The sequence below is a fragment of the Ectorhizobium quercum genome (genome assembly GCF_026552795.1).
Lineage (GTDB): Bacteria > Pseudomonadota > Alphaproteobacteria > Rhizobiales > Rhizobiaceae > Ectorhizobium > Ectorhizobium quercum.
Map to the genome: position 1 here is coordinate 287,766 of NZ_JANFPI010000003.1, position 113,052 is coordinate 400,817.

Here is a 113,052-nt window from a genome sequence, read left to right on the forward strand (position 1 = left end):
CCTGCTGCTCGGTGCTTTCGGTGCGCTCGCCCTGGCCGTCTGGGCGCAGGGGAACGATCCTTCGCCCATCCTGCTTTCGGGCGCGATTAGCTGCGCGATCCTGTTCCTCGCGGCCGATCCCGTCTGCTCGGCCTCGACCGATGCAGGCCGCTGGGCACAGGGCATTCTGACCGGCCTGCTCATCGGCCTGTTCTCGCAGGCGGGATCGGTGTTCGGCGCGGCAATCTTCGCCATCCTGATGAGCAGCATCTTCGCGCCGCTGATCGATTATCTGGTCGTCGCCGTTCATGTGAAGCGGAGGGCAAGGCGTTATGGCTAACACCCGCTTTTCCGGCCTCTGGCGGCGCTTTCTCGACCGGCCGAACACCGACCGGGTGAAGACGATCGGCATGTCGCTGCTGGTCGCGGTCGGCTGCGGCCTCACCGTCTCCATCGCCACAGTGGTGCTGCGCCCGGTCCAGCAGGCCAACATCGCGGCCCAGCAGCAGGGCCGCATGACGCAGATGCTGGAGAACCTTCCGGGCATCGGCGAGATCTTGCAGGAGGCCGGGGCGAGCGCGGTGGAGACGCTCGTCATCGACCTCGACACCGGTCTGGTGGCGGCGGATGTCGACCCGGCGACCTTCGATCAGCGCGCCGCGGCGGCTGATCCCGAGAGAAGCACGGCCCTGCCGCGGGCCGACGATTTCGCCGGCCTCGGCCGCCGGGAAAACCAGGCGCTGGTCTACCTCCTGCGGCGCGGCGAGGACCTTGCGCTGGTCGTGCTGCCGGTCCGCGGCGCGGGCTATCAGTCGACGATCCGCGCCTATCTGGCGCTCGAGGCCGATCTCGACACCGTTGCCGCCTTCACGGTCTACGAGCAGGGCGAAACGCCCGGCCTCGGGGCCAATATCGCGGAGGAAAGCTGGCAGGCGCAATGGGCCGGCAAGCGGATCTTCGACGACGGCGACTTCGCCATTTCCGTGGTGCGCGGCAATGCGAGCGGCCCCCACGAGGTCGACGGCATATCCGGCGCCAGCGTCACCGGCTACGCGATTTCGGACATGCTTGAATTCTGGATGGGCGAACGCGGTTTCGGGCCCTTCCTCGAAAGGCTGAAGGAAGGAGAGATCAGATGACAGTCCCGTTCCGCAACCTGACGGACCCTCTGGTCGACAAGAACCCGGTGACGGTCCACATCCTCGGCATCTGCTCGGCGCTGGCGGTCACGACCTCCATGTCCACCGCGCTGACCATGTCGATCGCGCTGACGGTGGTGCTCGGGCTTTCGGCCGGCATCATCAGCGCCATCCGCCGCCATATCCCGTCTTCCGTCCGCATCATCCTGCAAATCACCATCATCGCCTCGCTGGTGATCGTCGCCGACCAGATGCTCCAGGCCTTCGCCTACGAGATGAGCCAACGGCTGACGGTGTTCGTCTCGCTGATCGCGACGAACTGCATTGTGCTCGGGCGCACCGAAGCCTATGCGCTGCACAATCCGGTGGTGCCGAGCATGGTGGACGGCGTCGGCAACGGCCTCGGCTACAGCCTCGTCCTGCTGGCCGTCGCCGCGATCCGCGAGCTGTTCGGCTCCGGCAGCCTGTTCGGCGTCAACCTGCTGCCGCTGGCAGCCGACGGCGGCTGGTACCAGCCGCTGCGCCTGATGCTGCTCGCGCCGAGCGCCTTCATCATCCTCGGCCTTCTCGTCTGGGCGGTTCGCAGCCTTCGCCCGGCCCAGGTGGAGGCGCCCGAATTCGAACTGCGCCAGCAGGAAAGGACGGTCGAGACATGATCGAGCTGTTCCAGCGCTCCATCTTCGAGGAAAACCTGGCGCTGTCCTTCTTCCTCGGCATGTGTACCTTCCTCGCCGTTTCCAAGCGGGTGGAAACGGCCTTCGGGGTCGGCGTGGCGCTGATCGTCATCCAGTCGCTCAGCGTTCCGCTGAACTATCTGCTGCACGCCTATATCCTCAGCGCCGGCGCGCTTGCATGGGCGGGGCTGCCCGATGTCGACCTCGGCTTCATGCGGCTCATCACCTTCATCGGCATCGTCGCCGCGATGGTTCAGATCATCGAAATGCTGCTCGACCGCTTCGTGCCTGCGCTCTACCGCGCGCTCGGCATCTACCTGCCACTGCTCGCCATCAACTGCGCCATTATCGGCGGCAGCCTGTTCATGGTGGAGCGGCAGTACGATTTCGCAGAAAGCACCGTCTACGGCGTCGGCACCGGCATCGGCTGGGCGCTCGCCATCGTCGCGCTGGCGGCGATCCGCGAGCGGCTGCGCTACGCCGATATTCCCAAGGGCCTGCAAGGCCTCGGCATCGCATTCATCGTCACCGGGCTCCTGTCGATGGCTTTCTCCGCTTTCGTGGGGGTGCGCGTGCTATGACGGAAATCCTGCTCGGCATCGTTTTCATCTCCCTGCTGCTCGTCGTACTGGCGGCGCTCGTCCACACGGTGCGGGACTATCTCCTGCCGTCGCGGCCGGTCACGATCACCGTCAACGGCGAGCGGAAGATCGCCGGCTCGGCCAATTTCAAGCTGCTCGACATATTGAACGGCAACGGCATCGCCGTGCCCTCCGGCTGCGCCGGTGCCGGCACCTGCGGCCTGTGCCGGGTCAGCGGCGTCACGGGGACCGGAGCGCCGTTGCCAACAGAACGGGCGCGCCTTTCCCCCGTCGACGTCCGGGCAGGCGTGCGCCTTGCCTGCCAGGTCGTGGTGCGCAACGATCTTGCCGTCACCGTGCCGGACGAGGTCCTCGGCATCACCACCATGCGCTGCCGCGTGGCGTCGTCGCGCAGCGTCACGCCGCTGATCAAGGAGATCGTGCTGGCCTTGCCCGAGGACGCGACATTCGACTTCCGCGCCGGCAACTTCGTGCAGATCACCGCACCGGCCTACAGGCTTGCCTTTTCCGACATCGCGCTCGAACCGCAGCATGCCGCCGAATGGAAGAAGCTCGGGATCGACAGGCTGTCGTCGCAGAGTTCCGAGCCGGTGTCGCGGGCCTATTCAGTGGCAAGCCGACCCCTGGATGCCGGCCTGATCGTGCTGAACATCCGCCTCGCCACCCCGCCGCCGGCCGTCCCCGACGCGCCGCCGGGCATCGTCTCGTCATGGCTGTTCGGGCTGCGCGAGGGCGACGAGGTCGAGGTCGCCGGCCCCTACGGGCATTTCGGGGCGCAGGACAGCGACCGCGAGATGGTGTTCATCGGCGGCGGCGTCGGCATGGCGCCCTTGCGCGCCATCATCACCGACATGCTCGAACGTCAGGCCAGCCCGCGCAGGATCAGCTTCTGGTACGGCGCGCGCAGCCGCAGCGAGCTGTTCTATGCCGAGGAATTCGACGAGCTTGCCCACCGCTACGAGAATTTCCGCTGGGTGCCGGCCCTTTCCGAGCCCGCCCGTACCGAAGCATGGGAGGGTGAGACAGGCTTCGTCCACGACGTCGTCTTCCGCGCCTATCTCCGGGATCACCCGGCACCGGAAGACTGCGAATACTACCTGTGCGGCCCGCCGCTGATGATCGAGGCCGTCTACGCAATGCTCGACGAATGCGGTGTCGAGACCGACAGCATCTTCAACGACGATTTCGGGATTTAGGATCATGGCGACAAGGCGCGAGATACTGGTTGGACTGGGCGGCCTGGCGGGACTGGCGGCCCTGCCGTCGATCGCCCGGTCGGGCGAAGCCGATCTCGTCCGGATCTCCGGGCGCGCTTTCGGCACGCGCTGGCAGGTCACTCTGCCGCGAGACGCCGATGCCCGCGCCCTCGGCGCCGATCTCCGTCATATCCTGACCGGCATCTACCGCTCGATGAGCCCGTTTCGGGCGGATTCTGAGCTTTCGCGTTTCAATCGCCATCGAGGCACGACCTCTTTTCCGGTATCGCAGGAATTTCACACCGTCGCCGCCAGGGCCCTCGACATGGCGAGGCTGACGGATGGCGCGTTCGATCCGGGCGTCGGGCCTGCGGTTCACCGCTACGGCTTCGGGCCGATCGATTCCGGGCATGCCGGTCCCTACACGGCGTTCGCCGCCGGGACCGAAGGGCTTTCGAAGGCCGATCCGGCGCTGTCGCTGGACCTGTGCGGCATCGCCAAGGGCCATGCGGTGGACCGGCTCGCCGGGCATATGGGCGCTCAAGGCGTGCCGTGCTTCCTGATCGAGGTGGGCGGCGAGGTCTATGCCCGCGGCATGCGGCCGAACGGCGTTCCCTGGCGCGTCGGCATTGCCGATCCGGCAGGCTCGGGCATCCACTCCGCGCTCGCCCTCAGGGACATGGCGATGGCGACCTCGGGCGATGCGATCAACGCCTATGAGATCGCCGGCCGCCGCTACAGCCACACGATCGACCCCGCCACCGGCGAGCCCGTCTACAACCGTGTCGCCTCCGTGTCCGTGCTGGCCCCCACCGCTCTCAAGGCCGACGCCTTCGCCACGGCGCTGATGGTGATGGGGCCGGAACGCGGCCTTGCCTACGCCTCCGCCAACGGCCTGCCGGTGCTCTATCTCCTGCGTGAGGCGGGCGGTCTGAGGGCCGAGGCCAATGCACTTTTCATCGAACACGGGTGGAGCTGAGCCATGCAGACCGTTCTCGCCGCCATCCTCCTGACAGGTTTCGCCATGCTGGCGCTGGCCGCCGGCCTGCTTGCCGGCCGCGCGCCGCTGAAAGGCTCATGCGGCGGCGCGGCCTGCGGCGGCCGCTGCCAAGCCTGCGACAGACATCCCGGAGGGAGGAAACCATGAAGCTCGATACGGTCGCGGATCACATGCGCACGGATCTGATCACCCTGACGCCGGATATGGAGATCGTGCGCGCCGTGTCCATTCTGATGGAGAACGGCGTGTCGGGCGCCTGCGTGCTCGATCCGGCGGGCGATCTCGTCGGCGTGCTGTCGAAGCGCGATTGCCTCAAGGCGGCGCTCAACGCTTCCTACTACAAGCAATGGGGCGGCAGCGTCGCCGACTACATGAGTACCGAGCTGGAGACGCTCGATGCCGGGCTCGACATCGTCGAAGCCTGCGAACGCTTCGTCGCCAGCTCGTTCCGGCGGTTTCCCGTCACCCGTCACGGCCGGTTCGTCGGCCAGATCAGTCGCACGGATGTGCTCAATGCCCTCTCGCGGCAATGGACATGACCGGACGGCATCCATGAAAAGGAAAGGACTGATACCATGACACAGCAGTTTTCAAGACGAGTATTCCTGGCCGGTTCCGGCGTCGCGGCCTCCGCCGGCATCGTCGGCGTGGCCAATGCGCAGCCGGCTCCCGGCGGTGCGGAGACCGTTTCGGTGAAAGAGGCCCTGATGCTGCGCCGCTCGACCAAGCGGTTCGGGCGCGGCGACGTTTCGCGCGAAAAGGTGCTGGAGATCCTGTGGGCGGCCAACGGGGTGAACCGCCCCGATAGCGACGGCCGCACCGCGCCCGCCTGGCACGGCGCGAAGAACATCGACATCTATGCCGCGCTGGAGGACGGCGTCAGCCTCTACGACCCGGTCGCCAACACGCTCGAGAAGGTGTCCGACACCGATATCCGCGCCGACGTCAGCCCCACCGCCTTCGTCCGCCGGGCGCCGGCGGTGCTGATCTACGTCTCGGACAGGCAGAGGCTCGAGGAAGCGGCCGGCGACATCGCCACCTCCGCGCCGGAGGAACTGGAGATCGCCGCCCGCGTCAATTCGGCGATCATGGCACAGAACGTCTATCTGTTCTGCGCGGCCGAAGGGATCGGCACGTGCCTGCTCGGCACGGTGGACAGGGAGGCGATACACACCGCCCTGGAATTCCCCGACCACCTCTCGGTGACCTATATCCAGCCGGTGGGTGAAATCGGCTGATTTCGACGTGGTTTTGCGTCGTCATAGAGGCTTTCGCCATCGGCCGTGCCCGAAAAGGTGCGGCCGATGACGGCTGCGGTCATCTGGTGCGCGCTGGGGCTGGCCGCTCTGGTCGCCGGTGCCGAAATGCTGGTGCGTGGCGGCTCGACCCTTGCACGCCAGCTTGGCATCTCGCCGCTGACGATCGGGCTGACGGTTGTCGCCATCGGCACGAGCACGCCCGAACTGGCGGTCGGCATCGAGGCGGCGTTCGACGGTGAAGGCGGCCTCGTCGTCGGGAATATCGCCGGCACCAATACCTTCAACCTGCTCTTCATTCTCGGTCTCACCGCGCTCTTCAGACCGCTGACCCTGGAGCCGGCTTCCCTCAGGCTGGACCTGCCGGCGATGGTCCTTGCCGCGCTGGCGTTCTGGATATCGGCAGCCGACGGCTTTCTGTCCCGGGTCGAAGGTGCCCTCCTCCTGACGTGCGGTCTTGCCTATACGGTTCTGGTGGTGCGCGGGGCGCGGACGAGAACCGTTGCCGTCGAGACCGCCCTGCCGGTCTTGCCAAGGCGCGTGCAGACCATCCGGCGTGCCGGTCTTGTGAACGTAATCGCCATGATCGCCGGCATCGCCATCATCATCGCCGGCGCCGACTGGCTGGTGGACGGCGCCACCGATCTTGCGCGCAGGCTGAATGTTTCGGAAGCGCTGATCGGCCTGACGATCGTTGCCATCGGAACGTCGAGCCCGGAACTCGTCACCACGATCGTCTCGACGCTGCGCAACGAGCGCGATATCGCCGTCGGCAATCTTCTCGGCAGCGGCGTCTACAACATCCTCATCATCCTCGGTCTGACCATGCTGGTGCCAGGCAGCCCCATTCCCGTCGAGGAAACGCTGATCCGCGTCGACATTCCGGTCATGGCTGTTGCCACCTTGCTGTGCGTGCCCGTCTTCCTCAGCGGCCGACGCATCTCCCGGATCGAGGGCGGCGCGTTCCTGACCTGCTATGCGGCCTACTTCGCCTATTTGTTACTCGTCCGTAACGGCGCGCCGTTCGTCCAATAGGCCGGAGCACCTCCAGGGAGAGTGTGAAGCCTTTTCCGTTTGCAATTGCAAAAAACAAATATTTGGCGCGTGCCATCGTCCGGAGAGAACACGGTCGCTCGCCCGGCGGTGCGCCTTCGACGGGACGAGAGGAAGAATTGTCCCGACCCCGGGCTTGGCAGCCGAAGCGGGTTGGTATACATCATGTATAATATGTTTTCCCGAAATGCCGAGCTTCCCATGTCCGACTTGAAACGCCCCGAGATAGAACAGGCCGTCACCTGGCTTTACACCGAGGATTTCGACAAGCTTGTCCCGTTTTATCGTGACGTTCTCGAACTCGAGCTGGTTCTGGAACAGCCGCGTACGCGGGTTTTCCGCACGGCCCCCGGCGCTTTCCTCGGTGTCTGCTGCATGGCCGAACGTCCGCTCGGCACCAAGGGCGTGATGTATACGTTCCTCTGCGCCGATGTCATGGCGATGTACGAATATCTTCTGGCAAAGGGCGTCGAGTTCGAGCATCCGCCCCGCCCGCTCGGCGACGGCACCCTGATCGCCACGTTCTTCCGCGACCCGCAGGGCTACCACCTGCAAATCCAGGAGTTTCGCGATCCTCGCTGGGTTTACCCGCCGCGGGACAAGGGCTGAACATTCTCAGCCCTTTTCGTCGCGGTATTGCTTCAACGCCGCAATCAGCCGGTCCATCTCGCCGTCCGAACCGATGGTGATGCGCAGGAAATCCCCCAGGCCGTAATCCTCGATCGGCCGCACCACGATGCCCTGCCCGAGCAGGAAGGCGTGAACGGCCGCAGCATCGGGAAACCGGGTACACAGGAAATTGCCCTGGCTCGGCAGCGAGGGAAAGCCCAGTTCCTCGAGGGCTTCGGCGCATCGTCTCCTCGATGCGGACGTGGTGCGGACGACATCGTTCACGAATGCCAGATCGCCGAGGGCGGCGATGGCTGCCGTCTGCGCAAGCCGGTTCACATTGCCGATCTGCTTCATGCGCCCGAGCACCCTGATCATCGACAGCGGCCCGTGCGCCCAGCCGACCCGGAGCCCGGCAAGGCCGAACGCCTTGGAGAAGGTGCGGGTGACGATGACATTCTCGGTTCCCGCGACCAGTTCATGGCCCGCCGTGAAATCCTCGCTCTCGGCATATTCCGCATAGGCCGCATCCAGAACAAGGACGATATCCGGCCGCAGATTGTCGCGAAGACGGCGAACTTCCGAGCGCGGCAGCCATGTGCCAGTCGGATTGTTGGGATTGGCCAGCAGCACGATCTTCGTTTTTGCGGTCACGGCGGCCAGCAGCGCGTCGATGTCCGGCGTGTAGTCGCGCTCGTCGACAAGCACCGCCGTCGCCCCCACCCGTTCAGCGAAAATCCGGAACTGGATGAAGGAATAACGGCTGAAGACCACCTCGTCGCCCGGCCGCGCATAGCAACGGTAGATGGTCTCGATCACGGCTTCGGAGCCGTTTCCGCAGATGATCTGCTCGGCGGGGAGATCGTAACGCGCGGCGATGGCGTTTCTGAGGTCCGAGGAGGAGGGCTCGGGGTAGCGGTGGATTTCGCCGATGGCGCGCCGCACGGCCTCCATCGCGGCGGGACTTGCGGCGAAGCTCGATTCATTGGATGCCAGTTGAATCCAGCTTTCGGGCGGCCCCGAGGGCTTGCCGTGCCGCGTGACGCTGAAGCCGGCCTCGGCGATATAGGGAATGGGGGCGGTTTTCATGGCGATGGATCATTCCTCGGAAAAGACTTGCCGGCGCCGCCGCACGACCGACGGCAGGCTTGCGACGATAATCAGGACGAGCGCAAGGCCGAGCAGCACGGCGCTGATCGGCCGCTCGACGAAAATCATGAAGTCGCCGCGGGACTGGATCAGCGACCGTCTGAGATATTCCTCCAGCATCGGGCCGAGAATGAAGCCGAGAATGAAGGGGGCGAGTTCGCAGCCGAACCGGACGAAGAGGTATCCCATGCCGCCGAAGAAGGCCATCACGGCGAGATCGGCGACGCTGTTCTGCGTGCCGTAGACACCGAAAACGGCAAAGACGACGATGGCGGGAAAGAGCAGGTGATAGGGGATCGTCAGCAGCCGGACCCACAGGCCAATCAGCGGAAGGTTGAGGATCACCAGAATGATGTTTCCGACCCACATCGACGCGATGAGACCCCAGAAGAGTTCTGGCTGCGCGTTGAGGACGTTCGGCCCCGGCACGATGCCCTGGAGGATCAGCGCCGCGATGAAAAGAGCCATCAGCGGATTGGATGGAATGCCGAGCGTCAGCATGGGCAGAAACGACATCTGCGCACCGGCGTTGTTGGCGGATTCCGGCGCCGCCACGCCCTCGACGGCGCCTTTGCCGAACTCGTGGCTTCGCCGGGAAAGGCGCTTTTCCGTGACATAGGCCGCAAAGGAGGCCAGTGCCGCGCCGCCGCCCGGCAGGATGCCCAGAACCGTGCCGATACCGGTCCCGCGGATGACGGGCCCGACGGAACGGCGCATTTCCTCGCGTGTCGGCATCAGGCTTCCGACCCGCTTCAGCGAGGTGGTTCCTTCGCCGGTCTCGTTCTCGGTGTTGCGGATGATCTCCGACAGGCCGAAGACGCCGGCGGCGATGGCGACGACGCTGAGGCCGTCCGCGAGGCTGAACAGGCCGAAATTCAGCCGGACGGAGCCGGTATAGATGTCGGTCCCGATCAGTCCGGCCAGCATGCCGACGACGCTCATGCCGAGGGCCTTGACCAGCGAGCCGCTCGCCAGCGCGATGCAGGCCAGCATGCCCAGCACCATCAGCGCGAAATAGTCCGGGGCCGAGAAGCTGAGCGCCAGCCGGCTCAGCGGCACGGAGAACAGGGCCAGCACGAATGTCGACACGGTTCCGGCGAAGAGAGAACCGATGGCGGCTATCGCCAGGGCGGCGCCGGCCCGGCCCTTGCGGGCCATCTGGTAGCCGTCGATGGCGGTGACGACCGAGGACGTTTCCCCGGGCAGATTGATCATGATCGCCGTGGTCGACCCGCCGTACTGGGCGCCGTAATAAATGCCCGCCAGCATGATGATCGACGTCGCGGGCGACAGCGAATAGGTGATCGGCAACAGGATGGCGATCGTGGCCGCGGGACCGACGCCCGGCAACACGCCGATCAACGTTCCGAGCAGGGCACCGACGAAACAGAAGAAGATGTTTGACGGCTGCAAGGCAACATTCATGCCGAGGACAAGATGGTCGAGCAGTTCCATGAACTCAATCGTCCCTTCAGGATCAAGGCGTCACGAGCAGGGGGCCGAAAAGCGGGATGGGAATGCCGAGCCCGAACGTGAAGACGACAGTGCAGAACGCCGTCATGACGACCGATATCGTCAGGGCGGACAAGGGCGACGTCTTGCGGCTGGCGCCGGCGGCGACGATCGCCAGAACCAGAATGCTGGGCACCAGACCGAAAGGAGCGATCATGATCCCGAAGATCAGCGGGCCGGCCAGGATCGCCGCGATTGCCCGCCACGGCAGGTCGAAAACCGCCTCGCGCCCGCCCTGCCGGATGCCGGAGACCGCAACCGACAGGCCGATGACAATGGCCACGCCCGAAAGAAAGGCCGGGAAAAAGCCCGGCCCCATGTTTCTGAGCGTGCCCAGTTGCAGGTGAAACAATGCCTGATAGCCAAACAGGACGCCGATCAGGATGAAAAGTACGCCGCAGCAAATGTCCCGATTGATCATTCCGATGACTTTCATCTCTCCGGGCGGAATTCCAGAGACGTCCGGATGCGCCGCCGCATCCGGGGCCGGCCTCTTATCGCTTGACTTCCTCGATGCCGGCTGCGGCGATCATCGCCCGCCAGACCTTGCTCTGCTCGTCGATGAACGCCGAATAATCGGCCGGCTCAAGGCGGAAGGGAATGGCGCCGATGCGGTCGAGCTTCGCTTCGCCCTCATCCTTGTCCGAGATGAATTTCTCGACGGCCGCATCGATCTTCGCGAGGATCTCCGGATCGGTTCCGGTTCTGGCGAAGAGGCCATAGAAGCTCAGGACATTGAAATCGGGAAAGCCGGCTTCCGCCATCGTCGGTACGTCCGGCAGCGTCGGCCAGCGCTTCTCCGACGTCACCGCCAGCGCCTTCAACTGGCCGTTGACTACGAAGGAATAGGATGTCGGGAGATTGTCGACGGCAAAATCGGTCGTACCCGCTATGATGTCGGTGGCCATTTCGGCGCCGGATTTGAACGGCACATGCACGACATCGATATCGGCCTTGAGGCGGAAATACTCTCCGGAGAGATGAACCGATCCGCCATTGCCGGCGGAACCGAAATTCAGCTCACCGGGCTTGCTCTTCGCGAGAGCGACGAGATCGGCCACCGAATTCACCGGCAACTGGGGGTTGACGACCAGAAGGTTCGTGCTCTGCCCGAACATGCCGGCGAGAACGGTATCGCGGTTCGGGTCGAAGGTGCTGTCGGCCAGAAGCATGGAGTTATAGATCTGCGTGGCGGTATTGCCCAGAAGCAGCGTGTAGCCGTCGGCCGGCTGGGCGACGACATATTCGCTGGCGCGGGCACCGGAAGCACCGGGACGGTTTTCCACCACGAAGGGCTGTTCCAGTTCCCGGGAAAGGTAATCGGCGATCAGGCGGGCGGCGACGTCGTTGCCGCCGCCGGGGCCGGCACCGACCACGATGGTGACGGGCCGTGCGGGATAAGTCGACTGGGCGACGGCCTCGCCCGATGCAGCCGAAAGCCCGAGGGCAGCAACCGTCGCGACAGTCATTCTGCCGGCAAGTCTCTGGAGAACTGAAATAACGCTCATCTGACTCTCGCTGTTGACGCGATCACACGACGCCTCGCCGTATGCCGTTGGGTGGATGTTCGATATTATTATGTTCGTATACAAGTTGAATAATGTCAAACACGGCATTGCCATCAAATCTTGAAAAACGAATTCTTATTCTTCCATATCCGCCCTTCGGAGAGGATTTTTCCGTCGTGTGCTTATATTTTGGCGGAAATGCCTGAAATTTGTTCTCAAGATGATGAAGTTTATAACTTTCCCGAGGTCCGCAGGAATTGCCCGAAACCGGGCGGCACGTGCGTGGCGCCGTCGCGCACGACCGGCGTTCCGCGCACCAGCACCGTTTCGGGCCAGCCCTGGATGGTCCTGCCCGCGAACGGCGTGTAGCCGGTGCCGTCATGGATCATCGCGTCGGCAAGCGTGACGCGGGTCTCGGGATTCCAGAGAACCAGATCCGCATCGGCCCCGACGGCGATCGTGCCCTTGCGCGGATGCAGGTTGTAGGTCTTGGCCGGCGTCGTCGCCGTCAGGTCGACCATCCGGTTGAGGCTGATGCGGCCTTGCAGGGCCTGGTCGAACATCAGCATCATCCGGGTTTCGAGCCCCGGCATGCCGTTGGCGATCTGCTTGAAGCTCGCCGTCGGCCCCGCCCTCAGCTTGCCGGTGGCGTCGTGGCGGAAGGGCGCGTGATCGGAAGAGACGATCGTCAGGTCTCCGGCTGCAAGCCCCTGCCACAGCGCCTCCTGGTCGGATGTCCGGCGAAGCGGCGGCGAGCACATCCACTTCGCGCCCTCCATGCCCGGCTTGTCCATGTCGTCGGCGGTCAGCAGCAGATAGTGGGGACACGTCTCGGCGAAAATGCGGACGCCCCGCCGACGCGCCGCTGCAATGAGCGCCAGCCCCTCGGAGGTCGAAACATGAAACACGGTGACGGGCTGGTCCATATATTCGCACAGCGCGATGAGCCGCCCGATCGCCTCGGCCTCGGCCTCGCGCGGATGGGCAAGCGCCTGATATTTCGGCGCGGTGCAGCCCGCCTCGATCAGGCGCGCGGACGCCCAGGCGATCATGCTGTGGTTTTCGGCGTGGACGCAGATCATCGCGCCTTCTGCCTTCGCCAGTTGCATGAGCGAAAGGATCGCCGCATCGTCGACGATCAGGGGATCGTAGGTCATGAACAGCTTGATGGAGCCGTGGCCGTCGCGCACCAGCCGGGGAAGCTGCGCAAGGTTGCGCTCCCCCGCATCGGTCACGATCATGTGGAAGGCGTAGTCGATCATCGCGCCGGCCTCGGCCCGGCGGTGATAATCCGCGACGACCTCGGCCAGATCCATGCCGCGGTGCTGGGCCGCGAAGGAGATGATGGTCGTCGTGCCCCCGAAGGCCGCCGAGCGCGTGGCGCTTTCGAACGTGTCGGCATTCATGATGCCCGCCGCCGTCATCTGCTCGACATGGCAATGGGTGTCGACGCCGCCCGGGAGAACGTATCGTCCCTCCGCGTCGATCGTTTCCCGTCCCGCAAGACCGCGGCCGATGGCGGCGATGGCCCCGTCCCGCACGCCGATATCCGCCCTTGCGGTGTCGGAAGCCGTGACGACCGTGCCGTTTCGGATGACCAGATCGAAAACAGAGGTTTCCATGCGCGATTACTCCTGAGCCTGCCGGAACGGCGAGAGCGGCCTGCGAAGGCCGAGATGTTCCCGCAACGTGGTGCCGACATAGGCGTCGTGCATCAAGCCCCGTTCCTTCAGGATCGGCACGACGAGATCGACGAAATCCTCCAGATCCCGGCTCATGACGGGAGCCATGACATTGAAGCCGTCGGCCGCACCCTCTTCGAACCAGCGCTGCATCTCGTCGGCCACCATTTCCGGCGTGCCGACGATGGACAGGAAGCCGCGCGCCGCGGTGGTCTTCTGGTAAAGCTGCCGGATGGAGAGATTCTCGCAGCGCGCCATGTCGATCAGGATCTGCCGCCGGGTCTTGCCGCCTTCGGTTTCCGGGATGTCCGGTAACGGCCCGTCGAGGGGATAGCCAGACAGGTCGAAGCCGCCGAACAGGTCGCGGAGCTGGGCGAGACCGACGGCGGGGGGAACGAGTTCCTGCAATTCCTGTTGCCGTGCCTCGGCCTCCGCAAGGGTCCGCCCGATCGTCGGCACGATGCCGGGCAGGATGCGCAGTTCGTCGGGCGCCCGACCATGCGCAGCCATGCGCCCCTTCAGGTCGGCATAGAACGCCTGGGCGGCCTCGATGGTCGGCTGGGCCGTGAAGACCAGGTCGGCGGTCTTGCTGGCAAGCTCGCGCCCGGCTTCCGACGAGCCGGCCTGCACCATGACCGGATGCCCCTGCGGCGAACGCGGAACGTTGAGCGGCCCCTGGACGGAGAAATACTTGCCCTTGTGGTTGAGGCGCCTCACCCTGTCCGGATCGAAATAAAGCGCCGTCTCCTTGTCGCGCGGAAAGGCGTCGTCGTCCCAGCTATCCCAGAGGCCGCGGACCACTTCGGCGAATTCGTCGGCCCGGGCATAGCGCTCCGAATGCGGAATCTGTGCCGCGAGGCTGAAATTCCGGGCCTCCGATTCCGTTGTCGACGTCACGAGATTCCAGCCGGCGCGCCCGCCGCTGATATGGTCGATGGAGGCGAAAAGCCTGGCCACCGTATAGGGTTCGTAATAGGTCGTGGAGGCCGTGGCGACCAGCCCGATCCGCGAGGTGCTCACGGCAAGGGCGGTCAGAAGCGTCAGCGGCTCGAGTATGGCCGAGCGCGACATATGCTTCATGGTGTCGACTTCCCAGTCGCGCCATCCCGCGGCGTCGGCCAGAAAGACGAGATCGAACGTACCGCGCTCGGCGATGGTGGCCAGTTTCACGTAGTGCCGCAGCGAAAACTCCGAATCCGGATCGGTCGAAGGATGACGCCAACCCGCCTGATGATGGCCGAACCCGTGTAGGAACGCTCCGAGTGCCAGCTTTCTTGCCATATCCGCTCACCCCGTATTTGGAAGGAAGTTTCTCTTGCGGCCGCTTGCGCGCGACGATATTATACAATTGATATACAAACGGCATAATATGCAATAGTTTTTGAGCGTCGGCGTCCGGCGGCAAGGGAGAAGTCAGATGGAAAGCGCCAAACAGCGCCTGCGGAACTGCTCTGTGGCAACGATCGTGGCGGTTCTCTTCAAAAAGGGGCTGGCCACGCGCTTCATGTCCGGCCTGAAGCCGCTCACCGGTGCGGAGGGACGTATCGTCGGCGAGGCGTTCACGGTGCGCACCATCCCTGTGCGGGAAGACATGCGCGCGGCGGTGGCCCGCGGCGAGACGCCCAATCTCCACCGGAAGGCGCTTGCCGAAGTCGCCGATGGACAATGCGTCGTCTTCGACGGCGGCGGCATTGCCGATGCGTCTCCGCTCGGCGACATCATCGCGCTTTCCCTGAAGATGCGCGGCATTGCGGCTTTCATCACCGACAGCGGCGTCAACGACCTGGCGGGCATCGCCGCCGCCGGATTGCCCGTTTACGGCCTTGGCCCGGCGGGCGTGCCGGGAAGCTCGCGCTTCCAGGTCGTGGACTGGAACGTGCCTGTCGGCTGCGCGGGGGTCGCGGTCTATCCGGGGGACATCATCGTGGCCGACGAGATGGGCGCGGTCTGCATTCCCCGCGACCTTGCGGAGACGGTCGCCGAGGAAGCCGGGGAGCAGGAACGGCTGGAAGCCTTCCTCGTCGAGAGAATTGCGGCGGGTGCCCCGCTCGAAACGACATATCCGCCCGATGCGGAAACGCGCCGCGCCTATGCGGAATGGTGCAAGACCCGACAGCCCTGAATATCAACGAGCATGCCCGGTCCGGCCGTTGGTGCAGCCATGCCCGGCGCCGGACAGAAAGCGGAGTGAATGTCTGCCCACAGGATCAACGAGAAGACCCGCGGTGTTTATGTCATTTCCGTCACGCCCTTTCGCGATGACGGCAGGCTGGATCTGCAAAGCGTCGAAAGTCTGATGCAGTTCTATCTCGATGCCGGCGTGGACGGCATCGTCATCCTCGGCATGATGGGCGAGGCCGGCAAGCTCGGGGACGAGGAAAGCAGGATCTTCGCCAGAACGGTCTTCGAGGTGGTGGACGGCCGCGTGCCCGTCGCTGTCGGAGTGAGCAATGCCGGCCTTGGCAATCTCGTTGGTCTGGCGCATGACGTCATGGAGATGGGTGCGGCCGGCGTGATGGTCGCTCCCCTCAATTCCCTGCGCACAGACGCCCAGATCGCCGCCTATTTCACGGCGGTCTGCGCCGGCCTCGGCGAAGACGTCCCGGTGATCCTCCAGGACTTTCCGCTGGCGACCACGGTGCAGATGTCGCCTCCCCTCATCGACCGGCTTGTGGAAGACCTTCCGCAGATCGCCATGCTCAAGCACGAGGACTGGCCCGGCCTCAACAAGCTGACGGCGCTGCGCGAGACGGAGGCATCCGGCCGCCGCCGCCGCATCAGCATTCTGACGGGCAATGGCGGCCTGCACCTGCCGCAGGAACTCGACCGGGGCGCCGACGGCGCGATGACCGGCTTCTGCTTCCCCGAGATGCTGGTAGAGGTTTGCGCGGCACATGCCGCAGGCGACAGGGACCGGGCCGAGGATATCTTCGACGCCTATCTGCCCCTGGTCCGCCACGAAGCGCAACCGGGCCTGGGCCTTGCCTTCCGCAAGGAAGCGCTGCATCGCCGCGGGGCGATCGCCAGTCCCTTCGTGCGCCAGCCCGGCCCCAAATTGACGCGGTCGGACATGAAAGATATGGACAGACTTATCGATCGCGTCCACAGGCGCCTGGAAAAGCTCGAAGGCTGATCGACAGGCAAATCCGGCATGAGGAGGCAGAGGGTGAAATCGGCGGGCGAACGGGTGACAGAGGCGAAGGACGATAGCGGCGCGCATTCCGGCTCGCTTGTGCAACTCGCCTATAGCACCGTGCTGGCGAAGATCCTCGACGGCAGCCTGGCCGGGAACCAGCTGATCTCCGAGGGGAAGCTGGCGTCCGATCTAGGCCTGTCGCGCACGCCGATGCGCGAGGCGATCGGGCGGCTGGAAGGCGAAGGCCTCGTCGTCCGCAACGGACGCTCGCTGGCCGTTCAGACATTGACGCTGAGCGACTACCTCGAAATTCACCACATGCGCCGCCTGCTGGAGACCGAGGCGGTAGCTCTTGCCGTCGAGCATCTTGCCCCGGAGGCTTTGCAGGATCTTCGCCAGGCCGTTCTGGGTATGGAAGAAACCGTGAGCCCTGTCGACCACTGGACCCTGGACGATCGCATTCACAATATGATTGCCGAGGCAAGCGGCAGCAGGCTGCTCGCCCGTACGATCGCGGATTTGCGGCGGCGTACGCGCCTGTTCGATCGCAGCCGGATTCCAAGCCGCTTCCATCCCGGGCGCCAGGAACACCTCAGGATGATCGATACGCTCCTGGCCAAAGACAAGGCCGGCGCCGTGGAAGCCATGCGGATTCATCTCGATGGCGCGAAGAACGCCATTTTGAACGAATTCAACAAATTCGGCTGAGGCTCAGGCCGGTCTGCCGGCGACTATGCCGCCCACGCCACCAGGGCATTTCCCGAAAAATACGCAGCTGTTCTGCGCCCGGAAATGCTGCGGCCGTGCCGAGCCTCACGCGCGGCCGGCCTCGCTCTCGTCGAGCCGGCCCCGGATCCAGGCATGCGCGGCCGCCAGCGTCTTGGCGGCCATGCCCGTTCGGAAGCGGATGAAGCCGTGGGGCGCATCCGGCACAACATGCAGTTCGACCTTCGACGTCTCTCGCCATCTTTCGGCCAGCCGCAACGTATCGTCGAGCAAGGGATCGCGCTCTCCGACGAGCATCAATGCCGGGGGAAAGCCGCCGAGGTCGCCATAAAGGGGCGATAGCGGCGGTTGCCGGCGCCCGGCGTCGCTCATCCCCGGTGTCAGCTTCCGCAGGTCGGCCACCATGCCCGGTCCGTCGAGAAGGAGCGTGTCGGGCCCGGCCCGCCGGACACTGTCCGTCCCGGCCAGATCGTAAACGCCATAATAGAGAACCGCGCCCGCCACATTGCGGAGCAGGCCGGGCCACCGCTTCAGTTGCAGGAGCGTGGCGGCCGCGAGATGGCCGCCGGCGGATTCGCCCACGACGATGACGGGAAGGTCTCGATATTCGGGCATGCCGCCGGCCAACAGCCACCGCGCTGCCGTCAGGCAGTCCTCCATGATCTCCCCGATCGGCGCGCGCCAGGCGAGACGGTAATCCACCGAAACCACGGCGACGTCGCAGGCCCGGATCATCGCCACGTTCAGCGCATCGTTCATCCGCGCATTCCCGATCACCCAGCCGCCGCCATGAATGTCCAGCACCACGCCCCGCACGCGGCCTTGGGGACGAAGCACGCGCACGCCCACCTCCTTGTCGCCAGCCCCGACGCGGCGTTGCTCGACCGACAGGCCGGCCTTCCTCGCCGCGTGATCGCTTCCAAGCTGCGAAACCCGCAGGAGCGACTGGACCAGCATCGGAACGAACCGGTGGCGGACGCTGAAACGAGGAGCAAAGGCCAGTTTTCGATTGAACCGCCTCATTTCGGCAAGGTCGTTTTCGTCGATATGAAGCATAGGCAACGGTCGAGGTCCAAAGAGAGCGGGCAAGGATTGGCAAAACGGCCGCACGCAAAAACAGTTTCACACTTTTGCCGGAAATGCTCTCATTTTGAAGCGGGCCGGTCGACCTGAACCCGTAGCACCTCCGTCCGCCGCAACCCTGATCGGGCGAAGCCGGAACCGGCCGCCCGATCAGGGTTGCGGCAGGGCCTGCGGTGCAACCCGAGCCTGTCCGCCACCGCGTCCTCGCTACCTGTCCCATTCATTTATTTCATAATAAGAAATATAAAACAGAACAACGATAAGGACAGCCGTTCCCGTTACGGTTTTTCTGGAAAATTCCATAGAATATCCCTGTAGTTTCCTCCGTGGATTATGATATACTGAAGACATACATAAAATATTCAACATTATGAAAAAAGGGGAACCAATGAAAACCTTAGCCAAAGCATTCTCCCTCGCCGCCTTCCTTGCAGCGTCGGGCTCTGCCGCCCAGGCCGGGAAAGCCGACGATACGCTGGTGTGGGTGACCAATATCGAAGCCAGCATCCCGCTCGTCTGGTGGGAAAACCTCGTCGATATCGCGGCGATGATGCAGCATACGATGGACACGCTCGTCTATCGCAATCCGGAGACGATGGAGTACGAGCCGCTTCTGGCCACGGAATGGACGCGGATCGACGACCGGACGCTCGAATTCAGGCTCCGCCCCGGCGTCACCTTCCATGACGGCAGCGCCTTCGATGCCGAGGATGTCGTCGTGAGCTATTCGAAGCTCATCGATCCGGCCACCAAGGTGATGAATGCGAGCCTGGTTAACTGGATGGAGCAGATCGAGAAGGTCGACGACATGACCGTCCGCATCGTCTCGAAAGCGCCCTTCCCGGCAGCCCTAGAATTCCTGGCAAGCACCCGGATGGGCATCATGCCCTCGGAAGTCTGGCTCAACCCGCCGAAAACCGCCGACGGCCAGCCGGATTACGCGCATATGCCGGTGATCGGCACCGGCCCCTACCGGATGACGAGCTTCACGCCCGGCGGCGACATGGTGCTGGAGCGCAACGAAGCCTATTTCGACGGACCGAAGGGCCAGCCGGCCATCGGCCGGGTCGTGATGAAGACCATTCTCGACACGGAAACGGCGCTTGCCGAACTCATGGTCGGCTCGGTGAACTGGGTCACAGGCATGCAGCAGGATTCGGCCGACCAGATGCGCGAAATGCCGGGCGTCACCGTCATCGACGGGCCTGACATGCGAATAAGCTATCTCATGCTCGATGCCACCGGCAGGAGCGGCGACACGCCGGTCAAGGACATCCGCGTCCGTCAGGCCATCGCCCATGCCATCGACAAGGAAGGGATTGCCAAAAGCCTTGTCGGCCCGGCCAGCCAGGTCCTGAACGCCGGCTGTTATCCGACCCAGGTCGGCTGCACGCAGGACGTCATAAGCTATGCATACGATCCCGAGAAGGCCAAGGCCCTGCTGGCCGAGGCCGGCTATCCCAACGGGATCGAGATCGAGATCGACGCCTACCGCGACCGCTACCTGCTGGAAGCCATCGTCGGCAATCTGCGCGATGTCGGCATCCGGTCGAGCATCACCATGCTGCAATGGGCCGGCCTGCGGGCGGAGATGGACAATTCGAAGATCGAGGTCGTGCAGACCAGCTGGTCCTCCTCCGGCCTGAACGACGTTTCGGGCATCGCGAGCGTGCTTTTGAAGATGACTTCCGACGATTATTGCCAGAGCCCGGAGGTCAAGGCGCTGCTCGACAAGGGTGACACCACCATCGATCCGCAGGAGCGCAATGCGGCCTACAAGGCAGCACTGCAAAAGGTTCAGGAAGAGCTGTGCTGGGTTCCGCTTTACGCCCATTCCAAGCCCTATGCGTTCAGCGAGGAGCTGAACTTCGTACCGACCGCAGACGGCTTCCCCCTCTTCTTCCTGTCCAGCTGGAAGTGAGCGTTCGAGTGATCATCCCGGCGGCGGGCGGCCCCCAGCCTGCCGCCGCCACCCGACTTTCGAGGAAATCCCATGACGAAACTGCTCATTACCGGCGCTCAGGTCATCACGATGGACGAGACGGCCGGCATCCTTCCCCGCGCCGACGTCCTGATCGAAAACGACAGCATCGTCGCCATAGGTCCGGATATCGCTGACGGGAATGCCGAGCGCATAGACGCCGCCGGCGCCATCGTGATGCCGGGGCTCGTCAACGCCCACCAGCACACCTGGCAGGGCTCGATCAGGGCCATCGGCGCGGACTGGCAGAGCGGCGATTATTTCCGCAAGGTCCATATGGGCCTTTCGCCCTGCTATTCGCCCGAGGACACCTATATCGGCACGCTCGTCGGCGCGCTGGCGCAGATCGAGGGCGGCACCACCACGCTTTTCGACTGGTGCCACAACAATGCCACGCCCGCCCACACCGATGCGGCCATCGACGCGCTCGCGGAATCCGGTCTTCGCGCCGTCTTCGGCCACGGAACGGTCAAGCCGAAGCCGAAGCCCGGCGAGCCGCATTTTTCCACCATCCCGCATCCGCGCGGCGAAATCGAACGGCTGCGCAAGGGGCGTCTTTCCTCCGATGACGCGCTGGTCACGCTGGCGGCATGCATCCTCGGGCCGGACTATTCCGGCATCGAGGTGTGCCGCCAGGATTTCCGCATGGCGCGCGATTTCGGTCTGCTGTCCTCGGCCCATATCTGGGGCCTCCCCAACCGGCTCGTTCCCGACGGCTATCTCGCCATCGCCCGGGAGGGGCTGCTCGGCCCCGATCACAACATCGTCCATGCGAACTATATCGGCGACGAGGAATTGAAGGTCATCCTCGATTCCGGCGCCTCCCTGACCTCCACGCCGGGCGTGGAGCTTGGCAGCCACCCCGTCGAGCCGCTGGTCGGCCGTATCCTGCGCATGGGCGGGCGGCCTTCGATCGGTCCGGATACCGAGGTCGATTGCCCCGGCGGGATGCTCGAAGCCCTGCGCGTCTCTCTGCTCGGCGCCCGGCTCTGGAACACGCTGGAAGCCGACAAGCGGCTTGCGGAAACCGGCGGCGATACACAGGAGCGGGAGGTGGCGCTGCCGAGTTCGCGCGTCACCGGCAAGCCGGTCGCCTCTCTCGACGCCCTGCGCTGGGCGACCATCGACAATGCCCGCGCCCTCAGGCTCGACCACAGGATCGGCTCGCTGGTGCCGGGCAAGCAGGCCGACCTGATCGTCATCCGCCGCGACAGCCTCGCCATGATGGGCACGGTCGATCCGGTGCAGGCCGTGGTGCATTTCGCCACCGCGGCGGATGTCTCGGACGTGATCGTCGCCGGGCGGCTTTTGAAGCACCGGGGCGAACTGCCGGGCATCGACCGCGCCACGCTCGCGGCGAAACAGGCGGCCTCGGCCGAACGGCTCTTCGCCGCCTTTCCGGAGGCGCTTACCTGATATGAAAACGGCGGCCGGAAAACCACCGGCCGCCGTTCCCCGGCCTCAATCCTTCCAGCGCGCCGTATAGAAGAGCGGAAAGCCATCCTGCGTCGGATGGAAATCGAGCTTGTCGGAATAGGCGTAGAGCTTGGCATAGGTGTAGAGCGGCACCCAGCAGACCTCGTCGGCGATCATCCTGAACGCCTCGGCATAGGCGGCCTTGCGGGCATCGGGATCGACGGTGGTGTCTCCCTTTTCCAGCGCCGCGGCGATTTCGGGGCTCTGGCACAGGTCGTCGGGCTGCATCTTCAAAAGCACGCTCGCCGAACCGATCACGTCGTTCAGACCGGAGGAGGCCCAGGTGCGCAACGCCGCCGGCAGCCGGTTGTTGACGATCTCCTCGCGCAGGCCGACCCATTGCATGTAGCGGAGGTTGACCGGAATGCCGACCGACCGCAGATAGCCGATCACCGCCTCGGCCTGCGGCCGTTCGCGATAGGCGCCGAGCGGCAGGGTGAAGCCGTCCGCATACCCGGCTTCGGCCAGCAGCGCCTTGGCTTTTTCGGGGTCGTATTCGTAGCGCGCCACGTCGTCGGTGCAGCCGACCTGCGTCGGGAAGCAGGCGGCGTCGATCACCTTCGCGCCCGGCCCGACCAGCGCGGACGCGATGGCCTGACGATCGATGGCGTGGGCGATGGCGCGCCGCACGCGCACGTCCTTCAAGGGCTCGAGCCCCGCCCGCGCGGTCCGGTCGAGGGCGATATAGGCGAACCGCAGGTCCGGGCCCTCGACCACTTCGAGTTCCGGCATGGCGGAAAGCTGCTCGGCCATGTCCGGCGGCACGTCCATCAGCCAGTCGACATTTCCGACCATCAGTTCGGCAAGCCGTGTCTCCTGGTCGGGAATGGTCCGGAAGACAATGGTCCCGATGGCGGGCTTGCCCTTCGGGCCGTCGAAATAGGCTTCGTTGCGCGTCAGCGTGAAGCTCTCGCCGGGACGGAACTCCGTCATCCGGTAAGGGCCGGTGCCGACGGGCAGCAGCTTCGTATAATCGCGTGTCCCGTCCGCGGCCGTGGGCAATCCCGCCCAGGCCTCGGACGGCAGGATCACGTCCCGCGAGCCGGCGAGGAATTCGAGCGCCGCCGGATAGGGCTTGGCCATGTGGATGCGGATGCGGTATTCGTCCAGCTTCTCGACGCTTTCCACCCAGTTGACCAAGCTCGCATTCAACACCTTGGCGGCGGGATCGGTCAGATGGGCGAAGGTGTCCACCACATCGTCGGCGCCGAAGGGCGTGCCGTCATGGAAGGTGACGCCCTCCCGCAGCACGAACTCCAGCGTCCGATCGTCGACCCAGCTCCAGCTCGTGGCCAGCAGCGGCTCATATTCCAGCGTTTCCGGATTGCGATAGACCAGCGTATCGAAGACATGATGCATGGTGGTGGCGATCTCGGATGTCGTGTCCCACCAGACGAAGGGCAGGTTCACCTCCCTGTCGGTCGACCAGACCAGCGAATTATCCGCCGGCCCGGCCAGCGCGGTGCCGGAAAGCAGGGTCAGCGCCACGGCGGCCGCGCGAAGCGGCTTGAAGGTTCGGGAGATCATGTCAGTTTCCCCTGTCGATGATTGTTCCGGGTTCCAGAAACCGCACGTCCGGCAGGCCCTTTTCAGGCTCCGGGGTGAGGATCGAGGCAAGGAGCAGGCGCGTGTAGTCGGTGCGGGGACGGGCGAAAAGCTCCGATGCCGGGGCGCGTTCCAGCACGTCGCCGCGATACATCACCATGACTTCCGAGGCCATGTGCTCCACCACCGCGAGATTGTGGCTGATGAGCACGTAGGTCAGCTTCAGTTCGGTGCGCAGCTCTTGCAGCAGGTTGAGGATCTGTGCCTGGATCGAGACGTCCAGCGCCGAGGTCGGCTCGTCGCAGATCAGAAGCTGCGGGCTGGAGATGAGCGCACGCGCAATCGCCACGCGCTGGCGCTGCCCGCCCGAAAGCTGGGAGGGATAGGCCGTCGCCAGCCGTTGCGGCAGGCCGGTCAGGTCCATCATCCGCCGCACCTCGGCAGCGATCTGCGCCGCGCCCAGCCGCCGGCGGATGCGCAGGGGCAGGCTGATGATCGTTTCGATCGATTTGCGCGGGTTGAGCGAGAGATAGGGGTCCTGGAAGACGGGCTGGACGAAATCCGCCAGTTCCGGACGGTCGATATCCTGCAAATCGCGCCCGTCCAGCTTGACGGTGCCGGAGGACGGCCGGTCGAGGCCGGCGATGATGCGGGCGAGGGTGGACTTGCCGCAGCCGGATTCACCGACGATGCCGAGAACGCCGCCGCGCGGCACATCGAGGCTGACGCCCTTGACCGCATGCATTTCCGTCGTCGGCCGGCCGAAACCCTGGCGCATGCGGAAGATCCGGTGAACATCGCGTGCGACGAGAAGCATGTCTTCCTTCATGCGCCGATCTCCTCAGGCGTCCGCAGGCATTCGTATCTGTGGCTGGGGCTTTCATGCCGTTCAACGGTGCGCGTGACGCATTCGGGCGCGGTGAAGCGACAGCGATCGCGGAAGCTGCAACCGGTCTGCGGCCCGATGAGCGAGGGCACGACGCCGGGGATCGCGCCGAGCGGCGTGCCGGGCGCAGTGCGGCCCGGAACCGGGATACAGTCGAGCAGCGCCCGCGTATAGGGATGGCTCGGACGGCGGAACACCTCGGTCACGGGGCCGCTTTCGACGATGCGGCCCGCATACATCACCGCCACCTTGTCCGCGAAGCGGGCGACGAGGCCGAGATCGTGGGTGACGAAAACGAGGCCCATGCCGATGTCACGCTTGAGGTCCTGAAGCAGCCGGAGGATCTGCATCTGGATGTTTACGTCCAGCGCGGTCGTCGGCTCGTCGGCGACCAACAGATCCGGGTCGCACATCAGCGCCATCGCGATCATCACCCGCTGGCGCAGGCCGCCCGAAAGCTGGTGCGGATATTGCCGCAGGCGCTCGGCGGCATTGGTTATGCCGACCTTCTCCAGCATCTCCACCGCTCTCGCCCGCGCGGCCCTGCGGCCGGCGGGGCGGTGGCGCATGAAGACCTCCTCCAGCAGGCTGCCGATGGTGAAGCTCGGGTTGAGGCTCGTCATCGGATCCTGGAAGATCATCGAGATCCGGTCTCCCCTCAGCCGCTGCCAGCCTTTTTCCGAAAGGCGGGTGATGTCCTCACCGTCGAAACGCATCGCCTCGCTGGAAACGCTCGCCTTTCTGGGAGAGAGGCCGAGCAGGGCCTGCGAGGTGAGCGACTTGCCGCAGCCGGATTCGCCGACGATGCAGAGCGTCTCGCCCTTCTCGACCGTGAAGCTCACACCGCGCACGGCATGCAGCATTCCGGCGGGCTGCGGGATGTCGATGCGCAGGTTCGCGATTTCGAGCAGGCTCATGACCGTCCCTCCGGCGCGTTGACGTCGCGAACGCCGTCTCCGAGCAGGTTGACCGCCAGCACGAGGATGAAGAGCGCCGCGCCGGGAATGGCGATGATCCAGGGGCGGAAGAACATATGCGTCTTGCCCTCGGCGATCATCAGCCCCCAGGACGGGGTCGGCGGCTGCACGCCGAGGCCGAGGAAGGAGAGCGCCGCCTCGAACAGGATCGCCTGGGCGATTTCCAGCGTCGCCACGACGATGAGCGGCCCCATGACGTTCGGCATCACCTCCGTCAGCAGGATACGCTGCGCCGAACAGCCGGCGGCCCGCGCCGCGGCGAGATAATCGAGGCCGCGGATCTGCTGGGTCGCCGCACGCATGACCACCGCGAAGCGGTCCCATATGAGAAGGCCCAGGGTCCAGATGACGACGGTGAGCGACCCGCCGACCAGCGCCACCACCACCAGCGCCACCAGCATGGCGGGAAGCGCCAGCCGCACATTGACGAGGAAGGTGACGACGAAATCCACCCGGCCACCGTAATAGCCGGCCAGAACCCCCATAGTCGTGCCGATCAGGGCGGCGACGGCGGTGGCGCCGAAACCGATCAGCAGCGAGATGCGCGCGCCGTAGAGCAGCCGGGCGAAATAGTCGCGGCCAAGCGCGTCGGTCCCCAGCGGATGGCTCCACGAACCGTCGGCGTGCCAGACCGGCGGCACCAGCCGGCGTGCCAGGTCCTGAAAATAGGGATCGTGCTGGGCGATGAGCGGCGCCAGCAGGGCCAGAACGCAGATGATCGCCAGCGTCGTGCCGCCGATCAACAGGCCCGCATGGCCGAAGATGCGCCGCCGCAGAATGGCGCCGGCGGTCGGCATGGTCGGCTGGATGACGGAAGAAGGAATGGTGTCGGAAGGAAGTGCAACCATGTCAGCTCACCCGGATTCGCGGGTCGAGCCACGCGTTCAACACATCGGCCAGAAAGGTCAGCGCCAGATAGCTCACCGAGACGATCAGAACGAGCGCCTGCATCATCTCCAGATCGGTCCTCTGGATCGATTGCCAACCGAGCCTTCCCAGCCCGTTCATGGAAAAGACGCTCTCGACGATGATCGAGCCGGAGAGCATGAAGCCGAGCTGGACCGCCGTCAGCGAGACGACGGGGATCAGCGCGTTGCGCAGCGCATGGCGGAAGATCACCCGGCGCGTGCCGAGCCCCATCGCCCGGGCGGTGCGGATGTAGTCGCTATCCAGCACCTCGATCATGCCCGCCCGCGTCAGGCGCATGATCGCCGGCGTCGAGGCGTATCCGAGCGCTATGGCGGGCAGGACGTAATGCTGCCAGGTGGCGTCGCCCGAGATCGGCAGCCAGCGCAGGTACACCCCGAACACGAGGATCATGAGCAACGAGAAGAAGAAGTTGGGCAACGCCTGCCCGACCACCGCGAAGGACAGCGCCAGCCGGTCCACCGACGAATTGCGCCGGATCGCCGCGAGGATGCCGAGCGGAATCGCCAGCACGAGCGCGATCGCCAGCGCCGCCAGCGCCAGCCGGAGCGTGACCGGCAGCCGCTCGGCGACGACGTCGACGACCGGCCGCTGCAATATGTTGGAGAAGCCGAGATCACCCTGGGCGACGTCCTTCAGCCAGCCTGCATATTGCAAGACGAGCGGACGGTCGAAGCCGTAGTCGGCCCGAACCCTGGCGATCTCTTCGGCGGAAGCCTCTGCCCCCGCAATGGCGACGGCGGGATCGCCGGCGAGGCGCATGAGCGCGAAGGTGATGATCGAAACGGTCACGAGCACGAGCAACGTCAGACCGAGACGTCTGGATGTGTATGTCAGCATACGTTTTCCGTATTGTGAAATTATTTCCCTCTGGTGTAGGAAGGTTCCGGGAGATTATGGTCTATGTCAACAATTTTTCGCCCAAAAAAGCAAAATTTCCCTTGCATGTCCCAAAATGTCGGGCAGTCTTCAAGAACAGACCAAGAGAGTGGCTTATATAATTTCATAAGGTGAAATAATTAGATGGCAAAAATCCTGATCCACTCCGCCGCGATCGTGTCCGTCGATCCGGACATCGGAAACCTCTCCCGCGGCGACATCCTGATCGAGAACGACCGCATTCGCGCCGTGGGCGCCGATCTCGGCGTCGAGGATGCCGAAACGATCGACGGCAGCGGCATGATCGCCATCCCCGGCCTGGTGAACGCGCATAATCATCTCTGGCAGACGGTGATACGCGGCATCGGATCGAACTTCACCGGATCGGACTATTACGATTATCTCCACGCCGGCGCCGCGCCGCGCTTCACGCCTGACGACCTTCGGGCCTCGGAACTGGCGGGCGGGCTTGCCCAGATCGATATGGGCACGACCACGGTTTTCGACTGGTGTCACAACAACCCGACGCCGGATCATACCGATGCTGCCATCGACGGGCTTGCGGCCTCGGGCGTCCGGGCGCTGTTCGGCCACGGCTCGGTGAAGCCCAAGCCTCAGCCGGGCCAGCCTCATTTCTCACAGATTCCGCATTCGCGCGCCGAAATCGAACGGCTGCGCAAGGGACGGCTTGCCTCCGACGATGCGCTCGTCACGCTCGCCATGTGCATTCTGGGACCGGATTATTCGACGATCGATGTCTGCCGTGAGGATTTCGCCCTCGCCAGGGAGATGGGGCTCGTTTCCAGTTCGCATGTCTGGGGCCGGCGCAACCGGCTGAACCCCGGCGGCTATCTCGATCTCCGGCGCGAAGGGCTTCTGCCCGAGGGGCACAACGCCGTGCATGCGAACTACATTCCCGACGAGGAGATCAGGGCGCTGGTCGACGCGGGCTGCACCATCACCGCAACGCCGATCGTCGAGATCCGCGGGCACGGTCGCCCGCCGCTCGTCGGGCGGGTCGCCGCCCAGGGGGGACGTCCCTCGATCGCCAACGACAGCGAGGTGGGCGTCACCGGCTCCATGTTCGAAAGCCTGCGCATCGCCTTGCAGGTGCAGCGCCTCTTCGACAACGTGCAGACGCAACGCGAACTCGACGAAGGCACCAACCCGGAAGCCGCCGCCTACGAGGAACGGAACCTCAAGACCATCGGGACCGGCGGCGGCGTCATGCAGCGCGACCACATTTCCACCGGCGAGGGACTGAAATGGGCGACGATCAACAATGCCCGCGTCCTGGGCATGGAAGACCGCATCGGCTCGCTGACCCCGGGCAAGCAGGCGGACATCGTTCTCCTGCGCAGGACGGACTGGAACATGGCCCCCGCGCTCGATCCGGAAAATGCGGTGGTGATGTTCGCCCATCCGGGCAATGTCGACACGGTGCTGATCAACGGCGTGGTGAAGAAGCGGGCGGGGCGGCTGGTGGATACGGCGACCGAGGCAAAGGCCCGGGCGGAAATCCTTCAGCGCGGGGCGCGACTGATGGCGGACGCCGGCTATCCCCATCTCGCATGGTGACGCCGCAATGACCGACGCAACCGCGACACGGCGGACGATCCGGCTGATGGCGTTGACCGCCGGAGCGGTGGTCGCCAACAACTATTATAATCAGCCGCTTCTCGGAGAACTCGCAAGCACCTTCGCGATTTCGCAGCGCCAGGCGGCGATGATCGCCAGCTGGACGCAACTCGGCTATGCGACGGGATTGCTTCTGCTGCTGCCGCTCGGCGATCTCCTTGAGCGGCGCAAGGCCATATCGGTGCTGATGCTGCTGTCCTGCGCCATGCTGATATGCTTTGCCGTCGCGCCGGGGTTCCCGGCGGTCGTGATCCTGGGGGCGCTGCTCGGCTTCGTCAGCGTGGTGCCGCAATTCCTGCCGCCGATGGCCGCCCAGCTCGCGCCGCCGGGCCAGGCGGGCCGGGCGATCGGCACGGTGATGTCGGGATTGCTGCTCGGCATCATCCTGTCGCGCTTCGTCGGCGGTGCTGTCGGCGGGCTTTTCGGATGGCAGTCCGTCTACCTGATCGCCGCCGGACTGATGCTCGTCCTGCTGGTGGCGTTGCGCCGCTCGCTTCCCGTGATGCCGCCGGCCTATACGGGAAGCTACGCAAGCCTGATGCGGACGCTCGCGGGGCTGGTGTCGCGCCACGGCACGTTGCGGCGGATCGCACTGGTCGCCGCCTTGCAGTTCGGCGGCTTCAGCCTGTTCTGGACGACGGTGATCTTCCAGCTCGGGCCCGAATGGGGAGGAAGGGCGCCCGCGATGGCCGGATTCCTCGCCCTCGCCGGCGCGATGGGCGTCCTTGCCGCCCCCTATGCGGGCAGGCTCGCCGAAAGCATGCCGTCGCGCAGCGTGATCACGGTCAGCGGCTCGCTGATGTCCCTCGCCTTCCTGACGATGGCGCTGGGGGACGGATTCTTCTGGCTCATTCCGGCGGTCATTCTCCTCGACCTGGGCATGCAGGTCAGCCATGTGAGCAGCATGGCGGAGGTGCTGGCGCTCGAGCCGGCCGCCGCCAGCCGGCTCAACACCGTCTACATGGTGGTCCGCTTCCTCGGAGGAGCCCTGGGAACCCTTGCGGGAAGCCAGGCCTGGCATTACCAAGGGTGGATCGGCGTCTGCGCGCTTGGTCTCGCTGTCACGCTGTGCGCCCTGCTCGTCAATCATCTCGGCCGGGGCGACAAGGTGAAGGTCAAGCCTGCCGAATAACGCACCGGAACGGTTTGCCGCCGGGCAAAACCAGCAGGAGAAGGCAAGGGTTGCCGAACGTGTCGCTTGAAAACAAATCCGAAACGGTTTCCGCCCGCAGGCTGGAGCCGGCCGACGTGACGCCAGACCGCACCAGCGTGTCGATCGACGATGCGCCGCCGAAGATCGCACCCGCCCGCTCCTCTTCCGCCACCCCGCGCGAGGAAGAGGACGGCACGCTGATACAATCGGTCGACCGTGCGCTGACCCTGCTGGAACTGCTTGCGGACGCGCCGCAGGAACTGCGGCTTCAGGATCTGGCCCGCATGGCGAATCTGAAAACGCCGACCTGCCACCATATCCTGAACACGCTCGTTGCCCGCGGCTATGCGAGCAAGCTCGCCCAGCCCCGCAGCTATTATCTCGGCCCGAGGGTCGCCGAGCTCGCCGCCATGCGCGGCACCCGGTTCGACATCGTGCGCGAGGCGAGGCCGATCCTCCAGCGGCTGCACGCCGAAGCCCATGCCCGCGTCCGGCTTGCCGGCTTTTCCGGCACGGCGCTGACCGTGCTCTGCCAGTTCGGCGAGGACGGCGAACCGACCGAGGATCTGTCGTCCGCTGCCCATGCGACCGCGCTCGGCAAAGCCATCCTCGCCTGGCTGCCGGAGACGGAAATCGCCCGCGTGGTGGCCGACCGGGGCCTGGTGGCCTTCACAGCCAACACGATCGACAATCTCGGCGATCTGGTCGAAAGTCTCCGACAGGTGCGCCGACATGGCTTTGCGGTCGAGGATCGCGAGTTCCGGTCCGAAACCGTCGCCATCGGCTGCGCGATCCGCGACAGGTCGGGCGCCGTCGTCGGCTCGATCAGCGGAGATTTGCAGCCGGCCCCGCCCGATCACGAGCGGCTGCGGATATTGCAGACCCTTATCAGCCGTTCGGCCAGGGAGCTTTCCGCCCTCGTGCCCTAGATAACCGAACCGACGTCCGGCACGCAGCGCAGGCTCGCTCAGGCACAAAGCTTTATGATTGAAATGATGGCGGCTGGTGGAAAGCGGCGGGCGTGTCCCACCGGAATGGCAATCGCGCCATGACGCGACCGGTTTCGACGGCGCTCATATCCGGGAAATCAATTCCTTCGTCGCGACGATCTCGAACTGCTCCTCGCCGACCTTTTCCACCTTGCGGCCATCGGAGAGGGCAAATTCAACCTCGTCTTTCCCGCCCGGGAGGCTGCGCATCTGGACGACCGTATAAACGACGCCGGTGTCGCCCCGCGCCCGGAATGTTGTGCTGCGCATGGTATCACGCATGGGAAGGCCTCGTATCGTTCATCCGGTTCGGTTACTGCGCCTTGATGGCAATCGGCCCGATGGGCGCGACGTTGGGAAGCACGAGCATGATATCGGCCGCATCCGCGGGAGGAGCGGCAAACGCTGCCTTCCAGTCGCCGACGCGCGGATTCTTTTCCGGAGCGTAGTTAAACTTGAGCCTGAGTTCGCCGGGTGCGGCCACTTTGCCGTTTTCGCGGCGCAGGAGAAAGCGCTCGCCGCCGGATGACAGGTAGATGGCACCGTCGATCGCATCGTCCGGCAGCTTCTCGTAGACGATTTCGCCGGAATAGCCGGCATAGTCGGTTTCGAAGCGCAGTTCGATCCTCACGGTATCGCCCTGCCTGACGGCCTTGCGAACGGTGGCCCAGGCTTTTCCGCTTCCGGTCAGGGCACGGGCATCGTCGCCGGCATGGGCGAGAGCGCAGGAGATCAGGGAGATCAGAACGGTGGCCAGCAGGCCGCGAAAGGGTGACATGGCGCGTCTCCAGCAGAATGGGGCTGGAAAGGGCCGCGTCCCGGCCCTTTCCGATGGGCGGACCTGCCTGTGGCGCCCGCCGCAGGCAGGTCCGGTTGCGTCAGAGACCTTCGCCGTCCTTGATGCCGAAGGCGTTCAGGGCCGCGCGGAACACGTCGGTGTTGTCGACATAGACCTGGTTTTCTTCCGGCACGTCATAGGTGGCGAGGCCGGCATCCTTCTTGGCATTCGTCACAAAATAATCGGCACCGGCACCGTGGGCGTAGAGCGGCACCAGCTCACGCGTATGGGTATCGCTGTTCCAGCGCACCAGAGGCAGGGCACCCGCGCCCTGATTGATGACGGGGCTATAGGCGTTGACGTTGGAATCCGGCCCCTGCAACAGGCCGTTGCCGTGGTCGGTGGTGACGATCACCAGCGTTTCATCCCAGGAGCTTTCCTTCTCGACCCATTCGACGACAGCCTCCACGGCCTCGTTGAAGTCGATCTGCTCCTCGATCAGGCGCGGCAGGTTGTTGGCATGGGCGGCCCAGTCGACGGCGCCGCCCTCGACCATCAGGAAGAAGCCCTTGTCGTTCTTTTCGAGGACGTTGATCGCGCCCCTGGTCAGGGTGGCGAGGTCCGGCGTGTTGGTGAGCAGGTTGCCGGCGGTCACGCCCGGACGATTGAACTGAAGCGTCTCGATGTTCTGCACCGTGCCGATCACCTTCGACTTGTCACCGAGGTTGAGCTTGCCGGCGGCCAGCGCCTCGAAATCGGCCTTCGTCTCGATATGGGCGTATTCGGTCTGGCCGCTCGTCAGGCGTTCCCAGGTTTCCTTCCCTCCGACGAAGCGGAATGCCTTGTCGTCCGGGTTGGAAATCTGCGTGCCGTCGCCCTTGTAGTAGGGATGGCCCGTGCCCATGACGACGGTTGCCAGACCGCTGTCGACGACTTCCTTGCCGAGGCCTTCATAGTCGTTGCGGCTGACATTGTGGCCGAGGAAACCGGCGGGCGTGGCATGCGTCCATTCGACCGAGGTGACGACGCCGAGCGACCGGCCCGATTCGACCGCGTATTCGCCGATATGCTTCAGCTTCTCCCCGGTGTTCGACCAGTTGATGGCGTTATTGTAGGTCTTCGTGCCGGACGCGAGCGCGGTGGCGGCGGCGGCGCTGTCGGTGTAGTCGGCGCGGCTGTAGTCGTAGCCGGCGAAGAAGCCCTGATAGTTGCCGAGATTGCCCTCGAACACCGTGTCGACCCCGGTCTTGTCCCAGAGCTTGGACGGGTCGAACGTCACGGCCCCGTCATTGGTGTTGGTCGGCTCGTTGGACGTGTTCAGCGGATGGGTGGAGGCGAAAACCTTGACGTCGAAATCGTCATAGGCCTCGTGACCGAGCGCACCGTGACGGAAGTAGCTGGCCGCCCTCCAGGTTTCCATGCCGGCGCCGTCCGTGATCAGCACGATGACGTTCTTGGCCTGCGGGCTCTGCGCCAAAGCCGGCGACACCAATGCGGAGGCAAGGCAAAGGCCGAGTGCAATCTTCTTGAGAATGGTCATGATCTCTCTCCAGAAACGTGGGAATTCGCTACTGGAAGGGATGTATTGTAACGACATTACACAAACATGACAGCAGGCCCGGCACTCTCGAATGATGACGGCAACGCTCGCCGGGCTCCGGCCCGTCTCGCCGTGCCCGGGAGTTCCAGGTGGTGGCGAGCCGATGGGCCGCTATCTGTCCGCTGCAACCCCCGGGTGACACCGGTCATCGGGCCGGTTCACCGCCCCACGACATCCGGGCCGGGCGGCGCGGCACGGTCAACCGCAAACGGCAAAACGGCTTTCGATCTCCTCGATCGTTCCGGGTTTCGCCACCGGCGGATGCGGCCCGGCGGCATGGTCCCGGAACAATATGCCGGTGCTTGCCTCGTCTCCGGCAAGAACGGCGGCGAAAGCCGCGGCCCGGTCGTCCTCGACGGTCTTCGCCGCCGGCGCCGAACTCGCCTTCCAGCTGAATTTCTCGGGACGAAAGGCCACGCAAGGGCTCAGGACCTCGATATAGGCGAAGCCCGGCCAGCGCAGACCCTCGACGATCAGCTCCGCGAGTTCCCGCGACCGGCCGGAAAAACCGCGGGCGACGAAGCGCGCGCCGGCCGCAATTGCCAGCGCCACCGGATTGACCGGCCGAAGCCCGAGCCCGCCGGGGGCGATGTCGCTATCCCAGTCGGCCTCGGTCGTCGGCGAAGGCTGGCCCTTGGTCATGCCGTAGACGCGGTTGTCCATGACGATATAGACCATGTTCAGGTCGCGACGGCAGGCGTGGACGAAGTGGTTGCCGCCAATGGAATAGCCGTCGCCGTCGCCACCGACGGCGATCACCTCCAGATCGGGGCGGGCGAGCTTGAGGCCGGTCGCAAACGGCAGAGCCCGGCCATGCACGCCGTGAAAGCCGTAACAGCTCGTATAGGCCGGCAACCGCGACGAACAGCCGATGCCGGACACCAGAACGATGTCATGCGGCGGGCGGCCATGCATTGCCAGCGCATGTTCGAGCGCTGAAAGCACGCCGTAATGGCCGCAGCCGGGACACCAGATCGGCGTCGCGCCGGACTGGAAGTCCAGCGGCTCGAAGGCCGGTTTCTCAGCAGGCCGCTCCATTGTCAGGTCCGTGGTCATTGTCGTGTCTCCTTCTCGGCCAGGACGGCGGCGATTTCGCCGGGGCGGAACGGCAGCGGTCCCGGACGCGCGAAACTTTCGGCATCGGGCTGGATCGCCCTTTGCCCCAAAAGGTAATGGTAGAGCTGCGCGCCGTGGTTCTGCTCCATCACGATCACCCGTTTCACCCCGTCGAGCGCTTGGGCGAGGGCTGCGAGCGGCAGGGGCGAAATCACCCGAAGCCCGATGACGCGCGTCGGCTGGCCGGCGGCGGTCAGCCGTTCCGCCGCCGCCTGCGCCGGGCCGATGCCGGAGCCGAAGGTGAGGATCGCCGTTTCCCCGTCGCCGAGGACGTCGCCCCAGAGCGGGCCGGGGTCGAAGCTTGCGATCTTGCGCGCCCGCTTGTCGATCTGGGCGGCATGCATGCGCGCGCCGCTCACCGGAATGCCGGTTTCGTTGTGGGTCAGGCCCTCGCCCACCCATTGTCCGCCCGGCGTGCCCGGAAGCGGCATCGGCGTTACCGGATCGCCGCTCGTCGCATAGCGCCTGAACGGCTCGTCCTCCGGCAGGTCCGTGCGTCGCGCAAGCGCCGGCGGCCGGTCGGGCTTCGGGTCGATGACGGTCGGCGACAGGCCGAAGGACTGATCCGACAGCACGATGACCGGCGTCTGGTAGCCCTCGGCGAGATGAACCGCCCATTCGCCGGTGAACAGGCAATCGCGGATGGATGTCGGTGCCAGCACGATGCGGGGCGCATCACCATGTCCGCCGAAGACGGCGATGCCGATGTCGCTCTGCTCGGTCTTCGACGGCAGGCCGGTCGAAGGCCCGCCGCGCATCACGTCGATGATCACCGCCGGAACCTCGGCGGCGACCGCAAGACCGATGGTCTCGCCCATCAGCGACAGGCCGGGCCCGGACGTGACCGTCATCGCCGGCGTGCCGCCATAGGAGGCGCCGAGCACCATGTTGATGGCCGCCAGCTCGTCCTCGCCCATCGTCAGCCGTCCGCCGAGCCTGGCGAGCCGCGGTGACATCCATTCGACGAGATCGGTCGAGGGCGTGATCGGATAACAGCCGACGAAGCGGATGCCGCCGCGCAGCGCGCCCATCGCCAGCGCCTCGTTGCCGGAGATCAGCCAGCGGGCCGCCGGCTGCGGCGGATCGAGCCGCATCGCCTCGCCAAGCGCCGCGCCGGCGGCGAGCCCCGCCTCGAGCGAGGCGGCGTTGTCCCTGGCGACTTCGGCCCCCTTGCCGGAAAACATGCCGGACAGCACGGCATGGACCTTGGCGGCCGGCAGTCCGAGCAGCGCCGCCGCCAGACCGGCGGCGAAGATGTTGACGTGCCGTCCCCGCAGCGCCTTTTCGAGCGGGGTGGCGTCGGCCGGGCCGAGCCCGACAGGAACGACCCGCCCGCCCGACGCGGCGATGCTTTTCGGCACCGGTCCGCTTCTCGGGTCGCAAAGGATGACGGTTTCGCGGCCGAGAGGAATTTCAGTGGCGAACTGGGCCGCATTCGCCCAGTCGAGGGCGATGAAGAGGTCGTAGCGGTCGGGCTGACAGATGACGGGGCCGGTCGAGACCTGCACGAGCGAGGCCGCTTCGCCGCCGCGCACCTGCGCGCCGAAAAGCTTGCTCATGGCGCCGTAGTAGCCCGCCTCGGCCGCGGCGGACAAAATGAGCTGTCCGGCGCTCATCGCACCGGCGCCGCCGCTGCCGGAAAAGACCAGGGCAAGAGAAGAGCGGGTCATGTCATGCCTCCTCGGTCATGGCGGCGCACGCCGGGACCTGTCGGTCGACGGTTCCGGCATGGGCCGTTTTCAGGGTAAAGCGCTGCATGCGCCAGGCGCCGGTCGGACAGTTCTGGGCGCATAGCCCGCAATGCAGGCAGAGGTCCTCGTTCTTGACCATCACCCGACCGCTTGCCAGCCCTTCGACCAAGTACAGCGCCTGCGCAGTGTTGGCGGCGGGCGCGCGCAGGCGCCGGCGCAGGTCGGCTTCCTCGCCGTTGCGGGTGAAGGTGATACAGTCCGTCGGACAGACCGCCTCGCAGGCCTTGCATTCAACGCAGAGCTTCGCGTCGAACACGGTCTGGAGGTCGCAGCCGAAGCATCTTTGCGCCTCGGCCGCCGCGCCCGCTTCATCGAAGCCGAGTTCCACCTCGGCCTCGATATCGGCAAGCGCCACCGCGGCGGGCCGCTGCGGCACGGGATGGCGGGCCTTTGCCGAGACCTCGGGCCGCGCGCGGATCACCGCCGGCACCGGGCGATCGGCCATGTCGACGACGGGCGCCGGCCGCTCGGCCTCGATGTCGTGGCCGGAGAGCATCAGGTGGATGGAGATCGCCGCCTCGTGGCCATGAGCAACGGCAGTGATGATGTTTTTCGCCCCGAAGGCCGCGTCGCCGCCGAAGAACACTTTCGGATGCGTCGAGCGAAACGTCCCGCCCTCGAGAACCGGCAACCCTCGATCGTTGAACCGGATACCGAGTTCGCGCTCGATCCACGGAAAGGCCGGCTGCTGGCCGATGGCGATGACGACGTCGTCGCAGGCGATCGTCACCGGCGCCGCGCCGGTCGGGCGGACGCTGCGCCGGCCACCCTCCTCGACGGTCTCGACCGGATCGAACAGAACCCCGGTCAGACGGCCGTCCTCGTGAAGAAAGGCGCGCGGCGCCAGATGCTCGGCGATGGTGGCGCCTTCCTCGAGCAGCGCCTCGCGTTCCCATTCCGACGCCGCCATGCCCGCGATGTCGCGGCGCAGGACCACCGTCACGTCGCCGCCGCCGAGACGGCGGGCGGTGCGGGCGCAATCCACGGCGGTATTGCCGCCGCCGATCACCACCACCCGCCGGCCGATGCGGTCGACATGGCGGAAATAGACCGCAGCCAGCCATTCGACGCCGACATGGATGCGGGCCGCCGCCTCGCTGCGGCCGGGCAGGGCGAGATCCTGTCCGCGCGGCGCGCCGGCGCCGACGAAGACGGCATCGAAACCGGCGGCCAGAAGCGCCTTCATGCTGGTCACGTCGTGGCCGCCGTGGAAGACGGCGCCGAGGCCGAGCACATAGCCGGTCTCCTCGTCGATGACCTCCTCGGGAACCCGGAAATGCGGGATGCGGGTGCGCATCATGCCGCCCGCCTTGTCCTCGCGGTCGAAGATCGCGCAGTCGTAGCCGAGCGGCGCAAGGTCGCGGGCGACGGTCAGCGAGGCCGGCCCCGCCCCCACCAGCGCCACGCGGCGGCCGTTGGAAGCCTTCGCCGGCGAAGGCATCAGGGCGGCGACATCGCCCTTGAAGTCGGCAGCGGCGCGTTTCAGGCGACAGATCGCCACCGGTTCCTTCTCGACCCGGCCACGGCGACAGGCCGGCTCGCAGGGGCGGTCGCAGGTGCGGCCCAATATGCCGGGAAACACATTGGCCTCCCAGTTGACCATATAGGCATCGGCGGGACGCCCCTCGGCGAGGAGGCGGATGTAATGCGGAACCGGCGTATGCGCCGGACAGGCCCATTGGCAATCCACAACCTTCAGGAAATGCCCGGGCGTCGAGAGATCGGTGGGTTTCACTTCGATAACCTCCGTCTGCCGGAGTGCCGCGTTCGTTCGAACAGGCGCGCGGACGTTCCGGTCTTTGCCGAAGCCCCGTTCATCCCTGCCCGGCAGGCGTGCGGATGGAAGGCTCCGGACGGAAACGGGCGGGATTGTCCGTCTCCGCTATGGGTTCGCCACGGGCGGGCCAGGCCGCCCGCGGCGGGGTCGTCGCGGCTCAGACATAGCCGAGCCAGCTCCAGTAGGTCACGCTCAACAGGAAGAACACGGCGAGCGCGGCGAGCGTGATCACCAGACCGACACGGGTGAAATCCTTCGCATCGAAGGTTCCCGAGCCGTAGGCCACCATGTTCTGCGGTGCGTTGACGACGAGGATGAAGCCGAAGCTGACCACGAATTGCAGCAGCATGGTCATGCCGACGATGTTGGCCGCATCGACGCCGACGGCCTGGAACACCGCGATGACGATCGGGATCATCGCCGAGGCCAGCGCCGTCGCCGAGGCGAAACCGAGATGCACCACCGTCAGGAACAGCGCGAGGATCATCAGCACCATCAGCGGCGCGGCGGCGGCAAGCCCGAACAGGTTGACGACGACGTTGGCGAGATAGGTCGCCGCCCCCGTCGACAGCAGCGCGCTGCCGAGGCTGATGCCGATGCCGAACAGCACCACCGTGCCCCACGGAATCTTGTTCTCCGCCTGCTTCCAGTTCATGATGCCGACGCCCGGCATGAACATCAGCGCCACCGCCACGGTCGTCGAGGTGGAGGTATCGATCCGGTGCAGCACGCCTTCGGTGGACCACAGCACCAGCAAGGTCAGGGAGATCGCCAGCAGCCTCTTCTCGGCGCCGGACATCGGTCCGAGTTCGGCCAGCGACCTGCGGATCGCCTCGCGTCCGCCGGGAACCTGCTGGACTTCGGGGGGCATCATCCGCGTCATGATGAAATAGAGCGCCACGGACATGATCAGCGCGAACGGTGCGGCGGCGATGAACCATTCGCCCCAGGTGATGATATAGCCGAGTTCGCGCTCGATGAAGCCGACGGCCACCATGTTCTGGGCGGCGGCGGTCTTGATGCCGACGTTCCAGATGCTCGCGGTGCTGACCGTGGTGATCATCAGCATGCCGGCCAGCGCGCCCTTCCTGTCGACGCCGAAGACGGTGATGATGCCGAGCATGATCGGCACGATGCAGGCGACGCGCGCCGTCGTCGAGGGAATGAGGAACGCCATGACGATGCCGACCACGATCGAGCCGATCACCACATGGCCGATCTCCGGCCCGACCTTCGAGAGGATGTAGAGCGCGATGCGCTTGTCGAGCCGCGTGACCTGCATGGCCGCCGCCAGGAACAACGCCACGGTGACCAGCACCCAGGCGGTGTTAGCGAAGCCGGAGAAGGCCAGTCCGAGCGCGGCGCTGGTGCCGAGCATGACATTGGGATTGGCCACATTCGGCGCAAAGCCGAGCAGCAGGGCGATCAGCCCGCCGATGACCAGCGCCGAAACGGCGTAATCGAGGACTTCCGTCATCCAGACGATGATGGCGAAGATCAGGATCGCCAGCATCCGCTGGCCCGCGACCGAAAGCCCTTCCGGTGTCGGCGCGACGACAATGGCCACAAGCGCGGCAATGGCGAGAAGAAGCGACCAGTTCCGGCGAAACCAGGACGGTTCCCTTTCCATCTCCTCCTGTTCGGGCGCTCCTGGCGATTTGGGATCCTCAGAGAAAGTCCGATTCAATGTCATGACATGACCTCCTGTCGTTACTTTCAGTCTGATCTTTCGGAGCTTTGCCTCTCCGGACCTTGACGCAGCTCAAGCCTTCGTCGCATTCGCAACCCCGGGCTTGCGGCAAATGCGCCGCATCCGGCCGCCGGCGCACCGCATGGGATCACGCCACGGCAAGCGATACGCGAACCAGACCGGCCTCCACCGGTTCCCCGACCCGCCGGAACCCGGCCGCTTCGCACAGGCCGCGCATTTTCGCGTTCCCCGCAGGAAAGCGGCCCTCCAGCCGCTTCAGTCCATCGGCCCTGGCATAGTCGATCAGACGATCGAGCATCGCCCGGCCCAGACCGTGCCCCTGAAGATCGCTGCGCACGATCAGCGCAATGTCTGCCGCTTCGTGATCGGGATCGGCCGACAGCCGCGCAATGCCGCAGAGCGCGCCTTCCTCCTTGTCGAGGACCACGAAGGCCATCTCGCGGGCGTAGTCGATCTGCGTCAGGCGCGGGAGCAGCGCGTCGGAATAGGCATTGTCCGGATCGAAGAAGCGGCGGCGCAGGTCTTCCCCGGAAGTCCTGGCGAGAAAGCCGGGATAGAGCGCGGCATCGGCGGGCCGGATCGGCCGGAGATGATAGGTCCGGCCGCCGACGGCGGCATCGCACGCCCACCCGGCCGGATAGGGACGGATGGCGAGGACGGGATTGGGCGCGGCCCGCTCGACGGCCTGCGGGTCGATCTCGATGCGCGCATCGAGTGCGATCACCCCGTCGCTGTCGGCCAGCAGCGGGTTGATATCCGCAGCCACGACGCAGGGGAAATCGACGACCAGTTGCGACAGCCCCTTGAGCGCGCCGCAGATACCGGCCCGGTCCACGGGCTTGCGGTCGCGGAAACCGGCCAGCAGCCGGCCGACCCGCGTGCGGTCGATCAGGTCGCCGGCCAGAACGTCGTCGAGCGGCGGCAGGGCGATGGCGGTATCGTCCATGACTTCCACCGCGACGCCGCCCGCCCCGAACAGAAGGACCGGTCCGAAAATGGCGTCCTGGCTGAGGCCGAGGATCAGTTCCTGCGCCTGTTTGCGCCGGATCATGGGCTGCACGGCGAAGCCCTCGATATCGGCGGCCGGAACGCGCCCTTCGATCGCCCGCGCCGCCTCGCCCGCCGCCTCTGCCGTCACGATATCCAGAACCACGCCACCCACGTCCGACTTGTGCGTGACCGTTTTCGACAGCAGCTTGACGGCAACCGTCTGCGAGGCCTTAAGAAGATGTGCGGCCGCCTGCTCCACTGCGTCGGGAGAGCGGGCCACAACGGTCTCCGGCACCGGGATGCCGTAGGCCCGCGCCACCGCCTTGGCCTCCGGCTCGGTCAGCATCCGGCGGTTTTCCGCCGCCACCTGCCTGAAAACGGCAAGTGCTGCGGCACGGTCGACGGCGATCTCCTCGCCGGTGCCGGAAGGAACCCGTTCAAGCGTTTTCCGGACGCGCGACCAGTCGGTCAGGTAGGAAACGGCCACAGCCGCCGCGGCCGGCGTTTCGTAGCCGGGGATGCCCGCCGCCTGCAACAGCCGGCGACCTTCGCGCGCCGTCTGTTCGCCCAGCCAGCAGGTGAGAACGGGCTTGCCCCCTATCCTGCCCTCCCGCGCCAGCGACGCCACGGTGGCGGCGGCCTCGGACGACGACACCACGCCGGTCGGGCAGTTCATCACCAGAAGCACGTCGACGCCGGGATCGGCCGCAACCGCCTCGACAGCCGCGCGATAACGGGCGGGAGGCGCATCCCCGATGATATCGACCGGGTTGGCATGCGACCAGTTCGCCGGCAGCGCGGCGTCGAGGACGGCCATCGTGGCCGCCGACAGTTCGGCCAGCTCCCCGCCGACATCCATCAGCCGGTCGACAGCCAGGACGCCGGCGCCGCCACCATTGGTGACGATGCCGACCCTCGCCCGCTCGAGCGGGGAAAACCGGGCAATCGTTTCCGTGGCATCGAACAGTTCGGCGAGATCGTTCACCCGCAGGATGCCGGCCCGGCGCAAGGCCGCATCGACCACCCGGTCGGCGCCCGAAAGCGCGCCGGTATGCGTGGCGGCCGCCTTGGCGGCCTCGGCATGGCGGCCCGGCTTGATGGCGATGACCGGCTTGACGCGCGCAGCGGCGCGGGCCGCGGACATGAATTTCCGCGGATTGGGAACGGATTCCAGATACATCACGATTGCCCGGCTTCCCGGGTCCCCGGCCAGCATGTCCAGGCAGTCCGCCACGTCGACATCGGCCATGTCGCCGAGCGAGACGATCTGCGAGAAGCCGACGCCGTTGGCTCCCGCCCAGTCGATCAGCGAGGTGACGATGGCCCCCGACTGGGACAGCAGCGCGATATCGCCGCGGGCGGCGTCCATATGGGCGAAGCTGGCATTGAGCTTGCGCGGTGGCAGCATGAACCCGATGGTGTTCGGGCCGACGATGCGCAGGAGATAGGGCTTCGCCACATCGAGCATCGCCTGCCTCAAGCCGTTTTCCCGGGTCAGCCCCGCTGTGATGACCACGGCGGCGCGGGTTCCCTTTTCACCGAGTTCGCCGATGAGGCCCGGCACGGTTTCGGCCGGCGTCATGATGATGGCAAGATCGGGAATGCCGGGGATATCGTTTATCGAGGCATAGCAGCGGCGGCCGTCCAGCTCCGCATATTTCGGGTTCACCGGCCAGATATCGCCTTCGAAACCGCCGTTCACGATATTGTCGAGCACGATGCGGCCGACCGAACCCTGACGGCCCGATACGCCGATGACGGCGACGGATTTCGGCTCGAACGCATGGATCAGATTACGGATCGTCACCGTCTCTCACCCTCCGGTTACGAAAATCCTGCCTCGACCATAACCGGATCGGACAGTCCCACCTTGATATCGATCAAGACACGGTCATGCTTCGCCCCTTTTGTCCGTCTGGAATAGGTGCCGGGCTGCACGATCCTTGGCCGAACCGGCGGTGCGATTGCTCACGGCAGCCATCGAGCGATCGCGGATCGGGGCCTACTGGGCTCGACCTGACCGATGACGGCTCCCCGTGAAATCGCGGTCGAAGAGCCGGGCCGGCACATCGGTCACCATCGCCGGGTGCCGCTTCTTGACCAAGGTCAAGGACGCTGTCTTCCAATCCTGTAGGTTTCCGACATGTGCAGGGAGAAAGTGCTGTGAACAGACGGAACTTGCTCATCGGCGGCACCGCCGCTCTCGTGCTCGCAGGCGCTGGCGGCGTCGCATGGCGGCAATCGGTGGGTTCCATGCGGGCCTATGCGGACTATGCCCGACGCCTCCGCGCGAAGCCTACTCCGTCGCCGGACATCGGGGAACTCATCCGCTACGCGGCGCTGGCCGCCAATGGCCACAACACGCAGCCGTGGCGTTTCGGCATCGAAGACGGCGGCATCGCCCTCTTCCCGGACGAGGCGCGGCGAACGCCCGTGGTCGATCCGGACGACCATCATCTGTTCGTCAGCCTCGGCTGCGCGGTCGAGACTCTGGCCATCGCCGCACAGGCGACGGGACGTCCGGGCGAGGTCGTGGTCGAACCCGGCGACGGGAGCGCCGTGCGTTTCGACTTCTCAGCCGGCCCCGCCCGCGCCGATCCGTTGTTCGACGCGATCCCGCTCCGGCAATCGACCCGCGTCGACTATGACGGGCGCGCCGTCCCGCCTGCCGATCTCGCCGCGCTGGAGCGCGCCGCAGCCGAGCCCGGCGTACGGATGATCCTCGTCACCGAGCGCAGCCGGATGAACCAGCTGCGCGACCTCGTGGTGGCGGGCAACGATGCGCAGATGACCGATCCCGCCTTCATGGCCGAGCTGAAGCACTGGCTGCGGTTCAACCCGCGCAGCGCCATCGCTTCCGGCGACGGCCTGTTTTCGGCCTGCACCGGCAATCCGGTGCTGCCCGCCTTTCTCGGCGGGCCTGCCTTCGACATCTTCCTCACCGCGCGCACCGAGAACGACCGCTATGCGCGGCAGATCGATTCCTCGGCGGGGCTGGCAATCTTCGTCGCGGACCGGGCCGACACGGGGCACTGGATCAGGGTCGGCCGCGCCTGCCAGCGTTTCGCGCTCACCGCCACCAGCCTCGGCCTCAAACACGCCTTCGTCAACCAGCCCGTCGAGGTGGCGAGGTTGCGGCCCGAACTGGCCGAACGTGTCGGAGAGGCCGGCAAGCGGCCCAACATCGTCATGCGCTTCGGCTACGGGCCGCTCATGCCGTTCTCGCCGCGCCGGCCCGCCGAGGCGGTGATCGCCTAGACCTGCATTCCTGCCGGTCGCGGCGGGTCACACCTTGCCGGGAATGCGGGCGATGACCTTGATTTCGAAGTCGAAGCCGGCAAGCCAGTTGACACCGACAGCGGTCCAGTTCGGATAGGGTGCTTGCGCGAAGACTTCGCTTTTCACGGCCATGACGGTTTCGAACTGGTTTTCGGGGTCGGTATGGAAGGTGGTCACATCGACGATGTCGTCGAAGGTGCAGCCCCCTGCCGCAAGCACCGCCTTCAGATTGGCGAAGGCCAGCCGGACCTGGGCGGCAAGGTCCGGCTCCGGCGCGCCATCGGAACGGCTGCCGACCTGGCCGGACACGAACAGCAGATCGCCGGAGCGGATCGCGGCCGAATAGCCATGCGCCTCGTAAAGAGCATGGCGGTTTGCGGGGAAGACGGCATCGCGTCGGGTCATGTCATGGTCCTTTCAGACACCGCCGCTCCGCACGAAGCCGGACGGGCCGTCGGCTGGGCTTCACAAGAGGCGTCGCGGTTTGATATACGCTTCGTATGTAGAATAATCTCACATACGAAACGTATGTCAACTCAGATACGTCACGTATCCGGAATTCGGGTGGAGCATGGCCGCAAAGCGCCGCATGCAAACGATGGAGGAGAACCGCGCCAGGCTGATCCTGGCCGCGCGCAAGGCCTTTTCCGAAAAGGGTTTCGCCGCAGCCTCGATGGACGAACTGACCGCGGATGCCGGCCTCACGCGCGGCGCGCTCTACCATAACTTCGGTGACAAGAAGGGGTTACTCGCCGCGGTCGTCGCCCAGGTCGACGGCGAGATGGCCGGACACGCGCAAGAGGCCGCCACCGCGGCCGGGAACGATTGGGAAGGGCTGCTCGCCGAAGGCACAGCCTATATCGAGATGGCGCTCGACCCCGAAGTACAGCGGATCGTGCTGCTGGACGGCCCCGCCTTCCTTGGCGATCCGTCGCAATGGCCAAGCCAGAACGCATGTCTGGAGGTGACGAAACAGACGGTCGGCAGGCTGATCTCGGAGGGCGTCGTGAAGCCGGTCGACATCGAGGCCGCGGCTCGCCTTCTCAACGGCGCGGCGCTGAACGCGGCCCTGTGGGTGGCGGCGAGCGCGGAGCCGCGCTCGGTCTTGCCCAAAGCCATCGAAGCGTTTCGGCTCATGGCCACGGGCTTGCTGGCGAACCCGATCCGGTCGTGAGAGGACCGGCCCGTTTCGTGGAGCGTAACTGTCCCCTGCGTCCCCGATTTGCGAATTTTCGCCGCAACGGCAGGCCGGTCGAGTGCGCCGCCAGGCAACGCCATCGATCCTACGACACGCCCGCCGTTGTCGTCTCCGCGCGACCGGGCGCCAGTACGCGCTTGGCAATGTTGGCCACGACGCTGCGTGGGGCAAACCGTGTGGACAGCGCGCGCCAGAAATTCTTCCGGCCCACGATCCTGGATAGTCCTCCGCGAAGCATCAGCTCGATGCCCTGTTCGGCAACGTAAGCGGGCTCGTCCCGATTCTGGAAATGGCTGGTGGTGGTGCCCTGCGCATCCACGGCACGAAAGAAGGCAGTGGCCGTAGGCCCCGGCGACAGGCAGCTTACGCTGACGCCATAATCTTCGAACTCCTTCGCAAGAGCTTCGGAAAAGTTCAGGACGAAGGATTTGGAAGCGCCATAGGCGGCGAAATATGGCGAGGGTTGATAGGCGGCCGTCGACGCGATGTTCAGTATCTTCCCCGAGCGCCGGGCCAGCATATCGGCGCCGAACAGACGGCAGAGAGCCGACACCGTGACCACATTCAATTGCAGCATCCTCTCCAGCTCTGCGCTGTCGAGTGCGGCGTGATTGCCATAGAGCCCCACACCGGCATTGTTGACGAGCCAATCGACGGCCAAGCCGAGCCGTTGCACTTCGTCGTAGAGCCGGGCCGCGGCGCCCGTATCTCCCAGGTCAATCGCGATTGCATGAACCTCGACGCCGTGCGCGGCGCGCAACCCGTCTGCAAGCCGATCGAGCTCTGCCCGGCGTCGACCGGCAAGAACAAGTTCGCAATGGCGGGCAGCAAGCTGGCGGGCCATCTCCAGGCCGATTCCGGAACTGGCGCCGGTGATGAGCACGACGGGATTTTCTGCGGGATGTTGGCTGTTCATGGCATCCTCCCGGATGAGAGCTCAACGCTTTCATCTAATCAACGTTTAGATTATGATCCATGCAATGTCAAGATAGATGGGGTAGCGTTATCTTCTATGGGTAGACCGACCAGGAAAGCAGGCGCTTATCACCACGGCGACCTTCGGAGCGCGCTTCTCGATGCCGCCTTGAAAGTCGTGGAGAAGGACGGAGTGAGCGCCCTCACCTTGCGGACGCTCGCCCGCCATGCCGGCGTGTCGCCCGGCGCACCGTATCACCATTTTGAAAGCCGCGAGCACCTGCTGGCGGCGATTGCAGCCGAGGGCCTGAGCGGCCTTGTGTCCGAAATGCGGCGTTGCAGCGCCACCGCCGCCACCCCGCAGTCCAGGCTTGAGGCCTTGGGACACGGCTATGTGCGGTATGCGCTGACGCATCGCGGTCACTTCCGGATCATGTTTCGGCCTGAGCTTAAAGAACTTCTGGGCAAAGAGATAAACAAGGACCTTGGCAAGGGGCTGGTGTTGCTGCGTGAGGCCATTGTCAGTTGCCAGAACGCCGGGCTTGCGCCTGCGGGCGACACGGATCGTCTGGTCCTGCTCGCCTGGTCTGCCGTACATGGCGCCTGTCAATTGTGGATCGATGGACCGCTTGCATATGAGGGACTGCTGGAAAGCGAAGAGGCCTTGGGTTCGGCGGTGGCGGGTACGCTCGTCAACCTGATGACCGCAGCGGCGGCCGAGCACAAATGCGTGGCTGATCCCTCCCGGTAAGCGGGCAAACAGTTTCCCGCGTATTCCCTCAGGCCTGCACATCGGCTTCAACGCATGGCGCAGCGCGCGCCGGGAAGACAGGCTCATCCGAAAAGCATCGAATTTCCCGGCGGTCCGGCAACATCTCCGGACGGCGCCCTCCCCCGGACTTCACTATGGCGTATCTTTTACGCTCTTTGGCATTTATGCCACTTTCTCGCTGCCCGCGCTTCTTCGATAATCCGCTTATACGAGGACGGCGTGCGGGCTCGCTGAGCCAGCCCTGTCGCATCTGCCGAAAAATCAAACCGGATTTCCGATGACAACCGAGCGACGCGTCTTGGGGGCGGGGATATGCCTCGTCCTGATCTATGCCCTGCAATTCCTGGCCGCGCGGGTGAGCCTTGCGGGAAACATCACGCCTTCCGGTCTCACCATCCTGCGCTTCTATGCAGCGGGCGCGCTTTTCATTCCCTACCTCTGCCTGGCGAAAACCAGGCAAGATATCGTCAGGCTCGGGCTCGTGAAAATAGTCACTCTCTCCGTGCTCGCGGGCTTCCCCTACCTCCTGGTGATCAACACCGGGATATCCCTGACCTCGGCCGGATATGTCGCTTCCGTAGGGCCCGGTTCGATCGTGCTCTTCTCGTTTCTTCTGCCGCTTTTCCTCCTGGCAGGGAAAGCGGATTCCGTGTCGGTCGTCAGCACCATGCTGATCACGACGGGGATTCTTCTCTTCATATACAACACATTCCTGGTGAAGGGCCTTTCTCCGGCGGGAACTGCGCTTTTCGTCCTCCAGGGCCTGATGTTTTCCCTCTATGGCGTTCTGATCAAACGCTGGCAGGTCGGCGCCATTCCTGGAACGGCTGCCGTCTCTCTGGCATCCTGTCTGCCTGCGTTCATCGCCCATGCCAGCACCCGAACCGGCTTCGCCGCCGCACCCGTCATGGAACTTCTTTTCCAGGCATTCACGCAAGGCATCCTGGCGGGCGCCGCGGCAATCCTTCTCTACACCTATATCGTCCGGCAGATCGGACCGCAGAGAGCGTCTCTCCTCATGCCCAGCGTTCCGATCATCACCACCGTGGCCGGCCACCTGCTTCTGAACGAACCGCTCGGCATCGTCCAGATTGCGGGCCTGACTTTCATGGCGCTCGGCATGTCGATTCCCGGATTGACCGCGATCCATCGGCAGCACCTGAGGTCCAACAAGGGACCACCAATGGCGGAGTAGCTGCCATTGCAGAACCGGCCTGTTGCGAGATGACAAAAGGCAAAAAGTGCGTTGACGAATTGTAGATAATCTGCAAATCTTGCCGCAACGAAAAAGGGAACAGGCCATGCGTGATCAGGATGAAGAGGACTTCCGCCAGTCCATGCGGCGCCTCGCGGCAACAGTCTGCGTGATCTCCTGCCAGCACCAAGGCGTGCGCTACGGCATGACGGTGACATCGGTCACGTCGCTGTGTTTCTCCCCGCTGTCGATCCTTGCCTGCATCAACCGCAAGGCATCGATCATCGCCCCGCTTCGGAGAGAAGGCCACTACTGCATCAACGTGCTGAAAACGTCGCAAGCCGATATTTCCAGGCGCTTCAGCGGCACTGTGCCGGCCGACGAGCGGTTCCTGACCGGCGACTGGGCGCTGCGGGATGGCATGCCCTATCTTTCGGACGCTCAGGCCAATCTCTTTTGCGAGATCGACCGGGCTTTCGGCTATGCGACCCACGATATCGTCATCGGCCGTGTCACGGCCTCGCTGTTCGCCGCCGAGGTGGCGCCATTGATTTACCGGGACGGCGATTACGCGGCCAGCGCGCCCATTGCCCTTCAGGACGCGGCATAGCCTGCCCGGACGACCGGGCGCGAAATCGCCCATTCATTCAGCTTCAGGAGAACGACATGCAGCTTGGCTTATTCAGCCTCATGACTTTGCGCGACCATCCGGACGGTGCGGCCGGCGTGATGCGCGACACCCGGAAAATGGTCGAGACGGCCGAGGAACTGGACTTCGATATCGCCTGGTTCGCCGAACATCATTTCGCCAACTATTCCAGTTCGCCGTCGCCCCTGATGATGTGTTCCTATGCGGCCGGCTGGACGAAGAAGATCAAGCTGGGTCCGGGCGTGATCGTTCTGCCGCTCTACAACCCGCTTCGCGTCGCGCAGGAAATTGCTGTTGCGGACACCCAGACGGATGGCCGCCTCGTCATCGGCATGGGCACGGGCTACCAGCAATATGAATTCGACCGTTATCACATTTCGCTCGACGACAAGGTCGACGTCTTCCTGGAATACTGGGATGTCATCGAAAAGGCGCTGGTGGAAGGCTCGGTCGAGTATCGGGGCAAGTTCATCAGCGTGCCGAAGACCAGCTTCGCCATCAGCACCCAGCAGAAGCCGCTGCCGCCGATCTTCATCACGACGTCCCATCCGAAGCTGCTCGACCGTTTCAGGAAGTGGAATGCGACGCCGTTCATTGCCGCCAGCACGCTGGGATCGCCGGTCCTCTACAGGATGGCGGACGGGCTCAACGGCGCCTGGGAGTCGATCGGCGAAAACCCGTCGGCCAAGCCGCTGGCCATCATGCAGTATGTCCATATCACCGACAGCCGCAGCGACGCACTCGCCGTCAGCGAACGCGGACGGTACGTCGGACGCATGGCCCATCACCTGCGAAAGGCCGAATTGCCGCTCGACGACAACGGCTACATCGCCAATGAAGGCTATGACGGCGAATACACCCTCGAACAATATGCCGACAACATGGTCGTCGGCGATCCGCATGCCGTGGCGAAGAAGATGATCGCCGATATCAAGAGGCTCAACCCAAGCAACTATACGTGCAATTTCGCCTTCGGCTGCATGCCGATCGAAAAGGCGCACAGTTCGATCCTGCGGTTCAGGAAGGAAGTCGTGCCGCTGATCGAGCAGGAACTCGGCCCTATCGCCGCAATCGGCGCCGACAAGGCACGGCATCGCGAGGCCGTGTGAAGAAGCCGGCGTCCGGGCTCTCCCGGACGTCTCCCGCATGCACAAAACCAAAAATGGGGAACGAAATGAAGATGAAACTGACTGCACTCCTGATGGCCGCCGGCCTCGTCACCTGCGGGCTTGCCGGCCCCTCCCACGCGCAATCCGCTCTCGACACCATCGTCCAGGGCAAGAAACTGCGGTGCGGCATCATGCTCGATTCACCGCCCTCCGGTTTCCGCAACACCTCGAACGAGCCGGATGGCTTCGACGTCGCATATTGCAGGGACATGGCCGCGGCGCTCGGCGCCGAAGCCGAGATCGTCGAAACGCCGTCCCCGGATCGCATTCCGGCGCTGGTCTCCAACCGTATCGACGTGCTGATCGCCTCCACCACGCCCACCCCGCAGCGGGCGATGACAGTGGCGTTCACCCAGCCATATATGAACTACACGACCTCGATCATCACCCGGAACGACACCGGCATCGAGGGCTGGGAAGACCTCAAGAGCGCCAAGCTCGGCGGCGTGATCGGCACGACGACGGAACAGCTCCTGAATGCGGAGATCGAGAAGGGCTGGAAGAGTTCCGGCGCGACCTATACCGGCTTCTCCAGCGATACCGAGGCGTTCCTCGCCCTCCAGCAGGGCAAGGTGGATGCGATCCTGCAAGCCACGGCCGTATTCGCCACGCTGGAAGCCAGCGGCCAGTTTCCCGAATTCGTGGCCGCCGGCATGGCGCCCATCAACGACCAGGTGTCGATCGCGGTCAAGAGGGACGACCAGCAGTTCCTGAACTGGGCAAAGCTGTTCGTCTGGCAACAGCACACCAGCGGGCGTTTCGCGGAAATCTACGCGCAGTTCTTCGGCGATGCCGAACTGCCGTCGCTGAATGCCGCCGGCGTGGATTTCTGATCCCTGAGGGGAAACCCCGACACGGGGGCACCCTTATCGCTTGGAGGCGGAACAGCCCCGCCCTTGCCTGACGAAGCGGCGCCGATCTTCGGCGTTGCCCTTCGAAACGCGATCAGGCGACGCGCATGACCAGTCCTCGACCGCAAGACGGAACCGGAACGATGCACCCGGATGTCCGGACCGTCTTGCGCGTGACGATCGGCCTGTTCCTTCGCCGCTGGCGATCTGCCCGCCGATAGCTTGCCAGGGAGAACTGCATGAACGGTTACACATTCTACTGGTCCATCGTCTGGGATGCCCTGCCGCAACTGCTCGCGGGCGCATGGGTCAGCCTGCAAATAGCCTTCCTGTCGCTGATCATCGGCACGCTCATCGCCATGCCGATGGCGGTGGCCCGCCAGAATGGCACCGGCCTGGGCTATCGGTTCTCGACAGCCTGGGTCGAGCTTTCCCGCAATACCCCGGTGCTGTTTCAGGTCTACATGATCTATTTCGGGCTCGGTGCGCTGGGGATCAACATTTCCAGCTACGTGTCGGTGCTCGCCGCCATCTCGTTCAACAATGCCGGCTATCTCGCCGAGATCTTCCGGGGCGGACTGGCGACGGTGCCGCGCCAGCAGATGTCGGCGGCGCGGTCGCTCGGAATGACCAACTTCCAGAGTTTCCGGCACGTCATCTTTCCCCAGGTCTTCAAGGCGATCTTCTTCACCTACGTCACGCAAGGCATCTGGGGGCTGCTCAACACGTCCCTCGGCATGCTCGTCGGTCTCCGCGAACTTGCGGGAACGGCGCAATATGCCCAGTCCGTATCCTTCCGGACATTCGAGTTCTTCATCGTGACGGCCGCCATTTACTACCTGATGGCCAAGATCCTGCAACTGTCGGCCCAGTTTGCCTTCAGCCGGATGTACAGGAGTTGACATGCAGTTCCAGCTCGCAAACCAGGGACTGCAATGGTCCGACAGCTATTTCCTGCTGATGGGCGCCGTCAATACGATCAGGATGGCGGTCTGCGCGGCCGTCATCGGCACGATCGTCGGGGTCATCCTCGGATGGCTGCGCACCGTGTCCCTGACGGTTCGATTGGTGACGACCCCGTTCATAGACGTCCTGCGCTCGGTGCCGATGGTCATCCAGCTCATTCTGGCCAACAGTTTCCTGTCCATGTCGGGTTTTTCCACCTCACCGTTCTGGTTCGGAACGGCCGCGCTCAGCGCGTGGATGGCGGCGGTCACGGCCGAGGTCGCGCGGTCGGCCTTCCTGTCCGTGCCGAGCAACTACCGGAGAGGTGCCCGCTCGCTCGGCATGACCTATTTCCAGGAGCTTTTACATATCTCCGCTCCGCTTGCCTTTCGCGCCGGCCTGACGTCGTGGATCGGGCTGTTTCTCAGTCTCATCAAGGACAGCTCGCTGGCCGGGGTGATCGGCTACATCGAGTTCACCCGCAATGCACAGATATTGATGACGCGGACGCATGAGACCTGGCTGCTCCTGTTCGGAACCGGTCTCTTCTATTTCCTCATCTGCTACCCCGTCTCCCGGTACAGCCGCCATCTCGAAAGAAAGATCCTCGTATGATTGAAATCCGCAACGTGCGAAAGGTTTTCGGGCCCCTGACCGTCCTCAAGGGCATCGATCTCGACGTCAACAAGGGCGAATTGCTCTGCCTGATCGGCGCGAGCGGGTCGGGAAAATCGACGCTGCTCCAGTGCATCAACGGGCTGGAGCCGATCCAGGGCGGCGAGATCGTCGTCGACGGTATCAGCGTCCACGATCCCGAAACCGACATCAACCTGCTGCGGCGCAAGCTGGGGATCGTCTTCCAGCAGTACAACGCCTTCCCCCATCTGACCGCGCTGGAGAATGTCGCGCTCGCGCCGCGGGTCGTGGCGAGGCTGAGCCGCGACGAGGCCAGCGAGATCGCGAGGAAGCATCTGGCGCATGTCGGACTGGGCGACAAGGCCGATGCCCTTCCCTCCCGGCTTTCCGGCGGGCAGCAGCAGCGTCTGGCCATCGCACGCGCCCTGGCGATGGAGCCGAGCTATATGCTGTTCGACGAAGTGACCTCCGCCCTCGATCCCGAACTGGTGGGCGAGGTGCTCGAAACCATGCGTCTCCTCAAGTCCGAAGGCATGACGATGGTCGTCGTGACGCACGATATCGATTTCGTCCGCGAATCCGCCGACCGGGTCGCCTTCCTGCATCAGGGCGAGGTCTGTGAACTCGGGACGGCGGAAGAGGTGATCGACAACCCGAAGAGGGAGCAGACACAGAGATTTCTGCGCCGCGAGAGGCGGCAGGCCTGCAATGCAGCCCGCACCTCCGCGGCCTGATCGCCCCTGCCGGCGATTGCGCATTTTCAACACAGGAGCATGAACGATGATTTCATTCGATTTGACGGGTCGCACCGCGCTTATCACCGGCGGGGCCTCCGGCATCGGCCTCGAAGCCGCCCGCGTCATGGCAAAAAGCGGCGCGAAGGTCGCGATCAACTTTCTTCCCGACGATCCGCGCGGGCCGGAGGCCGTCGACGCCCTGCGCAAAGAGGGCTTCGACGTGATCTCCGCGCCCGGCGATCTCGGCGATGCCGGGCAGGCAGAGGACATGGTGCTGAAGGCGGTGAGCGCGCTTGGCCATCTTGACCTCCTCGTCAACAACGCGGGAACCCCGGGCGTTCGCACACCCATTCCGATCACCGATCTCGACCCGATCTCGGAGGAACTCTGGGCAAACCTGCTCAACGTCAATCTGATGAGCGTCTTCCGGTGCTCGAAGGCGGCTGCGCCGGCCTTGAAGGCAGCGAAGGGCGCCATCGTCAACACCGCCTCGATCGCCGGCCTCGGCTCCGTGGCGAGCACCCTCGTCTACAGCGCCTCCAAGGCAGCCGTCATCAATCTCACCAAGAACCTCGCCCGCTCTCTCGCGCCCGAGGTTCGCGTCAACGCAGTTGCGCCGGGATCGGTGGACAGTTCCTGGGCGATCGAATGGTCGGACGAGCGTCGCCAGAACGCTATTGCCGCCACGCCGCTGAAACGGCTCGGAACGCCGCCCGACATCGCCGAACTGATCGTCTATCTCGGCTTCGCCGGCAGCATGATCACCGGCCAGACCGTCGTGATCGACGGCGGCATCTCGATCTGAGGCCAGCCCTTCCCGGCCCTTCCGCGGGAGAGCCATATAGTACCCGGCGGCAGGTTTCGATCTGCGCCATTTCCGCAAAGTGGCGCAGGTCCCGGCTTTTCTGCATGGCTCCGTTGTATATGATCGACAAAATCATGTCGCCACGGTAGGAGGCTGCGTGGCCGCAACGAAGGTGTTTTATGTCTAGAATGAACGCAGATCCGATCATGGCCCCCATGAGCAACATGGAGGCGACCGAATTTGCGGCGGAACAGATCCGCAAGGCCATCATTGTCGGGCATTTCAAGCCGGGCGACCGGCTGATCGAGCAGCAGTTGACCGACATGCTCGACGTTTCCCGCCATCCCGTTCGCGAGGCGTTGCGCCTGCTGGCGAGGGAGGGCTTCGTCGAACTGAAGCGCAACAAGGGGGCCTCCGTCAGCGCCGTCGAGGCCGCCAGCGTTATCGAAGTCTACAATATCAGGCTGGCCCTGGGGAAGATCGCGCTGGATTACCTGCTCTCGGAGGAGGGCCGCCTCACGAAGTCGGACCTTGGCCGCATCGAGAAGCTCGCCAGGAATGCGATCCGTCTTGCCGAAACCGAAAACCAGTCCGAAACCGTGCGCAACGACCTGGAGTTCCAGCAAGCCATCATCGATGCGACAGGCTTGCAGCGGACCATCCGCTATTTCTCGGAATTGACGGGCGACATCCGGCGTTTCAACAACCTTCTCGGCGTGGTCTACACCGACCGGAAGGGCGATGCGCAAAATTATATCATGAAGCTTTACGAAGCCATTCGGGACGGCAACCTCGCCGAGGCTCACGCAATCTGGCAGGCGAAATTTGCAAAGGCCGCCCAGCGGTATCTTTCGCTCATCGAAAGCGGACAGTCCGACGGGGCGAGCAAAGCGAAATGATGGCCGAAGCCGCGCAGAAGCAGGCTTCGCGCTTTGGGCAGATCAACACCAGGGTCCGCCGCAGGGATCACGGCCCGCAACCTGCGACACCGGCATTCTTACGGCGGTCGAAGTGCGGCCCGTTCTATATCCGCCGTTCCTTCGCTGCATTGCCCCCCGCCGGCGGCGCTCGGCAATCGAGGATATCAAGATTGCACCAAACTATCATCATCGCGAATATATTATTGATTTATATTCATTTTTTCTCGCGAATTAAGGTTTCGTTAGCCCGCGCCTCGCTAGTTTTTCCCGGGCAGGAAGGAAGCAGGTCTCTCGTCAGGAGGGCTTCTTCGATCTTCCGCAATGACAGGCCTGGCGGTGAAACGGCATATGCACGGCACAGCATCGTCGTCCCGGCTCGGGCACCTGCACATGGCCTGTCGCGCGTGCAGGCCAGTGAGAATGCCAGCATGTCGTGATCGCATGATGCGATCATTCATCCCCAATGTAGCGAGACCATTTTCACCGGAGACCCCATCCGGCGAGCGCTCCCGCATGCCCGTATGCAACGTCCGCCAGACGGCGATTCCAGGCTGGAGGACACGTCCTGCATCAACGCCGGGCGGCGAGAGACAGCAAGGACATTTCCAGGCAGCAAAGACGATAATGAAACACCGATAGCAGCACACCACACCGAAGCGGATTGCCGCATAACGGGCTGCCGATAACAGCCCCCGTTTATCCGAAGATTGACAGGACGGCCAGGGAGGCTCCTTCCGCCATCAGGGCAGGAAGCGGACGTCATGCTTTCGATATCTGCCAGCACCCCGCGTCCGGGCCGCGCTCACTGTCGTCGGCCGGACATCTTCGATGTATCCACCGAAAGAGCCACCGAATGCTTCTCGACAATATCAAGATCCGCACGAAAATTGTGTGTGTCATCAGTCTGATGGCCATTGTGTCCCTCGCAGGGCTGGCCTTCGTCAGCCTCCAGTTCAAGCAGGCCGACACGCAATATTCGCGCTTCATCGCCGCCGATACGGCCGCAGCAACGCTCAGCGCACACGCGACCGCCAACCTTGCCCAGATGGGACTGCAACTGGCCAACGCATCGCTGCTCTTCGACCTGGGCTCCGAGGAATACAAGAACGCGATGGAGCGTTACGAAGCCAACAGGAGCGAGATCAGGGAACGCCTCCAGACGATCGCCGAACTCGTTCCGGCGATAGCGGCGAATGTCGAGAATATCCGGGCGCCGCTGGATCAGGTCGACAGGCTCGACCGGCAGACGATCACGCTGGTCCAGAATCGGAAAAAAACGGAGGCGGCGGCCATCATGAAGCAGCGGGGCAACATCGCCCGCAGCCTGCTGCCGCAGTTCACGGCGATGACCCATGAATTGACGAAGAATGTCGATGACGGCAGCAACGAACTGTCCGACAGAACCGACAACACGATCCTCTACAGCCTCCTCGGTCTCGGCCTTGCCGTTCTCGGCGTCATCGTGCTCGGTCTTTACGTTTCCGCGCGCGGGATCACGGGTCCGATCGAGCGGCTTCGTGGTCGGATGCTTTCGCTTGCCGGTGGCGAGACGCAGGCCGAGATTGCGGGTCTCGGTCGCAAGGATGAGGTCGGGGAGATGGCGCAGGCTGTTTCGGTGTTCCGTGACAATGCGCTGGAACGCATCCGCCTGGAACGGGAAGCGGAGGCCAACCGCAGCCTGTCGGAGAAGGAGCGCATCGAGCGCGAGGCGCAGAGGGCCCGGGAGGCCGAAGAGGTCCGGTTCGCCGTCGACAATCTGGCCGCCGGCCTTTCGAAGCTGTCCGACGGCGACGTGTCCTACCGCATCGCCCAGCCGTTTGCGGCTACGCTCGACGCCGTGCGCAACGACTTCAACGCTTCGGCGGAGAAGTTGCAGTCCGCGCTGAGCCGGGTGGCCGAGAACGCCCGCGGCATCGATGCCGGCGCCAACGAGATCAAGTCGGCGGCCGACGACCTGGCCAGGCGCACCGAGCAGCAGGCCGCCGCCGTCGAGGAGACCGCCGCAGCCCTCGAACAGATCACCACCACCGTCAAGGATTCGACCCGGCGCGCCCAGGAAGCCGGCCAGCTCGTCAGCCGCACCCGTTCCGGCGCGGAACAGTCCGGCGAGGTGGTGCGCCGCGCCGTCGTCGCGATGGAGCGCATCGAGAAGTCGTCGAGCGAGATTTCCAACATCATCGGCGTGATCGACGAGATCGCCTTCCAGACCAACCTTCTCGCGCTCAACGCGGGCGTCGAGGCGGCGCGTGCCGGCGATGCCGGCAAGGGCTTCGCTGTCGTGGCGCAGGAGGTGCGCGAGCTGGCCCAGCGTTCGGCCAATGCCGCCAAGGAGATCAAGGCGCTGATCACCGCCTCGAGCGAACAGGTGCAGGAAGGGGTGCAGCTCGTCGGCGACACCGGAAAGGCACTGGAAACGATCGTGGCGGAAGTTCAGGAGATCAACCGCCACGTCGCGGCGATCGTGGAGTCGGCGCAGGAACAGTCTTCCGGCCTCCAGCAGATCAACACCGCCGTCAACCAGATGGACCAGGACACGCAGAAGAACGCGGCGATGGTGGAAGAGACGACCGCCGCCACGCACAGCCTGACGAAGGAGGTCGCCTCGCTCAACGCGCTGCTGACGCTGTTCAGGCTGTCGTCGGGTGCGCCGCAGGCGGCGGCGCCCGTGCGCCGGGCAACGGGTGGGGAAGCCCCCGCCCCGTCGCCGGTGCGCGCGCTCGGCCGCAAGATCGCCGGCGCCTTTGCCGGCAATGCCGCCGTCCGCAAGGACGAATGGGAGGAATTCTGATGAATGCCGGCAACACCGTAACGGACGACACGCTCGAAATCATCGCCTTCATGCTGCATGAGCAGCAGTTCTGCGTGAAGACGACCTCCATCCGCGAGATTCGCGGATGGGCACCGGTGACGCCGCTGCCGCGGGCGCCGGCCGACGTCATGGGCGTGATGAACCTGCGCGGCACGGTCATCCCGATCGTCGACCTGGCGGTCAAGCTGGGCATGGCGAAGGCCGAGACCAGCGAGCGCAGCGCCATCGTCGTCACCAGCATAAAGGGGATGACGGTCGGCCTGATGGTCGACCGGGTTTCCGACATTCTCACCGTCGCCGCCGGCGAGCTTCAGCCGGTTCCCGCCGGCATCGGAACCGATACCTCCTACGCACAGGGAATCATCGCCCGAGACAAGGCCATGATCTGCTTCCTCAACCTCGAAGCCATCTTCGCAGACACCGATCCAGAAGAATGGAACCAATGCGCGTGAATTATTCCGGCAGGGTGTGACCCTGCCGGTAAATTACCGGATGATTTTTCTCTAGTTTTCCTATAACGGATGCCGCAGTTTTTGATAAACCGCAAAAAAAACTGGGTAAGATCATGATTACGGACGATAAAGATAACTCCCCGCTCACCGATCCATTGAACGACGCTCTGCCGATGAATCGCAGGCAGGTCATTGGAACCGCGTTGGCGGGGCTGGCAGTGGCGGCTCTGCCAGGAACGCCTGCGCTGGCGACGACCGCCGCCAGGAAAGTGGACGTTCTGCTGATCGGCGGCGGCATCATGAGCGCCACCCTCGGCATATGGCTGCGCGAACTCGAGCCCGGCTGGTCGATGGAGATGATCGAGCGGCTGGACGGCGTGGCGCTCGAAAGCTCCAATGGCTGGAACAATGCCGGGACCGGCCATTCGGCGCTGGCCGAACTCAATTATACGCCGGAGGACACCAGCGGAAACATCCAGATCGCCCAGGCGGTGACGATCAACGAGGCCTTCCAGATTTCCCGCCAGTTCTGGGCCTGGCAGGTGCGCAACGGCGTCCTGAAGAACCCGCGTTCCTTCATCAACTACACCCCGCATATGAGCTTCGTGTGGGGCGACGACAATATTGCCTATCTGGAAAAGCGCTACGAGGCGCTGAAGGCGAGCCCGCTGTTTGCCGGCATGGAATATTCGAGCGATCCCGAGCAGATCCGCAAATGGGTTCCGCTGATGATGGAGGGGCGTGACCCCGGCCAGAAGATCGGCGCGACCTGGTCGCCGCTCGGCACCGACATGGAATTCGGCGAGATCACCCGCCAGTTCGCTTCCCATCTGCAAAGCCAGCCGAATTTCAGGCTGAACCTGTCCAGCGAGGTGGAGAGCATCAAGCGCAACGACGACGGCACCTGGCGTGTGACGTACAGCAACGTCAAGGACGGTTCCGAACAGTCCGTCGACGCGAAGTTCGTGTTCATCGGCGCCGGCGGCGCCGCGCTGCACCTGCTGCAAATGTCCGGCATACCGGAGGCCGACGACTATGCGGGCTTCCCGGTCGGTGGCTCGTTCCTCGTGAACGACAATCCCGACGTGACCATGCAGCATCTGGCGAAGGCCTATGGCAAGGCCGCGGTCGGCTCGCCGCCCATGTCCGTTCCGCATCTGGACACGCGGGTGCTCGACGGCAAGCGCGTCATCCTGTTCGGACCCTTCGCGACCTTCTCGACCAAGTTCCTGAAGGACGGTTCCTATTTCGACCTTCTGTCGGCCACCAACACCAGCAACGTCTGGCCGATGCTGCGCGTCGGCGTCGACCAGTATCCCCTGATCGAATATCTGGCCGGGCAGCTCATGCAGTCCGACGACGACCGCTTCGCCGCGCTGCGCGAATACTTCCCGAACGCGAAAAAGGATGAGTGGCGCCTGTGGCAGGCCGGCCAGCGCGTGCAGATCATCAAGCGGGACGAGGAGAAGGGCGGCGTTCTCAAGCTCGGCACGGAAATCGTCAGCGCGAAGGACGGCAGCATCGCCGGCCTGCTCGGCGCGTCGCCGGGCGCGTCCACGGCGGCGCCGATCATGCTCGGCGTGCTGGAAAAGGTCTTTGCCGACAAGGTGGCGACGCCCGAGTGGCAGGCACGGATCCGCCAGATCGTTCCGAGCTACGGAACGAAGCTGAACGACGATCCCGAGAAGGCTTATGAAGGCTGGGTCTATACGAGCGAGCAGTTGCAGCTTCCGGCCCCGCCGCAGATCGACGTGGCATCCTTGCGGGAGCCCGCCGCCAGCGACGGCGTCGTCAGGCCGGTTCCCGACCTGGCTCCCTGAGCACCTTTCAAAACGGGCCGTCCGCGTTGCGGGCGGCCTTTTTTGCAGAGAACGTTATCCTCGTGTCAGCAGCAGCAGCCGGTCGCGGACGTTTGCGGCATCCATGATCGCGGAGCTGTCGTTGCTCGTCAGCACGGCAAGCCACGCACCGTCGGCGGCGAGGCGCACGATTTCCAGCATCGGGTCGCCATCGGTCTCGTGATGACGGTGCAGCCGCGCGGCGAGCCAGTCCGACCAGAGCCGGCGCAATTCGGATTCGGCCATCATCGAGACCAGCAACGCAGCCCACGGGCTATCCTGGCCGCAATCGCCGATCACGAACATGGAGTCGACATAGGCGCGGGTGAACCTGCCCCGCGGCTCCGCATCCCTCGACATGGCGTCTTCGAGCTGTGCGTCCAGGCTTTCGAGAAGGTCGGCGAACATGCCTTCGACCAGCGCCTGCTTGCTTGGAAAATGATGGAAGAGACCGCCCTTGGTCACTCCGGCGGCATCGGCGACGGCCTGGATGGTCACGCCGGCGACGCCCTGATCGACCGCCAGCTTTTCGGCAGCGTCAAGCAGGGCGCGGCGGACGCGTTCCGGCTGCTTCCTGCGGCTGTGGGCGCTCGTCATCGTCAGTGGGTCGTCGTGTTGGAGAAAAGGTTCATCACCACCACGCCCGAAACGATCAGCCCGATGCCGATGATCGCCGCAGCGTCCAGCGTCTGGCGGAAGACCACCACGCCGATACCGGCCGTCAGCACGATGCCGAGGCCGGCCCAGATCGCATAGGCCACCCCGAGCGGCATGGCCTTGAGGGCGTGGGACAGAAGGTAGAAGGATGTGACGTACAGGCCCGCCATGATCAGGGTCGGCCAGAAGCGGGTGAACTGCTCGGATTTCTGAAGAAAGGTCGAGCCGGTCACTTCGCTGACGATAGCGATGGCGAGGAAGCCGTAGGCCATGACGACGGGGTTCATGGGGATCACCGTTGATCGAGAAAGGGATGGGCCAATAAATACCAACCATCCGGTATCTTTCAAGGGAAATTTTCGGGGACGACCATCCTGTTCAGTTAGCGAAGCTTACCCGTCCCGCCAGCGCAGCAGCCGATGCTCGACCCGCTCGGCGAGCGTGTTCAGCGCGTATCCGATCGCACCGAGCATGACGACGCCGAGCATGACGACGTCCATTTCGAACCTTTCCCGCCCGGCGATGATCAGGCCGCCCAGTCCCGGGCCGACGGCCATGAAATATTCCGCTCCGACGGTGGCGAGCCACGAATAGATGAGGGCGAGATGCACACCGTTGAGGATCGAGGGAAGGGCCGCAGGCAGGCGCGCCCGCCGGAAGATCTGGGTTGGCGTCAGGCAGAGCGAGCGGCCGACCTCGAGGATCTGCGGCGACAGGGAGCGCATGCCCTCCGTGGTGTTCAGCGCGACGGGCAGGAACGCGGCGAGGGTGACGAAGGCGACCTTTGCGGTCTCTGCAAACCCGAACCACACGGAGATGATCGGAATCCAGGCGAGCACCGCGATCTGCTTGAGGGCATGGAAGCTCGGGCCGATCAGCCGGTCGGCCGTGTTGGAAAGGCCGAGAAGCGCCCCGAAGAGGATGCCGGCGACGGTGCCGAGCGTGAAGCCGGTGAGATCGCGGAGGAGGCTTGCCCCGACATGCAGCAGAAGCTCGCCGGTGTGGACTTCGCGCCAGGCCGCCAGCACGATGTCCTGCGGCGGCGGCAGGAAGCGCGGATCGATCCATCCGAACGTGCTGGCCGCCTGCCACAGCACCAGCAATGCGAGGGGAAGGCGCAGGCCCGGATGGAGATGCCGCGCGAAAGGGGCAGGGCGGCGGGAGGCGACAGAGGTGATCTCGCTCATTCCGCAGTCTCCAGTCGCCAGCGTTGCAACCGCAGCTCGACGCGCGCCAGTGCGTAATCCATCAGGAAACCGGTCAGCCCGATCAGGATCATCGCGAAGATCATCGTGTCCAGCCAGAACATCTGCCGCGCCCAGACGAGCTGGAAGCCGAGGCCTTCGGAGGAGGCGAGAAGCTCAACGGCCACCAGCGCTGTCCACGCCTTGGTGAGTCCGTAGCGGATGCCGGTGAAAATCGGCGCGACCGCCGCGGGCAGGATGAGAAGGCGCAGGCGCTGCGCCCGCGTCAGGCAGAAGACGTCCGCGACCTCGTGAAAGGCCCGGGGGACGCCGCGCAGGGCCGCGGCGGTGCTCATGACTACAGGAATGAAGGCGGCCTTGGCGATGATGACGATCTTCAACGCCTCGCCGATCCCGAGAAACAGCATCAGCAGCGGAATCCAGCCGATGGTCGGCACCTGGGCGATGGCGGTGAAGAGCGGGCGGATGTGATCGTCGAGGCCGCGCCAGAGGCCCATCGCGAAACCGAGAATCAGGCCGGTGGTCGCACCGGCGACGAAGCCGAGCGCCACGCGGCTTGAACTCCAGCCGATATGGGTCAGCAGGTCGCCTTCCCGCACGGCGGCGATGGCGGCGTCGAGCACATAGGCCGGCGGCGGCAGGATCTGTTCCGGCAGCCATCGGTAAAGCGACGCGAAATGCCAGACAACGACCAGCGCCGCCGGGAAGAGGAGCGCCGTTCCGATCCGCAGGAGCCAGCCGGGTAGGGTGAACGGGGCAAGCGCCGCCACCGGCAATGTTTCGCGGATATCGGTCATGCGACCGCTTCCAGCGGCGTGCGCGCACCGGGCGGTGTCCGGATTCCGTCGAGAATATCGAGGACCGTGTTGCGGATCGGCGCGATCTCCGGCATGCGGCGGTCCCGGGGATAAGGAAGCGGCACATCCACGATTTCGGCGATCCGTCCCGGCCGGGGCGACATGATCACGACGCGCCCGCCGAGCAGCACCGCTTCGTCCACGTCATGGGTGACGAGGAGCGCGGTGATCCTCTCCTTCTGCCAGATGCGCTGAAGCTCGTCTTGCAGATGGGCGCGGGTGAAGGCGTCCAGCGCGCCGAACGGCTCATCGAGCAGCAGAAGGCCGGGCCTGTTCACCAGACCGCGCGCGATCGCCACGCGCTGCGCCATGCCGCCCGAAAGCTGGCGGGGATATGCCCTGGCGAAATCCGAAAGCGACACGAGCGCGAGATGTTCGCGCACCAGTTCCCGCTTCTCGGCATTGCCGAGGCCGGAATTCTCCAGTCCCAGCGCGATGTTGCCCTCCACGTCCAGCCAGGGAAAAAGACGCGGCTCCTGAAAGACGAGCCCGCGTGACAGGCTCGGCCCGCTGACCTGCGTGCCGTCGTGAAGGACATGGCCCTCGGAGCGTTCCAGACCGGCGATGATCCGCAGCAGGGTGGATTTTCCGCAGCCGCTCGCCCCGACGATCGTGACGAAACTGGCGCGTTCGACGTTGAGATCCACGTTCGTCAACGCCGTGATCTGCCGTCCGTCGACGTGGAAATGCTTGGTCACGGATTGAACCGACAGATAGTTCGAGGGCGGAGCGGGGGGCACTTGGCGGGGCATCGCAGGGATCCTTTCCAATAATTACATATAGTCTATAAAATAAGTAGACAATTATGACAACGGTGATCTACAAGGTTTGTGTTTTGCCACGCTTGCGGATCGGAAGCCCATGTCAGACCATAAAGAAACACCCCGGCAATTGAGCCTCGGCGCCTTCCTCATGGGGGCGGGACACCATATAGCGGCCTGGCGGGATCCCGCCGGCGCGCCGCAGGCGGCCTTGAACTTCCGCAATTTCGTCCGCGCCGCGCAGAAAGCGGAAGCGGCGCGGTTCGACCTCGTTTTCCTGGCGGATTCAGCCTCGATCCGCGAGGTGGAGAGCCCGTCGCTGGAGCTGGAGGAGCGGGCGGTGCGTTTCGAGCCCCTGACATTGCTGTCGGCGCTCGCCGCCGTGACCGAACGGATCGGCCTCGTCGGCACGGCATCGACCACCTACAACGAGCCGTTCAACATCGCCCGCCGCTTCGCGTCGCTCGATCGCCTGAGCGGCGGCCGTGCGGGCTGGAACCTCGTGACGTCGAGCAACCCGTCCGACCCGGGCAATTTCGGTCAGGACGCCTTGCCCGATCATGCGGAGCGCTATCGCCGCGCCCACGAATTTCACGAGGTCGTCAGGGGGCTGTGGGATAGCTGGGACGAGGGAGCCCTTCTCTACGACAAGGCGGCGGGCGTGCTCTTCGATCCGCAAAAGCTCCATCCGCTTAACCATGCCGGCGAATTTTATCGCGTGCGCGGGCCGCTCAACGTGCCGCCTTCACCGCAGGGCCATCCCGTCGTGGTCCAGGCCGGCGCCTCCGACGACGGGCGCGAAACCGCGGCGAGGACCGCGGAGGCCGTGTTTTCCGCGCATCAGAGTTTCGAGGAGGCCGCGGAGTTCTATGGTGATGTCAAGGAACGCCTGTCACGTTACGGCCGGTCGCGCGGGTCGCTGAAAATCCTGCCCGGCGTTTCTCCGGTCGTGGGACGAACCGAGGAGGAGGCGCGGCAGAAGTTCCGTTCCCTTCAGGACAGGATCGACCCCGTCGTCGGTCTCGCGCTGCTGCGCCCGATTGCCGGCGGTGTCGACCTTTCGGCCTATCCGCTCGACGGGCCGTTGCCGGAGCTTCCGCCGACCAACGCGGGCAAGAGCCGCCAGAAACTGCTCATAGACCTGGCGCGCCGCAAGGGCCTGTCGATCCGCGAGCTTTACCTGGAAATCGCCGGCGCCCGTGGCCATTGGCAACTTGTCGGCACGCCGGCGCAGATTGCCGACGAACTGGAATATTTCTTCCGCAACGAGGCGGCCGACGGCTTCAACATCATGCCGCCGCAGCTCGACTGGGGGCTCGACGATTTCATCGAACTCGTGGTGCCCGAATTGCGCCGGCGCGGGCTTTTCCGCAGCGAATATGCGGGGCGCACGTTGCGCGACCATCTGGGTCTTGCGCGCCCGGTCTCGCGGCGGGCGAGCGTCCGTCCTGTCCCGACTCCAGCCGAATGAGGTAACGTCATGACGAGAAAACGCCAGATATCGCTGGGCGCCTTCCTGCATCCCTCCGGCCATCATGTCGCCGCCTGGCGGCACCCCGACGCCGAGCCGGATGCGGGCGTCAACCTCGCCAACTACACCCGGCTCGCGCGACTGGCCGAATCCGCCGCCTTCGACCTCGTCTTCCTGGCCGACACGGTCGCCGTGCCGTCCGAGGAGCCGGATTACGTCAGCCGCACGACCCGCGCGACGCTTTTCGAGCCGCTGACCCTGATTTCGGCTCTGGCCGCCGTGACCGAACGCATCGGCCTGATCGCGACCGTTTCGACCAGTTTCAACGCGCCCTATAACCTTGCCCGTTACTTCGCGTCGCTCGACCTTCTGAGCGGCGGGCGCGCCGGATGGAATCTCGTGACCTCGGGAAGCCGTCTGGAAGGCGAGAACTTCAACGACCTCGAGGGATATGTCTCGCACGAGGAGCGCTATGCCCGCGCGGCGGAATATGCCGATGTCGTTCAGGGGCTGTGGGACAGCTGGGAAGACGGCGCGATCCTCGACGACCGCGCGTCGGGGCGCTACCTCGATGCCTCGAAGCTTCACCGGCTGCGGCATCGGGGCCGCTATTTCAACGTGGAGGGTCCGCTCGGCATACCGCCATCCGCGCAGGGGCGCCCGGTTCTGGTGCAGGCGGGTTCGTCGCCTTCGGGGCGCGATCTTGCGGCGAAGAGCGCCGAGGCGGTTTTCACCGCCCAGCGGACGCTTGCCGATGCGCAGGAGTTCTATGGCGACGTGAAGGAGCGGACGCGCCGCTACGGGCGCAGCGCGGACGATATCCGCATCCTGCCCGGCGTCTTTCCGGTGGTCGGCCGCACCGAGGAGGAGGCGCGGGCGAAGTTCCAGGTCTTGCAGGACCTCGTTCATCCGGTGGTCGGGCTGAACTACATCCAGTCGCACCTCGGCGGCGTGGACCTGTCCGGCTATCCGCTCGACGGCCCGCTTCCCGAAAACCTGCCGAAGACGGAAGGCAACCGCAGCCGGCAGGAGATTCTGCTCGATCTCGCCCGCAAGCGGAACCTGACGATCCGCGAACTCTATCTCGAAATCGCCGGCGCGCGCGGTCACTGGCAGATCGTCGGCACGCCGGTGGAAGTGGCCGACGCGCTGGAAAGCTATTTCCGCGAGGGCGGGGCGGATGGCTTCAACATCATGCCGCCGCACCCGACGGGGCTCGACGATTTCATCGAGCTGGTGCTGCCCGAGCTGCGCCGCCGCGGCCTGTTCCGCGAAGGCTATGAAGGGGACACGCTGCGCGATCACCTCGGGCTTCACAAGCCCGCCAACCGTTTTGTCGCTCCCGCAGCCGCGGAGTGAATGCCGATCTGCTTCGAAAAGGATTATCGACGATGAAACGCAGAGACTTCCTGGCCTGCGCCGCCGCAGCCGCCGGTGTGCTGGCCGCTCCCCATGTCCGCGCCGCCGTGCCCCTGGCGGTCCGCTTGGGATATTCCGGCATTGGCGCCGACAACCGCCCTTTCGCGCAGGGCAACAGCTGGGCGACGACCCATGCGCTCGGGCTGGTGGAGGAAGAGTTCAAGGGCGACCCGGACGTGGCGTTCGAGTGGTATTTCTTCCGCGGTGCCGGGCCGGCCGTCAACGAGGCGCTGGCCAACCGGCAACTCGATTTCTACTCCCAGGGCGATCTGCCTTCCGTCGTCGGCCGCGCCAGCGGCATCCGCAGCAAGCTGCTTCTGGTCGGCGGCACGCGGCGGCCGGTCTATCTGGCCGTTCCGGCCGGGTCCGACATTACCGGAATCCCCCAGTTGAAAGGCAGGAAAATCGCCTTGCAGCTCGGCACGAACAATCACCTCTCCGTTGCGACGGTTCTCTCCGAGCATGGACTGAAATGGTCCGACGTGACGATCGTGAACCTCGACAACGCCTCCGCCAATGCCGCGCTTGCCAGCCGTCAGGTCGATGGCGCTTTCGGCGATGTCAGTTTCCTGCGCTTGCAGGAGCAGGGATTGGTCAAGGTGGCCTATAACAGCAATTCCGACACGCCGACGGCGGCGCGGGTCGGCTCCACCTTCGTTACGGAGGAGTTCGAGCAGAAATATCCCGAAGTCACGCAGAGGATCGTCAAGGCGTTCACGCGCGGCGCCGAATGGTCTTCCCGGGAGGAAAACCGCGACGCCCTGATCGCGCTCTGGGCCAAGTCGGGCACGCCGGAATCGGTCCTGCGGAGCGATCTCGATGGCGTCGACCTGAAAATACGCCATTCGCCGCTGCTGGACGGCTTCACGCATGAGCTTTACCGGCGGAAGGCCGCGCAGGCGAAGGAATTCGGCCTGATCCGCCGGGAAATCGACATCGACGACTGGCTGGAACCGAAATATCTCGATGTCGCCATTCGCGACCTCGGGCTCGAAGGGCTCTGGACGCCTTTCGACAAGAACGGCAAGCCGGACGCCTGACGGCCGGGCCATCGGCACAGCTTCCACGGGCGTGCCGTCAGGATTGCGATGTTCTCGTGATCGGCCCCGGTCTCTCATCAGGGCCCTTGCCCGCTAGCGGGCGATGGGTTAGGAGGGTGGTGCCGGTTTCCGCAAGGAACGAAGAGGGAATTCGCAGCGGTCCCGAAAGGGCCGCAAACGAAACTGCCCCCGCAACTGTAGGCGGTGAGTCCGCGCCGATCGAGCCACTGGAGTTCATCCGGGAAGGCCGTCGCGGACGAAGACCCGTCAGTCAGGAGACCTGCCGGCACCTGTAACTGAACGCGCCGGGCGGGGATGTCCGGGGAGGGTGTCGATGTATTCTGTCCAAAGCAGCGGTAAACCGCGCTACGCCGTCGCGGCGCAGCTCCTTGCGTTGCCTGCGCGGCTTTCAGCGCCTTTTCCCATCATGTCCCGGATTCCGGTTTCTGTCTGATCGGAGATCCTGACATCATGACTGTTTTTCGCCTTGCCCTTGCGGCAACCGGCCTCGTTGCGGGCCTTGCGCTCTCATCCGCCGCCAACGCGACCACCTATCCGCTGACACTCGAAAACTGCGGCGAGACGCTGACCTTCGAAAGCGCGCCCGCCAGCACCGTCACCGTCGGGCAGGCGGCGACCGAGGTGCTCTATTCGCTCGGCCTCGCCGACAAGGTGACGGGAACCTCGGTGTGGTTCAACGAGGTTCTGCCCGAATTCAAGGAGGTCAATGTCGGGATCGAGCGGATGGCCGACAACGATCCGAGCTTCGAAAGCGTCGTGGCCAAACGCCCCAGCCTCGTCACCGTCCAGTTCGTCTGGCATGTCGGGCCGGAAGGCATCGTCGCCACGCGCCAGCAGTTCCACGATCTGAGCATCCCGACCTATGTGCTGCCCGCCGATTGTATCGCCAAGGACAATACGGTCGGCGTCGACGGCACCCGCAGCGAACTGTTTTCGATGGACAGCATCTATCGGGGCATCGGCGAACTGGCGGCGATCTTCGACGTCGAGGAACGCGGCAGGACGCTGGTCGACGCGTTGAAGGCGCGCGAGGCCGCCGCCGTCGACCGGGCGAAGGCTCTGGACCTCGATGACGTTTCGGCGGTGTTCTGGTTCTCCAGCGCCGATATGGACATCGACCCCTATGTAGCCGGGCGCAAGGGCTCCCCGGGTTACATGATGGACAAGCTCGGCATCCGCAACATCGTCGAATCCGACGAGGAATGGCCGGTCGTCGGCTGGGAGACCATCGCCCGAGCCAACCCGACCGTGATCGTGATCGCGGAGATGGACCGCCGCCGTTTCCCCGCCGACGATGTGGAGAAGAAGCTCGAATTCCTCAGGACCGATCCGGTCGCCAGCCAGATGGAGGCGGTGAAGAACGGCCGCATCGTGGTGATGGACGCCCATGCGATGGACGCCACGATCCGGGCGGTGGCCGGTATCGAGGTGCTGGCCGGTGCGCTGGAAGACTTCGGTCTTTCGAAATGAGTGAGCCCGCTGCCCGCTTGCGGCGCGGCGCGCGGGGCGGGCCGGCGCTGGTGGCCGTTGCCGTGCTTGCGGCGGCCATTCTGGCGGGGGTCTCGATCGGCGAGACGCCCATCCCGCCGTCCGTCGTGTTCCAGACGCTTGCCAATCGGCTGTTCGAGGCGGGCTACGCCCTCGACGCCATCGACGCCGGCATTGTCTGGAACTACCGGCTGACGCGCGCCATCGTCGCGGCCTGCTGCGGCGCGGGTCTGGCCATTTCCGGCGTGGTGCTGCAATCGCTGCTGCGCAATGCGCTGGCCGATCCCTATATTCTCGGCATTTCGGCCGGCGCGTCGACCGGGGCGGTGGCCGTCACCATCGCCGGTCTCGGTGCAGGCATGCTGTCGCTTTCGCTCGGTGCCTTCGCCGGCGCGCTTCTCGCCTTCGCGATGGTCGTGGCTCTGGCACGGGCGGCGGGCGCCGGCCCCGGTCCCGGCGCGTCGGGCCAGATCGTGCTGGCCGGCATCGCCGGCTCGCAGCTCTTCAACGCGCTCACCTCCTTCGTCATCGCCAAGTCGGCCAATTCCGATCAGGCGCGCGGCATCATGTTCTGGCTGATGGGCAATCTGAGCGGCGTGCGCTGGCATGACGTCTGGCTGGCCGTGCCGGTGGCGATCCTCGGCGTGGCGGTCTGCATCTGGCATGCGCGGGCGCTCGATGCTTTCACCTTCGGCACGGAATCGGCGGCCTCGCTCGGCGTGCCGGTCCGGCGTGTGCAGGCGGTGCTGATCGCCACGGCGGCGCTGATGACGGCGGTCATGGTCAGCATGGTCGGCTCCATCGGCTTCGTCGGTCTGGTGGTGCCGCATGCGGCGCGCTTCCTCGTGGGGGTGCGTCATGTCCGGCTGGTCCCGGCCTCGGCGCTGATGGGGGCGGTGTTCCTGATCGGATGCGATGTGCTGTCGCGCACCCTCATTCACGGACAGGTGCTGCCGATCGGCGTCATCACCGCGCTTGCCGGAGCGCCGGTCTTCGCCCTGATCATGATCCGCGCCCGGAGGCCGCAATGATCCTTGTTGCGGAAAATCTCGGTTGGTCGGCCGGCCGCACCGAAATCGTCTCCGGCATCGATCTCGAAATCCGTAAGGGCGAAAGGCTGGGGCTGGTCGGGCCGAACGGTTCGGGAAAATCGACGCTGCTGAAGCTTATCGCCGGCATCCGCAGCCCGGGCCGCGGCCGCGTTCTTCTGAAGGGAAAGCCGCTTTCTGCCATGCGGCGCGGCGAGATCGCAAGGACGATCGCCCTGGTCGAGCAGCAGGCCGACACTGGCGAGCGGATCAACGTGCGCGATGCCGTGGAGCTTGGCCGCACGCCCTGGCTTTCCGCCCTGCAACCGTGGTCGGAAAAGGACGACGCCATCGTCGAGGAGGCGCTGGCCGCCGTGTCGATGACGGCGTTTGCGAAGCGCTCCTGGGCAACGCTTTCGGGCGGCGAGCGCCAGCGCGTCCATATCGCCCGGGCGCTGGCGCAGCGCCCGGAAATCCTGCTGCTCGATGAGCCCGCCAACCATCTCGACGTCCATCACCAGCTCGCGATCCTGCGGCTTGTCTTTGCCCTGCCGGTGACGACGGTGGTCGCGCTGCACGATCTCAACCAGGCGCTCGAATGCGACCGCATCGGCGTGATGGACAGGGGACGCCTCGTGGCGCTCGGCCCGCCGGCAGATGTGCTGACCGCCGACTGCCTGCACGGCATTTTCGGCGTCGGTGCCTCCGTCCTCACCGATCCCGCCGACGGCGCACGGGTCTTCCGTTTCCGCACCCTGTCCTGAAAGGTTGTCAGCCGCATGCGCAGATTGCTCGTTCCGCTCGCTCTCATTCTCCTGTCCGCCGCCCCGGCGCTCGCCGAGACCATCGAGGTGAGGATGCTCAACCGCGGCGAGGCGGGGCCGATGCCCTACGAGCCGGATTATCTTGAGCTGAAGCCCGGCGACATAGTGCGGTTCATCTCCGTCTCCACCGGCCACAACGCCGCGACTATCGACGGCTTCATTCCCGAGGGTGCGGAAGCCTTCCGTGGCAAGCTCAACGAGGAGATCGAGGTGACGTTCACTACGCCCGGCTTCTACGGCATCAAATGCACGCCCCATTACGCGATGGGTATGGTGATGCTGATCCAGGTCGGCGAGGCGCCAGCCGATCAGGTGACGTTGCCGGAAAACCTGCCGCCACGCGCGAAGAAGCGTTTCGAGGACATCATCGCCCGCGCCACGGCGAAGTAACGCGGTGCGTCCAGCGTATCCTGACCCTAGCTCCGGCTGCTCCGCGCCGCCGCAAGCGCGCCGGGCGGATGGCCGGTGATGCGCTTGAAGGCGCGGCTGAACGCCGCCTGCGAGCCGTAGCCGAGCCTGAGGGCGACCGTTTCGATCGGCATGCGCTCCTTGGCAATCCATTGCGCGGCGAGGCGCATGCGCAGTTCCGTCAGGTAGCGCAATGGCGTGATGCCGGTGACGTCGAGGAACCGTTCGGCGAAGACCGAGCGGGAGGCTCCCATGCGGTCGGCAAGCTCGGTGAGCGTCCAGTCGTGCCCCGGCGCGTTGTGGATCGCGACGATGACGCGGCCGAGGCGCGGATCGCGCAGAGCGGCGATCCAGCCGGTCGCATCGCCGCAGCCGCATTCGACCCAGGCGCGGACGATCAGCGCCGCGACGACATCGGCAAGCCTCGACAGGATGCCGGCGAAGCCAGCCCGCGCACCCTTCGCCTCGCGCTCCATCGCTTCCAGCATCGGCAGGATTTCCGGGTAGCGGTCGATGAGCGTGCCGACGAACATGATCTCCGGCATCAGCGCCACCAGCGGATGAAGACCGCCGAGGTCGAATTCCATGCAGCCGCTGAAGACGATCGCGCGGCCATCCGCGCAAGCTTCGCCGTTGCAGGCCTTGATGGCGCTGACGGCGGCGCAGAGCGGCGCGGCGTCGAGCGAGCGCACGTCGCGGCATTGGATGTCCGGGTCGGAGACCAGCGCGTGCGCGCCGCCGCGCGGCAGAAGCACCGCATCGCCGGTGTCGAGCCGGTGGAAGGTGCCGCCGGGCGTTCGCAGATGCACCGGCCCCCGCGCCACGAAATGGAACTGGGCCCGGCCCTCGATCTCGCCGAAGGCAATGCCGAATGGCGGCGCCGCCTCGATGCGGCCGTAGTCGAGCCCGACGAGCCGCATGCCCATGAGCAACTCACTCACGAGGTCGGGATCGAGCGGCGCTCGGGAAGTTTCGGACTTTCGATCAAGCATGCCGGATTTTGTGACATGGATCGTCCGGCAAGTCCAGCCTATCCTCGCCTCCATCGTTCCTCCACTCCCAAGGAAAGTTTCATGAATCCATCCTTCGAACCCGCCACGGGCGGCACGGCGGAGACCCCCGCATGGACGGCGGTCGTCTCTATGGCGCTCGGTGTCTTCGGCCTCGTGACGGCGGAGTTCCTGCCCGCCAGCCTGCTCACCCCGATTGCCGCCGAACTCTCCATTACCGAAGGCGCGGCCGGTCAGGCCGTGACGGTGACGGCGGTGGTCGGCATGGTGGCGAGCCTGCTCGTCACCTCGGTCGCGCGGCGCATCGACCGGCGGCACCTGATGATGTTCTTCTCCGCCCTGCTGGTCCTTTCCAACCTGATGGTGGCGGCTGCGCCGGGGATGACGCTGCTTCTGGTCGGCAGGCTGATCCTCGGCGTCGCGCTCGGCGGCTTCTGGGCGATGTCGACCGCCATCGTCATCCGGCTGGTGCCGCTGTCGAAGGTGCCGCGCGCGCTTTCCATCGTGTTCAGCGGCGTCGCGGCGGCGACCATCGCGGCGGCGCCGCTGGGCAGCTATCTCGGCGAACTGGCCGGCTGGCGGTCGGTCTTCGTGCTCGCGGCGGGCCTCGGGCTGGTGGCGCTCGTCATGCAGGCGCTGAGCCTGCCACGGCTGCCCGCGACCGGATCGACCGGCCTGCGCACGCTTGCCAGCGTTCTGGCCCGGCCGGGCATCGCATGGGGCCTCATCGCGGCGACGCTGGTTTTCGGCGGTCACTTTGCCGTCTTCACCTATCTGCGCGCCTATCTCGAAATCGATGTCGGGGCCCGTATCGAAGTGATCTCCACCGTCCTGCTCGGCTTCGGGCTTGCGAATTTCGCCGGCACGCTGTTTGCCGGGGTAATGATCGCCCGCAGCCTGCGGATGACGCTGACGCTGGTGCCGCTGACGCTCGGCGCCTTGGCGCTGATCATCGTGGCCGCCGCCCCGACGCTTGCAGGCGCGGCCCTGATCGTCGCCGTCTGGGGCTTCCTGTTCGGCGCTGTTCCGGTTTCGTGGTCGACCTGGCTGGCGCGCACCGTTTCCGACGAGGCGGAAAGCGCCGGCGGCCTGCTGGTGGCCTCGATCCAGTTCGCCATCGGCATGGGGGCTGCCATCGGCGGGGTCGTGTTCGACCTGAACGGTGCGACGGGCGTCTTCACGCTCAGCGGCATCGTGTTTCTGGCCGCCGTCATCGGCATTCTGCTTGGCGTGAAGCCGCGGCCGGCGGCTGCCGCGCTCGGTTCGTGACCCGATCCTCCGGCCGGCGATTTTTCGCCGGCCGGCGCGGGCATCGGCTTCTTCCTCAATAAATAATAAAATCGATATATTTTATCTTTAATCAAGTTCCGCGGTGGAAAGGCATGCTTTGTCCTTCCGCGCCTCCTGTAGAAGAGTTGCCTCCCGATGGGCCGGTCGTGGCACCGGTTTTCCCACGGAGGAGGTTTGCATGTTTTCCTTGTCGCGTCGCGTGCTGTTCAGGGGCGCGGGGGCGCTTCTGGCCGCCACCGCCCTTTCGTCCGGCGCCTTGTCCGCCGGCGCCGCTTTTGCCGGGAGCGCTTCGCCGCAAAGCGGCGGCACCCTGAATTTTCTGGCCGCCGTCCAGCCGCCGGCGCTCATCCCGTTCTCGCCGGATTATTCCAGAAGCATCGGTCCCAAGGTGGTGGAGGGGCTGCTCCGCTACGATTTCGACCTCACGCCGAAGCCCGCGCTGGCGACCGCATGGGACGTAAGCGACGACGGGCTGACCTACACCTTCACGCTGCGCGAGGGCGTGAAATGGCATGACGGAAAGCCGTTCACGGCGGCCGACGCCGCCTTTTCGATCCAGCTTCTGAAGGAGATCCACCCGCGCGGGCGCGCGACCTTCGCCAATGTCTCGGCAACCGATACGCCCGACGATCACACGCTGATCCTCAGGCTTTCGCAGCCGGCGCCTTATCTTCTGAATGCACTGGTTTCGAGCGAATCGCCCATCGTCGCCAGGCATATCTATGAGGGTACCGACCCGAAGACCAACCCGGCCAACAATGCGCCGGTCGGCACAGGGCCTTTCCGCTTCGTCGAACTGGTGCATGGCAGCCACCTCATTCTTGAGCGCAACCCGGACTACTGGGACGCCGGCAAGCCCTATCTCGACCGCATCATCTTCCGGTTCATCTCCGACCAGGGCGCGCGGGCCGTCGCGCTTGAAACCGGGGAGGCGGACGTGGCATCGGGAACGCTGGTGCCGCTCAGCGAGGTGGAGCGCATCAAGGGCTTTCCGCACATCGCTATCGATTCACGCGGATCAATTTTCGACGCCGGCGTGAAGCGTCTCGAATTCAACCTCGACGACCCTTATTTCAAGGATATCCGCGTTCGTCAGGCGGTTGCGCACGCCATCGACAAGACGGTCGTCCATAATGTGATCTGGTACGGTTTCGGCGAGATCGTCTCCGGGCCGATCAGTCCGGAACTCGTGCCGTTCCGGGCCGACGACCTGCCGGACTACGATTTCGACCCGGCAAAATCGGAAAAGCTGCTCGACGAGGCCGGCTATCCGCGCGGGCAGGGCGGCATCCGCTTCCGCGTCGTGCATGATTTCCGCCCGGCGACGGAAGGCGACAGGCGCACTGCCGACTATGTGAAGCAGGCGCTCGCCAAGGTCGGGATCGAGGTCGACGTGCGCGTCCAGGATTTCGCGACCTACGTCAAGCGCGTCTATACCGACCGCGACTTCTCGTTTACGACCAATTCCATGACCAATACCTTCGACCCGACGGTCGGCGTGCAGCGGCTTTACTGGTCGAAGAACTTCAAGCCGGGCGTTCCCTTCTCGAACGGCTCCCACTATGCCAATCCGCAGGTCGATGCGCTTCTCGAAGCCGCGGCGGTCGAGGTCGATCCCGTCCGCCGCAAGCAGCTCTGGACGGACGTCCAGAGGCAGGTCATCGCCGATCTGCCCGATCTCAACCTTCTGACCGATTTCCAGTTCTCCTTCATCAACCGGCGAGTCGTCGATGCGATCGTGGACGCCGCCGGCATTTCCGGCGATTTCGCTTCCACCTGGATCAAGGCATAAGAGGAGAAACGACATGGCCGATGGCTCCACCCTCTATTACACCCGCTGTCCCGCGCCGACTGCAACCGGCGTCGGCGCTGGGCTCGGCACCCTTCAGGAAACACTGGTCGCGCAGGGATTCCAGCCGCGCGCCTTGCAGGACATCCATGACCCCGCCATAAGACGCCACCATTTCGAGCACGGCATCGCCAACCTCATCCGCGAGGGCGGCAATATTCCGGCCATCTGGGCGAAGAGCGGCGGAGCGCGAACCAGGCTGCTCGGCATCACCTGGCTCGATGAAATCCAGGCGGTGGTGGTGCGGCCGGATTCGCCGGCCCGGTCCGTTGCCGACCTGAAGGGTGCACGCTTCGCGGTGCCGGTCACACCGGGCCATCGTCTTGACGTGGCGCGGATTTCGGCGGTGCGGGGCATCGAGCAGGCACTGGGAACGGCCGGCCTGCAATTGTCGGATGCGACGCTGGTCGACGTCGCCCATCGCAGCACCGCCCCCGGCGAGCGCGGCGGGGAACATTTCGAAGACGAACTGGCGGCTCTGGCGACGGGCGACGTCGATGCCGTGTGGCTGAAAAGCGCGGCGGGTGCCGCGGCCATCGCGTCCGGCAAGGTTCGTCCGCTCATCCGGCTTGATCTCGCCGATGATCCGCTCGTGCGGGTCAACAACGGCACGCCGCGGACGCTGACCTTCCACGAAGACTTCATCGCCGAACACCCCGACGCCGTGGGCGCGGTGCTGGATGCCGTCAGGCGGGCTGTCGAGACGATCGGCCCGGACAGGCACAGGCTCTGGGCCCTGCTTGCCGGCGAGACGGGACAGTCGGTGGAGGATGCCGAAAGCGCGTTCGGCGGCTTCACCACGGCGAATCTTTTGCCCGATCTGACGGAGGAACGTCTGGCAGCACTTCAGCATCAGGCGGATTTCCTGTTCCGGCACGGCTTCGCGCCGGCGCGCGTCGATGTGCGGGAATGGGCACTGCCGTTTCCGGGGGCGGGCGCATGACGGTCAACGTTTCGGTTCCGGCGCCTGTCACGGCCGGGAATTTCCGCATGCTGGCACGCGACTTCGCCGCGACGCTACTGCCGGATGCGGTCGAACGGGAGGCGTCCGGCCGGCCGCTGCGGGCCGAATACCATGCCTGGGCGAGAACGGGACTGCTGACGCTCACCGTTCCGAAGGAGCGGGGTGGCTCGGGCCTTTCCTATCCCGAACTGTCCGAGATGATCCAGATCGTTGCCGCCGCCGACGGCGCGCTGGCCCAGACGGCGCAAAGCCATTTCGGCACGATCGAGGCGCTGCGCAGCTTCGGCACGCCCGGGCAGCGGGCGTTCTTCTTCGACAGGATTCTGGCCTTCGAGACCTTCGGCAACGCGCAGGCGGAAGCCGGGCAGCGCGACCAGGGCCTTCCCGCCACGCGCCTGACGACAGACGGGGCGGAATACCGCCTGAACGGCACCAAGCTTTATACGACCGGTTCCTTCAACGGCGACTGGATCCGGGCCTCCGCGCAGGATGATGAGGGACGGTTCGTCTTCGCCATCCTGCCGCGCGACACGGAGGGCGTTCATTTCGAGGACGACTGGCACCATTTCGGCCAGAAGGGCACTGCGAGCCGGTCGATCCGCTTCACCGACGTCCGTGTGCCGGCGGACCATGTGCTGCGCAAGCCGGACAGCCAGCCGCATTTCACGCCGCTGCTCGCCACCTTCCAACTGACGCATTCCGCCATCGACATAGGCATCGGCCGCGCCGCTCTGGAAGCCGCCAAGGCGCTCGTCAGGGGACGCTCGCGGGTGCCGCCGGAAGCGCTCGCATGCGGTCTTTCGAAACCGGCGGACGATCAGCACCTGCTGGTGACGCTCGGACAGTGGGAGGCGCGCCAGCGCGCGGCCGAACTGTTGCAGGCCGATGCCGCGGGCCGCCTGCATGAGGCCGTGCAGTCCCTCGACCGCGACCGCGTCGACGTGGCGGCGATTGCCGTTTCCGCCGCCAAGGCCTTCGGCGCGGATGTGGCGTTGCAGATCGCCACCGATCTCTTTGCCTTCGCCGGCGCCGGTTCCACCCGGCAGGAACTCGGCCTCGACCGGTTCTGGAGAAACCTGCGGGTGCATTCGCTGCACGACGCCAACTGGTGGAAATATGCCCAGGTCGGCGCCTATGCGCTGGATGGCACGCCGCCGCCGGTCATCGGGCTTCAATAGAGCCGGCGCTTCGGGGCGGGCATGCGATTCTTCCGCCGGGAATGAAAGTCCGGCGGAGGAGGGGGCGGGAAACAAAAAGAATATAATATATAAAAAATATGGAAAATATGCGTTATTCTCGCCTGTGCGAAGACGGCTATCATTGACCGAAAGCAATTTGGGCCGGCAACGCGCCGGCGTCATCGAACGAATGGCGGGAATGGCAATGGCCGCGCAGAGAAAACTGCATCTCAACATCAACATCCTGAACTCCGGATTTCACGGCGCGGCCTGGCGATCGGCGAACGGCGTGCCGGATGCGTTCCTGTCGGTGGACCACTATGTGCGGATCGGCAAGCTTGCCGAACGCGGCACGTTCGACGCCGTGTTCCTCGCCGATGGGCTGACGATCACCGACACGCCGGACCATCGCCCTTTCCAGGCGCTGGAGCCGACCATCGTTCTGGCCACCATTGCCGCGCACACCACGCATATCGGACTGATCGCCACCGCCTCGTCCAGTTTTAACGATCCCTTCAACCTGGCCCGGCGCATCGCCTCGCTCGATCTCGCCAGCAACGGCCGCGCGGGCTGGAATGTGGTGACGACGGCGGAGACGTCCTCGGCACGCAATTTCGGGCTCGACGGCGTGCTGGAGCACGGCAGCCGCTACGAGCGGGCGCACGAGTTCACCGAGGTGGTCAAGGCGCTCTGGGACAGCTGGGAGGAGGATGCGCTGGTCGCAGACAAGCGCAACCAGCTGTTCCTCGATCCCGCCCGCCTTCATGCGATCAATCACGAGGGCCGCTTCTACAAGGTCGCCGGGCCGCTGAACGTGCCGGGTTCTTCACGGCAGGGACGCCCGGTTGTTATCCAGGCCGGTGGTTCGGGCGATGGCCGTAATCTCGCTGCCGCCCATGCGGAGGCGATCTTCTCGGTGGCGCGCTCGAAGGAGGAGGGCCTTGCCTTTGCGGCCGACGTGCGCGCCCGCGCTGCCCGCTACGGCCGTGGCCCGGACGAGATCATCTTCCTGCCCGGCCTTTCCACCATCATCGGCAGCACGGAGGCGGAGGCGAAGCGCCGCGAGGACGAATTGTGGGACCTGCTGTCGCTCGATTTCGCCGTCGCCCGTCTGGCCGGTTCGTTCGGCCTGCCGCCGGAACGGCTTTCCCTCGATGAGCCCTTGCCGGACGACGTCGCCATTCCCACCAACGGCTCGCAGACCTTTTCGCAGGCCGGCCTCGACACGGCGCGGCGTGAAGGGCTGACCGTGCGCCAGCTTCTGCGCCGGCTGGGCGGCGGCACGGGTCATCGGCAGGTGGTCGGCTCGCCTGAGCAGGTCGCCGACGACATCGCCGACTGGTTCGAGGCCGGCGCCGCCGACGGATTCAACCTGATGCCGGACGTGCTGCCGGAAGGTCTCGAAATCTTCGTCGACCATGTCGTGCCGATCCTGCGCAAAAAAGGCATTTTCCGCGAGGCCTACGAGGGTTCCACCCTGCGCGAGCATTTCGGTCTTGCCCGTCCCGTCAACCGGTTCACGGCCACGCGCACGGCAGCCGAATGAGCGTCTCGCGCGCCGGGTTCGGGCCGATCAGCATTCAGCAGGGCAGCTTTTCAGAATGAGTAGCGAATTCCGCTTGGAGCACGTCTCCAAGACTTTCAGCAGGTCGGGCGAAGTGCTGCATGCGCTGGACGACGTGTCGCTGACCATCCCGTCGGGGTCCTTTTTCGGCATCGTCGGCACGTCCGGTGCAGGCAAGAGCACGCTTCTGCGCCTGCTCAATCTGCTGGAACGGCCGACCAGCGGGACGATCCGGTTCCGCGACCGGCCATTGCACGATTTCAAGGGACCGGAGGTGCGCCATTACCTCAGCAAGGTCGCGACCATCTTCCAGCATTTCAACCTCTTTCACGGCAAGACCGTGCTCGAGAACATCGCGCTTCCGCTCGCCGTGCGCGGCGTGTCGAAACAGGTGCGTTTGAAGAAAGCGCACGAGGCCATCGAACGCGTCGGTTTGCAGGGCAAGGAGAATGCCTATCCCTCCCAGCTTTCGGGCGGGCAGAAGCAGCGCGTCGGCATCGCGCGGGCTCTGGTCGCGGATGCCGAGGTGCTCTTGTGCGACGAGCCGACGAGCGCGCTCGATTCCGAGACGACGACGGTCATTCTCGACCTGCTTTTGAAGCTGAAGGACCAGCTCGACCTGACCATCGTCCTCATCACCCATGCCTGGCCGGTCGTGCGCTATGCAGCCGATTCCGTGACGTTGATGCAGGGCGGCAGGGTGGTGGAGACGGGCGGCGTGCGCGACCTGCTGCACGATGCCGATTCCTATCTTGGACGCCAGCTCCTGCCCGCGCCGGATTTCGGCAGCAGCCCGGAAAACGGCTGGGTACGCTACGACCTGATCCTCGCCGATGTCAGGGCGCAGAGCACGTTCTTCTCCGAGGCGGCACGGCGGCTGGACGTGACCGCCTCCGTTGTCTCCGGCGGGGTCGAGCGGCTGGGTGGCGCCGACGCGGCGCGCTTCAAGGTCGATTTCGACCTTCGCGGCCGGGAGCCCGCCGTCCGGGAGGCTCTGTCCACGATCCTGCGCGAAAAGAGCATCGTGCTCGGAAAGGCGCTCTGATGCCGAACCGCGACTGGACCATTTATCTTCCCGATTTCTGGGTGGCGCTCGGGCAGACGCTCTACATGACCGCTGCGTCCGGCGTCCTCGTGGTCACGCTCGGCATCGCCATCGGCCTGATCCTTTACCTGACCGCGCCCGGCTCCTGGGCGCCGAAGCCGGTCGTCTACTACGCCGTCAATACGATCGTGAATACGGGGCGCTCCATTCCCTTCATCATCCTGATCGTCATCCTCATTCCGGTGACGAGATTGATTGTCGGAACCCCTCTGGGGCCGGTGGCGGCGCTGGTTCCGCTGACGGTCGGCTTCACGCCGTTCTTTTCCCGGCTCATCGAGGGCAATCTGCGCGAACTGGATCAGGGCAGGATCGAGGCGGCGAGGGTGATCGGCGTCACCACGCCGCAGTTCATTTTCCGCATCCTGCTGCCGGAATCGCTGTCCGGGATCATCGGCTCGGTCACGATCATACTCGTCGGCCTCGTCGAGGGAACCGCCGTTGCCGGTGCGATCGGGGCCGGCGGCGTCGGCGACTTCGCCCTGACCTACGGTTATCAGCGCTGGTACACCGAACTGATTCTCCTGTCTGTGATCTCGATGGTCGTCATCGTCCAGGCGATCCAGATCACCGGCGACGTATGGGTGCGGCTGAGACGGCACAAGAGGTAATTTCTATTTCATATCGTAAAAACAAAGACTTGTTCGAAACATTGAAGGAAACACATCATGTTCAATACACACCATGCCGGCAAGGGGCGGCGCGTTTTCGCGGCCATTGCTGCCACTCTCTTCACAGCGGTCGGTGCGATGGCGCCTGCCGGCCCGCTGCTGGCCGCCAGCGTGCCGGGCGAGCCGCTGAGCATCTATGTCACGCCGACCCCGCAGGGCGATATTCTCCGCTATGTTCAGAAGCTTGCCGACGAAGACGGCTCGGGCCTGAAGCTGAAAGTCATCGAAAGCAGTCAGGGACTCGATTCCAACCAGCTCGTCTTCAAGGGTGACGTCGACGCCAACCTGATCCAGCATGTGCCTTATTTCGACTCCTGGATCGCGGCGCACCCGGAGGCCAAGGACAGTCTGGTGAACGTGGCCACCGTGCTGGTCAACATCTTCGGTCTCTATTCCTCGAAGTACGAGTCGGCCAAGGATATTCCCGAAGGCGCCAGCATTCTCGTTCCCAACGAGCAGACGAACCTGCCGCGCGCCCTGTTCATTCTACAGGACGAAGGGCTGCTGAAGCTCGCTCATCCGAAGTCGGACGGCACGCCTGAGGCCGTCTCCATCGACGAGAAGCAGATCGTCGATAATCCCAGGCAGTTCCGGTTCGTTCCGACGGAAACCGGGCTGCGCGCCAAGTCCCTGCCGGACGTGCAGGCCTCGTTCATCAACGGCGATATCGCGCTGACGCACGGCATCGACCCGGCCTCGGCTCTCTCGCTGGAAAGCCCGCAGGACAACCCCTATGCCAATGTGCTGACCACGCGCAGGGAACTCGTGAACGACCCGCGGATCCAGCTTCTCGTGGACTATCTGACCGGTGAGAAGGTGGCGAAATATATCGAGGAAAACTACAAGGGCTTCATCGTTCCGGCGCAGGAACGTCTGGCAATCTCGCAGTAATCGGCATGACGCGGCCCGTGCGCCGCGCCTGACCCCGCCCCGGGATTTTCGAGCGGGACACGACCGGAAACGGCCGGGTCCCTTTTCCATATCCGCGGTCACGGCCGGGGCAGCCTGACGGCCGATCCGGCTGTGGCCGCGTCGCCGTCAGAACTTGTAGCTCGCGCCGAAGACGACCTTGTGCTGATTGGCTTCGAAATCTCCGATCGCCGGGCCGAAGTCCTTGCTCCCGAAATCGGAATAGCGATACTCGCCGCGCACGAGGATATTGTCGGTGAAGGCGTGCTCGACGCCGGCGCCCGCCGTCCAGCCGATGAGGATGTCGTCTTTCTTGCCCGCCGCCGGGATGTCGACCTTGGCGCCTGCCGCGGCAACGCCCGCCGTCGCGAAGAACAGCGTGCTGTCCAGCGCATAGCCCACGCGGCCGCGGCCGGAAGCGTCCCATTCGAGACTCGTTTCGTTGCCGTTTTCGAAGTTGTAGTTGAAATCGTTCTCGATGCCGTAAACGAAACTTCCGGACTGGAAATTATAGCCGGCATGCGCGCCGAACGAGCCGCTGTCGGGGCTCTGGTCCATGCCGGGAATGGTCGCCTGGTTCCAGCCATATCCGCCCTGGGCGCCGATATAGAGGCCCGACCAGTCATAGGGCGCATAGGCCTGCTGTTCGAGTTGGGGGGCGGGCTGTTCGAAAACCACGTCCGCGGCCACGGCGGGAACGGCCACGGCAAGGGTGAGGGCAGCGAAAGCGAATGTCTTGAGATTCATTGGTATGCCTCGTCATCTGTCGGGATTGAGGGGGGCTTGCAGGATGCGAGGCCCCCTCGGGACGAGGCACTATGTTCCGGACCGCGATTGCGTGCTGTGCTTTAAGATTGCGTTATGTTGCGGCGTTCCGCCCTGCAATCCGCTCCGCAACATTTCTTAACAACAAAGCAGCCGCCGCAACATCCGGTTGTTGTAGACTTCTTCGACCGCGGGATGATGTCACACGCCTTGAGAGTGGAAGGTGCCCCGCTATCTATGGTGGGGAGCGTCAGGCTGAGTGGCTTGAAAGCGTTGAATTTTGAAGGATTTGTCGATGCCGAATTTGCCGAAGGGACAGGGATTCCTGCTCGTGTCCTGTCTCTTTCTCGCGCTGGCCGGATGCTCGGAGGAAAAGAACACTGAGGCCGCGGCCCCGCCCCCCGTCAAGGTCGCAGTCGTGGAAGCGAAGGCGGAGACGTTGCCCGTCGTCACCGAGCTTCCCGGCCGCGTCGCGCCCATGCTGACGGCGGATGTGCGCCCGCGCATAACCGGCATCGTCCTGCGGCGGGTCTTCGAGCAGGGTTCGGTCGTTTCGGAAGGCGACCTGCTCTACGTGATCGATCCGGAACCCTTCAAGGCCAAGGCTGCCTCGGCGAAAGCGACGCTCGATTCGGCCGTTGCCGGGCAATCGCTGGCGCAGCAGCGGGCCGACCGGCAGCAGCAGCTTCTGCGAAGCGGCGTTTCCAGCCGCGATACCAATGAAAGCGCCATCGCCGAACTGGCCCAGGCCAATGCCGATGTGGAGCGCGCCCGCGCCGATCTTCGGACGGCGGAGTTGGAGCTGCAATATACCGAGGTGAGGGCACCGATCTCCGGCCGCATCGGCCGGGCGCTCGTCACCGAGGGGGCGCTGGTCAGCTCGACATCGGACGTCATGGCGACGATCCAGCAGATCGATCCGGTCTATGCCGACTTCACCCAGCCCGCCGACAGCCTGATCGCGCTGAAGAATGCCGTCACGCAGGGCAAGCTTCAGGCCGACGAGACCGGCAGCGCCATGTTGAAGCTCATTCTGGCCGAGGGCACGCCCTATCCGCATGACGGCCGGCTGCTGTTTTCCGAGGCCACGGTGAATGCCGCGACCGGACAGGTCATCCTGCGCGCCGAGTTCCCCAATCCCGACGCCAATCTGCTGCCCGGCCTCTATGTCCGCGGGCGGATCGAGCAGGCTTCGATGGAAGGCGCGCTCGCCGTGCCGGAACAGGCCGTGCAGCGCGACACGGCCGGCCGTGCGCAGCTTTACGTGGTCGGCGCCGACGACAAGGTCGAGGTGCGCAACGTGCGGCTCGGCTGGATTCTCGATGGACGCTGGGTGGTAATCGACGGCCTTGCGGCGGGCGACCGGGTGGTCGTCGAGGGCTTCCAGCGCATCGCACCCGGCGCACAGGTTGCGACGGAAGCATGGACGAACCCGGCTGCGCCTGCCGGCGAAACGGACGAGGGCTGATATCCGATGGCAGCCTTCTTCATCGACCGCCCGGTCTTCGCCTGGGTTCTCTCCATCGTCATCATGCTGGCCGGGCTTCTGTCGCTCACGGCATTGCCGATTTCGCAATATCCGAACGTTGCACCGCCGCAGATCAAGATCTCCGGCGTTTATCCCGGCGCCTCGCCCGAGGACACCTATGAAGGCGTGACGCGGCTGATCGAGAACGAGCTGAACGGCATTCCGGGGCTGCTTTACTACGAATCGACCTCCGACGCCTCCGGCTCCATCGGCATCACCGTGACCTTCGACGCCGGCACCGATGTCGACAACGCCGCCGTCGAGGTGCAGAACCGCGTGCGCCGCGTCGAGGCCAGGCTTCCCGCCGCCATCGTGCAGCAGGGCATCAGCGTCACCGCGGCCAGCAGCGGCACGCTGCTTCTCGTGGCGCTGACCTCGAAGAGCGGAGACACGGACGGGCTGGCGCTCGGTGACTATATGAGCCGCAACGTCGCCAACGAGCTGCGCCGCATCGCCGGCATCGGCAACGTCCAGCTCTTCGGCAGCGAGCGCGCCATGCGCGTCTGGGTCGATCCGGACAAGCTGCTCGGCTTCAACCTTTCTCCCGAGGACGTGACCGCGGCCATCGGATCGCAGAACGCGCAGGTGGCGGCCGGCCGTGTCGGCGCCGCGCCGGTGGGGCCGGAACGGCGCACCACGGGATCGCTGCTCATCAAGGGCCAGCTGACCACGCCGGAAGAATTCGGCGCCATCGTGCTGCGCGCGCAATCGGACGGCTCCACCGTGCGGCTGCGCGACGTGGCCCGCATCGAGGTCGGGGCCGAAAGCTACAGCACCTCGACACGCATCAACGGCAAGCCCGCCGCTGGCGCGGCCATCGAGCTTGCGCCCGGCGGCAACGCGCTGTCGGCCGCGACCCTGATCCGCGAACGGATGGACGAACTCGCGCCGTCCTTCCCCGACGACATCGAGTGGTCCATTCCCTACGACACAACGCCCTTCGTCTCGCTGTCCATCGAACAGGTGCTCTACACGCTGGCGGAGGCCGTCGCGCTGGTGTTCATCGTGATGTTTCTGTTCCTTCAGAACATCCGCTACACCATCATTCCCACCATCGTCGTGCCCATCGCCTTGCTCGGCGCCTGCGCGGTAATGCTGGTGCTGGATTTCTCCGTCAACGTGCTGACCATGTTCGGCATGGTGCTGGCCATCGGCATCCTCGTCGACGACGCCATCGTCGTGGTCGAGAATGTCGAGCGCATCATGATGGAGGAGGGACTTTCGCCCAAGGAGGCCACGAAGAAGGCGATGAAGCAGATCACCGGCGCGGTGATCGGCATTACGCTGGTGCTGACCTCGGTCTTCGTGCCGATGGCTTTCTTCCCCGGCGCGGTCGGCGTCATCTACAAGCAGTTCGCGCTGACGATGGTGGCCTCGATCCTGTTCTCGGCCTTCCTGGCGCTGTCGCTGACACCGGCGCTCTGCGCCACCTTCCTGAAGCCGGTGGAGAAGGGCCACGCCCAGGCCCGGAAGGGTTTTTTCGGCTGGTTCAACCGGGGATTCGACAGGACCTCGCACGGCTACAGTTCATGGGTCGGCCGGCTTCTACACGCCAGCGGCCGCGTCATGCTGGTCTATCTCGTCGTTGCCGGCGCCACGGCCTACATGTTCCTCCGGCTACCGACCGACTTCCTGCCGGTCGAGGATCAGGGAACGCTGCTCGCGCAGGTGCAGGGGCCGGCGGACGCAACCTCCGCCCGCACGCTGGAATCCGTCGAGGCGATGGAGAACATCGCCCTCGACGATCCCGCCGTCACCCGCGTCGTCGCCATCAACGGTTTCAGCTTCTCCGGGGCTGGCGAGAACGCGGCACTGGTGTTCATGACGCTCAAGGACTGGGCCGAGCGCAGCGTCGAAGAATCCGCGACGCTGGTCGCGCAGAAGCTCAACGGCGCATTCACGGCGATCAAGGATGCTTCCGCCTTCGCCACCTCGCCGCCGGCCATCTCCGGCCTCGGCACCACCACCGGCTTCTCCTTCCGGCTTCAGGATCGCGGCAACCGGGGCTACGAGGCGCTCGCCGCCGCCCGCGACCAGTTCCTGGCCGACGCGAACGCCAGCCCCATCCTCGCCGGCGTGCGCGAGGAAGGTCTGGCCGACGCGCCGCAGATGGTGCTGACCATCGACCGCGAAAAGGCCAATGCCTTCGGCGTGACCTTCGCCGACATCAACCGGACGATCACCACGAATGTCGGCTCCACCTATGTCAACGACTTCCCCAATTCCGGCCGCATGCAGCGGGTGACGGTGCAGGCCGAGCCGGAAAAGCGCGGCAACATCTTCGACATCCTCAACATGAGCGTGCGCAACGGCGAGGGCGGCATGGTGCCGATCTCGGCCTTCGCCGCCTATGGCTGGTCCAAGGGGCCGACGCAGCTCGTGGGCTATAACGGCTTCCCGGCGATCCGCATCAGCGGACAGGCCGCGCCGGGCTTTTCCTCGGGCGACGCCATCGCCGAGGTGGAGCGGATCGCCGGCGAACTTCCGGCCGGCTTCGGCTACGAATGGAGCGGCCAGTCGCTTCAGGAAATCCAGTCGGGCGCGCAGGTGCCGATGCTGCTCGGCCTGTCGTGCCTGCTGGTTTTCCTCTGCCTCGCCGCCCTTTACGAGAGCTGGTCCATTCCGCTGTCGGTCATTCTGGTGATCCCGCTCGGCATCATCGGCTCGCTGATCGCGGTGACGCTGCGCGACATGCCGAACGACGTCTATTTCAAGGTCGGCCTGATCACCATCATCGGCCTGTCGGCCAAGAACGCCATCCTGATCGTCGAATTCGCCAAGGACCTGCGCGAGCAGGGAAAATCGGCCTACGACGCGGCGCTGGAGGCGGCCCATCTCCGTTTCCGGCCGATCCTGATGACCTCGCTCGCCTTCACGCTGGGCGTCGTGCCGCTGGCCATCGCCAGCGGCGCGGGCTCGGCCAGCCAGAGGGCGATCGGCACGGGTGTGATGGGCGGCATGATCTCGGCAACGGTGCTCGCCGTCTTCTTCGTGCCGGTCTTCTTCGTCTTCGTCATGCGTTTCGCCGGCCGGAAACCGGAGGCGAAACCGGAAGTGCCGGGCGAAAAGCGTCCGGTCCCGGAGTAAGGCCCTGCGGCAGCGGCTGGTTCCGCTGCCGCTTCGACGGCCCGGGCGGGATGTGCCCGCAACAAAATGCAATAATTCAGAACATTGCTTTGCGCGGGAAAAGCCTAGCATGACCTTCTCACGAGAGGTCATCCGATGCCGTCTTCATCCTTTCCCTCGCCCGAGCGGCGGGTTCTTGTCTGTCTGGAAAACCCGCAGGCCGCCGTGCGGATTCAGTCGGTCCTGTCGCAATATGGATTCGCGACGACTGCCATCTCGCCGGCTGCGATGCCCGATGAGGGAGAGCTTGCCGGTTCGCTGCTGGTCGTCACATACACGGCCATGATCGGCCGCATGCGCGCCATGCTGGACCTGCCGCTGGTGAATGTCGAAGCCTTCATCTTCGAGACGCCGAACGCTGCCTCGCCCCAGCCGAAGAGGCTGTTCGACGGCGCCGCCTTCGTGAAGCGCATTCTTGCGATCGTGAACGCCGAGCGGCGCCTGACGGTCTGATCCGTTCTTGCCGGGCGCTCCGGCGAACCGGACAATGTCCTTTCTTTATTCTGCGTTCCGGCCCGCGCCCGGCAACATATCGCAATATTTCAGAACACAATTCCACATCGCGCCTGCCGGTTTTGCGGTTATTTACCCCGGATGGCGCCCGACGGTTCCCGTCCCGCCGGGGCTGCGTAAATGCAAGGGTCTCAACCATGTCGAACAAGGCCGCGATGGTGACGGGAGGAGCAACGTGACTTATTCGTATCCGGATGAGATAATTTCGGCGACGGCGAACAGGCCGGGCATCGTTCCAACCAATGCGGTGGCGTATGAAATGGCTATAACAGAGGGACTTGCCGTCCTGCCGAGTATCCTGATCGTCGAGGACGATGCCGATATCGCCGGCATGCTGGTCGAACTGATGAGAGGCAACGGCTTCGAGGCCTTCTCGGCGGCGAACGGCGTCGAGATGGATCGCCTGCTTGCCCGCCGCGGCTTCGACCTCGTCGTTCTCGATGCGATGCTTCCGGGCGAGGACGGATTCAGCATCTGCATGCGGCTTCGGGCCTCGCGTCCGATCCCCATTCTCATGCTTACCGCTCGGCGGGAGGAGGTCGACCGCATTCTCGGGCTCGAACTGGGCGCCGACGACTACGTCACGAAACCGTTCAACTCCCGCGAACTGCTGGCGCGGATCAAGAGCATCCTGCGCCGGGCCTCGCTTTCGCAGCGGCGGGAGGACGTCTGCGTGCCGCTGACCTTCGCGGGATGGCGCATCGATCCCAACAGCCGGCAGCTCTTCGATGCCGATGGCGACGAGGTGTCCATGACCACCGCCGAGTTCGACCTGCTGTGGGCGTTCTGCTGCAATCCGAACAAGGTGCTGACGCGCGAACAGCTTCTGTCCATGACCCATGCCGGATCGGCAGGGCCGATCGAGCGCAGCATCGACGCGCATGTCAGCCGCATCCGGCAGAAGATCGAGCCGAATCTCAAGGATCCGGCCTTCATCAAGACGGTTCGCCTGGGCGGCTACCTGTTCGCCGCCGCGGTGGAGAGGCAACCGTGAAACGGCTCCGCACGGCGCCTATCCGGACGCAGATTCTCGTTCTGGCGCTGCTGCTGATCGTACTCGTTTCAGCCGTCGCCGTGATAACGGAGCCGTTCATCTACGGACGGCACGACAAGGGGATCGAAATCGGCCTGCTGGCGGGGCGGGTCGAGAGGGTCGTCGACCAGTTCCGTCAGGCCCGCTCCCCCGATGAGGAACAGGCGGCACTGAGCCTGGCCGCAGGATTGGGAATGTCCGTCGAAAAAATTCCGGCAAGCCGTATACCGGCGCAGGATGCGGCGGAGGCGGGATCCCTCGACATTCCCGGGAGAATACGCCGTAAACTGGAAAGCGGGTTTTTCGAGAGTGTCGAGCACCTGTTCGACGAACAGGCCGTCTCTCTTCCCCTTGCCGTAAAGGTGGATGCGGAGCGGGCCCTCCTATTCCAGCTGCCGGTCTTTCCGCGCTCCCTGTGGTTCTTCCCCGCGGTCGCCAGCGGAATTCTGAAACTCGTGATTCCGCTGGCTCTCCTGGCCTATTTCAGCAGCTGGCTGATAACGCGGCCGCTCATGCGCTTCGCCGCCGCCGCGGAGCGGGCGAGTACGGACGACAGCCTCAAGGAGCCGTTCGTGGCCGAGGGCGCCGCCGAGGTGCGAAGCCTCGCCGCCTCGCTCAATGTGATGCGCAGCCGGATATTGCGGATGGCGGAAAGCCGCACGAGGATGCTCAGTTCGATCAGCCACGATCTCAGAACGCCGCTGACGCGGTTGCGCATGCGGGTCGAGCGGTGCGAGGGGCAGCCGGAACTGCAACGCAAGATGCTCGAGGACCTGACGGTTCTCGATTCCATGATCAACGAAAGCCTGGCATTCCTGACGAACGCCCTTCACAACGTGCCGTCGCGAAAGGTCGATCTGTCGAGCCTGCTTCAGACCATCGCCACCGATTTTTCGGAGGCCGGTATCGATGTGAGCTATTCCGGTCCCCGGCGGCTGAAATATGTGTGCAAGCCCCAGTCGCTGACGCGGGCCGTGTCCAATCTGGTCGAAAACGCCTCCCGTTACGCGACGAAAATCGACATCGAACTGGAAGATGCCGGCGACCGCGGCGTCTTCGTGAGGGTGAGCGACAACGGCCCGGGTCTGACGGATAAACTCAAGGCGCGGGTTCTGGAACCCTTCTTCAAGGCAGATGAAGCGCGAACCCCCGGCGCCTCCGGCGGTTTCGGGCTCGGGCTTCCGACGGCGGAGGGAATCGTCAGGAAAGGACATGGGGGAACGTTGACCCTGCGGGACAACACGCCCACCGGCCTCGTCGTGGAAATCAACCTGCCTCCGATCCACGACAACGGTTCCGGACGCCTTTCGAGCGCCGTGTCGGCAAAATAAGGCCTCGTTTTCGCGACCGCCACGCGGGCGATGCCACTTCCTCGCCCATCTGTCGTGTCGTGAATGGCGGATGGTCGCAGGTCTCGATTTCACGGCGGAAAACCTTACCTATGAAGTATACAATCCGGGAATGACGGCGGATTCGGTAAGCGGACCGGAGGCGGGCATTGGCGGCCTGCGCGGCGGTCCGGTTCGGAGCAGGTGAGAGGCTGGTGGCATGAGCGTGTCGGCGATGAATGAGACGATTCGGACGGAATGCGTGGTGGCGGGAGCGGGGCCGGGCGGGCTGATGCTCGGCTTCCTGCTGGCCCGCGCCGGAGTGGATGTCACCGTGGTCGAGAAGCACGCCGATTTTCTGCGTGACTTTCGTGGCGATACGATCCACCCCTCGACGCTCGATGTGATGGACCAGCTCGGCTTGCTCGAGAGGCTTCTGGAGCTTCCGCATACGCAGGCGCCGCGCCTTCACGCCGAGATCGGCGGCAAGGACATCACCATCGCGGATTTTTCGCGCCTCGGCACGAAATGCCGCTTCATCGCCTTCATGCCCCAATGGGATTTCCTCGACTTTCTCGCTGGCGAGGCCGCGCGGTTGCCGAATTTCCGGCTCGTCATGGAGGCCGAGGTGACGGAACTGCTGGAGGAGAACGGCAGGATCGCCGGGCTTCTCGCCTCCACGCCGGAGGGAACGCTGGAGATTCGGTCCGCTCTGGTCGTCGGCGCCGACGGGCGAAATTCGCGCGTCCGCGAAAAGGCCGGCCTCACGGTGGAAAGCTTCGGCGCGCCGAGCGACGTCCTGTGGATGAAACTATCGCACCAGCCGGACGATCCGCCCTATACGATGGGGCATGGCGGGCCGCGGCAGGGCTTCGTCATGGTCGACCGCGGCGACTACTGGCAATGCGGCTATGTGGTGCGCAAGGGCAGCTTCGCCGATGTGAAGGCCGGCGGAATCGAGGCGTTTCGGGCGTCCGTCGCCGCGGCATCGCCGCTGCCGGCCGGCCGGGTGGACGAAATCCGCTCATGGGACGACGTTCATCTGCTGAGCATCCGCATCGACCGGCTGGAGCGCTGGTGGCGTCCGGGCCTGATCTGCATCGGTGACGCCGCCCATGCCATGTCGCCCATCGGCGGGTTCGGCGTGAACCTCGCCATTCAGGATGCGGTGGCCGCCGCCAATATCCTGGCCGGTCCGCTGAAAAACGGCACGCTCGCGGATCGGCATCTGGCCGCCGTCGAAAAGCGTCGCTTGTTCCCGACGAAGGTCACGCAGAAGCTGCAACTCATGATGCAGCGCAGCAGCCGCAAGCGGCAGGACGATCCCGAACGCCGGGCCGGCCCTCCGGCCTTCATGCGCGGCATAGCCCGCTGGCCGCTCCTCGCCCATCTTGCCGGCCGGCTCGTCGGCTCGGGCATCAGGCCGGAACGGGTGGCCGTCCTGAAGGACAAGGTGACTGCCGGATGAGTGCAGCACGCGCCGGGACCGGGCTGTGCGAATGACGCGCGCTGCCTTCGCATGTCCAACTGGCGGCAGGTCGTTATTGCTTGTTTTGCATGAGCGCAGGGCTGTGCGGTTTGGGGTGAGGCCAATGGCCAGAACCGCGCGGACGATATATGCTCGCCCGTATGGATTCGCTTTCTGCAAACACCGCGCTCTCGCATCGCCTTCCCGGCTGGACTCTGCCGCGCGGGCGTGAGCCGGGCGAACTCGACGCCGCCTTCGCCGCAGGCATCGCCTTGAAATCGCTCGACGATCTGGTACGGTCCGAACCCGTCTGGTCCGGCTGCTGGCGTTCGCGTCAGGCGTTGAAATGCGCCGTCGTCGCCGTGCGGTCGATGGGCCGCAAAGAGGATGAGAGTGCGTTGCGCGATGCCGTTCTGCTGACCGCGCCGGGCGACGATCCCGGTCCGGCCGGCAACGTATTCTCGGCCTTCTTAATGTTGGCCGGCAGAAAAGGTTCGATCACCTCGTCATTCCTCGCCCGGATCGCCGAGCGGCTGGCGCTGCGCTGGGACGATCATCTCGCGCGGGCCGTCGATCATCTCGACGACGCCGTGCAGTCGGGCCGCGCCGTTCCCTTCGCCGCCGCCGATCTGGTCTCGGCGATCTGCGCCGAGCGGCCGGATGCCGAGCCGCTTGCCTGGGCGCTTGCCGACCGGCTTGTTGCCGCAAAGCTGAAATGGGAGCGCCCCGTGCCGTTGCTGATGGCTGAGCGCTATGGCTCCGCTTTCAGGACGATCGGGGGCAGGGGCCGCGTGCGTCCGGGAGAGCCCGCTTTCGGGCGCGCCGTCTGCCTCGCTCTGGTCGAAGGCGCCGATGCGGCGCTGCGCTCGGCCGGCGACATCGCCCGCCGCGCCGATCAGCTTCTCGCCGTCGCACCGAAGGTTCGCACGAAAGGCGCCGGGGCCGTCATCGGCCGGATTCTGGACGAGGACGCGGTTTCGGCATCGGCTTCCGGCACGGGCCTGTCGCGCTGGGCGAGCAGCCGGCTTTTCGAGCGGCTGGAAACGTTCGGCGCGGTCCGGGAACTTTCTGGCCGTTCCAGTTTCCGAATCTACGGATTGTGACGATGGCCGGATCGAAGACGGCAAGGGCGGCACGAGCCGGCAGGACGAAGGCCGCGGACGACGTTCTCTTCGACCGAGAACTGGAGGATCTGCCGGCGGACCTGCGCTGGCGGGAGTGGTTGCTCCGCATCGAGGCGGTCATCTTCGCGTCGTCCGAGCCGGTGACGCGCGAGACGCTGGCGCGGGTGGTGGGCCGCAATTGCAGCCTCGATCTGCTGATCGACGATCTGCGCGATGAACTGGCCGGCCGGCCCTACGAACTGGTCTCGGTCGCCGGCGGCTGGCAGTACCGCACCCGTTCCCGCTATGCGGACACGATCCGCGCTTCGTCCGCCCAGACCCGTTCCGCTACCGCCGCGCTTTCGGAGTCCGAGGCGATGGTGCTGATGGCGGTGGGATATTTCCAGCCGGTCACGCGCGGCGAACTGTCGAAGATATTCGGCAGGGAGATTTCGCGCGATACGATCGGCGCCCTGCGCGGCGCGGGCTTCATCGCCTCGGGTCCCCGCAGCCCGACGCCGGGCGCGCCCTATACCTATGTGACGACGAAACATTTCCTGTCGGCCTTCGGTCTGGAGACGCTGCGCGACCTGCCGGATGTCGAGGCGCTCGAGGATGCGGGACTGTTAAGCCGCAATGAGAGGGCGGAGGAGGATGCGCCGGATTGACGGCGGGTCACACACCGCGCTTGTTGCCCCACAGGAGGACGTGAAGCTGCGGCAGGACGCGGGCTTCGAACCAGCGGTCGGCGCACACCTTGTCCACCAGCCACAGCATGCGGTCCATCACCCCGTCGATATCGACCCGCGCATCGTCGTCGTCGGGCGGCGGCGGCGTATGGTTGCCTGGCTGGAGATAAACGGGAAGCTGCGGATGGCGTGCGGCGACGTCGCGTGCATAGAGATAGTCCGCATCGTCGAAAACGACGATCTTCAGGGCGGTTTGCGGCCGGCCGGCGGCCGCGGCCAGACAGTGTTCGAGGCTGTTCCAGTCGGTGTCCATGTCGCTGGAGGGCGGCTTGGGGCTGAGGACCAGATAGTCGAGATCGGCGAACCAGTCCCGTGCGATGCTGCCCTGCGTTTCGAGCGCGAAACGATAGCCCTCGTCATGGCCTTTCGCGATCAGTTCCCCGAACGGCTGGATGGCGGGATTGCCGCCCGAAAGGGACACGGTCAGCGGCTGCCCGCCCGAAAGGCGCCTGACCTCCTGCCAGATGGCCTCGACCGTCATCGGCGTCCACTGGTCGCGATATTCGGTGTCGACGGCGTGCAGCGTGTCGCACCAGGAGCAGCGGTAATCGCAGCCGCCGGTGCGCACGAAGACGGTCGGCAGCCCGATCAGCATGCCCTCGCCCTGAATGGTCGGGCCGAAGATTTCACTGACGCGAATGGCCGTTTCGCGCCGGCTGCTCATGGCCGGTATTCCGCCCATGTCTTGGGTGTTTCGCTCACGCGCACGGCGCTCGTTTCCGGCAGGCGCGCCTTGCACCAGTCGTAGAAATGCTGCGCAAGGCACTCCGCCGTCACCCGGTCGTGGCCGAGCACGTCGTTGAGATGACGGTGGTCGAAATGCGTGTCGATATACTGCTTGAGGGGCGCAAGCTCGTGATAGTCGCGAACGAAGCCGTGCTCGTTCAGCTCGGTGCCGGAAAGCTCGACCTCGACGATGTAGTTATGCCCGTGCAGGCGGGCGCATTGATGGTCGTCGGGCAGGCTTTTCAGCTGGTGCGAAGCGGAAAAATGGAATTCCTTCGTGATCCGGAACATCAGCGGACCTCGCGTGCCGCATAGGCGCCGGTGGCCGCCACCCAGAAATCCGGGTCTTCGTAGTCGGTGGGATCGGCGATGCCGGCCAGGTGAAACGCCTCGCGCCGCTCGACGCAGGTGCCGCACCGGCCGCAGTGACGGTCTCCGCCCTTGTAGCACGACCATGTCTTTGCGAACGGCGTGCCGTGTTTCGCACCGTCGACCACGATGGCCGCCTTGGAAACGGTCACGTAGGGCGCGAACAGCCGCACATCGGCATAGCCGTCGAGGGCCTGCTGCTGCATGGCGTTGAAACTGTCGATGAAGCCGGGGCGGCAATCCGGGTAGATGAAATGGTCGCCGCCGTGGACGGCGATGGCGACCACCTCGGCCTGCTGCGCGGCGGCCAGCCCGAAGGCGATGGTGAGCATGATGGCGTTGCGATTGGGAACCACCGTGCTACGCATGGTCTCTTCGGCATAATGGCCTTCCGGCACGTCGACATCGTCGGTCAGCGCCGAACCGGTCAGGTGTGCGCCGATCGGGCGGATATCGATGATGTGATGCGGCACGCCGAGCCGTTTCGCACAGTCCGCGGCGAAATCCAGCTCCTTCCTGTGGCGCTGGCCGTAGTCGAAGGAAACGAGGCTGTTCAGTTCATGTTCCGCCGCGATCCTGTGGGCGAGCGAAACGGAGTCCAGTCCGCCGGAGCAGATGACGATCGTTTTCATAATCAGGTGTCCTTGTTTTGACCGGGTAGGCTGCGACCGGATAATGGCGGGCTTCTAAAGCAAAGACGCGCGGTTGTGAAGACGAGGCGGGGAAAATTGCGGGCCGGGATGCGACCCGGCCCTGTTTCATGCGTCCGTGTCGCGGTCCTCGATGAGCGTGTCCCGGCCTGAAAGGTCGTCCTGCGACAACAGCGACCAGACGGCGAGGAACAGGGCCGCGACGAGAGGCCCGATCACGAAGCCGTTCATGCCGATGAGCGCCAGGCCGCCGAGCGTCGAGACAAGCACCAGATAGTCGGGCAGGCGGGTGGATTTGCCCACCAGCGGCGGCCGCAGAAGATTGTCGATCAGGCTGATGACGAAGACACCCACCGCAAACAGGAGGATTCCCTTGAGATAGCTTCCCGAGAGCAGGAAGTAGATCGCCACCGGCGCCCAGACGAGAAAGGCGCCGACCGCCGGCAGAAGGGACAGCATCGCCATCACCACGCCCCAGAGCAGGGCGGCCTCTATCCCCAGCAGCCAGAACGTCACGCCGCCGATGGTGCCCTGAATGGCTGCGATGATTACGTTGCCCTTCACCGTGGCCTTCACCACCGCTGCGAACTGGCCGAACAGATAGTCGGTCTGGCGAAGGTTCAGCGGACTCGATCGGCGGATCGCGCCGACAAGACGCGGACCGTCCCGGAACAGGAAGAACAGCAGATAGATCAGCACGCCGAGATTGATGAGAAGCTGGGCCGTGTTCTGGCCGATGGCGAGCGCTCTCGTGGCGATCGCCTGCGTAACCTGGCCGATGAAGGCCGTCAGGCGGGCCTGGATCTCGGAGAATTCGGCGAGATTGAGCCGGGCGAGGGCATCCAGCACGAAAGTCGGCAGCGAGGCGCGGACCTGCGCGAGAATCGCCGCTGGGTCGAACTCGCGGTTGCTCAGGCGCGTATAGAGATTGGTGGCCTCGCGTGCCAGCGAAGCCAGCAGCAGCGATACCGGGATCACGACGATGAAAATGCACAGGATGGTGCAGACCGCCGCCGCCAGGCTCTTGCGCCCGCCGAACGACCTTTCCAGCCGCCTTTGCAGAGAATTGAACAGGATGGCAAGAACGACCGCCCACAGGATCGCGCCGTAGAACGGAAGGACCAGGGCGATGAAGGCGATGGAAACGAGCACCACGACGGTGACGAAGCTGGCCTTTTGAAACTGTGGGGTCGTCAATGTGTCCTCCGGCATGTTCCTGCAAACGTATCGTCGGGCCCGTCTTCGCGATTCCGGCAATGCGCGGGCGATCCTATCCGATCCGGTGCCCGATACGTAGTCCCGTAATGAGGAAGCGGCGTCGAACGGGGCGCGGTCGCCGCGCCGCCGGCGCTCGGGCGCGTGTGAACGGCATGGTTTCCTTGACGAAAGCCATCCATTGCCGCGAACGTGATCGCCCGCGCTTTCTTCTTCGAAGAGCGGCGTTTTCGCCGAAAACGGGCGCTCCGCAGCCCGCCGGACGGGCGGGTGCGACGTTTACGTGTCCGTATCGGGTTGCAATTGTGGTTTTTTCTGGTTAGTCATGCCGCCGTTCGAGCCCGCCGCGGCTCGCACTTTGACTGGCGCTTGGGGTCTTTCGCAAGACCCGTTTCCCGGCTTCATGCCTTTTTGCGCCAGAGCGATGCTCCCTTGTGTCGCGCTTGCTTCCCTTTTGCCCGTTGGCTCTTTCAGGGGAAGTTGACCAATCATCTCGGTTAACGGGCATTGCAGCGGTCCGTTCGGCCAGCATTTTTGTGCGCTGCACAACGACGAAGGACAATATTGTCATGACGAAGTTGATTGCCATGTCTTTTCTTGCCGCCTGTGGCGGCCTGATGGCGACCTCCGCCCTGGCCCAGGATGGTTGCGGCCGTGTCACCATTGCCGAAATGAACTGGGCTTCCGCCGGCGTCGCCGCGTGGGTCGACAAGGTTATTCTCGAGGAAGGGTATGGCTGCACCGTCGATCTGGTGAGCGGCGATACGATGCCGACCTTTACATCGATGAACGAGAAGGGCGAGCCTGATGTCGCCCCCGAACTGTGGGTCAATTCGGTGAAGGACCCGCTCGCCAACGCCGTGTCCGAAGGCCGGCTGATCGAGGCGGCCCGCATTCTGGAAGAGGGCGGCGTCGAAGGCTGGTGGATTCCGGCCTATGTAGCCGAGGCCCATCCCGAAATCACCTCCGTCGAAAAGGCGCTGGAGCATCCCGAACTCTTTCCCGCACCGGAACGGCCCGAGCGCGGCGCCGTGATGAACTGCCCGGCCGGCTGGAGCTGCCAGATCACCACCGCCAACCTCTATCGCGCCCTGAAGGCCGGCGAGAAGGGTTTCGATCTGGTCGACAGCGGCTCCTCCGCCGGCCTCGACGGCTCGATTGCGAATGCCTATGAGCGCAAGCAGGGCTGGCTCGGCTACTACTGGTCGCCGACGGCCATCCTCGGCAAGTACGACATGGTGAAGCTGCCGTTCGAAAAGCCGCTCGACCGCAAGGAATTCGACGAATGCACGGTGGTTGCGGACTGCGCGGACCCGCAGGTCACGTCCTATCCGACCGCCGACGTCTTCACCGTCGTCACCAAGTCGTTCGCCGAGAAGAACGCCATCGCTATGGACTATCTCGGCAAGCGCAGCTGGAAGAACGACGTCGTGAACGAGATCCTCGCCTGGCAGGACGAGAACCAGGCCACGAACGAGGACGCCGCTTTCCACTTCCTGGAAACCAAGCCTGAAATCTGGAAGGCGTGGCTTGCGCCGGATGTCGCCCAGCAGGTCGAAGACGCGATCTGACCGTTCCATCCGGGTTTTCCGGAACCGCCCGGTTTCCGCCGGGTGGTTCCGTGCCGTTTCATTGAATGAATTTCGAAAGGATAGCCGATGGCTTCATCCTGCTGGGGGCTTCCGTCCCTCCTGTGCGAGGCGCCGGCCCTGAGCGGCCAGACGCTGCGCGCCATGCGCCGCACCATCGACGGTGGCTTTCGCGACATGGTGCGCTCGATGTCTCCCTATATCGATGCCGCGACTGCCCCGCTTCAACGTTTTCTCAACGCGCTCGAGGGCGTCTTCGTCGACAGCCCGTGGATCGTCGTCTTCCTGCTTCTGCTGATCGTGATCCATGTCGCCGGACGCTCCTGGAAGATCACGCTCGGCACGGCATTTGCACTCTTCGCCATCGGCTGGGTCGGGTTGTGGCAGGATGCGATGGTGACGCTCTCGATGGTCACGATCTGCACCCTGACGGCGGTCGTCATCGGCCTGCCGATCGGCATCGCCGCCGCCCGTTCGGACCGGGCCCAGCAGATCATCAATCCCGTGCTGGATGTGATGCAGACATTGCCGAGCTTCGTCTATCTCATTCCGGTGGTGGTCATTTTCGGCATCGGCAAGGTGCCGGGCATGATCGCGGTGGTGATCTACGCCATGCCGCCGATGATCCGCCTCACCAATCTCGGCATCCGGCTGGTGGACAAGGAGGTCATAGAGGCAGCCGACGCATTCGGCTCGTCCGAGCGGCAGAAATTGTGGGGCGTGCAACTGCCGCTTTCCCTGCCGACGCTGATGACCGGCGTCAACCAGACCATCATGATGTCGCTGTCGATGGTCGTCGTCGCGTCGATGGTCGGGGTCGGCGGTCTCGGCAGGAACGTTCTCCAGGCGATCAACAACCAGTTCTTCACGCTGGGCTTCCTGAACGGTTTCGCACTCGTGGCGATCGCCATTTCCTTCGATCGCGCCAGCCAGGCGTTCGGCAAGCGTCTCCAACGCTACACGGAGGTCCACAATGACTGATCCCAACCAGGCCGCCGACGAGAGCGGCACGCTCGAAGCCGACGAGGAGGCCTTCGTTCCGGGTATCGAGATCCGCAATCTCTACAAGATATTCGGACGCGATCCCGACCGCTGGGTCGATGCGGTCAGGAACGGCATGACCAAGGGAGAGCTGAACCGCAAGCATAATCACTCCCTCGGCCTGTGCAATATCAATACCGAGCTTCCAGCGGGACATATCTCCGTCATCATGGGGCTTTCCGGTTCGGGAAAGTCCACGCTTCTGCGCCACATCAACGGACTGATCGCGCCGACGGCCGGCGAGGTTCTGATCGACGGTCAGGACGTCGCGAAGATGACGGCTGACGAATTGCGGAACTTCCGCCGCCACAAGACGGCGATGGTGTTCCAGAAATTCGGGTTGCTGCCGCACCGCACCGTGCTGGAAAACACCCTTTACGGGCTGGATATCCAGAGCATTCCCCGTCGTGAGAGTGTGCCGCGCGCCAGGCACTGGATCGAGCGGGTCGGTCTGCACGGCTACGAGGACCACTATCCCACCCAGCTTTCCGGCGGCATGCAGCAACGTGTCGGGCTGGCGCGGGCGCTGGCGAACGATGCACCCATCCTGCTGATGGACGAAGCGTTTTCCGCGCTCGACCCGTTGATCCGGGTGGACATGCAGTCCGTCCTGCTCGAACTGCAAAAGGAACTGCGCAAGACCATCGTCTTCATCACGCACGATCTCGACGAGGCGTTGCGGCTGGGAGACCGGGTCGTCATTCTTCGGGCCGGCGAGATCGCCCAGCAGGGCACCTGTCAGGATATCGTCATGAATCCGGCGAACGATTACGTGCGTTCCTTCGTTCGCGAGGTGAACCGTTCCCGCGTGGTCGTGCTGCGGTCGATCGCACGCCCCAAAAAGCCCGGAGAGGACTGGCCGGAACTCTGCCTGCCCGGTTCCACCACGCTCGAAGAGGCCGCGAAACGGCTGACGTCTTCCGACATTCGCGAGGCCGCCGTGCTGTCGCGTCAGGGAAAGCCGCGCGGCGTGGTCGATCTGATGGACGTGACGCGCAACATGCTGCGCGGCGATTGACCGGAGGTGAGGGGAGCACGATCCGCGTCCCCGCGGGCGTCGTGCGCCTCTGGCGAAACAGTGAATGAAAGCGAAGCTCATGGAAACGAACCGGCCTCTCGGCGTGATATTGCCGGTCGAAATGGTCGACATGATCAGCGAGGCGATCGCATCGGGAGATTATGCCACGGAAGGCGAAGTCGTCGCGGCGGGGCTTCGCCTTCTCGCGGCCCGGCGTGCGCAGTCGGTGCCGGGGGCGGGCGAATCACTTGTGCCTTCCCGTAATATTCCCGGAGAGGATATTCCTTCTCGCGCATCGCGGGAAAAATCGAGTGCATTCGCCTTCGGGCGAATGTTCGGATTCTGAATAGTCTGGCGGACGAGGCGTCGAATCCAGATTCGATGGGCGATAACCATGTAGGGCCGGCGACAATTCGCCGCTGTTTTCTGTAATCCTGCCAAGACTTTACTTATGAAGTGGTTATATTATCCTTTGGTGGTGGAAAAGACCCTGAAGGGATCGTGGAATGGCAGCCCCCCTGCGGCGAAGGCAGTCGACATTACGGGTGATAACGGCCGGCAGAAAGAACTCCGTTTGCAAGCTCCTCGAAGTCGCGATCCAGCAGGGCCAGGTCTGGCCGGGTTTCCAGCCGATCATCGACATACGCTCCGGAAAGGTGGCCGGATTCGAGGTCCTCGCCCGGTGGAGCGACCCGCAGGACGGCGACATCAGCCCCCTGACGTTCATCGCGCCGCTGGAGCGGCTCGGCCTGCTCGACCTGCTGTCCGACGCGCTGATGGAGCAGGCCTGTCTGGCGGCTGTGAACTGGCCGGGCGAGTTTTTCCTGGCCTTCAACATTTCCCCGCTTCAGCTGGCCAGCAGGAACCTGCCGCAGCATATTGCCGATGTCGTGCGCAGGACGGGATTTCCCATCGGCCGGGTTCAGGTCGAAATCACCGAAAGCTCCCTCATGGCCGATGCGAAAAGCGGCCACGGGATATTGCACGAGCTGGATGCGCTGGGGGTGCGGATTGCCATCGACGATTTCGGAACGGGCTATTCGAACCTTGCCCGGCTGGAAGCCTTCCCGTTCCACAAGCTCAAGATTGACAGGCGTTTCGTACACCTGATCGACCGCGAGCCGGCGAAGCGCCGGATTGCGGCGGCCATCATCGGGCTCGGCCAAAGTCTCGGCATAACGGTCGTTGCCGAAGGGGTGGAGACGAAGGAAGAGGAAGCGACCCTGCGGGAATTCGGGTGCGATCTGGGGCAGGGGTGGCTCTACGGCAAGGCCCTGAATGCCGCCGGCGCGGGCCAGTTCCTCGAAACCGTCGGGAACAGGAGCGTGCAGACCCGAACGCTCGACATCTCGCCGTTCCAGCGGCTGCATCAGCTGGCGGCATTGTACAAGCAGGCGCCGGTCGGCCTGTGCTTCATCGATCTGGATTTTCGGCATGTGAGCGCCAACAATCGCTTTGCCAGCATGCACGGCCTGAGCGCCGCGGAACTGGAAGGAAAGACGATCCATGAGGTGATGGAGCCGGTTGCCGCCGACATCGCCGTGCAATTGCTGCGCAATTCTATGGAAACCGGCGCGTCCGCGCAGCACCAGTATCATTTTCAGGGCCGCGACGTCCTCGTCTTCAATACCCGCGTGACGGATGTCGACGATGCGGTCATCGGCTTCTCGCTGGTTTCGATCGATAACACCGAACAGATGCGGGCGCTGAACGCCCTTGCCGACCGCGAGGAGCATTATCGGTACGTGACCGAGCTGAACCCCCATATCGAATGGGCCGCGACCCCCGACGGAATTTTCGACTATATCAGCCCCAGTTCGGAGGATCTGCCCGGAGATACGATGCGGCAGCGCATCGAGCGGTGGCAGAGGAGAATCCATCCGGAGGATTTTCCCCGCTTGAAGGAGAAGTGGTTCAGCTGGATCACGAGCGACGAGCCTTACAAGGAAGAGTTCCGCTTCATCCAGCCGGACGGAAGTTTCCGGCACGTATGCAGTTATGCCATCGCGGCGAAATGGCCCGACGGGCGCATCAAGAGATGGTACGGAATCACCAAGGACATTCCTGTTTTGCCTTCGGACACCTGACGCAGGGAATGAATTCGTAAAACCTGCGTCCGGAAACATGTAGGAACAAAAGCGGGAATGCTTTTTTAAACTTGTTTCCTGCGCAGGTTTCGTTCCATCGCCTCGGAGAAGAAGGCGATGCCGTCGCGGTTGGCCTGCTTGACGCTGTACATCGCCATGTCTGCTCTGGAAAAGAGCGAGGAGGCGGTGTCGCCGTCATCCGGGAAACGGGCCATGCCGATACTGCACGTGGCCTGCATGTCCATGCCGTGCAGGAGGATCGGTTCCGCGAGCCTCAGCCGCAGGTGATCCAGCGTCATCAGGTAGTCTTTCGCCTCGCCGGGCAGGACGAGGACGAATTCGTCACCGCCGATGCGTGCGGCGATGTCGTTCGGCCCGAGAACCGCGGAAATCCGGTCGGCTATGGTCTTCAGGAGCGCATCACCGCTTTCATGACCGAACTGATCGTTGACCTGCTTGAAATTGTCGACGTCGACAAAGCCGATCGCCACTTGCGAACCGGCCTGTCTGGCGGCTTCGAGCGTCTCTTCGAGTCTCGTTTCGAGAGTCGTGCGATTCGGCAGGCCGGTGAGACTGTCGTGCCGGGCCAGAAAGCGTATGCGCGCCTCCGCCTGCTGGCGATCGATCGCAATTCCGATCATGCGCGCCGCATTGTCGACGAATTCGCTCAGCCCCCAGTTCAGGGCGTGGCCGGGAATTGCGCAGAAGAGAAATCCGTGCCGGCCTTCGACGATGGAAGGGATTTCCACGCAGCGGCAGGCGGCATTGCCGGACTGGCGTTCTGCCATGACGGCCCGCCACCAGTTTGAAGCGTTTTCCAGACTGTCGGACAGGAGGGAGTCCGGGGTTCGGCCCAGCAGCGGCCAGCAATCCTCCGGGATGGACGGGGATGTTACCATTGCCGCGGTTTCGCCGGATAGCCTGAGGCATGCCATCGCTCTGGTGCCCGTCGCCAGCCTTTCCAGAAGCACGGCGCACTCCTCGATGAAGCGCGGAAGGGATTCGGAGCCGACGATCATTTCCAGAATGCTCGCCTGCGTCTGCATGATCCGTTCCGCGGCCTTGCGGGCGGATATGTCGTGCGAGGCCCCGACGACGCCGATGATCTGCTGTTTCTTGTCCCGCAGCGGCACGCGGGACATGATCAGCCAGCGGTCCTGGCCGCCGCGCATGGCACGTTCCTCATAGCCGATGTCGGCCTCGCCCGATTCCATGACGCGCTGTTCGATTTCCGCGATCTTCGCCTGCCGCGCGGCATCGCCATGCAGATCGACGTCGGTGAAGCCCACGATCTGGTCCACGCTCGACAAACCGTTATTGGCGATGATGGCCTGATTGGCGAACAGGAAACGCCCCTGACGATCCTTCGCGTAGATGAAGTCGGGAACATGATTGATCATCGCTTCCAGCCATTCCAGGCGCTCGGAGGCGTCGTGCCGGATCGCGTCTTCCTCCTCCGGCGCCGGGGAGGGGTCTTGCGGTTCATCGGGAACAGAGTTTGCCACTATCGTATTCCTGTTCGTGCGGATATCTGTCGGGGCTCGGCCGGACTCCGCGTGCCGGAACGGCACGGGCTATCCGGCTGGACGGCCCTGTCCCTGGCAACCGGTGTATCGTCGCCTTGTAATGTCACCATTACGGTCTCGTCCGCAACGCATATGCGGCTTTCATGCGTTTTCCGTTTCCTATGTCGTCCGCGCCCATCCGGGGATATCCGGATGGGCGCGTAATTGGGACGCAAAGATGGGAATCTTGTGGCGTCGGGATGGCGGTTGCGATCTTTACCGCACGGGCGAGTGCATCAGAACTCCTCCCACTCGCTCTTGTCCACGGCAAGGGCGGCGTTTCCGGAAAAGGCGCGGGCCACGGCTTGCGTCCGTTCCCTGGCCGGCGAGGCGACAGGCCGGCTTTCGCCGTTTGCCGGACGCAGCGCGGAAAGCTGGGCCGCACCCGACAGCCTGAACTGCGAAAGCAACTGCTTCAGCGTCGTCGCCTCGCGGGCGAGATTGTGGCTGGCGGCCGTCTGCTGCTCCACCATCGCGGCATTCTGCTGCGTGCCCTGATCCATCGTGTTGACGGCGGTGTTGATCTCCTGAAGGCCGGTCGATTGCTCCCGGGCCGACTCGACGATGGCCGTGACGTTGCGGGTCACGTCCTGCACCTCGGCAACGATCTTTTCCAGAGACGTGCCGGTTTCGCCGACGAGATGAACGCCCTTGCGAACCTGTTCGCCGGATTTGACGATCAGTTCCTTGATCTCCTTGGCGGCATTGGCCGAACGCTGCGCCAGTTCGCGCACTTCCTGCGCGACGACGGCGAAGCCCTTCCCGGCGTCCCCGGCACGGGCCGCCTCGACGCCGGCATTCAGCGCGAGAAGGTTGGTCTGGAAGGCGATCTCGTCGATGACGCCGATGATGTTGCTGATCTCGGAGGACGATTTTTCGATCTCCTGCATGGCGGAAACCGCATTGCGGACGATTTCCCCCGACTGCTCGGCGCCCTTGCGGGTGCGGGCGACCAGTTCTCCGGCTTCTTCCGCCCGGCGGGTGGAATCCTTGACGGTGGTGGTGATCTCCTCCAGCGCGGCCGCCGTTTCCTCGACCGACGCGGCCTGCTGTTCGGTCCGCCGGGAAAGGTCGTCGGCCGCCGCCTGGATTTCCCGCGATCCGGCGTCGATGCCGTTCGAAGCCTCTCCAACCGACGACAGGGCCGCGTTCAGCTTGGAGAGCGAACCGTTGAAGTCGAGCCGCAGACGGTCGAGCTTTCCGGCGAAGGGTTGGGCGATCTGGTAGGCGACATTGCCGGCCGAAAGCTCGGCCAGACCGGTCGCGAGAGCATCGACGGCGGCGGCCTGGTCGTGCGCCGCGGCTTCGAAAGCCGCTTCAGCGTCCTTCAGCTTGCGGTCGAGCTCATCCTGGAATCGGGCCGCCTGCTGCTCCAGTTCGGCGCGCTTGTGAAGGCCTTCCTTGAACACCTGCACGGCATCCGCGATCGCACCGACCTCGGTCGGCTTTCCGCGATGCGGGACATCCACGTCGAGTTCGCCTGCCGCGAGCCGTTTCATCGGCGCGATGATCGAGGCGATGGCCTTGCCGACGGAAGAGGTCAGCAGGAGAACGGTGACGCAGGCCAGCAGGCCGGCAATGACGATCGCCGCGGTGATGGCGAAGGAAACGGTTTTCTGGATGGCCAACGCCTCTGCCCTGAGCGTATTCGATTCCTGCTGGGCGTATTCGACCAGCTGCGTCGAGGCGTCGTTGGCGACGTCGATCAGCGGTGTCAACGTGGCGCGGTCGGCGCGGAAGGCATCGCGTTTCTGTCCGTTCGTGGAAAGCGCCAGCGTTTCCTTCGCGGCCTCGACATAGGTTCCCCACGCCGTGTCGAACGCCGCGAGAATGCGGTGCTCCTCCTCCGTATCGGCATATCCTTCATACGTGCGCCGCGTTTCCTCGACCCAGTCGATCTTCTTTTCCCACCAGCCGTATTCCGAAGCCATTTCCTCCGGCGTTTCGAACAGGATGTGATAGAGGCCGCTGACGCGCAGGTCGTTGATGTCGGCCCGCAGCTTCATGGAGTAGCGCACGCTCGGTACGGCCTTGTCGGCGAGTTGACGGCTGTTGTCGGAAAGCTGGAAAACGGCATAGAGGGCCACGCCGCTGACGGCGACCAGGGCGGACAAGAGAATGAGAAAAGCAAACCAGATTTGCTTCTTGATCGAGAATTTCGACATGAAACGTCCTTCATTGCGTAAGGGTAGAGCGCTCAACACAAGATGAATGGACTGGATGATCTGTGGTTTTTCGCGGAATTCCGGTCGCTTCCAGTCCGGCAATCACGGAAAACATGCTGTCTGGCCCGGGCCGGAGTGCCATGTAGTCCATTGAACGAAGCCATCATGGCGACGGGATAAGTATTGTCGCAATGATAGAAGAACATTCGTAAAGAAAAGATCACTGTATTTTCGCGCCTTCGAGATCGGCGGCCCGGCACGCCCGCCGCGCCGGGGAAGCCGGCGTGACCAACTGGCCGTCGAGCGGCATCGAGTTCAACGCGGTCATTTCCAATAAAGACGAAATGGCCGTCGGCGTGATTGTTTCCGAAGGAGGACGTGCCGATCGACAAGCCTCAGCAGCCTCGGGCGGCGCCACGTCGCTGAAGGTGGTGGCCACGGCGTTCCATGCCAGCGCGTAGCTTTCCCATGTAGCCGGTGCCTATCGGGCCCACGCCCAGACTGTTCTTCATGCCGTCTTCCCGAAGCTTGTTCGGTGAAAAATCCCGATGGCGGAAAACGGTGCGTCAGGAATTGTCGCGCCGGAAGATCCAGTCGTGGTCAGGATGGTTCTTGAAGCGCCATTTGCGCAGCGGGCCGGCCATGACGTTGAGGTAGTACATCTCGTAGCCGTAGGGCGCGCCGCACGGATGATGACCCTTGGGCACCAGCACGACGTCACCGTCGGCAACGGTCATCGTCTCGTCCAGCGAGCCGTCCTCGGTGAAGACGCGCTGTAAGCCGAAGCCCTGCGCCGGGTTCAGCCGGTGATAATAGGTTTCTTCCAGATAGGTCATGTCGGGATAGTTGTCCTCATCGTGCCGGTGCGGCGGATAGGAGGACCAGTTGCCCTGCGGCGTGAACACTTCGGTGACGAGCAGGCTGTCGGCCACGTCCCGGTCTTCCATCGCGATAGCGTAGACGAAGCGGGTGTTCGCGCCCTTGCCGCGCTCGGCGAGCGAAATGCCGTCGGGGCCGATGAGCCGGGCGGGGCGGCCCGGTTTCGCCGGCGCGGTGCAGATGGCCAGTGTGCAGTCGGTCGTGGCCGTTGCCGACCAGGACGAGCCGGCGGGCACATAGACGCAATGCGGCGGCTTCTTCTCGAAGATGTTCATCCGCTCGCCCAGCTCGCCGAAATCCTTGTCGCCGCCGGAAATGCGGGCCTTGCCCTCGACGAGAACCAGGATCGCCTCGACGTCGCCGGTCGCTTCCGCTGCCGTTTCGCCCGCCTTCAGCTTGTAGAGGCCGAAGCCGACATAGTCCCATCCGGCGTTTTCCGGCGTAACGTCATACACCTTTCCGGTCGTACCGGCCGGTTTGCGCAGCAGCCTGCTCATGGTTCGTCTCCAGCCTTGCCGTTGTCGTTCAACGTCTCTTCCTTCGCCGGCTCGGGCGCGATGAACAGTTCCCAGGCGGCATAGGCGCCGGCGGCGAAGAAGAGGATGCCCCAGCCCACGGACCCGCTCGCAACCTCGAAGATCGACCACGCGACGGGAGCCGCGACGGTCAGCGCCCGCCGCCAGAGCGGCTTGAAGAAGGGATGGTGCCGGTCGAGAAAGCTCATGCCGCCACCCGTTCCAGCCCGGCGGTGCGGACCATTGAGGGGCTTTGATATTCGGACGAATTACGCATATCCGGGTCCTGTTCGGCTTCGATGACGATCCGGCCGCTATAGCCGTGATCTGCGGCAATCTTGAGAACCGGCGGGAAATCGGCCCCGCCTTTCGCGTCGCCCGGCTCGATGCTGATATGCGCGCCGGGCGGGCGGGCCGCGTTGACTTCGCGGCGGGGCAAAACCTCGGGCACGGCGACCGCCAGCGCATCCTCCAGCTCCGCGATGGAGCCGACCTTTCTCGCATCCGCGCCCATCGAGGCGGCATGGGCCATCGATTGTTCGTTCTGCCCGCGCAGGGTGGGCAGCGTGTCGCGCGCGCCATGCAGCGCCTCGCCGATGCCGTCCACGTTGCCATGCCCGAAGATCGTCCAGACTCCGGCGATGGACGGGGCGCCGTCTTCGTTAAACTGGTTTGCCAGATAGCGAACCAGAGCCTGGGTTGCCTTCAGCCTGATCGTTTTCACGCGGCTTCTCCCCTTGCAGCGCGTGCCTCATCCCAGATCCGGCAAAGATTGCGATAACGCTGTGCCATGTCCTCCACAGCGTCTCCATCGCCGATTTCGCCGGAAAGCCATTTGCGGGCCGCGTCGTTGAAGATCGTCCGGCCCACGGCAAAGCCCTTTACCAGATCGAAGCCCGCAGCGAGACGGAAACTTTCGGCCAGTTCCGCTTCCGGCGCGTCCAGCCCGAGAACCACGATGCCGCGCGTGTAGGGATCATGGCGGGCGACGGCTTCGCAGGCGTTTCTCCACGCGGCCTCGGTTTTCATCGGCTCCAGCTTCCACCAGTCCGGATAGATGCCGATCTCGTAGAAACGGTCGATGATGCGCGCCACCGTTTCGTCGTCCGTCTTGGCGACCTTCGACGGGATCACCTCCAGAAGCAGCTCCAGACGGTTGCGCCGGGCCGCGTGGAACAGGCGGGTGAGGGTGGCTTCCTGCCCGGTGCGCATCTCCTCGGAGTCGTCCGGATGATAGAAACACAGAACCTTGACGACGTTTTCCAGCGGCCATTCCACCAGACCGCCGAAATCGGGACCGATTTCCGGTTCGAGCGTCAGCGGCCGCGAGCCCGGCCATTCCACCGGCCGGCCGATCCACAGGCCGCTGCCGCTGGCCGTATGCAGCGCCTCGCGGCCGAGCCGGCTGTCGCAGAGAATCCCGTAGCCGTCCGCGCCGCCGGAGACCTTGAGCGCGGCCTGAAGGCAGAGCGTCTTGAAAGCGCCGATGCGTTCGTCCGCGACGCCCGCTTCGCGGGCGATCGCTTCGAGCTGCATGCGGTGATCGAAGGCGAAAACGCGCATCTGCGGCCACGCGGTCTTCCGGTTCGTCGACCAGTGGACCTGCTCCAGCGCCTCGTCCTTGCGCAGCGCCTTGTTGCGGATGCCGGTGCGGAAGAAATACTGGAGTTCTTCCCAGCTCGGATAGGCTGGCGTGCAGCCGTGGCGCGACACCGCGAAGGCGCCGCAGGCGTTGGCGTATTTGAGGCTTTCGGGCCAGTCCTCGCCCGTCAGCCAGCCCTTGAGAAGCCCCGACATGAAGCTGTCGCCGGCCCCCAGAACGTTGAAGACCTCGATGGGGAAGCCCTGACCCGTCCTGCCGGCGTCCAGACTGTCGGGAATGTCGCCTTCGAAGACGACCGCGCCCAGCGGCCCGCGCTTGCAGACCAGCGCAGCGCCGGTGATGGTGCGCACCGCCCGCAGCGCCTCGAGCGTATCGGTCGAGCCGCCGGCGATGTGGAATTCTTCTTCCGTGCCGACGATCAGGTCGAACAGCGGCAGGGTCGATTGCAGCTTGGCCGTCACCTTGCCGGATTCGATGAACCGGTTTTCGCCGTCGCCGTGACCCGACAGCCCCCACAGATTCGGGCGGTAGTCGATATCGAGCGCGGTTTTCGCACCGCCATCGCGCGCGAGCCTGAGCGCCTTGAGAACCGCGGCCTCGGTGCGGGGGTTCGACAGATGCGTGCCGGTGGCGCAGACGCACCGCGCCTCGGCGATGAAGGCCGGATCGATATCATCCTCGCACAGCGCCATGTCGGCGCAGTTCTCGCGGTAGAAGATCAGCGGAAACTGATGCTCGTCGCGAATGCCGAGCAGGACGAGGGCGGTCAGGCGCTCGGCATCGGTCACGACGCCCCGCACATCGACGCCCTCGCGCACGAGCTGCTCGCGGATGAAGCGCCCCATGTGCTCGTCGCCGACGCGGGTGATCAGCGCCGATTTCAGGCCCAGCCGCGCCGTCCCGGCCGCGATGTTGGTCGGCGAGCCGCCGATATATTTATTGAAGGAGGCCATGTCCTCCAGCCGGCCGCCCACCTGGGCGCCGTAAAGATCGACGGACGAACGTCCGATCGTAATGAGATCGAGTGTTTTCACGATCCTCCTCCTCCCTCGCTTCTGCCTCCGCCGCACCCGGCTTTGTGCGGAAAGCGCGCTCCCGAGCACCTTCCGACGATATTTGGATCGTAAATTCTATTTTTGAAACTTTCAATAAAAATATTCAGTCGACACGCCGCGTGCCGGTGGCCACCGCCAGCATGATCGCGACGCAGAGCGTGGCGGAAAGGGAGCGGAAAGCCCCGAAATCGACTTCGCTGACGGTGATCAGCATGGCGCCGGACTTGCGCAGCGAACTGACGGCCGTATCGGTCAGAACGACGGCGGGAATGCCGCGCGCCCGGGCATTTTCGACCAGTTCGACGGTTTCGGCGGAATAGGGGGAAAAGGTGATGGCGAGCACGGCGTCGCCTGCGCGGATGACGCTCTGGTTGTCCAGTTTGCCGACGGCGCTGTGCAGCATCGCCGGCACGTTCATCTTTTCGAAGGCATAGGCGAGGTAGCTGGCGACCGGAAAGGACCGCCGCAGGCCGGCGATATGGATCATGTTGGCCCGGGCGAGGGTGGCGACGGCCTCGTCCAGCGCTTGCGGATCGATGGTTTTCAGAAGGCTTTCGAGCGAGGCCCGTCCGGCCTCGACGAATTCGGCCAGCAGCCCGATACCGCTTTCCTCACCCTTTTCGCGCAGATGGTCAAGCCGCGTGGCGTAATCCGGCCAGCCGCCGACATAGGAATCGCGAAACAGCCGCTGCATCTCCGAAAAGCCGGAAAAGCCCATGATCTGACAGAAACGCATGAAGGCGGAGGGCTGCACGCCGGCCCCTTCGGCCATTTCCGCAACGGTGGAAACGGCGATGCGGTCCTGATTCGCGGCGACGAAGGTGGCGCACTGCCGCAGCCGTTTCGGCAGGCTGTCGGCCACTTCCAGCAACCTTTCCTCGAAGGCTTTCACGGTTGCCGGCGCTGCCCTTTCGTTCATGGCGTTCCTTTCTTCCTTTTCGATACGTTCTACCGTCAATGTAACAAAATGGAATTTACGTTCCACAGGGATTTTCGGCCGCGGCCGATGCCCCGGCTTCAAGCCCGCTGGAGAAGCAGGGCATGTTTATCGGCCTGTCGCAAAATTCCGTCAGGATCGTCCGGCCGGGGGAACCTTTCCCTGGGCCGCGCGTTACAGGAATGGTATTCTTATATGAGCGGGCGCGTATGCTCTGCCAGATTATGGTCCGGGAAACCGGGACCACGGTTTGAGGGCGCATGCTCCCGCCCTTCACTATCGCCCCGGCGCTTCAATCGACCGGGCATCATGACCTGACAGGAGCAAGACAATGGAATCGAGCGTAAAATCCCGTCGCACCGCATCGCTGAAGACGCCGAGCGGTTTGGGCGAAGAAGCGGTGAGGGACATTTCGGCCGGCGCGACGACCCTTCTGGCCGACGTGTTTGCTCTCTATCTCAAGACCAAGAATTTTCATTGGCATATGTCCGGCCCCAATTTCCGCGATTATCACCTTTTGCTCGATGAGCAGGGGGAACAGATTCTGGCCCTGACCGACGATCTGGCGGAACGGGCCCGCAAGCTTGGCGGAACCACGCTGCGCTCCATCGGCGACATCGCCCGCCGCCAGCGCATCAAGGATAACGATGCCGATTTCGTCCACCCGCACGAGATGCTGGCGGAATTGCGCGACGATAATCGTGCGCTCGTCGCCAGCATGCGCGAACTTCACGACATGTGCGACGAATACGGCGACGTCGCCACGGCCAGCCTTCTCGAAAACTGGATCGACGAAGGCGAGCGACGCGTGTGGTTCCTTTTCGAAACACTGCGCAACACCAACGGCTGAACCGACTACAACCTCTGAGACGTGTGCGGCGCCCGGACTCGTTTCCGGGCGTCGCTGTATGATGGAAGCGATCTTGAGAAAGAATCCGGTTCCGGCGGCCCGGAACCGAGGGACGTTTTCCCGGTTGTACCGGCGGGTCCCGGTCGGTGATAAGCATCCGAACAATCTGTCATATTCCTGTCCTGAAAGGCGAAGCCTGCGCGGGTTCCGATCGGACCCGACGGCGTCACGCGCGGCATTGCACCCGCAGCGAAGAGCGGGCGGGGACCGTGTCCGGACCGCTTTGCGGGCTGTGTCGATTGCAACCGGTTGCATCCATAAAAGTGTATTTGCAGCAAAGAATTAACCATTCGTGGTATAAAACGTGCCGGGGCCTTACGCGAGGCCTCGGGGGCGTTAAAAGCCCTCGACTGGGTGCTCGCCGTTGAGCGCCGACCCCTTCGGTTTCTGGTCTGTGAGCCCGCGGCATATGCACGGGTGTTCCGGACGAGAGGTTCCAGGGATCGTGCCTTCACGGTTTTCGACCCCGTTTGCCCGGGGTCAGGGAAAGAGGCGCGGAGTGTCCGGAGTGCTTCTTTCGGAGAAAACCGGATGGCGCGAGAGTAATGACTATTCCCGCCAAGCTACGACCACGGCATGACGCCGTGCTGCTTCGCTGAATGGACGGATCGGCGGCCGCGTCATTTGGAGACGTGGAGAACCACGAAGGAAAAGCCCTTGGTGCAACAGTCGATTGGTACGCTTCGGCATTTTATCGCCGTTCCGGCAGGGAGCCTGCCCGTATCGCGCTTTCTCGCGAGGCGGGCCGGAAAGCCGTGTCCCTTGCCGGTGGCAAGGGCGATCGAGCATCAGTGCCGTCGACATTTCCGGAGCGGTTTCGCGAGGGGTCGACCGGGGAGAGTGTGCATGACGGAAGCTTGCACGGAATTGTCAACGAGAGGATGAAACGGAAATGAAATCCTTACTGAATGTCATGAGCCGTGGATCGATGGCGGATGCCGTCGTGGCCGCGATGAGCAAGTCCTTGGCGTTGATCGAATTCGATCCTCAGGGAAATATCCTGACGGCGAATGAAAACTTTCTCCGCACGATCGGTTATCAGCTTTCCGAGCTTGCCGGCCAGCACCATCGCATGTTCGTCGATCCCGCATTCGTGCAAAGCCCGGCCTATGCCGCCTTCTGGGCCAAGCTCGGCCGGGGCGAGTTCGATGCGGCCGAATACAAGCGCTTCGGCAAGGGTGGGCGGGAAATCTGGCTCCAGGCATCCTACAATCCGGTTCTCGACAGCCGGGGCAGGGTGATGAAGGTGATCAAGATCGCCACCGACATCACCGACGCCAAGATGAAGGCCGCCGACAATAGCGGCAAGATCGTCGCCATCTCGCGCGCGCAGGCGATGATCGAATTCACCCCCGAAGGCGAAATTCTGGACGCCAACGAGAATTTCCTCGCCGCGGTCGGCTACCGGCTGAACGAAGTCGTCGGCAAGCACCATCGCATCTTCCTGGAGCCGGCCGAAGCCGAGAAACCGGACTATGCCGCTTTCTGGAAGAGCCTGCGTAACGGTGAGTTCATCGCCCGGGAGTTCAAGCGCGTCGGCAAGGGCCAGAAGGAAGTCTGGCTCCAGGCGTCCTACAATCCGATCTTCGATCCGGATGGCAAGGTCATCAAGGTCGTCAAATTCGCCACAGACATCACGGGCCGGGTTTATGCCGTCAACGAGATCGGCGTCGGCCTTGGCCGGGTCGCCGCGGGCGACCTGACCTGCGATATCAGTAAGCCGTTCATCCCCTCCCTCGACAAGCTCAGGA

The 113,052-nt window shown here is 64.6% G+C and carries 104 protein-coding genes, 1 pseudogene and 1 riboswitch (2 of these 106 running past the window's edge); of the genes and pseudogenes, 65 read left to right on the plus strand and 40 right to left on the minus strand.

The features are described 5' to 3' along the window. The 11 genes from NOF55_RS09880 to NOF55_RS09930 all read left to right on the plus strand — a co-directional run. Positions 1-319, plus strand: the final stretch of a protein-coding gene (locus tag NOF55_RS09880; protein WP_306411204.1) for an RnfABCDGE type electron transport complex subunit D. Its footprint begins 491 nt before the window's first position; the window shows 319 of its 810 coding nt (coding positions 492-810); its start codon lies off the left edge, out of view; its stop codon occupies positions 317-319. Continuing rightward, positions 312-1,118 carry an NADH:ubiquinone reductase (Na(+)-transporting) subunit C gene (nqrC, locus tag NOF55_RS09885; protein ID WP_306411205.1) on the plus strand — a complete coding sequence of 269 codons (807 nt, stop codon included), beginning with the start codon at positions 312-314 and terminating at the stop codon, positions 1,116-1,118. Before NOF55_RS09880 ends, nqrC begins: the two co-directional genes overlap by 8 nt. Then, the gene (locus NOF55_RS09890) at positions 1,115-1,774 is read left to right on the plus strand and encodes an NADH:ubiquinone reductase (Na(+)-transporting) subunit D (RefSeq protein ID WP_306411206.1); all 660 of its coding nucleotides are present in this window, start codon (positions 1,115-1,117) and stop codon (positions 1,772-1,774) included. The genes nqrC and NOF55_RS09890 overlap by 4 nt, the downstream gene beginning before the upstream one ends. Continuing rightward, positions 1,771-2,373: an NADH:ubiquinone reductase (Na(+)-transporting) subunit E gene (gene nqrE / locus NOF55_RS09895; RefSeq protein WP_306411207.1), complete on the plus strand. Its 603-nt coding sequence runs from the start codon at positions 1,771-1,773 to the stop codon at positions 2,371-2,373. The genes NOF55_RS09890 and nqrE overlap by 4 nt, the downstream gene beginning before the upstream one ends. Then, a complete protein-coding gene (gene nqrF / locus NOF55_RS09900; RefSeq protein WP_306411208.1) occupies positions 2,370-3,590 on the plus strand; it encodes an NADH:ubiquinone reductase (Na(+)-transporting) subunit F in 1,221 nt (406 codons plus the stop codon). Before nqrE ends, nqrF begins: the two co-directional genes overlap by 4 nt. A 4-nt stretch (positions 3,591-3,594) precedes the next feature. After that, complete coding sequence (locus tag NOF55_RS09905; protein WP_306411209.1) at positions 3,595-4,569, plus strand: FAD:protein FMN transferase; 975 nt, start codon at positions 3,595-3,597, stop codon at positions 4,567-4,569. 3 nt (positions 4,570-4,572) lie between these two features. After that, the gene (locus NOF55_RS09910) at positions 4,573-4,737 is read left to right on the plus strand and encodes a hypothetical protein (protein WP_306411210.1); all 165 of its coding nucleotides are present in this window, start codon (positions 4,573-4,575) and stop codon (positions 4,735-4,737) included. Beyond that, positions 4,734-5,129, plus strand: a complete 396-nt coding sequence (locus NOF55_RS09915) for a CBS domain-containing protein (RefSeq protein WP_306411211.1) — start codon at positions 4,734-4,736, stop codon at positions 5,127-5,129. The genes NOF55_RS09910 and NOF55_RS09915 overlap by 4 nt, the downstream gene beginning before the upstream one ends. Positions 5,130-5,165: 36 nt before the next feature. Then, on the plus strand, positions 5,166-5,828 hold the full coding sequence (locus NOF55_RS09920; RefSeq protein ID WP_306411212.1) for a nitroreductase family protein: 663 nt from the start codon (positions 5,166-5,168) through the stop codon (positions 5,826-5,828). Between the two features lie 66 nt (positions 5,829-5,894). Next, positions 5,895-6,881: a calcium/sodium antiporter gene (locus tag NOF55_RS09925; RefSeq protein ID WP_306411213.1), complete on the plus strand. Its 987-nt coding sequence runs from the start codon at positions 5,895-5,897 to the stop codon at positions 6,879-6,881. Between the two features lie 219 nt (positions 6,882-7,100). Continuing rightward, positions 7,101-7,508, plus strand: a complete 408-nt coding sequence (locus NOF55_RS09930; RefSeq protein WP_306411214.1) for a VOC family protein — start codon at positions 7,101-7,103, stop codon at positions 7,506-7,508. A 6-nt stretch (positions 7,509-7,514) separates the two neighbouring features. On the opposite strand, the gene hisC is transcribed toward NOF55_RS09930, so the two are convergent. The 6 genes from hisC to NOF55_RS09960 form a co-directional block, all read right to left on the minus strand. Beyond that, positions 7,515-8,597 carry a histidinol-phosphate transaminase gene (hisC, locus tag NOF55_RS09935; RefSeq protein WP_306411215.1) on the minus strand — a complete coding sequence of 361 codons (1,083 nt, stop codon included), beginning with the start codon at positions 8,595-8,597 and terminating at the stop codon, positions 7,515-7,517. A 9-nt stretch (positions 8,598-8,606) separates the two neighbouring features. Further along, positions 8,607-10,112 (minus strand): tripartite tricarboxylate transporter permease, encoded by a 1,506-nt coding sequence (locus tag NOF55_RS09940; RefSeq protein WP_306411216.1) that lies wholly within the window; start codon positions 10,110-10,112, stop codon positions 8,607-8,609. 22 nt (positions 10,113-10,134) lie between these two features. Continuing rightward, positions 10,135-10,590: a tripartite tricarboxylate transporter TctB family protein gene (locus tag NOF55_RS09945; RefSeq protein WP_306411217.1), complete on the minus strand. Its 456-nt coding sequence runs from the start codon at positions 10,588-10,590 to the stop codon at positions 10,135-10,137. Positions 10,591-10,663: 73 nt separating this feature from the next. Continuing rightward, positions 10,664-11,677: a Bug family tripartite tricarboxylate transporter substrate binding protein gene (locus NOF55_RS09950; protein WP_306411218.1), complete on the minus strand. Its 1,014-nt coding sequence runs from the start codon at positions 11,675-11,677 to the stop codon at positions 10,664-10,666. Positions 11,678-11,907: 230 nt separating this feature from the next. Further along, positions 11,908-13,299, minus strand: coding sequence for a dihydropyrimidinase (gene hydA / locus NOF55_RS09955; RefSeq protein WP_306411219.1), 1,392 nt, complete (start codon positions 13,297-13,299; stop codon positions 11,908-11,910). A gap of 6 nt (positions 13,300-13,305) precedes the next feature. Further along, entirely contained in the window at positions 13,306-14,640 is a 1,335-nt protein-coding gene (locus NOF55_RS09960) for an LLM class flavin-dependent oxidoreductase (protein WP_306411220.1), read from the minus strand. Between the two features lie 136 nt (positions 14,641-14,776). Between NOF55_RS09960 and NOF55_RS09965 the strand changes: the two genes are divergently transcribed. From NOF55_RS09965 to NOF55_RS09975, 3 genes are all read left to right on the plus strand, one after another. Beyond that, positions 14,777-15,481, plus strand: coding sequence for an RraA family protein (locus tag NOF55_RS09965; protein WP_306411221.1), 705 nt, complete (start codon positions 14,777-14,779; stop codon positions 15,479-15,481). A 69-nt stretch (positions 15,482-15,550) separates the two neighbouring features. Then, complete coding sequence (locus tag NOF55_RS09970) at positions 15,551-16,492, plus strand: dihydrodipicolinate synthase family protein (protein WP_306411222.1); 942 nt, start codon at positions 15,551-15,553, stop codon at positions 16,490-16,492. A 33-nt stretch (positions 16,493-16,525) separates the two neighbouring features. Continuing rightward, positions 16,526-17,203, plus strand: a complete 678-nt coding sequence (locus tag NOF55_RS09975) for a GntR family transcriptional regulator (protein ID WP_306411223.1) — start codon at positions 16,526-16,528, stop codon at positions 17,201-17,203. Positions 17,204-17,308: 105 nt separating this feature from the next. On the opposite strand, the gene NOF55_RS09980 is transcribed toward NOF55_RS09975, so the two are convergent. Further along, a complete protein-coding gene (locus NOF55_RS09980; protein WP_306411224.1) occupies positions 17,309-18,277 on the minus strand; it encodes an alpha/beta hydrolase in 969 nt (322 codons plus the stop codon). Between the two features lie 415 nt (positions 18,278-18,692). Between NOF55_RS09980 and NOF55_RS09985 the strand changes: the two genes are divergently transcribed. Continuing rightward, positions 18,693-20,225, plus strand: a complete 1,533-nt coding sequence (locus NOF55_RS09985; protein WP_306411225.1) for an ABC transporter substrate-binding protein — start codon at positions 18,693-18,695, stop codon at positions 20,223-20,225. 72 nt (positions 20,226-20,297) lie between these two features. Next, positions 20,298-21,701, plus strand: a complete 1,404-nt coding sequence (locus NOF55_RS09990; RefSeq protein WP_306411226.1) for an amidohydrolase family protein — start codon at positions 20,298-20,300, stop codon at positions 21,699-21,701. A 45-nt stretch (positions 21,702-21,746) separates the two neighbouring features. Here NOF55_RS09990 and NOF55_RS09995 read toward each other — a convergent pair whose 3' ends face one another. The 5 genes from NOF55_RS09995 to NOF55_RS10015 are packed head-to-tail and all read right to left on the minus strand — an operon-like array spanning position 21,747 to position 26,936. Further along, positions 21,747-23,288, minus strand: a complete 1,542-nt coding sequence (locus tag NOF55_RS09995) for an ABC transporter substrate-binding protein (RefSeq protein ID WP_306411227.1) — start codon at positions 23,286-23,288, stop codon at positions 21,747-21,749. 1 nt (position 23,289) lies between these two features. After that, complete coding sequence (locus NOF55_RS10000) at positions 23,290-24,135, minus strand: ATP-binding cassette domain-containing protein (protein ID WP_306411228.1); 846 nt, start codon at positions 24,133-24,135, stop codon at positions 23,290-23,292. Further along, positions 24,132-25,109 carry an ABC transporter ATP-binding protein gene (locus tag NOF55_RS10005; protein WP_306411229.1) on the minus strand — a complete coding sequence of 326 codons (978 nt, stop codon included), beginning with the start codon at positions 25,107-25,109 and terminating at the stop codon, positions 24,132-24,134. Before NOF55_RS10005 ends, NOF55_RS10000 begins: the two co-directional genes overlap by 4 nt. Beyond that, on the minus strand, positions 25,106-26,017 hold the full coding sequence (locus tag NOF55_RS10010; protein ID WP_370868965.1) for an ABC transporter permease: 912 nt from the start codon (positions 26,015-26,017) through the stop codon (positions 25,106-25,108). The genes NOF55_RS10005 and NOF55_RS10010 overlap by 4 nt, the downstream gene beginning before the upstream one ends. Before the next feature lies 1 nt (position 26,018). Continuing rightward, complete coding sequence (locus NOF55_RS10015; RefSeq protein ID WP_306411230.1) at positions 26,019-26,936, minus strand: ABC transporter permease; 918 nt, start codon at positions 26,934-26,936, stop codon at positions 26,019-26,021. Between the two features lie 183 nt (positions 26,937-27,119). Here NOF55_RS10015 and NOF55_RS10020 point away from each other — a divergent pair, with 183 nt between their 5' ends. From NOF55_RS10020 to NOF55_RS10030, 3 genes are read left to right on the plus strand one after another with little or no spacing between them, the layout of a single operon-like run. Continuing rightward, the gene (locus tag NOF55_RS10020; RefSeq protein WP_306411231.1) at positions 27,120-28,553 is read left to right on the plus strand and encodes an amidohydrolase family protein; all 1,434 of its coding nucleotides are present in this window, start codon (positions 27,120-27,122) and stop codon (positions 28,551-28,553) included. Positions 28,554-28,560: 7 nt separating this feature from the next. After that, positions 28,561-29,745, plus strand: coding sequence for an MFS transporter (locus NOF55_RS10025; RefSeq protein ID WP_306411233.1), 1,185 nt, complete (start codon positions 28,561-28,563; stop codon positions 29,743-29,745). A 59-nt stretch (positions 29,746-29,804) separates the two neighbouring features. Continuing rightward, a complete protein-coding gene (locus tag NOF55_RS10030; protein WP_306411234.1) occupies positions 29,805-30,695 on the plus strand; it encodes an IclR family transcriptional regulator in 891 nt (296 codons plus the stop codon). 144 nt (positions 30,696-30,839) lie between these two features. Here NOF55_RS10030 and NOF55_RS10035 read toward each other — a convergent pair whose 3' ends face one another. The 8 genes from NOF55_RS10035 to NOF55_RS10070 all read right to left on the minus strand — a co-directional run bounded on the left by NOF55_RS10035 (position 30,840) and on the right by NOF55_RS10070 (position 42,285). Beyond that, positions 30,840-31,037, minus strand: coding sequence for a hypothetical protein (locus NOF55_RS10035; RefSeq protein ID WP_306411235.1), 198 nt, complete (start codon positions 31,035-31,037; stop codon positions 30,840-30,842). Positions 31,038-31,068: 31 nt separating this feature from the next. After that, positions 31,069-31,533, minus strand: a complete 465-nt coding sequence (locus NOF55_RS10040; protein WP_306411236.1) for a hypothetical protein — start codon at positions 31,531-31,533, stop codon at positions 31,069-31,071. Positions 31,534-31,633: 100 nt separating this feature from the next. Beyond that, on the minus strand, positions 31,634-33,073 hold the full coding sequence (locus NOF55_RS10045; protein WP_306411237.1) for an alkaline phosphatase: 1,440 nt from the start codon (positions 33,071-33,073) through the stop codon (positions 31,634-31,636). A 258-nt stretch (positions 33,074-33,331) separates the two neighbouring features. After that, positions 33,332-34,189, minus strand: coding sequence for a thiamine pyrophosphate-dependent enzyme (locus NOF55_RS10050; RefSeq protein ID WP_306411238.1), 858 nt, complete (start codon positions 34,187-34,189; stop codon positions 33,332-33,334). Next, positions 34,186-35,919: a 2-oxoacid:acceptor oxidoreductase subunit alpha gene (locus tag NOF55_RS10055; RefSeq protein ID WP_306411239.1), complete on the minus strand. Its 1,734-nt coding sequence runs from the start codon at positions 35,917-35,919 to the stop codon at positions 34,186-34,188. The genes NOF55_RS10050 and NOF55_RS10055 overlap by 4 nt, the downstream gene beginning before the upstream one ends. Before the next feature lies 1 nt (position 35,920). Then, positions 35,921-37,735 (minus strand): FAD-dependent oxidoreductase, encoded by a 1,815-nt coding sequence (locus NOF55_RS10060; protein ID WP_306411240.1) that lies wholly within the window; start codon positions 37,733-37,735, stop codon positions 35,921-35,923. A gap of 199 nt (positions 37,736-37,934) precedes the next feature. Beyond that, entirely contained in the window at positions 37,935-39,407 is a 1,473-nt protein-coding gene (locus tag NOF55_RS10065) for a DASS family sodium-coupled anion symporter (protein ID WP_306411241.1), read from the minus strand. A gap of 208 nt (positions 39,408-39,615) precedes the next feature. Then, a complete protein-coding gene (locus NOF55_RS10070; RefSeq protein WP_306411242.1) occupies positions 39,616-42,285 on the minus strand; it encodes a bifunctional acetate--CoA ligase family protein/GNAT family N-acetyltransferase in 2,670 nt (889 codons plus the stop codon). A gap of 356 nt (positions 42,286-42,641) precedes the next feature. Between NOF55_RS10070 and NOF55_RS10075 the strand changes: the two genes are divergently transcribed. Beyond that, on the plus strand, positions 42,642-43,736 hold the full coding sequence (locus NOF55_RS10075; protein WP_306411243.1) for an Acg family FMN-binding oxidoreductase: 1,095 nt from the start codon (positions 42,642-42,644) through the stop codon (positions 43,734-43,736). 27 nt (positions 43,737-43,763) lie between these two features. Here the strand turns inward: NOF55_RS10075 and NOF55_RS10080 are convergent, their stop codons facing one another. After that, a complete protein-coding gene (locus tag NOF55_RS10080) occupies positions 43,764-44,162 on the minus strand; it encodes a RidA family protein (RefSeq protein ID WP_306411244.1) in 399 nt (132 codons plus the stop codon). Positions 44,163-44,328: 166 nt separating this feature from the next. On the opposite strand from NOF55_RS10080, the gene NOF55_RS10085 reads away from it, so the two are divergent. Further along, complete coding sequence (locus NOF55_RS10085; RefSeq protein ID WP_306411245.1) at positions 44,329-44,931, plus strand: TetR/AcrR family transcriptional regulator; 603 nt, start codon at positions 44,329-44,331, stop codon at positions 44,929-44,931. Between the two features lie 109 nt (positions 44,932-45,040). Here NOF55_RS10085 and NOF55_RS10090 read toward each other — a convergent pair whose 3' ends face one another. Beyond that, on the minus strand, positions 45,041-45,871 hold the full coding sequence (locus NOF55_RS10090) for an SDR family NAD(P)-dependent oxidoreductase (protein WP_306411246.1): 831 nt from the start codon (positions 45,869-45,871) through the stop codon (positions 45,041-45,043). A 96-nt stretch (positions 45,872-45,967) separates the two neighbouring features. Here NOF55_RS10090 and NOF55_RS10095 point away from each other — a divergent pair, with 96 nt between their 5' ends. The 13 genes from NOF55_RS10095 (at position 45,968) to mqo (ending at position 59,630) form a co-directional block, all read left to right on the plus strand. Further along, complete coding sequence (locus NOF55_RS10095) at positions 45,968-46,621, plus strand: TetR/AcrR family transcriptional regulator (protein ID WP_306411247.1); 654 nt, start codon at positions 45,968-45,970, stop codon at positions 46,619-46,621. Positions 46,622-46,919: 298 nt separating this feature from the next. After that, positions 46,920-47,837: a DMT family transporter gene (locus NOF55_RS10100; RefSeq protein ID WP_306411248.1), complete on the plus strand. Its 918-nt coding sequence runs from the start codon at positions 46,920-46,922 to the stop codon at positions 47,835-47,837. Between the two features lie 106 nt (positions 47,838-47,943). Continuing rightward, positions 47,944-48,447 carry a flavin reductase family protein gene (locus NOF55_RS10105; RefSeq protein WP_306411249.1) on the plus strand — a complete coding sequence of 168 codons (504 nt, stop codon included), beginning with the start codon at positions 47,944-47,946 and terminating at the stop codon, positions 48,445-48,447. 56 nt (positions 48,448-48,503) lie between these two features. Next, positions 48,504-49,595, plus strand: a complete 1,092-nt coding sequence (locus NOF55_RS10110) for an LLM class flavin-dependent oxidoreductase (protein WP_306411250.1) — start codon at positions 48,504-48,506, stop codon at positions 49,593-49,595. Between the two features lie 71 nt (positions 49,596-49,666). After that, the gene (locus NOF55_RS10115; RefSeq protein WP_306411251.1) at positions 49,667-50,488 is read left to right on the plus strand and encodes a transporter substrate-binding domain-containing protein; all 822 of its coding nucleotides are present in this window, start codon (positions 49,667-49,669) and stop codon (positions 50,486-50,488) included. A 257-nt stretch (positions 50,489-50,745) separates the two neighbouring features. Beyond that, positions 50,746-51,408, plus strand: a complete 663-nt coding sequence (locus NOF55_RS10120; RefSeq protein WP_306411252.1) for an amino acid ABC transporter permease — start codon at positions 50,746-50,748, stop codon at positions 51,406-51,408. 1 nt (position 51,409) lies between these two features. Further along, complete coding sequence (locus NOF55_RS10125) at positions 51,410-52,066, plus strand: amino acid ABC transporter permease (protein ID WP_306411253.1); 657 nt, start codon at positions 51,410-51,412, stop codon at positions 52,064-52,066. Beyond that, positions 52,063-52,821, plus strand: a complete 759-nt coding sequence (locus NOF55_RS10130; RefSeq protein ID WP_306411254.1) for an amino acid ABC transporter ATP-binding protein — start codon at positions 52,063-52,065, stop codon at positions 52,819-52,821. The genes NOF55_RS10125 and NOF55_RS10130 overlap by 4 nt, the downstream gene beginning before the upstream one ends. 46 nt (positions 52,822-52,867) lie before the next feature. Beyond that, complete coding sequence (locus NOF55_RS10135) at positions 52,868-53,629, plus strand: SDR family NAD(P)-dependent oxidoreductase (protein WP_306411255.1); 762 nt, start codon at positions 52,868-52,870, stop codon at positions 53,627-53,629. Positions 53,630-53,817: 188 nt separating this feature from the next. Beyond that, positions 53,818-54,528, plus strand: coding sequence for a GntR family transcriptional regulator (locus tag NOF55_RS10140; RefSeq protein WP_306411256.1), 711 nt, complete (start codon positions 53,818-53,820; stop codon positions 54,526-54,528). Positions 54,529-55,402: 874 nt separating this feature from the next. Continuing rightward, positions 55,403-57,337 carry a methyl-accepting chemotaxis protein gene (locus NOF55_RS10145; RefSeq protein ID WP_306411257.1) on the plus strand — a complete coding sequence of 645 codons (1,935 nt, stop codon included), beginning with the start codon at positions 55,403-55,405 and terminating at the stop codon, positions 57,335-57,337. After that, on the plus strand, positions 57,337-57,810 hold the full coding sequence (locus NOF55_RS10150) for a chemotaxis protein CheW (RefSeq protein ID WP_306411258.1): 474 nt from the start codon (positions 57,337-57,339) through the stop codon (positions 57,808-57,810). The genes NOF55_RS10145 and NOF55_RS10150 overlap by 1 nt, the downstream gene beginning before the upstream one ends. A gap of 113 nt (positions 57,811-57,923) precedes the next feature. Beyond that, positions 57,924-59,630, plus strand: a complete 1,707-nt coding sequence (mqo, locus tag NOF55_RS10155) for a malate dehydrogenase (quinone) (RefSeq protein WP_306411259.1) — start codon at positions 57,924-57,926, stop codon at positions 59,628-59,630. 54 nt (positions 59,631-59,684) lie between these two features. Here mqo and NOF55_RS10160 read toward each other — a convergent pair whose 3' ends face one another. The 5 genes from NOF55_RS10160 to NOF55_RS10180 all read right to left on the minus strand — a co-directional run bounded on the left by NOF55_RS10160 (position 59,685) and on the right by NOF55_RS10180 (position 63,119). After that, a complete protein-coding gene (locus NOF55_RS10160; protein WP_306411260.1) occupies positions 59,685-60,245 on the minus strand; it encodes a TetR/AcrR family transcriptional regulator in 561 nt (186 codons plus the stop codon). Between the two features lie 2 nt (positions 60,246-60,247). Then, positions 60,248-60,592 (minus strand): DMT family transporter, encoded by a 345-nt coding sequence (locus tag NOF55_RS10165; RefSeq protein WP_306411261.1) that lies wholly within the window; start codon positions 60,590-60,592, stop codon positions 60,248-60,250. Between the two features lie 105 nt (positions 60,593-60,697). After that, positions 60,698-61,492, minus strand: a complete 795-nt coding sequence (locus NOF55_RS10170) for an ABC transporter permease (RefSeq protein ID WP_306411262.1) — start codon at positions 61,490-61,492, stop codon at positions 60,698-60,700. Continuing rightward, positions 61,489-62,307 carry an ABC transporter permease gene (locus NOF55_RS10175; protein ID WP_306411263.1) on the minus strand — a complete coding sequence of 273 codons (819 nt, stop codon included), beginning with the start codon at positions 62,305-62,307 and terminating at the stop codon, positions 61,489-61,491. The genes NOF55_RS10170 and NOF55_RS10175 overlap by 4 nt, the downstream gene beginning before the upstream one ends. Continuing rightward, positions 62,304-63,119: an ABC transporter ATP-binding protein gene (locus NOF55_RS10180; protein ID WP_306411264.1), complete on the minus strand. Its 816-nt coding sequence runs from the start codon at positions 63,117-63,119 to the stop codon at positions 62,304-62,306. Before NOF55_RS10180 ends, NOF55_RS10175 begins: the two co-directional genes overlap by 4 nt. Positions 63,120-63,228: 109 nt before the next feature. On the opposite strand from NOF55_RS10180, the gene NOF55_RS10185 reads away from it, so the two are divergent. The 7 genes from NOF55_RS10185 to NOF55_RS10215 all read left to right on the plus strand — a co-directional run bounded on the left by NOF55_RS10185 (position 63,229) and on the right by NOF55_RS10215 (position 70,809). Then, positions 63,229-64,599: an LLM class flavin-dependent oxidoreductase gene (locus NOF55_RS10185; protein ID WP_306411265.1), complete on the plus strand. Its 1,371-nt coding sequence runs from the start codon at positions 63,229-63,231 to the stop codon at positions 64,597-64,599. Positions 64,600-64,608: 9 nt separating this feature from the next. Then, entirely contained in the window at positions 64,609-65,958 is a 1,350-nt protein-coding gene (locus tag NOF55_RS10190) for an LLM class flavin-dependent oxidoreductase (RefSeq protein ID WP_306411266.1), read from the plus strand. 32 nt (positions 65,959-65,990) lie between these two features. Then, positions 65,991-67,058 (plus strand): ABC transporter substrate-binding protein, encoded by a 1,068-nt coding sequence (locus NOF55_RS10195; protein WP_306411268.1) that lies wholly within the window; start codon positions 65,991-65,993, stop codon positions 67,056-67,058. Positions 67,059-67,164: 106 nt separating this feature from the next. Beyond that, a riboswitch (cobalamin riboswitch) is annotated at positions 67,165-67,360 on the plus strand. Positions 67,361-67,529: 169 nt separating this feature from the next. Continuing rightward, positions 67,530-68,549: an ABC transporter substrate-binding protein gene (locus NOF55_RS10200; RefSeq protein WP_306411269.1), complete on the plus strand. Its 1,020-nt coding sequence runs from the start codon at positions 67,530-67,532 to the stop codon at positions 68,547-68,549. After that, positions 68,546-69,598, plus strand: a complete 1,053-nt coding sequence (locus tag NOF55_RS10205; protein WP_306411270.1) for a FecCD family ABC transporter permease — start codon at positions 68,546-68,548, stop codon at positions 69,596-69,598. The genes NOF55_RS10200 and NOF55_RS10205 overlap by 4 nt, the downstream gene beginning before the upstream one ends. Beyond that, positions 69,595-70,359, plus strand: coding sequence for an ABC transporter ATP-binding protein (locus NOF55_RS10210; protein WP_306411271.1), 765 nt, complete (start codon positions 69,595-69,597; stop codon positions 70,357-70,359). The genes NOF55_RS10205 and NOF55_RS10210 overlap by 4 nt, the downstream gene beginning before the upstream one ends. A gap of 15 nt (positions 70,360-70,374) precedes the next feature. After that, positions 70,375-70,809, plus strand: coding sequence for a pseudoazurin (locus NOF55_RS10215; protein WP_306411272.1), 435 nt, complete (start codon positions 70,375-70,377; stop codon positions 70,807-70,809). Between the two features lie 26 nt (positions 70,810-70,835). Here the strand turns inward: NOF55_RS10215 and NOF55_RS10220 are convergent, their stop codons facing one another. Then, a complete protein-coding gene (locus tag NOF55_RS10220) occupies positions 70,836-71,768 on the minus strand; it encodes an AraC family transcriptional regulator (protein WP_306411273.1) in 933 nt (310 codons plus the stop codon). Between the two features lie 132 nt (positions 71,769-71,900). On the opposite strand from NOF55_RS10220, the gene NOF55_RS10225 reads away from it, so the two are divergent. The 8 genes from NOF55_RS10225 to NOF55_RS10260 all read left to right on the plus strand — a co-directional run bounded on the left by NOF55_RS10225 (position 71,901) and on the right by NOF55_RS10260 (position 81,346). Beyond that, positions 71,901-73,106: an MFS transporter gene (locus NOF55_RS10225; RefSeq protein ID WP_306411274.1), complete on the plus strand. Its 1,206-nt coding sequence runs from the start codon at positions 71,901-71,903 to the stop codon at positions 73,104-73,106. A 199-nt stretch (positions 73,107-73,305) separates the two neighbouring features. Then, positions 73,306-74,919 (plus strand): ABC transporter substrate-binding protein, encoded by a 1,614-nt coding sequence (locus NOF55_RS10230; protein WP_306411275.1) that lies wholly within the window; start codon positions 73,306-73,308, stop codon positions 74,917-74,919. A gap of 13 nt (positions 74,920-74,932) precedes the next feature. Next, positions 74,933-75,919 carry an ABC transporter substrate-binding protein gene (locus NOF55_RS10235; protein ID WP_306411276.1) on the plus strand — a complete coding sequence of 329 codons (987 nt, stop codon included), beginning with the start codon at positions 74,933-74,935 and terminating at the stop codon, positions 75,917-75,919. Between the two features lie 47 nt (positions 75,920-75,966). Further along, on the plus strand, positions 75,967-77,118 hold the full coding sequence (locus NOF55_RS10240) for an acyl-CoA dehydrogenase family protein (protein ID WP_306411277.1): 1,152 nt from the start codon (positions 75,967-75,969) through the stop codon (positions 77,116-77,118). Positions 77,119-77,323: 205 nt separating this feature from the next. After that, positions 77,324-78,664, plus strand: coding sequence for an LLM class flavin-dependent oxidoreductase (locus NOF55_RS10245; protein WP_306411278.1), 1,341 nt, complete (start codon positions 77,324-77,326; stop codon positions 78,662-78,664). A 55-nt stretch (positions 78,665-78,719) separates the two neighbouring features. After that, entirely contained in the window at positions 78,720-79,727 is a 1,008-nt protein-coding gene (locus NOF55_RS10250) for a methionine ABC transporter ATP-binding protein (protein ID WP_306411279.1), read from the plus strand. Next, complete coding sequence (locus tag NOF55_RS10255) at positions 79,727-80,395, plus strand: methionine ABC transporter permease (protein ID WP_306411280.1); 669 nt, start codon at positions 79,727-79,729, stop codon at positions 80,393-80,395. The genes NOF55_RS10250 and NOF55_RS10255 overlap by 1 nt, the downstream gene beginning before the upstream one ends. A gap of 57 nt (positions 80,396-80,452) precedes the next feature. Next, on the plus strand, positions 80,453-81,346 hold the full coding sequence (locus NOF55_RS10260) for a MetQ/NlpA family ABC transporter substrate-binding protein (RefSeq protein ID WP_306411281.1): 894 nt from the start codon (positions 80,453-80,455) through the stop codon (positions 81,344-81,346). Positions 81,347-81,493: 147 nt separating this feature from the next. Here NOF55_RS10260 and NOF55_RS10265 read toward each other — a convergent pair whose 3' ends face one another. Beyond that, positions 81,494-82,111, minus strand: coding sequence for an outer membrane protein (locus NOF55_RS10265; protein ID WP_306411282.1), 618 nt, complete (start codon positions 82,109-82,111; stop codon positions 81,494-81,496). A gap of 313 nt (positions 82,112-82,424) precedes the next feature. Here NOF55_RS10265 and NOF55_RS10270 point away from each other — a divergent pair, with 313 nt between their 5' ends. From NOF55_RS10270 to scpB, 8 genes are all read left to right on the plus strand, one after another. Further along, complete coding sequence (locus NOF55_RS10270; protein ID WP_306411283.1) at positions 82,425-83,597, plus strand: efflux RND transporter periplasmic adaptor subunit; 1,173 nt, start codon at positions 82,425-82,427, stop codon at positions 83,595-83,597. A 6-nt stretch (positions 83,598-83,603) separates the two neighbouring features. Then, positions 83,604-86,744: a multidrug efflux RND transporter permease subunit gene (locus NOF55_RS10275; protein ID WP_306411284.1), complete on the plus strand. Its 3,141-nt coding sequence runs from the start codon at positions 83,604-83,606 to the stop codon at positions 86,742-86,744. Positions 86,745-86,879: 135 nt separating this feature from the next. Continuing rightward, complete coding sequence (locus tag NOF55_RS10280; RefSeq protein ID WP_306411285.1) at positions 86,880-87,236, plus strand: hypothetical protein; 357 nt, start codon at positions 86,880-86,882, stop codon at positions 87,234-87,236. Between the two features lie 319 nt (positions 87,237-87,555). Then, positions 87,556-88,290, plus strand: a complete 735-nt coding sequence (locus tag NOF55_RS10285; RefSeq protein ID WP_306411286.1) for a response regulator — start codon at positions 87,556-87,558, stop codon at positions 88,288-88,290. Further along, positions 88,287-89,660 carry a sensor histidine kinase gene (locus NOF55_RS10290; RefSeq protein WP_306411287.1) on the plus strand — a complete coding sequence of 458 codons (1,374 nt, stop codon included), beginning with the start codon at positions 88,287-88,289 and terminating at the stop codon, positions 89,658-89,660. The genes NOF55_RS10285 and NOF55_RS10290 overlap by 4 nt, the downstream gene beginning before the upstream one ends. A gap of 232 nt (positions 89,661-89,892) precedes the next feature. Further along, a complete protein-coding gene (locus NOF55_RS10295; protein WP_306411288.1) occupies positions 89,893-91,125 on the plus strand; it encodes an FAD-dependent oxidoreductase in 1,233 nt (410 codons plus the stop codon). Between the two features lie 149 nt (positions 91,126-91,274). Further along, on the plus strand, positions 91,275-92,228 hold the full coding sequence (locus NOF55_RS10300) for a DUF1403 family protein (RefSeq protein ID WP_306411289.1): 954 nt from the start codon (positions 91,275-91,277) through the stop codon (positions 92,226-92,228). Positions 92,229-92,230: 2 nt separating this feature from the next. Then, complete coding sequence (gene scpB / locus NOF55_RS10305; RefSeq protein WP_306411290.1) at positions 92,231-92,896, plus strand: SMC-Scp complex subunit ScpB; 666 nt, start codon at positions 92,231-92,233, stop codon at positions 92,894-92,896. A gap of 7 nt (positions 92,897-92,903) precedes the next feature. Here the strand turns inward: scpB and queE are convergent, their stop codons facing one another. The 4 genes from queE to NOF55_RS10325 form a co-directional block, all read right to left on the minus strand. Further along, positions 92,904-93,641 carry a 7-carboxy-7-deazaguanine synthase QueE gene (gene queE / locus NOF55_RS10310; protein ID WP_306411291.1) on the minus strand — a complete coding sequence of 246 codons (738 nt, stop codon included), beginning with the start codon at positions 93,639-93,641 and terminating at the stop codon, positions 92,904-92,906. Further along, positions 93,638-93,994 carry a 6-carboxytetrahydropterin synthase QueD gene (gene queD / locus NOF55_RS10315; RefSeq protein WP_306411292.1) on the minus strand — a complete coding sequence of 119 codons (357 nt, stop codon included), beginning with the start codon at positions 93,992-93,994 and terminating at the stop codon, positions 93,638-93,640. Before queD ends, queE begins: the two co-directional genes overlap by 4 nt. Beyond that, positions 93,994-94,704, minus strand: coding sequence for a 7-cyano-7-deazaguanine synthase QueC (queC, locus tag NOF55_RS10320; RefSeq protein WP_306411293.1), 711 nt, complete (start codon positions 94,702-94,704; stop codon positions 93,994-93,996). The genes queD and queC overlap by 1 nt, the downstream gene beginning before the upstream one ends. A 126-nt stretch (positions 94,705-94,830) precedes the next feature. Continuing rightward, positions 94,831-95,919, minus strand: coding sequence for an AI-2E family transporter (locus tag NOF55_RS10325; RefSeq protein WP_306411294.1), 1,089 nt, complete (start codon positions 95,917-95,919; stop codon positions 94,831-94,833). Positions 95,920-96,506: 587 nt separating this feature from the next. Here NOF55_RS10325 and NOF55_RS10330 point away from each other — a divergent pair. From NOF55_RS10330 to NOF55_RS10350, 5 genes are all read left to right on the plus strand, one after another. Continuing rightward, positions 96,507-97,508 (plus strand): ABC transporter substrate-binding protein, encoded by a 1,002-nt coding sequence (locus NOF55_RS10330; protein WP_306411295.1) that lies wholly within the window; start codon positions 96,507-96,509, stop codon positions 97,506-97,508. 87 nt (positions 97,509-97,595) lie between these two features. Further along, complete coding sequence (locus NOF55_RS10335; protein ID WP_306411296.1) at positions 97,596-98,507, plus strand: ABC transporter permease; 912 nt, start codon at positions 97,596-97,598, stop codon at positions 98,505-98,507. Further along, positions 98,500-99,585, plus strand: a complete 1,086-nt coding sequence (locus tag NOF55_RS10340; RefSeq protein ID WP_306411297.1) for a quaternary amine ABC transporter ATP-binding protein — start codon at positions 98,500-98,502, stop codon at positions 99,583-99,585. Before NOF55_RS10335 ends, NOF55_RS10340 begins: the two co-directional genes overlap by 8 nt. A gap of 64 nt (positions 99,586-99,649) precedes the next feature. Beyond that, a complete protein-coding gene (locus NOF55_RS10345; protein WP_306411298.1) occupies positions 99,650-99,931 on the plus strand; it encodes a ribbon-helix-helix domain-containing protein in 282 nt (93 codons plus the stop codon). A gap of 160 nt (positions 99,932-100,091) precedes the next feature. Continuing rightward, a complete protein-coding gene (locus NOF55_RS10350; protein ID WP_306411299.1) occupies positions 100,092-101,672 on the plus strand; it encodes a sensor domain-containing phosphodiesterase in 1,581 nt (526 codons plus the stop codon). A 65-nt stretch (positions 101,673-101,737) separates the two neighbouring features. Here NOF55_RS10350 and NOF55_RS10355 read toward each other — a convergent pair whose 3' ends face one another. Both NOF55_RS10355 and NOF55_RS10360 read right to left on the minus strand, forming a co-directional pair. Then, positions 101,738-103,177 (minus strand): sensor domain-containing protein, encoded by a 1,440-nt coding sequence (locus tag NOF55_RS10355; protein WP_306411300.1) that lies wholly within the window; start codon positions 103,175-103,177, stop codon positions 101,738-101,740. A gap of 296 nt (positions 103,178-103,473) precedes the next feature. Next, positions 103,474-105,402 carry a methyl-accepting chemotaxis protein gene (locus NOF55_RS10360; RefSeq protein ID WP_306411301.1) on the minus strand — a complete coding sequence of 643 codons (1,929 nt, stop codon included), beginning with the start codon at positions 105,400-105,402 and terminating at the stop codon, positions 103,474-103,476. Positions 105,403-105,686: 284 nt separating this feature from the next. Between NOF55_RS10360 and NOF55_RS10365 the strand changes: the two genes are divergently transcribed. Continuing rightward, the gene (locus tag NOF55_RS10365; RefSeq protein WP_306411700.1) at positions 105,687-105,863 is read left to right on the plus strand and encodes a hypothetical protein; all 177 of its coding nucleotides are present in this window, start codon (positions 105,687-105,689) and stop codon (positions 105,861-105,863) included. Between the two features lie 105 nt (positions 105,864-105,968). Here NOF55_RS10365 and iolB read toward each other — a convergent pair whose 3' ends face one another. The 5 genes and pseudogenes from iolB to NOF55_RS10390 form a co-directional block, all read right to left on the minus strand. Next, positions 105,969-106,778, minus strand: coding sequence for a 5-deoxy-glucuronate isomerase (gene iolB, locus NOF55_RS10370; protein WP_306411302.1), 810 nt, complete (start codon positions 106,776-106,778; stop codon positions 105,969-105,971). After that, on the minus strand, positions 106,775-107,005 hold the full coding sequence (locus tag NOF55_RS10375) for a DUF3329 domain-containing protein (RefSeq protein ID WP_306411303.1): 231 nt from the start codon (positions 107,003-107,005) through the stop codon (positions 106,775-106,777). The genes iolB and NOF55_RS10375 overlap by 4 nt, the downstream gene beginning before the upstream one ends. Before the next feature lie 308 nt (positions 107,006-107,313). Further along, positions 107,314-107,520 (minus strand): annotated as a pseudogene (locus tag NOF55_RS10380) (3D-(3,5/4)-trihydroxycyclohexane-1,2-dione acylhydrolase (decyclizing)); the annotation flags it as partial. Then, on the minus strand, positions 107,517-109,436 hold the full coding sequence (locus tag NOF55_RS10385; protein ID WP_306411681.1) for a bifunctional 5-dehydro-2-deoxygluconokinase/5-dehydro-2-deoxyphosphogluconate aldolase: 1,920 nt from the start codon (positions 109,434-109,436) through the stop codon (positions 107,517-107,519). The gene NOF55_RS10385 and the pseudogene NOF55_RS10380, both read right to left, overlap by 4 nt. 121 nt (positions 109,437-109,557) lie before the next feature. Next, positions 109,558-110,373 (minus strand): MurR/RpiR family transcriptional regulator, encoded by an 816-nt coding sequence (locus NOF55_RS10390; protein WP_306411304.1) that lies wholly within the window; start codon positions 110,371-110,373, stop codon positions 109,558-109,560. A gap of 349 nt (positions 110,374-110,722) precedes the next feature. Between NOF55_RS10390 and NOF55_RS10395 the strand changes: the two genes are divergently transcribed. Both NOF55_RS10395 and NOF55_RS10400 read left to right on the plus strand, forming a co-directional pair. Further along, positions 110,723-111,241, plus strand: a complete 519-nt coding sequence (locus NOF55_RS10395; RefSeq protein WP_306411305.1) for a Dps family protein — start codon at positions 110,723-110,725, stop codon at positions 111,239-111,241. Positions 111,242-112,193: 952 nt separating this feature from the next. Further along, positions 112,194-113,052: the 5' portion of a methyl-accepting chemotaxis protein gene (locus NOF55_RS10400; protein ID WP_306411306.1), read on the plus strand. The gene runs 968 nt beyond the window's last position; only the first 859 of its 1,827 coding nucleotides appear in the window; the start codon lies at positions 112,194-112,196; its stop codon lies beyond the right edge, outside the window.

Excerpts from the sequence above, each read along its gene's own strand:
- NOF55_RS10095 (WP_306411247.1), top strand. The coding sequence starts at position 45,968 with ATGGGTAGACCGACCAGGAAAGCAGGCGCTTATCACCACGGCGACCTT.
- NOF55_RS09945 (WP_306411217.1), bottom strand. The coding sequence starts at position 10,590 with ATGATCAATCGGGACATTTGCTGCGGCGTACTTTTCATCCTGATCGGC.
- NOF55_RS10120 (WP_306411252.1), top strand. The coding sequence starts at position 50,746 with ATGAACGGTTACACATTCTACTGGTCCATCGTCTGGGATGCCCTGCCG.
- NOF55_RS09910 (WP_306411210.1), top strand. The coding sequence starts at position 4,573 with ATGCAGACCGTTCTCGCCGCCATCCTCCTGACAGGTTTCGCCATGCTG.
- NOF55_RS10240 (WP_306411277.1), top strand. The coding sequence starts at position 75,967 with ATGCTGGCACGCGACTTCGCCGCGACGCTACTGCCGGATGCGGTCGAA.
- NOF55_RS10180 (WP_306411264.1), bottom strand. The coding sequence starts at position 63,119 with ATGCCCCGCCAAGTGCCCCCCGCTCCGCCCTCGAACTATCTGTCGGTT.
- NOF55_RS10225 (WP_306411274.1), top strand. The coding sequence starts at position 71,901 with ATGAATCCATCCTTCGAACCCGCCACGGGCGGCACGGCGGAGACCCCC.
- NOF55_RS10395 (WP_306411305.1), top strand. The coding sequence starts at position 110,723 with ATGGAATCGAGCGTAAAATCCCGTCGCACCGCATCGCTGAAGACGCCG.
- NOF55_RS10035 (WP_306411235.1), bottom strand. The coding sequence starts at position 31,037 with ATGCGTGATACCATGCGCAGCACAACATTCCGGGCGCGGGGCGACACC.
- NOF55_RS10265 (WP_306411282.1), bottom strand. The coding sequence starts at position 82,111 with ATGAATCTCAAGACATTCGCTTTCGCTGCCCTCACCCTTGCCGTGGCC.
- NOF55_RS10260 (WP_306411281.1), top strand. The coding sequence starts at position 80,453 with ATGTTCAATACACACCATGCCGGCAAGGGGCGGCGCGTTTTCGCGGCC.
- nqrF (WP_306411208.1), top strand. The coding sequence starts at position 2,370 with ATGACGGAAATCCTGCTCGGCATCGTTTTCATCTCCCTGCTGCTCGTC.
- NOF55_RS10270 (WP_306411283.1), top strand. The coding sequence starts at position 82,425 with ATGCCGAATTTGCCGAAGGGACAGGGATTCCTGCTCGTGTCCTGTCTC.
- NOF55_RS09990 (WP_306411226.1), top strand. The coding sequence starts at position 20,298 with ATGACGAAACTGCTCATTACCGGCGCTCAGGTCATCACGATGGACGAG.
- NOF55_RS10150 (WP_306411258.1), top strand. The coding sequence starts at position 57,337 with ATGAATGCCGGCAACACCGTAACGGACGACACGCTCGAAATCATCGCC.
- NOF55_RS10350 (WP_306411299.1), top strand. The coding sequence starts at position 100,092 with ATGGCAGCCCCCCTGCGGCGAAGGCAGTCGACATTACGGGTGATAACG.
- NOF55_RS10280 (WP_306411285.1), top strand. The coding sequence starts at position 86,880 with ATGCCGTCTTCATCCTTTCCCTCGCCCGAGCGGCGGGTTCTTGTCTGT.
- NOF55_RS09925 (WP_306411213.1), top strand. The coding sequence starts at position 5,895 with ATGACGGCTGCGGTCATCTGGTGCGCGCTGGGGCTGGCCGCTCTGGTC.
- NOF55_RS10000 (WP_306411228.1), bottom strand. The coding sequence starts at position 24,135 with ATGAAGGAAGACATGCTTCTCGTCGCACGCGATGTTCACCGGATCTTC.
- iolB (WP_306411302.1), bottom strand. The coding sequence starts at position 106,778 with ATGAGCAGGCTGCTGCGCAAACCGGCCGGTACGACCGGAAAGGTGTAT.
- NOF55_RS10185 (WP_306411265.1), top strand. The coding sequence starts at position 63,229 with ATGTCAGACCATAAAGAAACACCCCGGCAATTGAGCCTCGGCGCCTTC.
- NOF55_RS10015 (WP_306411230.1), bottom strand. The coding sequence starts at position 26,936 with ATGCTGACATACACATCCAGACGTCTCGGTCTGACGTTGCTCGTGCTC.
- NOF55_RS10140 (WP_306411256.1), top strand. The coding sequence starts at position 53,818 with ATGAACGCAGATCCGATCATGGCCCCCATGAGCAACATGGAGGCGACC.
- NOF55_RS10255 (WP_306411280.1), top strand. The coding sequence starts at position 79,727 with ATGCCGAACCGCGACTGGACCATTTATCTTCCCGATTTCTGGGTGGCG.
- NOF55_RS10085 (WP_306411245.1), top strand. The coding sequence starts at position 44,329 with ATGGCCGCAAAGCGCCGCATGCAAACGATGGAGGAGAACCGCGCCAGG.
- NOF55_RS10115 (WP_306411251.1), top strand. The coding sequence starts at position 49,667 with ATGAAACTGACTGCACTCCTGATGGCCGCCGGCCTCGTCACCTGCGGG.
- NOF55_RS10055 (WP_306411239.1), bottom strand. The coding sequence starts at position 35,919 with ATGACCCGCTCTTCTCTTGCCCTGGTCTTTTCCGGCAGCGGCGGCGCC.
- NOF55_RS10275 (WP_306411284.1), top strand. The coding sequence starts at position 83,604 with ATGGCAGCCTTCTTCATCGACCGCCCGGTCTTCGCCTGGGTTCTCTCC.
- NOF55_RS09995 (WP_306411227.1), bottom strand. The coding sequence starts at position 23,288 with ATGATCTCCCGAACCTTCAAGCCGCTTCGCGCGGCCGCCGTGGCGCTG.
- NOF55_RS10100 (WP_306411248.1), top strand. The coding sequence starts at position 46,920 with ATGACAACCGAGCGACGCGTCTTGGGGGCGGGGATATGCCTCGTCCTG.
- NOF55_RS10300 (WP_306411289.1), top strand. The coding sequence starts at position 91,275 with ATGCTCGCCCGTATGGATTCGCTTTCTGCAAACACCGCGCTCTCGCAT.
- nqrC (WP_306411205.1), top strand. The coding sequence starts at position 312 with ATGGCTAACACCCGCTTTTCCGGCCTCTGGCGGCGCTTTCTCGACCGG.
- NOF55_RS09985 (WP_306411225.1), top strand. The coding sequence starts at position 18,693 with ATGAAAACCTTAGCCAAAGCATTCTCCCTCGCCGCCTTCCTTGCAGCG.
- NOF55_RS10080 (WP_306411244.1), bottom strand. The coding sequence starts at position 44,162 with ATGACCCGACGCGATGCCGTCTTCCCCGCAAACCGCCATGCTCTTTAC.
- NOF55_RS10010 (WP_370868965.1), bottom strand. The coding sequence starts at position 26,017 with ATGGTTGCACTTCCTTCCGACACCATTCCTTCTTCCGTCATCCAGCCG.
- NOF55_RS10375 (WP_306411303.1), bottom strand. The coding sequence starts at position 107,005 with ATGAGCTTTCTCGACCGGCACCATCCCTTCTTCAAGCCGCTCTGGCGG.
- NOF55_RS10215 (WP_306411272.1), top strand. The coding sequence starts at position 70,375 with ATGCGCAGATTGCTCGTTCCGCTCGCTCTCATTCTCCTGTCCGCCGCC.
- NOF55_RS09980 (WP_306411224.1), bottom strand. The coding sequence starts at position 18,277 with ATGCTTCATATCGACGAAAACGACCTTGCCGAAATGAGGCGGTTCAAT.
- NOF55_RS10025 (WP_306411233.1), top strand. The coding sequence starts at position 28,561 with ATGACCGACGCAACCGCGACACGGCGGACGATCCGGCTGATGGCGTTG.
- NOF55_RS10230 (WP_306411275.1), top strand. The coding sequence starts at position 73,306 with ATGTTTTCCTTGTCGCGTCGCGTGCTGTTCAGGGGCGCGGGGGCGCTT.
- hydA (WP_306411219.1), bottom strand. The coding sequence starts at position 13,299 with ATGGAAACCTCTGTTTTCGATCTGGTCATCCGAAACGGCACGGTCGTC.
- NOF55_RS10335 (WP_306411296.1), top strand. The coding sequence starts at position 97,596 with ATGGCTTCATCCTGCTGGGGGCTTCCGTCCCTCCTGTGCGAGGCGCCG.
- NOF55_RS10065 (WP_306411241.1), bottom strand. The coding sequence starts at position 39,407 with ATGGAAAGGGAACCGTCCTGGTTTCGCCGGAACTGGTCGCTTCTTCTC.
- NOF55_RS09965 (WP_306411221.1), top strand. The coding sequence starts at position 14,777 with ATGGAAAGCGCCAAACAGCGCCTGCGGAACTGCTCTGTGGCAACGATC.
- mqo (WP_306411259.1), top strand. The coding sequence starts at position 57,924 with ATGATTACGGACGATAAAGATAACTCCCCGCTCACCGATCCATTGAAC.
- NOF55_RS10200 (WP_306411269.1), top strand. The coding sequence starts at position 67,530 with ATGACTGTTTTTCGCCTTGCCCTTGCGGCAACCGGCCTCGTTGCGGGC.
- NOF55_RS10125 (WP_306411253.1), top strand. The coding sequence starts at position 51,410 with ATGCAGTTCCAGCTCGCAAACCAGGGACTGCAATGGTCCGACAGCTAT.
- NOF55_RS10195 (WP_306411268.1), top strand. The coding sequence starts at position 65,991 with ATGAAACGCAGAGACTTCCTGGCCTGCGCCGCCGCAGCCGCCGGTGTG.
- NOF55_RS09970 (WP_306411222.1), top strand. The coding sequence starts at position 15,551 with ATGTCTGCCCACAGGATCAACGAGAAGACCCGCGGTGTTTATGTCATT.
- NOF55_RS10050 (WP_306411238.1), bottom strand. The coding sequence starts at position 34,189 with ATGACCACGGACCTGACAATGGAGCGGCCTGCTGAGAAACCGGCCTTC.
- NOF55_RS09920 (WP_306411212.1), top strand. The coding sequence starts at position 5,166 with ATGACACAGCAGTTTTCAAGACGAGTATTCCTGGCCGGTTCCGGCGTC.
- NOF55_RS10040 (WP_306411236.1), bottom strand. The coding sequence starts at position 31,533 with ATGTCACCCTTTCGCGGCCTGCTGGCCACCGTTCTGATCTCCCTGATC.
- NOF55_RS09940 (WP_306411216.1), bottom strand. The coding sequence starts at position 10,112 with ATGGAACTGCTCGACCATCTTGTCCTCGGCATGAATGTTGCCTTGCAG.
- NOF55_RS10210 (WP_306411271.1), top strand. The coding sequence starts at position 69,595 with ATGATCCTTGTTGCGGAAAATCTCGGTTGGTCGGCCGGCCGCACCGAA.
- NOF55_RS10245 (WP_306411278.1), top strand. The coding sequence starts at position 77,324 with ATGGCCGCGCAGAGAAAACTGCATCTCAACATCAACATCCTGAACTCC.
- NOF55_RS10160 (WP_306411260.1), bottom strand. The coding sequence starts at position 60,245 with ATGACGAGCGCCCACAGCCGCAGGAAGCAGCCGGAACGCGTCCGCCGC.
- NOF55_RS10110 (WP_306411250.1), top strand. The coding sequence starts at position 48,504 with ATGCAGCTTGGCTTATTCAGCCTCATGACTTTGCGCGACCATCCGGAC.
- NOF55_RS09930 (WP_306411214.1), top strand. The coding sequence starts at position 7,101 with ATGTCCGACTTGAAACGCCCCGAGATAGAACAGGCCGTCACCTGGCTT.
- NOF55_RS10045 (WP_306411237.1), bottom strand. The coding sequence starts at position 33,073 with ATGACCATTCTCAAGAAGATTGCACTCGGCCTTTGCCTTGCCTCCGCA.
- NOF55_RS09960 (WP_306411220.1), bottom strand. The coding sequence starts at position 14,640 with ATGGCAAGAAAGCTGGCACTCGGAGCGTTCCTACACGGGTTCGGCCAT.
- NOF55_RS09905 (WP_306411209.1), top strand. The coding sequence starts at position 3,595 with ATGGCGACAAGGCGCGAGATACTGGTTGGACTGGGCGGCCTGGCGGGA.
- NOF55_RS10130 (WP_306411254.1), top strand. The coding sequence starts at position 52,063 with ATGATTGAAATCCGCAACGTGCGAAAGGTTTTCGGGCCCCTGACCGTC.
- NOF55_RS10360 (WP_306411301.1), bottom strand. The coding sequence starts at position 105,402 with ATGTCGAAATTCTCGATCAAGAAGCAAATCTGGTTTGCTTTTCTCATT.
- NOF55_RS10190 (WP_306411266.1), top strand. The coding sequence starts at position 64,609 with ATGACGAGAAAACGCCAGATATCGCTGGGCGCCTTCCTGCATCCCTCC.
- NOF55_RS10105 (WP_306411249.1), top strand. The coding sequence starts at position 47,944 with ATGCGTGATCAGGATGAAGAGGACTTCCGCCAGTCCATGCGGCGCCTC.
- NOF55_RS10170 (WP_306411262.1), bottom strand. The coding sequence starts at position 61,492 with ATGAGCGAGATCACCTCTGTCGCCTCCCGCCGCCCTGCCCCTTTCGCG.
- NOF55_RS10135 (WP_306411255.1), top strand. The coding sequence starts at position 52,868 with ATGATTTCATTCGATTTGACGGGTCGCACCGCGCTTATCACCGGCGGG.
- queC (WP_306411293.1), bottom strand. The coding sequence starts at position 94,704 with ATGAAAACGATCGTCATCTGCTCCGGCGGACTGGACTCCGTTTCGCTC.
- NOF55_RS10205 (WP_306411270.1), top strand. The coding sequence starts at position 68,546 with ATGAGTGAGCCCGCTGCCCGCTTGCGGCGCGGCGCGCGGGGCGGGCCG.
- NOF55_RS10175 (WP_306411263.1), bottom strand. The coding sequence starts at position 62,307 with ATGACCGATATCCGCGAAACATTGCCGGTGGCGGCGCTTGCCCCGTTC.
- NOF55_RS10145 (WP_306411257.1), top strand. The coding sequence starts at position 55,403 with ATGCTTCTCGACAATATCAAGATCCGCACGAAAATTGTGTGTGTCATC.
- NOF55_RS09890 (WP_306411206.1), top strand. The coding sequence starts at position 1,115 with ATGACAGTCCCGTTCCGCAACCTGACGGACCCTCTGGTCGACAAGAAC.
- NOF55_RS10235 (WP_306411276.1), top strand. The coding sequence starts at position 74,933 with ATGGCCGATGGCTCCACCCTCTATTACACCCGCTGTCCCGCGCCGACT.
- NOF55_RS10165 (WP_306411261.1), bottom strand. The coding sequence starts at position 60,592 with ATGAACCCCGTCGTCATGGCCTACGGCTTCCTCGCCATCGCTATCGTC.
- scpB (WP_306411290.1), top strand. The coding sequence starts at position 92,231 with ATGGCCGGATCGAAGACGGCAAGGGCGGCACGAGCCGGCAGGACGAAG.
- NOF55_RS10340 (WP_306411297.1), top strand. The coding sequence starts at position 98,500 with ATGACTGATCCCAACCAGGCCGCCGACGAGAGCGGCACGCTCGAAGCC.
- NOF55_RS10295 (WP_306411288.1), top strand. The coding sequence starts at position 89,893 with ATGAATGAGACGATTCGGACGGAATGCGTGGTGGCGGGAGCGGGGCCG.
- NOF55_RS09950 (WP_306411218.1), bottom strand. The coding sequence starts at position 11,677 with ATGAGCGTTATTTCAGTTCTCCAGAGACTTGCCGGCAGAATGACTGTC.
- NOF55_RS10005 (WP_306411229.1), bottom strand. The coding sequence starts at position 25,109 with ATGAGCCTGCTCGAAATCGCGAACCTGCGCATCGACATCCCGCAGCCC.
- NOF55_RS10390 (WP_306411304.1), bottom strand. The coding sequence starts at position 110,373 with ATGAACGAAAGGGCAGCGCCGGCAACCGTGAAAGCCTTCGAGGAAAGG.
- NOF55_RS10020 (WP_306411231.1), top strand. The coding sequence starts at position 27,120 with ATGGCAAAAATCCTGATCCACTCCGCCGCGATCGTGTCCGTCGATCCG.
- NOF55_RS10345 (WP_306411298.1), top strand. The coding sequence starts at position 99,650 with ATGAAAGCGAAGCTCATGGAAACGAACCGGCCTCTCGGCGTGATATTG.
- NOF55_RS10330 (WP_306411295.1), top strand. The coding sequence starts at position 96,507 with ATGACGAAGTTGATTGCCATGTCTTTTCTTGCCGCCTGTGGCGGCCTG.
- NOF55_RS10250 (WP_306411279.1), top strand. The coding sequence starts at position 78,720 with ATGAGTAGCGAATTCCGCTTGGAGCACGTCTCCAAGACTTTCAGCAGG.
- queE (WP_306411291.1), bottom strand. The coding sequence starts at position 93,641 with ATGAGCAGCCGGCGCGAAACGGCCATTCGCGTCAGTGAAATCTTCGGC.
- NOF55_RS10285 (WP_306411286.1), top strand. The coding sequence starts at position 87,556 with ATGGCTATAACAGAGGGACTTGCCGTCCTGCCGAGTATCCTGATCGTC.
- NOF55_RS09915 (WP_306411211.1), top strand. The coding sequence starts at position 4,734 with ATGAAGCTCGATACGGTCGCGGATCACATGCGCACGGATCTGATCACC.
- NOF55_RS10090 (WP_306411246.1), bottom strand. The coding sequence starts at position 45,871 with ATGAACAGCCAACATCCCGCAGAAAATCCCGTCGTGCTCATCACCGGC.
- nqrE (WP_306411207.1), top strand. The coding sequence starts at position 1,771 with ATGATCGAGCTGTTCCAGCGCTCCATCTTCGAGGAAAACCTGGCGCTG.
- hisC (WP_306411215.1), bottom strand. The coding sequence starts at position 8,597 with ATGAAAACCGCCCCCATTCCCTATATCGCCGAGGCCGGCTTCAGCGTC.
- queD (WP_306411292.1), bottom strand. The coding sequence starts at position 93,994 with ATGTTCCGGATCACGAAGGAATTCCATTTTTCCGCTTCGCACCAGCTG.